Origin of the sequence: Streptomyces sp. NPDC094448, assembly GCF_044763775.1 — a bacterium.
Classification (GTDB): Bacteria; Actinomycetota; Actinomycetes; order Streptomycetales; family Streptomycetaceae; genus Streptomyces.
This window is the reverse complement of the sequence record NZ_JBIWGU010000008.1, coordinates 283,100-396,920: the sequence shown is the minus strand read 5'-3', so window position 1 is coordinate 396,920 and position 113,821 is coordinate 283,100. Positions and strand designations below refer to the sequence as shown.

At 70.6% G+C, this 113,821-nt stretch carries 106 protein-coding genes (2 of these 106 cut by a window edge); 74 read left to right on the top strand and 32 right to left on the bottom strand.

Features of this window, described 5'->3' with window-relative positions; translation table 11 throughout:
- The 4 genes from hemB to ACIQ9E_RS18380 all read left to right on the top strand — a co-directional run.
- Nucleotides 1–173 carry the 3' portion of a porphobilinogen synthase gene (hemB, locus tag ACIQ9E_RS18395; RefSeq protein WP_403708065.1) on the top strand. 817 nt of this gene lie to the left of the window's left edge, so only the last 173 of its 990 coding nucleotides appear in the window; its start codon lies off the left edge, out of view; the stop codon is at nt 171–173.
- Between the two features lie 199 nt (nt 174–372).
- On the top strand, nt 373–1,578 hold the full coding sequence (locus ACIQ9E_RS18390; protein ID WP_403708062.1) for a cytochrome P450: 1,206 nt from the start codon (nt 373–375) through the stop codon (nt 1,576–1,578).
- A 93-nt stretch (nt 1,579–1,671) separates the two neighbouring features.
- Nucleotides 1,672–3,063: a glutamine synthetase family protein gene (locus ACIQ9E_RS18385; protein WP_403708059.1), complete on the top strand. Its 1,392-nt coding sequence runs from the start codon at nt 1,672–1,674 to the stop codon at nt 3,061–3,063.
- Between the two features lie 134 nt (nt 3,064–3,197).
- Entirely contained in the window at nt 3,198–4,073 is an 876-nt protein-coding gene (locus tag ACIQ9E_RS18380; RefSeq protein ID WP_403708056.1) for an NAD(P)H-binding protein, read from the top strand.
- Nucleotides 4,074–4,221: 148 nt separating this feature from the next.
- Here the strand turns inward: ACIQ9E_RS18380 and ACIQ9E_RS18375 are convergent, their stop codons facing one another.
- Complete coding sequence (locus ACIQ9E_RS18375) at nt 4,222–4,794, bottom strand: TetR family transcriptional regulator (RefSeq protein WP_403708053.1); 573 nt, start codon at nt 4,792–4,794, stop codon at nt 4,222–4,224.
- Nucleotides 4,795–4,900: 106 nt separating this feature from the next.
- Between ACIQ9E_RS18375 and ACIQ9E_RS18370 the strand changes: the two genes are divergently transcribed.
- A complete protein-coding gene (locus tag ACIQ9E_RS18370; RefSeq protein ID WP_403708050.1) occupies nt 4,901–5,806 on the top strand; it encodes an SDR family oxidoreductase in 906 nt (301 codons plus the stop codon).
- A 114-nt stretch (nt 5,807–5,920) separates the two neighbouring features.
- On the opposite strand, the gene ACIQ9E_RS18365 is transcribed toward ACIQ9E_RS18370, so the two are convergent.
- The 3 genes from ACIQ9E_RS18365 to ACIQ9E_RS18355 all read right to left on the bottom strand — a co-directional run bounded on the left by ACIQ9E_RS18365 (nt 5,921) and on the right by ACIQ9E_RS18355 (nt 8,051).
- Nucleotides 5,921–6,874, bottom strand: coding sequence for a chitinase (locus tag ACIQ9E_RS18365; protein WP_403708047.1), 954 nt, complete (start codon nt 6,872–6,874; stop codon nt 5,921–5,923).
- Nucleotides 6,875–7,038: 164 nt separating this feature from the next.
- Nucleotides 7,039–7,230: a DUF397 domain-containing protein gene (locus tag ACIQ9E_RS18360; protein ID WP_403708044.1), complete on the bottom strand. Its 192-nt coding sequence runs from the start codon at nt 7,228–7,230 to the stop codon at nt 7,039–7,041.
- Complete coding sequence (locus ACIQ9E_RS18355) at nt 7,227–8,051, bottom strand: Scr1 family TA system antitoxin-like transcriptional regulator (RefSeq protein WP_403708041.1); 825 nt, start codon at nt 8,049–8,051, stop codon at nt 7,227–7,229. Before ACIQ9E_RS18355 ends, ACIQ9E_RS18360 begins: the two co-directional genes overlap by 4 nt.
- A gap of 113 nt (nt 8,052–8,164) precedes the next feature.
- Between ACIQ9E_RS18355 and ACIQ9E_RS18350 the strand changes: the two genes are divergently transcribed.
- A complete protein-coding gene (locus ACIQ9E_RS18350; RefSeq protein ID WP_403708038.1) occupies nt 8,165–8,626 on the top strand; it encodes an ATP-binding protein in 462 nt (153 codons plus the stop codon).
- Here ACIQ9E_RS18350 and ACIQ9E_RS18345 read toward each other — a convergent pair.
- Both ACIQ9E_RS18345 and ACIQ9E_RS18340 read right to left on the bottom strand, forming a co-directional pair.
- Nucleotides 8,589–9,464, bottom strand: a complete 876-nt coding sequence (locus ACIQ9E_RS18345; RefSeq protein ID WP_403708035.1) for an NAD(P)-dependent oxidoreductase — start codon at nt 9,462–9,464, stop codon at nt 8,589–8,591. The genes ACIQ9E_RS18350 and ACIQ9E_RS18345 overlap by 38 nt on opposite strands.
- A 156-nt stretch (nt 9,465–9,620) precedes the next feature.
- The gene (locus ACIQ9E_RS18340; RefSeq protein ID WP_403708032.1) at nt 9,621–10,262 is read right to left on the bottom strand and encodes a hypothetical protein; all 642 of its coding nucleotides are present in this window, start codon (nt 10,260–10,262) and stop codon (nt 9,621–9,623) included.
- An 88-nt stretch (nt 10,263–10,350) separates the two neighbouring features.
- Here ACIQ9E_RS18340 and ACIQ9E_RS18335 point away from each other — a divergent pair, with 88 nt between their 5' ends.
- The 3 genes from ACIQ9E_RS18335 (at nt 10,351) to ACIQ9E_RS18325 (ending at nt 17,810) form a co-directional block, all read left to right on the top strand.
- A complete protein-coding gene (locus ACIQ9E_RS18335) occupies nt 10,351–13,212 on the top strand; it encodes a TIR domain-containing protein (RefSeq protein WP_403708029.1) in 2,862 nt (953 codons plus the stop codon).
- A gap of 76 nt (nt 13,213–13,288) precedes the next feature.
- A complete protein-coding gene (locus ACIQ9E_RS18330; RefSeq protein WP_403708026.1) occupies nt 13,289–13,564 on the top strand; it encodes a DUF1876 domain-containing protein in 276 nt (91 codons plus the stop codon).
- A 73-nt stretch (nt 13,565–13,637) separates the two neighbouring features.
- Entirely contained in the window at nt 13,638–17,810 is a 4,173-nt protein-coding gene (locus tag ACIQ9E_RS18325) for a glycosyl hydrolase family 18 protein (protein WP_403708023.1), read from the top strand.
- Nucleotides 17,811–17,874: 64 nt separating this feature from the next.
- Here the strand turns inward: ACIQ9E_RS18325 and argS are convergent, their stop codons facing one another.
- Nucleotides 17,875–19,650 carry an arginine--tRNA ligase gene (gene argS, locus ACIQ9E_RS18320; RefSeq protein WP_403708020.1) on the bottom strand — a complete coding sequence of 592 codons (1,776 nt, stop codon included), beginning with the start codon at nt 19,648–19,650 and terminating at the stop codon, nt 17,875–17,877.
- 222 nt (nt 19,651–19,872) lie between these two features.
- On the opposite strand from argS, the gene lysS reads away from it, so the two are divergent.
- The 7 genes from lysS (at nt 19,873) to ACIQ9E_RS18285 (ending at nt 26,396) form a co-directional block, all read left to right on the top strand.
- The gene (gene lysS / locus ACIQ9E_RS18315) at nt 19,873–21,615 is read left to right on the top strand and encodes a lysine--tRNA ligase (RefSeq protein ID WP_403708017.1); all 1,743 of its coding nucleotides are present in this window, start codon (nt 19,873–19,875) and stop codon (nt 21,613–21,615) included.
- Between the two features lie 99 nt (nt 21,616–21,714).
- Entirely contained in the window at nt 21,715–22,482 is a 768-nt protein-coding gene (locus ACIQ9E_RS18310; protein ID WP_403708014.1) for a polymorphic toxin-type HINT domain-containing protein, read from the top strand.
- A 235-nt stretch (nt 22,483–22,717) separates the two neighbouring features.
- Nucleotides 22,718–23,554 carry a helix-turn-helix domain-containing protein gene (locus ACIQ9E_RS18305; RefSeq protein WP_403708011.1) on the top strand — a complete coding sequence of 279 codons (837 nt, stop codon included), beginning with the start codon at nt 22,718–22,720 and terminating at the stop codon, nt 23,552–23,554.
- Nucleotides 23,555–23,636: 82 nt separating this feature from the next.
- The gene (locus ACIQ9E_RS18300; RefSeq protein WP_403708009.1) at nt 23,637–24,107 is read left to right on the top strand and encodes a cupin domain-containing protein; all 471 of its coding nucleotides are present in this window, start codon (nt 23,637–23,639) and stop codon (nt 24,105–24,107) included.
- Nucleotides 24,104–24,823 carry an SGNH/GDSL hydrolase family protein gene (locus ACIQ9E_RS18295; protein ID WP_403708006.1) on the top strand — a complete coding sequence of 240 codons (720 nt, stop codon included), beginning with the start codon at nt 24,104–24,106 and terminating at the stop codon, nt 24,821–24,823. Before ACIQ9E_RS18300 ends, ACIQ9E_RS18295 begins: the two co-directional genes overlap by 4 nt.
- 897 nt (nt 24,824–25,720) lie before the next feature.
- Nucleotides 25,721–26,005, top strand: coding sequence for a hypothetical protein (locus ACIQ9E_RS18290; RefSeq protein WP_403708003.1), 285 nt, complete (start codon nt 25,721–25,723; stop codon nt 26,003–26,005).
- 181 nt (nt 26,006–26,186) lie between these two features.
- The gene (locus tag ACIQ9E_RS18285; RefSeq protein ID WP_403708000.1) at nt 26,187–26,396 is read left to right on the top strand and encodes a hypothetical protein; all 210 of its coding nucleotides are present in this window, start codon (nt 26,187–26,189) and stop codon (nt 26,394–26,396) included.
- A gap of 29 nt (nt 26,397–26,425) precedes the next feature.
- Here the strand turns inward: ACIQ9E_RS18285 and ACIQ9E_RS18280 are convergent, their stop codons facing one another.
- From ACIQ9E_RS18280 to ACIQ9E_RS18270, 3 genes are all read right to left on the bottom strand, one after another.
- Entirely contained in the window at nt 26,426–27,862 is a 1,437-nt protein-coding gene (locus tag ACIQ9E_RS18280) for a DUF2637 domain-containing protein (protein ID WP_403707997.1), read from the bottom strand.
- Nucleotides 27,863–28,055: 193 nt separating this feature from the next.
- The gene (locus ACIQ9E_RS18275; RefSeq protein ID WP_403707994.1) at nt 28,056–28,907 is read right to left on the bottom strand and encodes a DUF3558 domain-containing protein; all 852 of its coding nucleotides are present in this window, start codon (nt 28,905–28,907) and stop codon (nt 28,056–28,058) included.
- A gap of 223 nt (nt 28,908–29,130) precedes the next feature.
- Nucleotides 29,131–30,024 carry a DUF3558 domain-containing protein gene (locus tag ACIQ9E_RS18270; RefSeq protein ID WP_403707991.1) on the bottom strand — a complete coding sequence of 298 codons (894 nt, stop codon included), beginning with the start codon at nt 30,022–30,024 and terminating at the stop codon, nt 29,131–29,133.
- A gap of 182 nt (nt 30,025–30,206) precedes the next feature.
- Here ACIQ9E_RS18270 and ACIQ9E_RS18265 point away from each other — a divergent pair, with 182 nt between their 5' ends.
- The 3 genes from ACIQ9E_RS18265 to ACIQ9E_RS18255 all read left to right on the top strand — a co-directional run bounded on the left by ACIQ9E_RS18265 (nt 30,207) and on the right by ACIQ9E_RS18255 (nt 32,177).
- Nucleotides 30,207–31,412, top strand: coding sequence for an RtcB family protein (locus ACIQ9E_RS18265; protein ID WP_403707988.1), 1,206 nt, complete (start codon nt 30,207–30,209; stop codon nt 31,410–31,412).
- 100 nt (nt 31,413–31,512) lie between these two features.
- Entirely contained in the window at nt 31,513–31,794 is a 282-nt protein-coding gene (locus ACIQ9E_RS18260; protein ID WP_403707985.1) for a hypothetical protein, read from the top strand.
- Nucleotides 31,791–32,177, top strand: coding sequence for a hypothetical protein (locus ACIQ9E_RS18255; protein WP_403707982.1), 387 nt, complete (start codon nt 31,791–31,793; stop codon nt 32,175–32,177). The genes ACIQ9E_RS18260 and ACIQ9E_RS18255 overlap by 4 nt, the downstream gene beginning before the upstream one ends.
- A gap of 97 nt (nt 32,178–32,274) precedes the next feature.
- Here ACIQ9E_RS18255 and ACIQ9E_RS18250 read toward each other — a convergent pair whose 3' ends face one another.
- Nucleotides 32,275–33,018: an SDR family NAD(P)-dependent oxidoreductase gene (locus ACIQ9E_RS18250; RefSeq protein ID WP_403708169.1), complete on the bottom strand. Its 744-nt coding sequence runs from the start codon at nt 33,016–33,018 to the stop codon at nt 32,275–32,277.
- Nucleotides 33,019–33,300: 282 nt separating this feature from the next.
- On the bottom strand, nt 33,301–33,639 hold the full coding sequence (locus ACIQ9E_RS18245; RefSeq protein ID WP_006347402.1) for a YnfA family protein: 339 nt from the start codon (nt 33,637–33,639) through the stop codon (nt 33,301–33,303).
- An 89-nt stretch (nt 33,640–33,728) separates the two neighbouring features.
- On the opposite strand from ACIQ9E_RS18245, the gene ACIQ9E_RS18240 reads away from it, so the two are divergent.
- Nucleotides 33,729–34,349, top strand: a complete 621-nt coding sequence (locus tag ACIQ9E_RS18240) for a hypothetical protein (protein WP_403707979.1) — start codon at nt 33,729–33,731, stop codon at nt 34,347–34,349.
- Nucleotides 34,350–34,473: 124 nt separating this feature from the next.
- Nucleotides 34,474–34,806 carry an SCO4225 family membrane protein gene (locus ACIQ9E_RS18235; RefSeq protein WP_403707976.1) on the top strand — a complete coding sequence of 111 codons (333 nt, stop codon included), beginning with the start codon at nt 34,474–34,476 and terminating at the stop codon, nt 34,804–34,806.
- A 182-nt stretch (nt 34,807–34,988) separates the two neighbouring features.
- On the opposite strand, the gene ACIQ9E_RS18230 is transcribed toward ACIQ9E_RS18235, so the two are convergent.
- The 4 genes from ACIQ9E_RS18230 to ACIQ9E_RS18215 all read right to left on the bottom strand — a co-directional run bounded on the left by ACIQ9E_RS18230 (nt 34,989) and on the right by ACIQ9E_RS18215 (nt 37,665).
- Nucleotides 34,989–35,726 carry a Mut7-C RNAse domain-containing protein gene (locus tag ACIQ9E_RS18230; RefSeq protein ID WP_403707972.1) on the bottom strand — a complete coding sequence of 246 codons (738 nt, stop codon included), beginning with the start codon at nt 35,724–35,726 and terminating at the stop codon, nt 34,989–34,991.
- 200 nt (nt 35,727–35,926) lie between these two features.
- Nucleotides 35,927–36,475, bottom strand: a complete 549-nt coding sequence (locus tag ACIQ9E_RS18225; protein WP_403707969.1) for a GNAT family N-acetyltransferase — start codon at nt 36,473–36,475, stop codon at nt 35,927–35,929.
- Nucleotides 36,476–36,523: 48 nt separating this feature from the next.
- On the bottom strand, nt 36,524–36,934 hold the full coding sequence (locus ACIQ9E_RS18220; protein WP_403707966.1) for a hypothetical protein: 411 nt from the start codon (nt 36,932–36,934) through the stop codon (nt 36,524–36,526).
- A gap of 119 nt (nt 36,935–37,053) precedes the next feature.
- Complete coding sequence (locus ACIQ9E_RS18215) at nt 37,054–37,665, bottom strand: hypothetical protein (RefSeq protein ID WP_403707963.1); 612 nt, start codon at nt 37,663–37,665, stop codon at nt 37,054–37,056.
- A gap of 284 nt (nt 37,666–37,949) precedes the next feature.
- Here ACIQ9E_RS18215 and hemL point away from each other — a divergent pair, with 284 nt between their 5' ends.
- The 12 genes from hemL (at nt 37,950) to ACIQ9E_RS18155 (ending at nt 50,587) form a co-directional block, all read left to right on the top strand.
- Complete coding sequence (gene hemL, locus ACIQ9E_RS18210; RefSeq protein WP_403707960.1) at nt 37,950–39,266, top strand: glutamate-1-semialdehyde 2,1-aminomutase; 1,317 nt, start codon at nt 37,950–37,952, stop codon at nt 39,264–39,266.
- Nucleotides 39,263–39,994 (top strand): histidine phosphatase family protein, encoded by a 732-nt coding sequence (locus ACIQ9E_RS18205; RefSeq protein ID WP_403707957.1) that lies wholly within the window; start codon nt 39,263–39,265, stop codon nt 39,992–39,994. Before hemL ends, ACIQ9E_RS18205 begins: the two co-directional genes overlap by 4 nt.
- 319 nt (nt 39,995–40,313) lie before the next feature.
- Nucleotides 40,314–41,612: a hypothetical protein gene (locus tag ACIQ9E_RS18200; protein WP_403707954.1), complete on the top strand. Its 1,299-nt coding sequence runs from the start codon at nt 40,314–40,316 to the stop codon at nt 41,610–41,612.
- Nucleotides 41,613–41,699: 87 nt separating this feature from the next.
- Nucleotides 41,700–42,299, top strand: coding sequence for a TlpA family protein disulfide reductase (locus ACIQ9E_RS18195; protein ID WP_403707951.1), 600 nt, complete (start codon nt 41,700–41,702; stop codon nt 42,297–42,299).
- 4 nt (nt 42,300–42,303) lie between these two features.
- Nucleotides 42,304–43,083: a cytochrome c biogenesis CcdA family protein gene (locus ACIQ9E_RS18190; RefSeq protein ID WP_403707948.1), complete on the top strand. Its 780-nt coding sequence runs from the start codon at nt 42,304–42,306 to the stop codon at nt 43,081–43,083.
- Nucleotides 43,084–43,088: 5 nt separating this feature from the next.
- Nucleotides 43,089–44,957, top strand: coding sequence for a cytochrome c biogenesis protein ResB (locus ACIQ9E_RS18185; RefSeq protein WP_403707945.1), 1,869 nt, complete (start codon nt 43,089–43,091; stop codon nt 44,955–44,957).
- Nucleotides 44,954–46,036: a c-type cytochrome biogenesis protein CcsB gene (gene ccsB / locus ACIQ9E_RS18180; protein ID WP_403707942.1), complete on the top strand. Its 1,083-nt coding sequence runs from the start codon at nt 44,954–44,956 to the stop codon at nt 46,034–46,036. The genes ACIQ9E_RS18185 and ccsB overlap by 4 nt, the downstream gene beginning before the upstream one ends.
- 199 nt (nt 46,037–46,235) lie before the next feature.
- Nucleotides 46,236–46,367, top strand: a complete 132-nt coding sequence (locus ACIQ9E_RS18175; RefSeq protein WP_403707939.1) for a hypothetical protein — start codon at nt 46,236–46,238, stop codon at nt 46,365–46,367.
- Between the two features lie 48 nt (nt 46,368–46,415).
- Nucleotides 46,416–47,600, top strand: coding sequence for a TfuA-like protein (locus ACIQ9E_RS18170; protein WP_403707936.1), 1,185 nt, complete (start codon nt 46,416–46,418; stop codon nt 47,598–47,600).
- Nucleotides 47,597–48,745: a YcaO-like family protein gene (locus ACIQ9E_RS18165; protein WP_403707932.1), complete on the top strand. Its 1,149-nt coding sequence runs from the start codon at nt 47,597–47,599 to the stop codon at nt 48,743–48,745. Before ACIQ9E_RS18170 ends, ACIQ9E_RS18165 begins: the two co-directional genes overlap by 4 nt.
- Complete coding sequence (locus ACIQ9E_RS18160) at nt 48,738–49,547, top strand: class I SAM-dependent methyltransferase (protein ID WP_403707929.1); 810 nt, start codon at nt 48,738–48,740, stop codon at nt 49,545–49,547. Before ACIQ9E_RS18165 ends, ACIQ9E_RS18160 begins: the two co-directional genes overlap by 8 nt.
- A 32-nt stretch (nt 49,548–49,579) precedes the next feature.
- A complete protein-coding gene (locus ACIQ9E_RS18155) occupies nt 49,580–50,587 on the top strand; it encodes an NAD(P)H-dependent glycerol-3-phosphate dehydrogenase (protein ID WP_403707926.1) in 1,008 nt (335 codons plus the stop codon).
- A gap of 5 nt (nt 50,588–50,592) precedes the next feature.
- On the opposite strand, the gene ACIQ9E_RS18150 is transcribed toward ACIQ9E_RS18155, so the two are convergent.
- Complete coding sequence (locus ACIQ9E_RS18150; protein WP_403707923.1) at nt 50,593–50,958, bottom strand: PLD nuclease N-terminal domain-containing protein; 366 nt, start codon at nt 50,956–50,958, stop codon at nt 50,593–50,595.
- Between the two features lie 88 nt (nt 50,959–51,046).
- Between ACIQ9E_RS18150 and ACIQ9E_RS18145 the strand changes: the two genes are divergently transcribed.
- The 13 genes from ACIQ9E_RS18145 (at nt 51,047) to ACIQ9E_RS18085 (ending at nt 66,554) form a co-directional block, all read left to right on the top strand.
- The gene (locus tag ACIQ9E_RS18145) at nt 51,047–52,492 is read left to right on the top strand and encodes a menaquinone biosynthesis decarboxylase (RefSeq protein WP_366257129.1); all 1,446 of its coding nucleotides are present in this window, start codon (nt 51,047–51,049) and stop codon (nt 52,490–52,492) included.
- The gene (gene mqnP, locus ACIQ9E_RS18140) at nt 52,489–53,412 is read left to right on the top strand and encodes a menaquinone biosynthesis prenyltransferase MqnP (protein ID WP_403707920.1); all 924 of its coding nucleotides are present in this window, start codon (nt 52,489–52,491) and stop codon (nt 53,410–53,412) included. The genes ACIQ9E_RS18145 and mqnP overlap by 4 nt, the downstream gene beginning before the upstream one ends.
- 43 nt (nt 53,413–53,455) lie before the next feature.
- Complete coding sequence (locus ACIQ9E_RS18135; protein WP_403707918.1) at nt 53,456–54,016, top strand: Uma2 family endonuclease; 561 nt, start codon at nt 53,456–53,458, stop codon at nt 54,014–54,016.
- 86 nt (nt 54,017–54,102) lie between these two features.
- On the top strand, nt 54,103–54,810 hold the full coding sequence (locus tag ACIQ9E_RS18130) for a UbiX family flavin prenyltransferase (RefSeq protein ID WP_403707916.1): 708 nt from the start codon (nt 54,103–54,105) through the stop codon (nt 54,808–54,810).
- 153 nt (nt 54,811–54,963) lie between these two features.
- Nucleotides 54,964–55,419 (top strand): Lrp/AsnC family transcriptional regulator, encoded by a 456-nt coding sequence (locus ACIQ9E_RS18125; RefSeq protein ID WP_006347371.1) that lies wholly within the window; start codon nt 54,964–54,966, stop codon nt 55,417–55,419.
- A 122-nt stretch (nt 55,420–55,541) separates the two neighbouring features.
- Entirely contained in the window at nt 55,542–56,705 is a 1,164-nt protein-coding gene (gene mqnE / locus ACIQ9E_RS18120) for an aminofutalosine synthase MqnE (protein ID WP_403707914.1), read from the top strand.
- A 14-nt stretch (nt 56,706–56,719) separates the two neighbouring features.
- Complete coding sequence (locus ACIQ9E_RS18115) at nt 56,720–57,244, top strand: GNAT family N-acetyltransferase (RefSeq protein ID WP_403707912.1); 525 nt, start codon at nt 56,720–56,722, stop codon at nt 57,242–57,244.
- A 126-nt stretch (nt 57,245–57,370) separates the two neighbouring features.
- Nucleotides 57,371–57,703: a DUF4229 domain-containing protein gene (locus ACIQ9E_RS18110; protein WP_403707910.1), complete on the top strand. Its 333-nt coding sequence runs from the start codon at nt 57,371–57,373 to the stop codon at nt 57,701–57,703.
- Between the two features lie 220 nt (nt 57,704–57,923).
- A complete protein-coding gene (locus ACIQ9E_RS18105; protein ID WP_403707908.1) occupies nt 57,924–58,031 on the top strand; it encodes a putative leader peptide in 108 nt (35 codons plus the stop codon).
- 100 nt (nt 58,032–58,131) lie between these two features.
- The gene (locus ACIQ9E_RS18100; protein ID WP_006347367.1) at nt 58,132–59,487 is read left to right on the top strand and encodes a dicarboxylate/amino acid:cation symporter; all 1,356 of its coding nucleotides are present in this window, start codon (nt 58,132–58,134) and stop codon (nt 59,485–59,487) included.
- A gap of 266 nt (nt 59,488–59,753) precedes the next feature.
- Complete coding sequence (locus ACIQ9E_RS18095; RefSeq protein ID WP_403707906.1) at nt 59,754–60,368, top strand: TetR/AcrR family transcriptional regulator; 615 nt, start codon at nt 59,754–59,756, stop codon at nt 60,366–60,368.
- A 197-nt stretch (nt 60,369–60,565) separates the two neighbouring features.
- Nucleotides 60,566–65,077 carry a Pls/PosA family non-ribosomal peptide synthetase gene (locus ACIQ9E_RS18090; RefSeq protein WP_403707904.1) on the top strand — a complete coding sequence of 1,504 codons (4,512 nt, stop codon included), beginning with the start codon at nt 60,566–60,568 and terminating at the stop codon, nt 65,075–65,077.
- A 100-nt stretch (nt 65,078–65,177) separates the two neighbouring features.
- On the top strand, nt 65,178–66,554 hold the full coding sequence (locus ACIQ9E_RS18085) for a M1 family metallopeptidase (protein WP_403707902.1): 1,377 nt from the start codon (nt 65,178–65,180) through the stop codon (nt 66,552–66,554).
- A gap of 184 nt (nt 66,555–66,738) precedes the next feature.
- On the opposite strand, the gene ACIQ9E_RS18080 is transcribed toward ACIQ9E_RS18085, so the two are convergent.
- Entirely contained in the window at nt 66,739–66,942 is a 204-nt protein-coding gene (locus ACIQ9E_RS18080; RefSeq protein WP_006347360.1) for a cold-shock protein, read from the bottom strand.
- A 562-nt stretch (nt 66,943–67,504) separates the two neighbouring features.
- Here ACIQ9E_RS18080 and ACIQ9E_RS18075 point away from each other — a divergent pair.
- From ACIQ9E_RS18075 to ACIQ9E_RS18060, 4 genes are all read left to right on the top strand, one after another.
- Complete coding sequence (locus ACIQ9E_RS18075) at nt 67,505–68,335, top strand: menaquinone biosynthetic enzyme MqnA/MqnD family protein (protein ID WP_403708165.1); 831 nt, start codon at nt 67,505–67,507, stop codon at nt 68,333–68,335.
- 269 nt (nt 68,336–68,604) lie between these two features.
- Complete coding sequence (gene mqnC, locus ACIQ9E_RS18070; RefSeq protein WP_403707900.1) at nt 68,605–69,807, top strand: cyclic dehypoxanthinyl futalosine synthase; 1,203 nt, start codon at nt 68,605–68,607, stop codon at nt 69,805–69,807.
- Between the two features lie 13 nt (nt 69,808–69,820).
- The gene (locus ACIQ9E_RS18065) at nt 69,821–70,450 is read left to right on the top strand and encodes a hypothetical protein (protein WP_403707898.1); all 630 of its coding nucleotides are present in this window, start codon (nt 69,821–69,823) and stop codon (nt 70,448–70,450) included.
- Nucleotides 70,451–70,530: 80 nt separating this feature from the next.
- Nucleotides 70,531–71,223: a demethylmenaquinone methyltransferase gene (locus ACIQ9E_RS18060; RefSeq protein WP_403707896.1), complete on the top strand. Its 693-nt coding sequence runs from the start codon at nt 70,531–70,533 to the stop codon at nt 71,221–71,223.
- Nucleotides 71,224–71,513: 290 nt separating this feature from the next.
- Here ACIQ9E_RS18060 and ACIQ9E_RS18055 read toward each other — a convergent pair whose 3' ends face one another.
- The gene (locus ACIQ9E_RS18055) at nt 71,514–72,050 is read right to left on the bottom strand and encodes a GNAT family N-acetyltransferase (protein WP_403707894.1); all 537 of its coding nucleotides are present in this window, start codon (nt 72,048–72,050) and stop codon (nt 71,514–71,516) included.
- 101 nt (nt 72,051–72,151) lie between these two features.
- On the opposite strand from ACIQ9E_RS18055, the gene ACIQ9E_RS18050 reads away from it, so the two are divergent.
- Entirely contained in the window at nt 72,152–73,438 is a 1,287-nt protein-coding gene (locus ACIQ9E_RS18050) for a geranylgeranyl reductase family protein (RefSeq protein WP_403707892.1), read from the top strand.
- A 56-nt stretch (nt 73,439–73,494) separates the two neighbouring features.
- Here ACIQ9E_RS18050 and ACIQ9E_RS18045 read toward each other — a convergent pair whose 3' ends face one another.
- Complete coding sequence (locus ACIQ9E_RS18045) at nt 73,495–73,944, bottom strand: DNA-binding protein (RefSeq protein WP_403707890.1); 450 nt, start codon at nt 73,942–73,944, stop codon at nt 73,495–73,497.
- The gene (locus ACIQ9E_RS18040; RefSeq protein ID WP_403707888.1) at nt 73,938–74,180 is read right to left on the bottom strand and encodes a hypothetical protein; all 243 of its coding nucleotides are present in this window, start codon (nt 74,178–74,180) and stop codon (nt 73,938–73,940) included. Before ACIQ9E_RS18040 ends, ACIQ9E_RS18045 begins: the two co-directional genes overlap by 7 nt.
- A 177-nt stretch (nt 74,181–74,357) precedes the next feature.
- Between ACIQ9E_RS18040 and ACIQ9E_RS18035 the strand changes: the two genes are divergently transcribed.
- Entirely contained in the window at nt 74,358–75,311 is a 954-nt protein-coding gene (locus ACIQ9E_RS18035; RefSeq protein ID WP_403707886.1) for a hypothetical protein, read from the top strand.
- A gap of 41 nt (nt 75,312–75,352) precedes the next feature.
- On the opposite strand, the gene ACIQ9E_RS18030 is transcribed toward ACIQ9E_RS18035, so the two are convergent.
- Complete coding sequence (locus ACIQ9E_RS18030) at nt 75,353–75,865, bottom strand: hypothetical protein (RefSeq protein ID WP_403707884.1); 513 nt, start codon at nt 75,863–75,865, stop codon at nt 75,353–75,355.
- Nucleotides 75,866–76,141: 276 nt separating this feature from the next.
- On the opposite strand from ACIQ9E_RS18030, the gene ACIQ9E_RS18025 reads away from it, so the two are divergent.
- Nucleotides 76,142–76,972 (top strand): SDR family NAD(P)-dependent oxidoreductase, encoded by an 831-nt coding sequence (locus ACIQ9E_RS18025; RefSeq protein ID WP_403707882.1) that lies wholly within the window; start codon nt 76,142–76,144, stop codon nt 76,970–76,972.
- 87 nt (nt 76,973–77,059) lie between these two features.
- On the opposite strand, the gene ACIQ9E_RS18020 is transcribed toward ACIQ9E_RS18025, so the two are convergent.
- A complete protein-coding gene (locus ACIQ9E_RS18020) occupies nt 77,060–77,872 on the bottom strand; it encodes a C40 family peptidase (RefSeq protein ID WP_403707880.1) in 813 nt (270 codons plus the stop codon).
- Nucleotides 77,873–78,782: 910 nt separating this feature from the next.
- Between ACIQ9E_RS18020 and ACIQ9E_RS18015 the strand changes: the two genes are divergently transcribed.
- The 14 genes from ACIQ9E_RS18015 (at nt 78,783) to nuoN (ending at nt 94,972) form a co-directional block, all read left to right on the top strand.
- A complete protein-coding gene (locus ACIQ9E_RS18015) occupies nt 78,783–79,142 on the top strand; it encodes an NADH-quinone oxidoreductase subunit A (protein ID WP_403707878.1) in 360 nt (119 codons plus the stop codon).
- 16 nt (nt 79,143–79,158) lie between these two features.
- The gene (locus tag ACIQ9E_RS18010; RefSeq protein WP_006347345.1) at nt 79,159–79,713 is read left to right on the top strand and encodes an NADH-quinone oxidoreductase subunit B family protein; all 555 of its coding nucleotides are present in this window, start codon (nt 79,159–79,161) and stop codon (nt 79,711–79,713) included.
- Nucleotides 79,714–79,804: 91 nt separating this feature from the next.
- Complete coding sequence (locus tag ACIQ9E_RS18005) at nt 79,805–80,533, top strand: NADH-quinone oxidoreductase subunit C (protein WP_403707875.1); 729 nt, start codon at nt 79,805–79,807, stop codon at nt 80,531–80,533.
- A complete protein-coding gene (locus tag ACIQ9E_RS18000) occupies nt 80,530–81,861 on the top strand; it encodes an NADH-quinone oxidoreductase subunit D (RefSeq protein ID WP_006347343.1) in 1,332 nt (443 codons plus the stop codon). Before ACIQ9E_RS18005 ends, ACIQ9E_RS18000 begins: the two co-directional genes overlap by 4 nt.
- Nucleotides 81,858–82,658, top strand: coding sequence for an NADH-quinone oxidoreductase subunit NuoE (nuoE, locus tag ACIQ9E_RS17995; protein ID WP_403707873.1), 801 nt, complete (start codon nt 81,858–81,860; stop codon nt 82,656–82,658). The genes ACIQ9E_RS18000 and nuoE overlap by 4 nt, the downstream gene beginning before the upstream one ends.
- On the top strand, nt 82,658–84,043 hold the full coding sequence (gene nuoF, locus ACIQ9E_RS17990; protein WP_403707871.1) for an NADH-quinone oxidoreductase subunit NuoF: 1,386 nt from the start codon (nt 82,658–82,660) through the stop codon (nt 84,041–84,043). Before nuoE ends, nuoF begins: the two co-directional genes overlap by 1 nt.
- Entirely contained in the window at nt 84,040–86,544 is a 2,505-nt protein-coding gene (locus tag ACIQ9E_RS17985; RefSeq protein WP_403707869.1) for an NADH-quinone oxidoreductase subunit G, read from the top strand. The genes nuoF and ACIQ9E_RS17985 overlap by 4 nt, the downstream gene beginning before the upstream one ends.
- Entirely contained in the window at nt 86,541–87,941 is a 1,401-nt protein-coding gene (gene nuoH / locus ACIQ9E_RS17980; protein ID WP_403707867.1) for an NADH-quinone oxidoreductase subunit NuoH, read from the top strand. The genes ACIQ9E_RS17985 and nuoH overlap by 4 nt, the downstream gene beginning before the upstream one ends.
- Nucleotides 87,913–88,605 carry an NADH-quinone oxidoreductase subunit NuoI gene (gene nuoI, locus ACIQ9E_RS17975; protein WP_403707865.1) on the top strand — a complete coding sequence of 231 codons (693 nt, stop codon included), beginning with the start codon at nt 87,913–87,915 and terminating at the stop codon, nt 88,603–88,605. The genes nuoH and nuoI overlap by 29 nt, the downstream gene beginning before the upstream one ends.
- Complete coding sequence (locus tag ACIQ9E_RS17970; RefSeq protein ID WP_403707863.1) at nt 88,602–89,549, top strand: NADH-quinone oxidoreductase subunit J; 948 nt, start codon at nt 88,602–88,604, stop codon at nt 89,547–89,549. The genes nuoI and ACIQ9E_RS17970 overlap by 4 nt, the downstream gene beginning before the upstream one ends.
- Nucleotides 89,546–89,845: an NADH-quinone oxidoreductase subunit NuoK gene (nuoK, locus tag ACIQ9E_RS17965; RefSeq protein ID WP_006347335.1), complete on the top strand. Its 300-nt coding sequence runs from the start codon at nt 89,546–89,548 to the stop codon at nt 89,843–89,845. The genes ACIQ9E_RS17970 and nuoK overlap by 4 nt, the downstream gene beginning before the upstream one ends.
- 11 nt (nt 89,846–89,856) lie before the next feature.
- Nucleotides 89,857–91,752 carry an NADH-quinone oxidoreductase subunit L gene (gene nuoL / locus ACIQ9E_RS17960; RefSeq protein ID WP_403707861.1) on the top strand — a complete coding sequence of 632 codons (1,896 nt, stop codon included), beginning with the start codon at nt 89,857–89,859 and terminating at the stop codon, nt 91,750–91,752.
- A 5-nt stretch (nt 91,753–91,757) separates the two neighbouring features.
- Nucleotides 91,758–93,326, top strand: a complete 1,569-nt coding sequence (locus tag ACIQ9E_RS17955; RefSeq protein ID WP_403707859.1) for an NADH-quinone oxidoreductase subunit M — start codon at nt 91,758–91,760, stop codon at nt 93,324–93,326.
- Nucleotides 93,323–94,972, top strand: coding sequence for an NADH-quinone oxidoreductase subunit NuoN (gene nuoN, locus ACIQ9E_RS17950; RefSeq protein ID WP_403707857.1), 1,650 nt, complete (start codon nt 93,323–93,325; stop codon nt 94,970–94,972). Before ACIQ9E_RS17955 ends, nuoN begins: the two co-directional genes overlap by 4 nt.
- 72 nt (nt 94,973–95,044) lie before the next feature.
- On the opposite strand, the gene ACIQ9E_RS17945 is transcribed toward nuoN, so the two are convergent.
- The 3 genes from ACIQ9E_RS17945 to ACIQ9E_RS17935 all read right to left on the bottom strand — a co-directional run bounded on the left by ACIQ9E_RS17945 (nt 95,045) and on the right by ACIQ9E_RS17935 (nt 99,319).
- Nucleotides 95,045–95,653, bottom strand: a complete 609-nt coding sequence (locus ACIQ9E_RS17945; protein ID WP_403707855.1) for a Uma2 family endonuclease — start codon at nt 95,651–95,653, stop codon at nt 95,045–95,047.
- Between the two features lie 109 nt (nt 95,654–95,762).
- Nucleotides 95,763–96,989 carry a fumarylacetoacetase gene (gene fahA, locus ACIQ9E_RS17940; RefSeq protein WP_403707853.1) on the bottom strand — a complete coding sequence of 409 codons (1,227 nt, stop codon included), beginning with the start codon at nt 96,987–96,989 and terminating at the stop codon, nt 95,763–95,765.
- Nucleotides 96,990–97,087: 98 nt separating this feature from the next.
- Nucleotides 97,088–99,319, bottom strand: a complete 2,232-nt coding sequence (locus tag ACIQ9E_RS17935) for a CocE/NonD family hydrolase (protein ID WP_403707851.1) — start codon at nt 99,317–99,319, stop codon at nt 97,088–97,090.
- Between the two features lie 316 nt (nt 99,320–99,635).
- On the opposite strand from ACIQ9E_RS17935, the gene ACIQ9E_RS17930 reads away from it, so the two are divergent.
- The 5 genes from ACIQ9E_RS17930 to ACIQ9E_RS17910 all read left to right on the top strand — a co-directional run bounded on the left by ACIQ9E_RS17930 (nt 99,636) and on the right by ACIQ9E_RS17910 (nt 105,404).
- Nucleotides 99,636–100,646 (top strand): polyprenyl synthetase family protein, encoded by a 1,011-nt coding sequence (locus tag ACIQ9E_RS17930; RefSeq protein WP_403707849.1) that lies wholly within the window; start codon nt 99,636–99,638, stop codon nt 100,644–100,646.
- Nucleotides 100,647–100,898: 252 nt separating this feature from the next.
- Complete coding sequence (locus ACIQ9E_RS17925; RefSeq protein WP_403707847.1) at nt 100,899–101,699, top strand: nucleotidyltransferase; 801 nt, start codon at nt 100,899–100,901, stop codon at nt 101,697–101,699.
- 169 nt (nt 101,700–101,868) lie between these two features.
- The gene (locus ACIQ9E_RS17920; protein WP_403708162.1) at nt 101,869–103,197 is read left to right on the top strand and encodes an outer membrane lipoprotein carrier protein LolA; all 1,329 of its coding nucleotides are present in this window, start codon (nt 101,869–101,871) and stop codon (nt 103,195–103,197) included.
- Between the two features lie 223 nt (nt 103,198–103,420).
- Nucleotides 103,421–104,365 carry an ABC transporter ATP-binding protein gene (locus ACIQ9E_RS17915; protein WP_403707845.1) on the top strand — a complete coding sequence of 315 codons (945 nt, stop codon included), beginning with the start codon at nt 103,421–103,423 and terminating at the stop codon, nt 104,363–104,365.
- Nucleotides 104,352–105,404: an ABC transporter permease gene (locus tag ACIQ9E_RS17910; protein ID WP_403707843.1), complete on the top strand. Its 1,053-nt coding sequence runs from the start codon at nt 104,352–104,354 to the stop codon at nt 105,402–105,404. Before ACIQ9E_RS17915 ends, ACIQ9E_RS17910 begins: the two co-directional genes overlap by 14 nt.
- Before the next feature lie 268 nt (nt 105,405–105,672).
- On the opposite strand, the gene ACIQ9E_RS17905 is transcribed toward ACIQ9E_RS17910, so the two are convergent.
- The 4 genes from ACIQ9E_RS17905 to ACIQ9E_RS17890 form a co-directional block, all read right to left on the bottom strand.
- Nucleotides 105,673–107,043 carry a M28 family metallopeptidase gene (locus ACIQ9E_RS17905; RefSeq protein ID WP_403707841.1) on the bottom strand — a complete coding sequence of 457 codons (1,371 nt, stop codon included), beginning with the start codon at nt 107,041–107,043 and terminating at the stop codon, nt 105,673–105,675.
- Nucleotides 107,044–107,749: 706 nt separating this feature from the next.
- The gene (locus ACIQ9E_RS17900) at nt 107,750–108,013 is read right to left on the bottom strand and encodes a TM2 domain-containing protein (RefSeq protein WP_403707839.1); all 264 of its coding nucleotides are present in this window, start codon (nt 108,011–108,013) and stop codon (nt 107,750–107,752) included.
- A gap of 245 nt (nt 108,014–108,258) precedes the next feature.
- Nucleotides 108,259–108,642, bottom strand: coding sequence for a DUF2752 domain-containing protein (locus tag ACIQ9E_RS17895; protein ID WP_403708159.1), 384 nt, complete (start codon nt 108,640–108,642; stop codon nt 108,259–108,261).
- A gap of 200 nt (nt 108,643–108,842) precedes the next feature.
- Nucleotides 108,843–109,322, bottom strand: a complete 480-nt coding sequence (locus tag ACIQ9E_RS17890) for a winged helix-turn-helix transcriptional regulator (RefSeq protein ID WP_403707837.1) — start codon at nt 109,320–109,322, stop codon at nt 108,843–108,845.
- A gap of 319 nt (nt 109,323–109,641) precedes the next feature.
- Here ACIQ9E_RS17890 and ACIQ9E_RS17885 point away from each other — a divergent pair, with 319 nt between their 5' ends.
- Nucleotides 109,642–111,009, top strand: a complete 1,368-nt coding sequence (locus ACIQ9E_RS17885) for an MFS transporter (protein ID WP_403707835.1) — start codon at nt 109,642–109,644, stop codon at nt 111,007–111,009.
- 161 nt (nt 111,010–111,170) lie between these two features.
- Complete coding sequence (locus tag ACIQ9E_RS17880) at nt 111,171–111,557, top strand: DUF6401 family natural product biosynthesis protein (RefSeq protein WP_403707833.1); 387 nt, start codon at nt 111,171–111,173, stop codon at nt 111,555–111,557.
- 75 nt (nt 111,558–111,632) lie between these two features.
- On the opposite strand, the gene ACIQ9E_RS17875 is transcribed toward ACIQ9E_RS17880, so the two are convergent.
- Nucleotides 111,633–112,475 (bottom strand): hypothetical protein, encoded by an 843-nt coding sequence (locus tag ACIQ9E_RS17875; RefSeq protein WP_403707831.1) that lies wholly within the window; start codon nt 112,473–112,475, stop codon nt 111,633–111,635.
- A gap of 190 nt (nt 112,476–112,665) precedes the next feature.
- On the bottom strand, nt 112,666–113,821 hold the 3' portion of the coding sequence (rarD, locus tag ACIQ9E_RS17870) for an EamA family transporter RarD (protein ID WP_403707829.1). 71 nt of this gene lie beyond the right edge of the window; only the last 1,156 of its 1,227 coding nucleotides appear in the window; its start codon lies off the right edge, out of view — the gene reads right to left on this strand; it ends in the stop codon at nt 112,666–112,668.

Genomic DNA, 113,821 nt, shown 5'->3' with positions numbered 1-113,821 from the left:
TGCCGGTGGCCGCCTACCAGATCAGCGGGGAGTACGCGATGGTCGAGGCGGCCGCCGAGAAGGGGTGGATCGACCGGGACAAGGCGATCCTGGAGACGCTCACGGGTATCCGCAGGGCCGGGGCGGACATGATCCTCACCTACTGGGCGACGGAGGTCGCGCGCGGGCTCTGACGGTCCGCTCCGCGGGAGGGACGGGGGCAGGGGCCCCGGCCTCTCGCCCGGCTCCGCACCGGCGCCCCCGGCCCGGTCCGCCCCTTCGGCCGGGGGAGCGTACACCGTACGGCGGGATTTCCGCACCGGCACTTGACGTGCCCTGCGCGCCGCCCCGAGTCTGTGGCTCCCCGATCCGCTCCCAGAGCCGGAGGTTCCCATGCCGGGTGCCGACCCGACGGACGGTGTGCCCTGGTTCGACGTCAGGGATCCGGACTTCTCCATCACCTCCGCCGCGGTGCACGCGGCCCGCGAGAAGTCCTGGTACGCCCGGACCACCTACGGACTGGCCGTGCTGCGCCACGCCGAGACCGAGGAGCTGCTGAAGCACCCCCTGCTCCGTCAGGGCAGTGTGTCCTGGCCGGCCCGCAACGGGGTGACCGAGGGGCCCCTCGCCGACTGGTGGGCGAGCTGGGTCCTCCATCAGGAGGGGGAAGAGCACCTCAGACTGCGGCGGCTGATGAACCCCGCCTTCACCGCCCGCTCGGCCGCGGCCCTGCTGCCCCGGTTCCGGGCTCTCGCCGGGGAGTTGACGGATGCCTTCGCGGACCGCGGCCGCTGCGAGTTCGTCTCGGAGTTCGCGGAACCCTACGCGGCCCGGGTGATCGCCGTGCTCCTCGGTCTCCCGGAGCCGGAGTGGCCGGTCGTCGCCCGCGAGTCCGCGGTGCTCGGTCTCGCCCTGGGGGTGAACGTCCGCCGGGACCTCGACCGCATCGAGCGCGCGCTCGCCGCGCTGTACGCCTACGCCGACGAGGTGATCGCGGAGCGGCGGAGCGGGGAGGGCGACGATTTCGTCTCCCGGCTGGTCCGGGCGAGCCGGACCGGCGACCGGCTCAGCGGCGCCGAACTCCGCGACGGCCTGGTGCTGCTGATCTTCGGCGGCTTCGACACCACCCGCAACCAGCTCGGGCTGGCCCTGGAGACCTTCGCCCGCCATCCCGGCCAGTGGCAGCTCCTTGCCGAGCGGCCGGAGCTGGGCGGCCGTGCGGTCGAGGAGGTCATGCGCGTCGATCCCACGGTGCGGTGGATCACCCGGGAGGCGCTGGAGGACTTCACCTTCCGGGGTCTGGACATCCCCGCCGGAACCACCGTCCAGATATGGAGCGAATCCGCCGGTACCGACCCCCGTGTCCACGGCGCGTACTCTTTCGACATCACCGCCGAGCGGGAACCGCACTTCGGTTTCGGCGGCGGAGTCCACCACTGCCTCGGCCACTTCGTCGCCCGCGCCGATATGAGCGAGGCGCTGCCGGTGCTCGCCCGGCGGTTGCGGGACCTCCGGATCGGGGAGGGCGCCGTCCGGCTGCCCGACTCCGGCAACACCGGCCCCGTACGCCTCCCGCTCCTCTTCACCCCCGCTCCCTGACCGCCCCCCTGACCGTTCCCTTTCCGTTTCCTTCCGTTCCCTGACCGGGGCGGGGCTCTCCCGTCCCTGCCGTTCTCCTTCTGTGAGGTCCCCTTGACCGTCCGCCCGCCGAGCACCACCGCGCTCGACCGCCACCGCGAACAGAACACCGACCAGGAGGCCGTGGGCGCCTTACGGAAGCGGATCACCGAGGCCGGGGTGGAGTTCATCTACTACCAGTCGGTGACCCTCAGCGGCCGGGTGGTGGGCAAGGTCGTGCCCGCGGTCCAGCTGCTCCGCAATCTGGAGAAGGGCGTCCAGCTCCACCGCTCCGTCGCCGCCGATATCCAGGCGGACCGGAACGGCACCCTCCTCGGCGGCGGACCGCGGGCGGCCGAGTTCACCGCCCTGCCCGATCTCGACACCTTCGCCGTCCTGCCCTGGGACACCAGTGTCGCCCGGTTCTTCTGCCGCACCTACGAGCCGGAGCACCAGCCGGAGTGCGGCGGGGAACCGTTCGCCGCCGATGTCCGCGGTCATCTCATCCGGCAGCACCGGGAGTTCACCGAGCGGACCGGTCTCGTCCTCCGCACCGGCTGCGAGCCCGAGGTCACCTGGACCGGGCCCGGTCTTGAGGTGTTCAGCCGCCCGGACGGCTGCCCGGCCTACCAGGTCGATCTGCTGGAACGCTACCGGCCGATCTACCAGAAGGTCATGACCTACGGCCGGGCGATGGGCCTCGACATGATCGAAGGCGACTACGAGGACCCCGGACAGCTCGAACTGAACTGGATGTACGACCGGGCCGAACTGACCGCCGACCGGCTCGTCACCTTCCGCCAGATCTGCCGCCAGGTCGCCCGCGAACTCGGTGTCACGGTCAGCTTCATGCCCAAACCAGCCACCGGCGTGATGGGCAACGGCTGCCACCACAACCTCAGCCTCTGGCGCGGCGACGACAACGTCCTGGCCGAACCCGGCCGCCGCGAACTGCACCTCTCCGAAACCGGACGGCACGCCCTCGGCGGCATCCTGGCCCATGCCGCGGGCTCGATGGCCGTCATGGGGTCCACCGTCAACTCGTACAAGCGGTACTGGGACGTGGGCCTCTTCGCCCCCGGGCAGATCGACTGGGGGATGGACGACAAGACCTGCACCGTACGCCTGTCCGCCAACGGCCGTCTGGAGCTGAAACTCCCGGACGCCATGGTCAACCCGTACCTCTCCCATGCCGTCCTGCTCGCCGTCGTCGCCGACGGTCTGGAGAACCGGATCGACCCCGGACCGCCCCAGGGGGCCGGTGGCGAGGCCGGAGACCGGTTCCCCGCGCTGCCCGCGACCCTGGGCGAGGCGCTGGCCGCCTTCGCCGGGGACGCCGTGGTCAGGGGCGGGCTCGGTGCGGAGACCGCCGATCTCTACCTGGCGCTGAAAGGCGACGAGTGGGCCCGGTTCTGCGCGGCCGTCACCGACTGGGAGCACATGATGTACGCGGAGGGCACCCCGTGACCGGACCGCGGGCCGCCGGGCCGCCCCTGCCGTGACCGGCACCGCGCGATGACTGCGTACGCTGTACCCTCAACCTTTTGGAATCTGCGTACGGTGTACCTGGTGCGTGCGCGGTCGAGGTGACGGAGGTACGGATGACGATCCTGGTGACCGGTGCGACCGGAAACGTCGGACGTCCGGTGGCCCGCGAACTGGCCGGTCGCGGGGTGGCGGTACGGGCCCTGACCCGCGATCCGGCCAAGGCCTCGGCAGCGCCGGCGGGCTTTCCCGCGGGTGTCGAGTGGGCCGTGGGCGATCTGGCCCGGCCCGGGGGCCTGGCGGAGGCGCTGGCGGGGGTCGACCGGCTGCTGCTCTTCCCGTACCCCGATACCGCGGACGAGGTCGTCGCCCTGGCGAAGGCGGCCGGGGTGCGGCGGATCGTGGTGCTGTCGTCGGCGGCGGTGACCTCCGGCTACGACACCACGTTCCATCTGCCGGTGGAGCGGGCGGTCGAGGCCTCGGGCCTGGAGTGGACGTTCATCAGGCCCGGCGAGTTCGCGGTCAACAAGCTGGAGCTGTGGGGCCCCTCGGTCCGGGCGGAGCGGACCGTCTTCGACACCGACCCCGACTGGGTGGGCTCCCCGGTCCACGAGGCGGATATCGCGGACGCGATCGCCACCGCCCTGCTGGAGGACGGCCACGCGGGCCGCGCGTACACCTTCAACGGCCCGGAGAGCCTGACCGTACGGGAGCAGGTCGCGGTCCTCGCACGCGAGCTGGGCGAGGAGGTCCGGGTCCAGGAGGTCACCCCGCTGGAGCTGCGCGAACGCTATCTGGCGCAGGGCGGCTTCGCGGCGGCCTCGGCGGACTTCATGCTCGGCTTCGAGACGTACGACGGCGAGGTCGTGGCGGAGGCGGAGGAGTTCGACCTCGCCGAGGCGCTGGTGGAGGCCTCGGCGGAGATCGTCACCGGCCGGCCGGCCAGGACCTTCGCGGAGTGGGTACGGGAGCACGCGGAAGCGTTCAGGTAGGGGTGCGGCGTTCGGGTAGGAGTGCAGCGTTCAGATAGGGGTGCGGCGTTCGGGTGTACGTGTGGTGATGCTCCGGCAGGGGCGGGCGCGGGGTCGGGGTGTCCTGTCGCCCCGGGGCCGCCCCCTCCCGGCGGGGCCGGGGTGCCGGTCAGGGGCGGGTGAGGGTGTGGACGGCGGTGGTGAGGGCGGCGCGGTGGTCGGCGAGGCGGTCCGGGGCGAAGGCGTCGCCCGGCGCCACGTCGCGCAGGCCGGGTGAGGCGGTGAACCAGGCGGTGACCTGGCCGAGGACGAGTGCCAGCAAATCGACCGGCGCTATCCGGCCGCTGACCGTGCCGCGGCGCTGGGCGTCTGCGAGGGCTTCGACCTTGGGGCGGTAGGCGTCGGTCTCGGCGGTGATGGTGCCGGGCCGTTCGAGCTGGCGCCAGGATGCCAGGCGGAGTATGCCGGGCCGGGTGGCGAGGTGGTCGAAGAGGGCGCCCGCGTAGCCGGGGAGGTCGTCGGCGGTGAAGGGGACGGCGTCGGCGAGGGAGCCCAGATACCGGGCGAGGACGGCGTCGAAGAGCTGGTCCTTGTTGCCGTAGTAGACGTAGATCAGCCGCTTGTTGGCTTCGGCGTTCCGGGCGATGCGGTCGACGCGGGCGCCGGCGAGTCCGTAGCGGGTGAACTCCTCGAAGGCGGCTGCGAGGAGGCGGGCCTTGGTGGCGGTCGAGTCGGGTGGCATGGCACCACCCTATCGGGCGGGGTAACTATCCAGTTATTGACATAGGGGGCGGCGGGGCGCATGGTGGAGTAGATAACCAGTTAGTTACCAGCGGACGGAGACCCTCGTGAACACCCCCGCCACCCCCTCGAAGACCTGGTTCATCACCGGTGCGTCCTCCGGCTTCGGGCGCCGCACGACCGAGCTGCTGCTGGAGCGCGGGGACCGGGTGGCGGCGACCGCCCGCCGCCCCGAGACCCTCGACGACCTTGCGAAACGCCATGGTGACCGGCTGTGGACCGCTGCCCTGGACGTCACCGACACCGCGGCGGTGCGGCGGACCGTGGACGAGGCGTTCGCCGCGCTCGGCCGGATCGACGTCGTCCTCTCCAACGCCGGGTACGGACTGTTCGGTGCGGCCGAGGAGGTCACCGACGAACAGATCGGCCGCCAGATCGACACCAACCTCGTCGGTTCGATCCAGCTCGCCCGCGCGGTGGTCCCGTATCTGCGCGCCCAGGGCGGTGGCCGGATCATCCAGCTTTCCAGCATGGGCGGCCAGATCGCCTTCCCCGGGCTGGGCCTGTACCACGCCACCAAGTGGGGCATTGAGGGCTTCTACGAGGCCTTCGCCCCCGAGGTCGCTCCCTTCGGCATCCAGACGACCCTGGTCGAACCCGGTTCGGCCGCCACCGAGTTCGGCGGCCGGAGCGCGGCTGCGGCGCTTCCTCTGGAGGTCTACGAAGCCACCCCGGTCGGTGACCTGCGCCGGGCCGCGGCCGCCGGCGGCATCCCGGTTCCCGGCGATCCGGTCAGGATGGCCCGTGCCATCATCGACAGCGCCGATCTGGAGCAGGCCCCGCGCCGTCTGCTGCTGGGCAGCGACGCCTACCAGGCGGTGACCGGGGCGCTCGCGACACGTCTGGCCGATCTCGAAGCACAGAAGGATCTGGCGTACTCGACCGATGCCGATGCCGATGCCGATGCCGATGCCGGTTCCGGGCGTCCTGGCCCGGCCGCTGCTGCTTCCTAGCCGGCCCGTGTGTTGTCGTTCGCTCCGGCGAAAGGCGGGAAGCGCGGAAAGCGGGGGCCGCGGTGTGCGGCCCCCGCTTCCGTAGCGGGTGTGTGCAGCGGGTGTGTCAGCGGATCAGCAGTAGAGGTTGCTGCCGGTCGGCACGCCGAGGAGCTGGGTGAAGCGGGTGTAGTTGTTCACGCGGCTCTGCACCTGCGCCGGGTTGCCGCCGTTGCACTCCAGCGAGCCGTTGATGGACCGGATCGTCTGGCCGAACCCGGCCCCGTTCACCATCGCGGCATGACCGGTCATCGTGCCGGGCCCGGACTGGGTGTTCCAGTACCAGAGGGCGGTCTTCCAGGCGATGGCCGCGTCGGTCTGGACGAGCGACGGGTTCTGGAGGAGGTTGATGCCGAGGGCGTCACCGGCGGCCTTGTAGTTGAAGTTCCAGCTCAGCTGGATGGGCCCGCGGCCGTAGTACGCGGCTTGGCCGGCCGGGCAGCCGTAGGGCTGGTTCCGGTCGCAGTAGTGCGGGTAGTTCGCGGTGTTCTGCTCGACGATGTAGTACAGCCCGCCGGTCTCGTGGCTGATGTTCGCGAGGAAGGCCGCGGCCTCCTGCTTCTTGAGCGTGTCACTGCCGGTGTTGGCGAAGGCCGGGTAGGCGCTGAGCGCAGCCGTCAGCCCGGCGTAGGTGTAGAAGGGGTTCCGGTTCGGGAACATCTGGTTGAACTGGGCCTCGGTCACGACGAAGGGCCCGGGGTTCCCGGGGTTGCCCGGGTTCTCACCGCCGGGGCTACAGGTGTGCGGGTTCCAGAACCAGGTGCTGACGGTGGGGTCGTAGCCGGGGTTCGCGTGTTCCGCGATGTAGTAGTTGCCGTCCCGGTACTTCACGATGGCGCCGACGTTGTAGTACGTGCCCTGCTGCCAGTTGGGGGCGGTGGTGCATGCGTCGGCAGTGGCTGTTGTCCTCGCCTTGGGGGTGGCGGCGGCCGCGCTGTTCGGGACGAGCCCGATGCTGACCAGACCCGCGGTCGCGGTGACGGCGACGACGAGCGCCTTGAGGCGGTCGCGGGTGCGCTGAGTAAGCACGAGTGGTCCTCCTCCGTGCTTCAACGGCCGGGCACGGAACGGAGCGTGGGGGCTCGTGGGGGTTCCGGACCGGCCGTGGTGTGGGGGTTGTTGTGCCCTCACTGAACCGCTCGGGGCGGGCCCGCGTCAAGGTATAGACCAATCGAATGTCCCGCGGTGGAAGGTCAGTTGGCCGCGGTCCGTGCGGTGGCGACGAAGGCTCTCCAGGTGGCGGGTGTGACGGTGAAGGTGGGGCCGTCGGGGACTTTGGAGTCGCGGATGTGGACGGCGGTGGCCTCGGCGGCTACCTCGACGCAAACCTCGCCCGGCTCTTCGGTGCTGTAGCTGGACTTGAACCACTTGAGTGCCGCGCTCATTGTTCTCCTAGTAGACGGTCCAACATCTGTTTGGAATCAACCAAGTTGAGGGCCTGCGTCCGCAGCATCGCATACTTCTGGGACAGGATGCTGATCTCATCCGGGCTGCGGAGGATCTGACTGCGACCGTGCCCGTCGGCGTAGGCGAGATGCTGATGTTCGGGGGTTTCGAGTAAGACGAATGGGCCGCTGTGGCCCGCGTGCCCAGTAGTGCCGAGTGGCATGACCTGAAGGCTGATACCCGGCAGGTCCGCGCAGGCCCGAATGTGACGCAGCGTCTCCTTGTGGACGGTGTCGCCCCCGAGCCTTTCCATGAGCACGACTTCGGTGAAGATGAAACTGATCGTGGTCGGGTTGTCCCGATGCAGGATGTCCTGGCGGCTGATGCGCCGGGCCACCAGCCCTTCGACCTCGTCTGTGGAGTAGGCGGGGACACGACACAGGTAGACCGCACGGGCGTACTCGGGCGTCTGTAGCAGCCCTGGCAGTACTTGGTTCTCGTAGAAGGAGAGGGCTAGCGCTTCCCTCTCCATGTCCAGATACATTTCGGCGTGTGCCGGGATCATGTCGATCTCCGGCAGGTTCTGCACCGCTACGACCAGCGCGCCTTTGGTGCTGAGAAGCTCGTCCAGTCTCTCTGCGTAGTCGAGTTTCAATGCCCGGCGACCCTGTTCGATCGATGCCACTGTCTCCAGGCTGATGCCGAGGTGCTCGGCGAGCTGCTCCTGCGTCAGGTGGGCGGCCTTGCGGAACAACGCCACTTGTTTGCCGACGAGCCTGAGCGCGGAAGCATTCCTGTGCTGCTGTTTCCTGGTGTACATACCTCATCAACTCCCCTGCCCATGAGGGGAGTCACGCCCTGCGTACCCGTACAAATGAAATGTACGGGTGGACCCACTGCATTCCGGGGTTCGCGGACCGCCACGATCCCGCCATGAACGTGCTCTTCCCACCCCCCTCCTTCCCCGTCCTCCGCGAGCGTTTCTATCCCCGCGCCCGCCAGACGGTCCCCGCCGCGCGGGAGTTCGTCCGGGGTGTCGTACGGGACTGGGTGCCGGCCGCCCGGCTCGACGATGTCCTCGTCTGTGTCAGTGAGCTGACCACCAATGCCGTACGGCACGGCGTACCGCCCGGCCGGGGCTACCGGATCCGGATCTGCCGCTTCCCGGACGGACTGCTGCGGATCGAAGTCCACGACAGCGGCGACGGCTTTACGCTCCCTCCCATCGCGGCGCCCGCCGGGGACGGGAACGAGGAGTCCGGGCGGGGGCTGCTGATCGTGGACGCTCTCGCGGACAAGTGGGGCGTGGGTGAGCGGCTGCCGGGGAAGGTCGTGTGGTGCGAGTTCGCCACGGGTGTCAGCGGCGCGGGGCGAGCAGGTCGGGGAGGCGGGTGAGGCCGTCCGCGCCGTAGCCCTCCTCGACCGCGCGGTCGATCAGGCGCTCCAGCGGCTGGAAGAACTCCGTCGGGATGCCCTCGTCGGAGAGGGTGTTCAGCAGATTGGGCAGGGCGGCCTGGTTCACCGCGAGGCTTGAGACGTCGGTGAGGTGCTCGCCGGTGTCCAGGGCCTCCGCCTCGTCGGTGATGAACAGCGCCATGGCGTTGAGCCACTCCCGCAGGGGGTCCGCCAGCTCCTTCGCGGGGATGCCGGCCGCCTTGGCCAGGGCGAAGGCGTGCATGGTGCCGATGCCCATGCCGTACATGCCGATGAGGAGGGCGAAGTCGTACAGGGCGGCCCGCCCGGCGTCCTCACCGACGTAGCGGGTGCCGCCCAGCGCGCCGAAGGTGTCCTCGTACTCCTCGAACGCCTTCGGGTCGCCGCTGTAGAAGACGTACGCGTCCGGTCCGGCGATCATCTGCGGGCTCGCCATGATCCCGCCGTCCAGATAGCGCGCCCCGTGCCCGGCGGCCCAGGCGGCCAGCTCGCGGCCCTGGGCGGGGGTGCCGTTGGTGAGGTTGGCGATCGTACGGCCGCGGAGGCTCCCGGCGACGGGCTCCAGGATGCCGCGTACGTTGTCGTTGGTGGTCAGGCAGAGCACGAGGAGTTCGCTCGCGGCCACCGCCCCGGCGACATCCGCGGCGGGCTCCGCGCCCTGGGCCACCAGCGGACCGCTCTTCGCGGCGGTGCGGTTCCAGACGGTGACCGCATGCCCGCCCTTCAGAAAGGCGGCGGCGAGGGCCGAGCCCATCATTCCGAGGCCCAGGACGGAGACGGCGGGCTTGGCGGCAGACATAAGGGTGCTCCCTGGGAATGCGAGGTGGAGGTGGTTCCTGATCGGAGGACTCCATCCTCGAATTCCGGAAAGGCCTTCACAAGTACCGACTAATGAGTGGGCTACTTACCGGAAGGTGAGTAACGGGCCGCGGGAGCACCGGCCGCGGGGGTTCGTTCAGTCCCGGGCGCCCTCCCCCTGGTCGGGTCCCGCGGTCACCGTCCGGGTGGATCCGTCGGCGTCGGAGGACTGCACCGGGAGCCGTACCGCGATGAGATCACCGACGCCCGCGACCTCGTTCAGCGCATCGGCCAGTGCCAGCATCACCCGGCGTACCCCTTCGATCTCCTTGCGCAGCTCGGCGGCGCGTTCCCAGCGGCGTTCGTGCGAGACCGGGTCGACGTGCTCGGACCGGAGGTTCTCATGAGCCGCGAGGAGAGGGTGCCACTTGCTGAGCAGGGGGCGTACGCAGAGATTGAGCACGGTGACCGCGAGCGCCCCGAACGTCACCTGGCCCGCCGGGACCCGGGGTGCGACCGCGGGACCGTAACGGCGCAGGATGTCCCGTGTCGTACCGAAGACGGTGTACAGGGACGACAGCGCCTCCCGCAGCAGGCCTTCGTCCTCCTTGAGTTCGACGACGGAGATCCGGGTGGCCAGCTCGACGTACAGCTCCCAGGCCGCGTCGCGTTCGGCCTCATCCGGCTCCCAGACCCCGGATATCTCGCCCACCAGTGGGATCGCCAGCTTCACGCTGATCTGACGGGGTACGAAGGCGCTGCTCCGGCCCCCTCCGGTCCGTCTCTGCCTCTGACGCATATCCACAACCTTCCCTGCGGCCGAACATGGCATGTCACTCTATGAGTTGGTGCGAGTCGCACAAGTGCAGTCCATACCGGGGGGATGGATGAAGAGGGACGGCTTCATTTCGTACAGCCACAAACGGGACATCGAGCTGGCGCAGGCGTTGCAGCGGGGGCTGCACCAGCTGGCCCGGCCGTGGACGCGTCGGCCCGTCCTCAGCGTCTTCCGGGACACGACCAGCCTCTCCGCCAACCACGATCTGTGGTCGTCGATCCTCAATGAACTTGAGCAGACGAGGTACTTCATCTATCTGGCCTCGCCTGAGGCCGCCCAGTCGCGCTGGGTCCGCAAGGAGATCCAGTTCTGGCTGGACAACCGTCCGCTCGACCGCTTCCTGATCGCCGTCAGCTCGGGGCAGGTGGCGTGGGACCAGGACGCCGGAGACTTCGACTGGGAGCGGACGGACGCTCTGCCCGATCTGCTGCGGGGAAGATTCACGACCGAACCCCTGTGGGTGGACCTGACCAGGATCCGGGAGGGCAGCAAGTACTCGCTGCGGCAGGCGGAGTTCCGGGATGCTGTCGGGACCCTGGCCGCACCGCTGCACGGAGTCGGGAAGGACGCGCTCGACAGCGAGGACATCCGGCAGCACCGTCTCTCGGCCCGGCTGCGGCGCGGTGCGATCTCGGGTCTGGTGGTGCTGCTGGTCATGGCGCTGGCGGCGGGTGGTCTCGCCTTGCAGCAGCGGAACGAGGCACTGGACCGGGCGCGGACCTCGGCGTCGCAGGCGCTGGCGGCGCGGGCGCTGGAGACGCTGGACGCGGATCCACGGAAGGCGGCGCAGTTCGCGCTGTACGCGGAGAAGGTCAAGCCGACGGCCGACTCGGCGCAGGCGCTGGCGGCGACCGTCGCGGCGAACAGCAGCGTCGTGGGACATCTGAAAGCCGGTTCGGATGCGGTGAGCCTCGAACTCGGCTCCCGGTCCCGGCCGCCGGCCCAGGTCGCGATCAGCCGCGACGGCGAAGTGCTTGCCTACTACGCAGCCTTCGGCTCGAAGCAGTTGCACCTCTACGACCTGAAGGCCGGACGGCCGTTGAGGACCATCCCGGCAGGCATCAATGAAATGGTCGGGGGAGAGCTCGAACTCAGCGCGGATGGGAAGGTGGTAGCCGTCGAGGGGCTCAGGCACCGGGTTGAGGTATGGGATGTGCGCAAGGGGCGCCTGCTGCGTGCAGTGACCATGGGAGATCCCGAGGAACTCAGCAATGCACAGAAGGGGCTGAGGGCCATGGCCCTCTCCTCGGACGGCCTTCGGCTTGCGACCGCGCAGGCAACATCCGGCACGGATCAGCTGCTCGTCAGCATCTTCGACGTCGGTACGGGGCAGATGGTCTCTGAGGGACTCACAGGATCCGACTCGGTACATTTCGGTCTTGGGTATGTGAAAGACAGCCACTGGCTGCTCGCAGTGGATGCAGCGGTGGGTTCGGTCCGGGTCCATGACCCTGTGCGTCGAGTCTGGAGTGCCCCCAAAAAATTGCGCGGGTATCCGGCAAGCCCCGGTGAGGTGGATGTGGACTTGACTTCCGGGGCGGAACAGGCCGCCATTCGGTCGGAGAACGGATGGGTGCGGGTCTGGGACCTCGTCACCGGGAAGCTGCTCGCCTCTTCTGCGGCGGACCTCCCCGACCGGATCGCGCTTCCCCGGCCCGACGTGCGCTTTCTCGTCGGCGCCCAGGGCGGGATGGTGACATTGCACGACCGGAAGCTGGGGCGTGACCGGGTGCTCGGGGCCTTCAGCTTTCCGGTGCAGAACCTAGCGGTCTCCGGAGACGGATTGTGGGTGGCTGCGGGCTCCGACGACGGAGCAATCTCCCTCTTCTCTACGGACTCGCGCCGGGACGGGGTGATGCTTCCCAACAGCGGACGACTGAAGGCAGGAGAGTTGTCCTCGGACGGAAGGGTTGCCTTCCGGGCTCTGCGAGGGAAGCCGGTGGACATCTGGGCGGTCGGAAAGGGCGACACGGGGCTGAAAAAGATGGGCCGGATACCGCAGACGGTGAGCAAGCTGGGGTCGATCGCCGTCGCAGTTACGTCCGATGGCACATACGCGGCGCTGCTCCACGACGGCGAGCTGACGACATGGAATCTCCGGACCGGGAGCCGGACGGGAACACCAGTGTCCTATGGCTCGATGGAGACGGGCTTCGGCGCGCAGCTCTCCTTCCTGGCGGATGACGTGCATCTGGCAGGTGTCTGGGACCAAGGAGTGCTGATCGTCGACTCGCGGACCGGAAAGGTCCGGCAAGTGGTCTCCAGAGACGCGGCTAACACCCAACTCGTCGTCAGTGGGGACGGCAGGCACATGTCGCTGTTGGACATGACCGCAAGCGAGGTCTCGGTATGGCGAATGACGGGTCCTGGGCGCATGGAGAAGGTCCGCACGGTGGGCTACAGCCTCGCCCGGGCCGGCGCTTCTGTGAGCCACGGTGGTGAGAAGGTGGCGGTGATGGCCGGGGACAATGCGATCCGTTTCATCGACGTCGGCTCGGGGCGGGTCACCGAGGGTGCGGTGCTGTCCCAGGTTGGGTACGGGCCTCTGGTCTTCAGCCGCGACACCAGGATCGCGGCTCGGGCGTTCAGCACCCGTGATGGTGCCGGGGTGCGGTTCTGGGATACGGGCAGTGGCGATGTGCTCGGGACCTGGCCGATGAAGCTACGGGCCCCCGGCGCCGGGGTGGCGCCCCGGGCGGACAGGCTCACCGGTGAGGTAGATCTGCAGCTTGCCCCCGCCCCGGAAGGGGGCTTTCTGGCCCTGGGTATCGACGGCTCCCTGGTCCGGCGCAGCCTGGACCCGGACGACTGGCGTCGGAACCTGTGCGCTCTGGCCCCTGATCCGCTGGCGAAAACCGAGTACGAACGGTATCTCGGTGATCTCTCGGTGGGCCGCCCCTGCCCGGCCTGAGGCTCCCCGCACCGGCTGGCGGGGGAACCCCGTCCGGCGCACCCTGGGAGGTGGACAAGGGTGGAGGTGGTCCGTCATGCACGCACAGACGCTCGTCGGGTGGCATGTCGAGATGGAGTTCCGGGAGGACGGTGACCGGACGAAGGCCGCCGCGATGGTCCGGCTGTCCGACGGGACCGAGATCAGAGGGCACGGGAACGCCCAGCGGCACCCCACGGACGCGGAGCAGTTGCGGGTCGGTGAGGAGATCGCCGGGGCGCGGGCGCTGATGGAGATCGCGTCGCAGCTGTTGCAGAAGGCACACCACGAGATCGACGAGGCGTCGGGGCGGACCTCGCATCCGCTGCGTTGATGCGCTGAACCGACCGGCCCGGTGTTGATCGTTTGTTTATCGGACATCGTTGTCGCGCTGTCACTCTCGGCGCATGCGACAACACAGACACAGACGTATACAGGGTGGGCGGCTGAGCGCGGCACTGCTGGCCGGGGCGCTGGGGGCCGTACCCGCGCAGGCCGCGAACGCGCCGGATCCCGGGGCGGTGCGGGCTGCTTCCGTACCGACCGGGCAGGCCGTCCATCTGCAGAACATCAAGAACGGCGCCCAGCTGGGGATCACCGCCACCGGGGGCGGCAATATCGCCGAGGCGCGGGCTCCCCAGGGGGACAACCACCACCAGGCGTGGGTGCTGGAGCGGACGCCGGGTGGGACGTATCTGCTGCGCAACAGCGAGTTGCGGAACTTCTGCCTGGTCCGGGATCCGGAGCCGCTGGCCGGCCTCTGCGACGAGCCCGGCGCCCCGTGGGACGTCCAGCGGATCGGGGACGGCGAGTACTGGATCAAGGAGCCGGGGGCCGACCGGTATCTGACCAGTTCGACGGAGATCAGCAAGAGTGAGAAGCAGGCTGATCTGAGGATGGGGACGGACGGGGACGACCGGGGGACCTGGTTCATGACGCCCGTCGACTGGCCCCGGCAGCCCATGCCGCCGCAGGACCGGCGGACGCTGGAGCATATGACGTATCTGACCGCCCACAACGCGATGATCAACTCGGAGGACGGTTACGACACCATCGCGCCCAATCAGCCGCACTCGATGGCACGTCAGCTCGCCGACGGCGTACGGGCGCTGATGCCCGACGTCAATGCGCAGGTGGTCCACGGGGCCATTCCGCTCTGCCACGGCGGGAGCTGCGGCGGCGGAATGCACCCGGGGAACAATCTGGAGGGGATGCTGCGGACTCTGAAGACGTTCCTCGACGCCAACCCCTCCGAGATCGCCTCCGTCTTCATCGAGGACCAGTCGAGCCTGAGCAACGAGGACTACGAGCGGTACGGGCTGAATCTCGTGCCGGGTGTGAAAGACCTGCTGTTCGTGCCCGACGACTCGGTCGTGCCCGACGGGCTGAAACAGGGCTGGGACGTCCACCGCAACGGCTGGCCGCTGCTCAAGGACATGATCGCCAAGAACAAGCGGCTGCTGGTCTTCTCCGGGCAGACGAAGCGGGAGTCCATCGGCTTCATGGCGGACCAGCGCTGGCGGGTCGAGAACCACTGGTCCATGGGCCCCGGTCTCGGCAACTCCGACTGGGCCTGCTACTCGCGCTGGGGAAACAAGCCGCTCGGCTCCCGGCCCGCCGGGAAGTTCCGGCCGCTGTTCTTCATGAACCACTTCCGCGATGTGCCGATGTCGCCGACGTACACGACGGACAACCGGAAGCTGACGCAGCGGGCCGAGAGCGTGTGCACCACTGCCGCCCGCCGCAAACCGAACTTCGTCGCCGTCGACCAGTACCGGGACGGCGACCTGTTCCCGCAGATCGCGAAGATGAACACGTACTGGTACCAGGAGCAGTCCGCGCCCGGATCCGACGGCGGCCAGCAGCCCGACCCGGGGACGCCCGCCGGTGACCCCTTTGACAACGGTGTCGACCGGCGCGGACCCAAGCCCGCCGCCGGTGTTCCCCATCCGTCCTGCCGCCCCGATGGGATGATCCCGACCGCCGGGACGACCGCCCGCTACTGCGACGTGTACGACAGGGACGGGCGGGAGTGGCTCGGCGGCGCCGGGCACGACCGGCGGATCGTCGGCTACTTCAACGCCACCCGCAACGGCACCGACGGCCGCCCCCGCTATCTGGTGAAGAACATCCCCTGGAGCCGGGTCACCCATATCAACTATGCCTTCGCCCGGATCGAAGGGAACCGGATATCCCTCGGTGACGAAGCCGCGGCGAACCATCCGGCGACCCGGATGACCTGGCCGGGTGTGACCGGCGCGGAGATGGACCCGGGGCTCCCGTACCAGGGCCACTTCAACCAACTGGCCAAATACAAGAAGCGGCATCCGCAGGTCAAGGCGTTGCTCGCGGTCGGCGGCTGGGCCGACACCAAGGGCTTCTACGCGATGGCCACCAACGCCGACGGCTCGGTGAACCAGCCCGGTATCGACGCCTTCGCGGACTCCGCCGTGGACTTCCTCGGCCGCTACGGGGCCGCGTTCGACGGTATCGACATCGACTACGAGTACCCGACGGCCATGCCAGACAGCGGAAACCCCGACGACTGGGGTGTCGCCAACCCCCGCCGCAAGGGACTCCAGGCCGGCTACAACGCGCTGATGAAGACCCTGCGGGAGAAGCTCGACCGGGCCGGTGAACTCCGGGCCCGCTACTACCTGCTGACCTCCGCCGCCTCCGCGTCCGGCCATCTGGTGCGCGGCTACGACGCCGGACAGGCCCTCGGCTATCAGGACTACGTCAATGTCATGACGTACGACCTGCACGGCTCCTGGAACCAGTACGTCGGCCCGCAGGCGCCGCTCTACGACGACGGGCGCGACGGCGAACTCGCCGCCGCCGGGGTCTACGACGCCGCCCGCAACCCCGAATACGGCAGGACCGGCTACTTCAACACCGACTGGGCGTACCACTACTACCGGGGCGCCCTCCAGCCCGGCCGGATCAACCTCGGGATCCCGTACTACACGCGCGGCTGGCGCGATGTGCAGGGCGGCACCGACGGACTCTGGGGCACCGCCCCGCTGCCCGACCAGAGCGGCTGCCGGCCCGGCACCGGCACCCGCGGCCTCTGCGGCAACGGAGCCGTCGGCATCGACAACCTCTGGCACGACACCAGCCGCGGCCGGGAGGTCGCCGCGGGCTCCAACCCGCTCTGGCATATCCGCAACCTTCAGAACGGCCGTACCGGGAACTATCTGCGGGCCTATGGACTCGACCCGGACGCCCCGCCGAACCGTCTCACCGGCAGCTACCAGCGCAAATACAGCAACGCACTGGAGTCGATGTGGCTGTGGAACGCCGAGAAGAAGGTGTTCCTGACCGCCGAGGACGAACAGAGCATCGACGCCAGGATCCGCTATGTGAGGGACAAGGGCATCGGCGGCGTGATGATGTGGGAACTCGCCGGTGACCTGGGCCGCGGCCCGGACGGCAGCTACGGCATGGGCCATGAGCTGACCAGCCGGATCGACGACTCCCTGCGCGGCGCGGGCGGCTATGTCAGGGAGCGGACCGACGGTACCGTCCCGCCCGACCAGGTCGTCGACGTCGGCGTCGAGTTCACGGACTTCCCGACCGCCGAGGCCGACCTCTGGCCCCAGCAGCCCAAACTGCGGATCACCAACCGCAGTACGAGGCCGCTGCCGTCCGGCACCGAAATCGCCTTCGACATTCCCACCAGCGCCCCGGCGCTGCTGAAGGACGACAACTGGCAGGAGCTGAAGGACGTGCTCAAGCCCGGTCACACCGGGCCCAACGCGGGCGGTCTGAAGGGCGCCTTCCACCGGGTGACACTGAAACTCGGCTACTGCGAGGGCGTTCCGGCGGGCGGCTCCCGCGATATCGGCCTCAAGTACTTCCTGCCGGTGACCGGGCCCGCGAACATCACCCTGAAGTTCGGGGACGCGGTGTACGGCTCCACCCAGGACCGCCGCCGCGGCGCCACGACCACCGAGCCCCCGGCCGGCGGTGGCACGGGACCCGCCTGCCAGGCGGAGCCCTGGAGCGCCGACCGTACCTACAACCCGGCCTGGGCGCCGTTCGCGCTCTGGCGCACCGGCGACGGCTACAGAATCCAGGACGTCAACAGCTCACTGGTCCTGGACCACCCGGGAAGCTGGGCCACCACCCATCTCGTCGGCTCCCAGGACGGCAACCGGAACCAGATCTGGAAGATCGCCCCGGACGGCTCCACCGGCCGCTTCCGGATCACCTCCGACAGCGGGGGCCGGGACCAGTGCCTGGGCGCGGACAGCAGGCTCGCCGAGCTGTCGGTGAAGAACTGCGACGGCAGCGCGGCACAGTCGTGGAGCTTCACCGACGACAAGGGCGCCCCGGTCGCGGGCATCCCGGCCGACGGAAAGCCCCACGGACTGCTGGCCGCGCGGGGCCATGCCGCCGAACCGCGCAACAGCGGCAACACGGTCCGTACCAAGGTGGTCGCGGGCGATCCGACGGGTGTGACCCGGACGGTCGTCTCGTACGGCGGCCACTGGTGGAAGGCCAAGTTCTGGACGAAGGGGAATGCGCCGGACGCGGCGGACGCCCGTAATCCGTGGACCAGGCTGGGACCGGCCTAGCCGCCGGGCCATGCGAAGGGGGCGTCACCGCGGTATGCGGTGACGCCCCTCTCGGCCGAAGGTGTCAGAGACGCTCGGGGGTACGGATCCCCAGCAGCGCCATGCCCTGCCGCAGCGTGCGGCCCGTCAGCTCCACCAGGAAGAGCCGGTTCTCGACCAGCTCCGGGGCGTTCTCCGAGCTGAGGACCTGGCACTTGTCGTAGAACGTCGTGAGATGGGACGCGAGCTGGTAGAGGTACGCGGCCAGCTTGTGCGGCTCGTACGAACCGGCGACCTCCGCGATCACCTCGCCGAACTGGTCGACGTGGAGCGCGAGGGCCCGCTCGGCCGGATGCAGCTCCAGCTCCGGGTGCGCGGCGGGCTTCGCGTCGCCCGCCTTGCGGAGGATGGACCGGATCCGGGCGTACGCGTACTGGAGGTAGACCGACGTATCGCCGTTGAGCGACACCATCTGGTCCAGGTCGAACTTGTAGTCCCGGACCGCGGACGTCGACAGGTCGGCGTACTTGATGGCACCGATGCCGACGTACCGGCCGTTCTCGACGATCTCCGCCTCGCCCAGGCCGACCTTCTCCGCCTTCTCCCGCACCACGGCCGTGGCCCGGTCGACGGCCTCGTCGAGCAGGTCCACCAGCTTGACCGTCTTGCCCTCACGGGTCTTGAACGGCTTGCCGTCGGCGCCCAGCACCGTACCGAAGGCGAGCTGGACGGCGCGGACCCCGTCCGGCAGCCAGCCCGCCCGGCGCGCCGTCTCGAAGACCATCTTGAAGTGCATCGACTGGCGGACGTCGACCACATAGATCAGATCCGATGCGCCCAGCTTGCCGACCCGGTCGCGGACGGCCGACAGATCGGTCGCCGCATAGCCGAAGCCGCCGTTGGACTTCTGGACGATCAGCGGGGTCGGCTCGCCGTCCGGGCCCTTGAATTCGTCGAAGAAGACACAGAGCGCACCGTCCGAGCGGACCGCGACCCCGGACTCCTCCAGCAGCCGGCAGGTCTCGGTGAGCATGTCGTTGTAACCGGACTCACCGACGATGTCCTCGTCCGCGATCTCCATGTCCAGCTTCTCGAAGACCGAGTTGAAGTAGATCTTCGACTCGTCGACGAACCGCTGCCACATGGCGAGCGTCGCCGGGTCACCGGACTGGAGGGCGACCACCCGGTCCCGGGAGCGGGCCTTGAACTCCTCGTCGGAGTCGAAGTGCGCCCGGGCCGCCTTGTAGAGCCGGTCGAGGGAGGACATCGCCTCCTCGCCGGAGACCTCCGCGCCCCCCCGGTGGTCCAGCTCGTGCGGGTGCTCCTCCAGATACTGGATGAGCATGCCGAACTGGGTGCCCCAGTCGCCGATGTGGTGGCGGCTGATCACCTTCTCGCCGGTGAACTCCAGGATGTTCACCATCGCGGCGCCGATGACGGCCGACCGGAGGTGGCCGACGTGCATCTCCTTGGCAACGTTCGGCTGGGCCCAGTCGATCACGGTCGTACCCGGGTCGGCCTTGAGGGCGACCCCGAGCCGGTCGTCGGCGGCACGGGCCGCCAGCGTCTCGGTGATCGCCGCGTCCGAGACCGTGATGTTCAGGAAGCCGGGGCCGGAGACCTCCACCTCCCGCAGCACCTCGTCACTCTCCGTACCCAGAGCATCGACGACCTTGACCGCCAGCTCCCGCGGATTGCCCTTGAGCTGCTTGGCGAGCGCCAGGATCCCGTTGGCCTGGAAATCGGCCCGGTCGCTTCGTCGCAGCAGCGGGTCGGCGGAACCGGCCTCCGGCAGGGCTGCCGAGAGGGCGTTCGCCAGACGCTGCTGCACGTTCGACGCGAGGGAAGGGACCGAGGCCATGAGCTTCCGTTTCTGGTGCTGGGGATCTGTGGCGTGCTGTGGTGCGGGGCCGCGTACGGAGACGGACCCCGGCAGCCCAGTGTCCCACGCGGCGGAGATCGTCCTCCCCTCGATAAACGGCGCGACGGGCGGTGGCTTCCGTCTGGGAGAATGGGCGGACCCGGTGCGGAGGCCGAGACGGGCGCCGCCGGGAAAGCCGACGTGGAAGAAGGGCGTAAGGACGTGCCGACCGTGGCTCAGAGCACCACCGAGACCGACTGGGTCTCCCGTTTCGCAGACGAGGTCATCGCGGATTCGGAGCGGCGTGCCCCGGGCAAACGAATCGTCGTCGCGTCCGGGATCTCCCCCTCCGGCCCGGTCCACCTGGGCAATCTGCGCGAGGTCATGACCCCGCACCTGGTCGCCGACGAGATCCGGCGCCGCGGGCACGAGGTCCGCCATCTGATCTCGTGGGACGACTACGACCGCTTCCGCAAGGTCCCGGCCGGCGTCGAGGGCGTCGACGAGTCCTGGGGCGAGCACATCGGCCGCCCGCTGACCTCGGTGCCCGCGCCGAAGGGGTCGCCGTACCCGAACTGGGCCGAGCATTTCAAGGCCGCGCTGATCATCTCGCTGGACGAGCTGGGCGTGGTCTACGAGGGCATCAGCCAGACCGAGAAGTACACCTCGGGCGCCTACCGCGAGCAGGTCCTGCTGGCGATGCGGCACCGGGCCGATATCGACGAGATCCTCGGCCGCTACCGCACCAAGAAGGGCGCGGGCGGTTCCGGGGGCAAGAAGCCGCAGCAGAAGCCGGTCGACGAGGCCGAGCTGGACGCGGCGGAGGGCTCCGGCGCGGCGGGCGAGGACGACGGTACGGGTTCGGCCGGCTACTTCCCGTACAAGCCGTACTGCGGAAGCTGCAACCGCGACCTGACGGTCGTCACCGCCTACGACGACGACACCACCGAGCTGACGTACCACTGCACCTCCTGCGGTTTCACCGAGACCGTCCGGCTGTCCGAGTTCGACCGCGGCAAGCTGGTGTGGAAGGTCGACTGGCCGATGCGCTGGGCGTACGAGGGCGTGGTCTTCGAGCCGTCCGGTGTCGACCACAGCTCCCCGGGGTCGTCGTTCCAGGTGGGCGAGTTCATCTGTCCGCTGTTCGGCTGGGAGCGGCCGATCGGCCCGATGTACGCCTTCGTCGGCATCAGCGGTATGGCGAAGATGTCGTCCTCCAAGGGCGGGGTCCCCACCCCGGCGGACGCCCTGAAGATCATGGAGGCGCCGCTGCTGCGCTGGCTGTACGCGCGCCGCCGCCCCAACCAGTCGTTCAAGATCGCCTTCGACCAGGAGATCCAGCGGCTGTACGACGAATGGGACAAGCTCGCGGCCAAGGTCGCGGACGGTTCGGCGCTGCCCGCGGATGCCGCGGCGTACAGCCGGGCCGTGCGCACCGCGGAGGGCGAGCTGCCGGCGACGCCGCGCCCGATGCCGTACCGCACCCTGGCGTCCGTCGTCGACATCACCGGCGGCCACGGTGAGCAGACCATCCGCATCCTCAGCGAACTGGACCCGGCGAATCCGGTCGGCTCCCTGGACGAGGTCCGGCCGCGGCTCGACCGCGCCGAGAACTGGATCACGACGCAGGTCCCGGCGGACGCCCGTACCGTCGTCCGCGACACTCCGGACGCCGAACTCCTCGCCTCCCTGGACACCGACGCCCGCCGCTCGCTGGAGCTGCTGGTGGAGGGGCTGGAGTCGCACTGGTCCCTGGAGGGCCTGACAACGCTGGTGTACGGCGTGCCGAAGGTGATGGCGGGCCTGGCGCCGGACGCCAAGCCGACGCCGGAGCTGAAGGTCGCGCAGCGGGAGTTCTTCGCGCTGCTGTACCGGCTGCTGGTGACGCGCGAGACGGGTCCGCGACTGCCGACGCTGCTGCTGGCGGTGGGGGCGGAGCGGGTGCGGAAGCTGGTGACGGGGTAGCGGCCGGGTCGCTGGTGTGAACGGGCGGAGGGCCCGGGGGCTGTGCTCCCGGGCCCTCCGTTGTGTGCGGTACGGGACAGCCCTTGGCCGAGTCGTGCGGTGACGACGACGCGTCGACGGGCCTGGTCCACTTGGGTCACGTGCGCGGACCCGTCGGGGCCGAAGTCCGCGGACGTCGGCAGTGGCAGTGGCAGCACCTATGACGGCGACTCCGTCGGAGGGCCCTCCAAGGAGGAGCTGTACTGGGCCAGCGACCAGATGAACCGGTCCTTGGGGGGGAGGGGGGCGGGCTCCGGCAAGGGCTGCACCGGCAACAGCTTCACCCCGGGCCCCCAGGTCCTGATGGCGGACGGCACGACCAAGCCGATCGAAGAGGTCGAGAACGGTGACAAGGCCGTCGCCACCGACCCGGAGACCGGCGAGACGGCGGTCGGGACGGTCACCGCCGAAATCAATGACGAGGGCACCAAGAAGATCGTCGAGGTGGTGATCGACACGGACGGCCTGAAGGGCACGGCCACGGCGACGGTCACAGCAACGGACGGACACCCCTTCTGGGGACCGGAGTTGCGGAAGTGGATCGACGCCACAGATCTGGCGGCGGGCAGTTGGCTCCGCACCGGGGCCGACACGCTGGTCCAGGTCACTGCTGTCGAGCGCCATACGGCTCGGGCGACGGTTCACAGTCTGATGGTCAGCGACCTGCATACGTACTATGTGCTGGCAGTTTCCACTCAGATCCTCGTCCATAAGTCCAGCTGTCCGAGGGGCAAGCCGACGGGTTCGCGGGCTCTCGGGGGTAGAATCGCGGGGAAACCAAGGGGGACGTGGCGCCCGCTGGCGGAGTTGCCGACGGGTTGGGTGTGACCGGGGTACGCGCCCAAGGCGGTAACGAGATGATCTTGAATCCCGAGTACTCGGTCCCCGTAATTCAGAGGAACGCGCGCACCGTTCGGCCCTGTTCTCGTATAGCTGCGACCAACGGACACGGAGCGCTGCGTGACGGGGTGCCGGTAAGAATTGCGTCACCAGCCGCAAAGCGGCGGTGATCAGCCCTCGGATGGTGATCTTCCTGGGCTGGGCGGCTCGTACACTGACGAAAATGGAGGACCACACGGCCACCGGGATCCGTGCACATCCGGCGCCCGTCTTGCGGCAGTACGTCGACTCGTATGTCGGCTTCGACCTCCGCGGGCTCCCGACGGGGGTGCACTGCGGCCCGCCGAGCCGCGCGCTCACTGCGGTGATCAGCCTGTCAGATCCTTTGGAGGTGGCAGCGGGCGTTGACGACGGGGCACCGGTCACCCGATTCGGCAGCGTGGCCGGCGGTCTGATGTGCCGGTCCGTCGCGATTCACCACGACGGACGCCAGCAAGGTGTTCAGGTGTCGCTGACACCGCTCGGGGCCCGGGCCATCTACGGCATGCCTGCCGCCGAGCTCGCCCACCGACTGGTCCCACTTGACGAGCTTCTCGGAGCGCTTGCCGTCGAGCTGGTCGACCGGCTCCGATCGGCGACAACATGGACGGCGCGGTTCACCGCGCTGGACGAATTGCTCCTTCGAGCTGTCGGCCGTGGCGCCTGCGGCGACCATATGGGCTGGGTGCGCCCCGAGGTAGCCGAGGCGTGGCGCCGCCTCGTCGCCGCGCGGGGTTGCGTCCAGATTGGTGCGGTCGCCGCGGAACTCGGCTGGAGCCGTCGGTACCTCACCGAACGGTTTCGCGGTGAGGTGGGCCTGTCGCCGAAGACCCTCGCCCGAGTCTTGCGCTTCGCGCACGCGCACGAACTGGCAGTGGCGCAGGACCCGCTCCCGTGGGGCGACGTGGCAACCGTCTCCGGCTACGCCGACCAGGCCCATCTCGTACGGGACTGGCGCGAGTTCACGGGCCGATCGCCGACGGCCTGGCGTCGCAGCGAAGTCCTTCTCGGAGCCGGGTAGCTGCCAACCGTCTGCCCTTCGCGCCGGCTTCTCTTCCCTTTTCTTCAAGACCGCCCGATCGCTGTCGTGGACGATCGTCGGCATGAGACTCGTCAACCACGAACGCAATGCCATGGACCTGCGGACCACCCCTGTTCACCTCGGACTGGGATCGAGAGCGAAACCCGTCGAGGGCTTCAGCTGGGACCCGGAGGTGCTCCAGGCCTACAGCGCCGCGGTCGCGGCAGACGGCGTCGAGGGCCGGATGGTGATGCTCTTCGAGGGCGACGGGCTCGGCGACCATTGGGAGAGCCACCCTGCAGGCGACGAACTGGTCGTTTGCCTCAGCGGGTCCGTGACAGTCACCCGCGACGTGGACGGGGTGTCCGACCGCGTTCTGCTCGGGCCGGGCGAGGCCACCATCAACCCGGCCGGGGTATGGCACGTGGTCGATATGGAGGGGCCGACGTCCCTCCTGGCCATCACCGCGACCCTCGGCACCGACCACCGTCCTCGGACCGACACCCGCCCGACCGAACGCGTCGGCACGCCCAGCCCGGAGGAAGCGCCGTGACGAAACGCATCGCGTGCCTCGGCGACAGCCTCACCCGCGCGCAGTTCAGCGTCGACTACCTGGATCTCCTCGGACGACGCCACCCTCCCGGTGACGTGCAGCTTGCCCGTTTCGGCGTAAACGGCGACTTCGCCTACAACCTCTTGCAGCGCCTCGATGCTGTCGTTACGAACCCATCCGATGTGATCACCGTGTTGATCGGGACCAACGACGCCCGAGCGAGCCTTGCCGGCTACCCCGTCGAGCAGGCCATGAAGCGAAAACAGCTCCCCGATCGCCCGTCGGCAGGCTGGTTCCAACAGTGCCTGGGAACCGTCGTCGCACGGCTGCGAGCGGAGACCGACGCGACGATCGGTCTGCTGTCGCTACCGGTACTCGGCCAACAACTCGACGGAGCAGCGGCACAGGCATCGCAGGCGTACAGCCAGATGATCGCCGAGATCGCCGCCGCCAACGAGGTGGCCTACCTTCCGCTCCACGAACGCCAGATCGAGGAACTGCGCCAAGCGGACCCGCCGCCGATTTCCTACCGGGAGGTGACGCCCGCAGCGGTCGTCGGCGTCCTCGTCCAGCACGCAGTGCTGCGCCGCAGCCTCGACACGATCTCGCGGCGGCGAGGTCTCGTGCTCACGACCGACCACATCCACCAGAACAGCCGCGGCGCCACCCATATCGCTGAGGTCATCGACGCCGGTCTGCTGACCCGGAGCGCGTAGCTGGTGCCGGCGCCCGGCCAGTCGGAGGCCATCTACCGCGCGGAGGTGGCATCCGGCCCACGCGGTCAACGCCTACGCCATCCGGCTCGTCCGGCTGCGTGACCACCGCGAGGGCACCTGGCGTACGGTCCCGTGGCGGCTGCTGTCGTCGACCGCGACCCCATTCGGCGAACCGGTGGCTCTGCCGATGACGAGGAGCAGCGGCTGCAGAGCTGAATCCGGACCCCATTACGAGCAGGAAGCCGCACCGGGCGCACCGTCAGGACATCTTCGGGCTGGTCTTTGCCGACCATGCCAAGGTCGCCCGCGTCGAGCAGAGGCCCACCCACCGTGGGCCATCACGCCAGGCCGGCAGCCATAGCCGAACGCCCAACCGAAGGCTCGGGACGTACCGCCGAAGCGGGATACGTCCGAACTTTCTCTATGCCTTCAAGGTGATTCGCTGACGCGGGTCGCACGGCACGGACGCCCCACGGCCCGCTCTCCGGCTCTGCCGCCGCGGCCTGGCCGGCAGCCCAGGCCGCACAGGGACAGCCCAGCGGACAATGTGGAAGCGGGGAAAGGCCGGACGCGCCAGCGTGGTGGCTCCAGGCCGACAGAGAGGGGGCGGTGGAGAGTTGGCCCGGGATGAAGGCCTGGAGGTGCGGCCGGTCGGCTCCGTGCGCTTTACCCACCTCCCTGGGGTGGGGCCCGCGTGGGTCGAAGGCCGGGGGCCACTCGTCAAAATTCGGGCAGGTCCAAAGCCTGCCCGATGTGCGGGGCCGACGCACGGTCCCTGGCCCTGCCCGACTCCAAACCAGGCAGGCCACCGGCCAGAGCTCACTCCAGTTGGCAAGTGAATCGGGACCGATTTCAGTGTCGTTGGTTTGTTCAAATGGTGCTGTCTATGGAGAAAGCGTGGCGATCACTGCTCGCATTACCTCAAAAATTTTGCAACAGTACGGGGATGAAGCCGATGCGGTCGCCTCCCTGTTGGAGGAGGTTGAGCTGGAAGTATTTCATCGGCCCGCGGAGGAGAGGTTCACTGCTGCTGTTCTGATCTTGGCGGATGGTAGCGTGGGAAAGCTCCTTGATGCGCTGAGGTTGATGGAGATGGATTGGCGCGATCTGCTTATTGCGGCCGATGTTGCTCAGGCTGATTGGTCATCGGTCCTGAATGATTTTTTCGGCGTGGACTCCTGAAATAATCCCAAGGCGCGGTGGGCGTTTTTGCTGGACGGGTGACCTTTGAACAATGCGAGAAGGGCGGCGGCCCCGGTTACGCAGGCGGCCTCGGGGCCTCTTCCCACTCCACCCTTCGGCCTACCGCCCCCTCCACCCCACGCACGACGCGCCCCGCCCCCGCCCGCGCGAGGCTGGAGCCATGAAGAGCGTCGTGGTGGAGATCGTCGGATGGTTCGTTTTGGTGCAGGGGGTCCTGGGAGCGGGCGGGCTGCTCTTCGGGGACGGGCCCTGGGGGGTTGTCCACCAGTACTGGGATCTGTCCGTCGCCGGGTACCTCGTGCTGCTGGCCGTGGGCATCGCGCTGGTCGCCGTCGTCGAGAAAGGCAAGGCCGGCCGCCGCAAGGGCTGAACTCAGGAGCCCGGGGCCCCGGGTCCGGCTCAGGCGATGTGTTCCGCCTCCAGGTCCGCCTCCATGCGCTGGCGGAACGAGGGCATCGCCTGACGGAGCAGGGCCGTGCTGCGCGGGTGGGTGATGCCGTGGACGTCGGTGAGGTGTATGGCGAGGACCTCGGCCTTCGGATAGTCGCCGTGGTCGTGCGCGTACGCCACGAAGACCGGGTACGCCGCCTCGTAGAAGGCTTCGACGTCGGCGGTGTCCTCCTGGGCGGCCTCCGGCAGCGGGAGTTCCGGCTCGTCGCGCTGCTCCGGGTCGCCCAGGATCCGGGTGCGGCCGCCGGGGCCCGACGGGATCCGGATCGGCTCGGCTTCCGGCTGCTGCTGTACGGGGGCCTGGCCCTGGTAGGCGGGGTCGTAGCCGCCCTCGTAGTGTTCGTTACGCGGGCTCTGCCGGAACCAGGGGCTGTTGGGGCCGTCGCCCTCCTCCGCGTACTCCTGGTACTCCTGATAGCGCAGGTACTCCTCGTACCGCTGGCGCTCGTACTCCTGGTACTCGCGGTACGCCGCCTCCGCCGCGTCGTCGGCCTTGGCCTCGGCCTCGTAACCGGGGCCCTCGGGTTCCTCCACGGGCTCGGCGTGCCCCGCCGGCTCCCCGCCCTCCCGCGCGCCGTCACGCGGCCGGGTGTGCGGCTCCCGGGGAGCGGGGTCGGGAACTGCCTTCTCCAGCACCACCGCCGGGGCGGGCGCCGCCGGCAGCTCCGGCTGCGCGGGCGCGGGCGGCAGCAGCACCGGCTCCACCCCGGCCGCGGCCAGCCCCGCCGCCGCGGTGTCCGCCAGCGGTACGCCGTACTTCGCCAGCCGCAGCGGCATCAGCGACTCCACCGGCGCCTTGCGCCGCCAGGCCCGCCCGTACCGCGCCTGGAGCCGCGCCTGATAGATGAGACGTTCCTGCTCCAGCTTGATGACCTGCTCGTACGATCTCAGCTCCCACAGCTTCATCCGCCGCCACAGCTTGAACGTCGGCACCGGGGAGAGCAGCCAGCGGGTCAGCCGGACGCCCTCCATATGCTTGTCGGCGGTGATGTCGGCGATCCGGCCGATCGCATGCCGGGCCGCTTCGACCGTCACCACGAACAGCACCGGGATCACGGCATGCATGCCGACACCGAGCGGATCCGGCCATGAGGCCGCACCGTTGAAGGCGATCGTCGCGACCGTCAGCAGCCACGCCGTCTGCCGCAGCAGCGGGAACGGGATCCGCATCCACGTCAGCAGCAGGTCGAGGGCGAGCAGGACACAGATGCCCGCGTCGATTCCGATGGGGAAGACAAGGGCGAAATCACCGAAACCCTTGCGCTCGGCGAGGTCGCGCACCGCCGCGTACGAACCGGCGAAACCGATCGCGGCGATGACCACCGCACCGGCCACGACCAGCCCGATGAGTATGCGGTGTGTGCGTGTCAGCTGCATCGCGGCCACCCGCGGTCTCCTTCCCGTGAGCCCAGGACCCTTGGCCGGATCGGGTACTGGACAAGCGTTCCCGTTCGGGCCAGGGCACAGCGTGGCACATGACGGCGGAGCCCGCGTCCCTCGGGGGGAGACGCGGGCTCCGAAGCGCACGGCGGGCGGGGCGATATGGGTGCCGGTGCGCGCTTCCGCATGCCGTGGAACCTCAGTTGCCGCCGGTGGTCGCCTTCTTCGTCGCCCCGTCCGCGGGCTTGGGCGACGACGCGGGCGGCCCGCCCGCCTTGTTCGCCGCGCCGACCGAGGCCACGGCCTCCTTCACGGCCTTGGTGGCGTCCGCCGATATCTCGCTGACCGAAGGTGACTTGGCGCCCGCCATGCCCGCGCCGTTGTAGGTGAGCGTCACGACGACATTGTCGATACGGGACACGATCGTCGTGTACGAGAAGTCGGCGTCGACCTTGCGCAGGGTGTATGTCACGGCTGTGGCCTCGGTGCCGATTCCCGCCGCAGGAGCCGACTTCAGGGCTTTGGCGTCCGCCACGGTCTTCGCCTTGGTGACCTCCTTGGCGTAGTTCTCCTTGGCGCGCTGCTCGCCGGTGGTCTTGAGCGCCTCCTCGGAGTCGTACCGCAGGAAGGAGACGTCCAGCCAGCGGTACTGCGTGCCCTTGAGGCCGTTGTCGTCGCTGCCCTTCCAGTGGCAGTTGGCCCGCGCCAGCGGATCGGCGGAGCGGCCCGCGGTGCCGGCCTTGGGGGAGGCGCCGGGCACCAGCTCCGTCACCGACTTCGAAGGCACGGCGCTGCAGGCGCTGGGCAGCTTCGCGAACTTCGCCGCGGCGACCGTCTCCGGCTTGCCCGGGTCCGCGCCGCTGCCGGAGCCGTCGCCCTCGCCCTCGGGGGCGGTCGACGCCGCGTCGGAGGCCTTGGCCTCGCCGGTCTCCTTCTTGCCGCCGTCGCCACCGCCGTCGCCGGAGTCCGACGAGCAGCCGGCGACGGCGAGCAGCAGCGGGAGGGCCGCGCAGGCGAGTATGCGGGTCAGTCGCGGAGCTGATCGGTGCATGGTTCCTTCAAGTCGTTGGTCGTACGGTCCGGCCCCGGCTCGGCTGCCGCCGGGCCCGGGGGCTTCCGGTTCTTCCTGCGTCGTCGGGCTTCCTGCGTCGTCCTGCGTCGTCCTGTGTCCGGCTGTGTCCGGTCTCCTGCCAGGCCACCGTACGCGGATCGGGGACCGGCGTGGGATGCCTGTGGACAACCGGGGGCCGGGCGCCACCGGGGCGGCGGCTGCGTCAGCTGCCGAACTTCCTGACCAGGCTCCGGGCCACGCTCTGCGCCTTGTCCTGGAGTTCCTTGCCGTCGGGCGGCTCGGCGGCGACGCCGGACTGCTCCACGTAGACGACCGTGACGATGACGTTGGATGTGCGGAACACCACGCTCACGGTCCGGCGCTGGGCGGTGGAACCGGCCCCCGGAGTGCTGGTCACGTCGTCGAGGAACGCGGCGTCGCCGAGATCGTCCAGGATCCGGCGGCCGGGCGGCTCCTCGGCCTCCTGCTCGCCGCCTGTGCCGGTGCTCGCCGACGCGGAGGTGGAGGCGGTGGCGGTGGCGGCGGCGGGCGGGCTCGCGGTCTGCGGTCCCGTACCGCCCGGGGCACCCGTCCCCGTCCCCGTACCCTCCGATGTGCCCGGTTCCGCCAGCGCCACCCCCGCCGCGAGCTGCTTCCCCTCGAACACCTTCTGCGCCCGGTCGTCGTCGCTGACCGCCGACGCATAGGACACGACCCGCTCGAAGTCGAGGCTGAAGGTCCGCGAGGAGTCGGGCGCCTTGGCCTCCCAGGAACAGCCGACCTTGCGGTCGGTGTCATAGGTGCTCATGGGTGTCCCGCGGAGGGCCTTGCCCTGCTGCTCATCCGGCAGCTCGGTCAGCCCCGGCAGCAGGTCCTTGAGCGTGGAGCGTCCGACGGAACCGCACGGTTCGAGGAGGTTGCGGTACTTGCCGGGGGCCGCGGAAACCGCCGTACCGGTGCCGGCCTTGGAGTTCACGGGACCCGTGGTGCCCGTGCCCTCACCGGTGCAGCCGGTGGCGAGTGCCGCGAGCGCCGTGAGTCCGCCGACGGCCGCCGCCGTGCGGCCGGTGATGCCTGAGATGCCGGTGGTGCCGGTGGCATACGCCCTGCGTCGCACGGTCCCGGGCTCCCTTCGTACAGGAAAAAACTGTTGCCGCCGAACAGCGGCCGGTGGACACAATGTCTATCGCACACGCGGTCGTGACGCCGCTCCGCTGGGTTCTGCGCGGGCGCCGGCGCCGATTCCGCGTTTCACTGATCTTGAGGATATTCCGGGGGACGGGGAGAAGGGGGACACCCATGTCGTACACAGAGGTTCCGGGGGAGCAGGTTCCCATCCGGATGTGGGCGGATCCGGCGGGCGTCGAGGACGTCGCCATGGCACAGCTGCGCAATGTCGCCACGCTGCCGTGGATCAAGGGGCTCGCGGTCATGCCGGACGTGCACTACGGCAAGGGCGCCACGGTCGGATCCGTGATCGCGATGAAGGACGCGGTCTGCCCGGCGGCGGTCGGAGTCGACATCGGCTGCGGAATGTCCGCGGTGAAGTCGTCCCTGACGGCCAACGACCTGCCCGGTGATCTCTCCGGGCTGCGGTCGCGCATCGAGCAGGCGATCCCGGTCGGCCGCGGGATGCACGGCGAGCCGGTGGACACGGGACGGGTGTACGGATTCGGGGCCACCGCATCTCCGGAGGGCTGGAGCGGTTTCTGGGACCGCTTCGACACCGTCGCCGACGCGGTGAAGTTCCGCCGCGAGCGGGCGCTCCAGCAGATGGGCACGCTCGGCTCGGGCAACCACTTCGTCGAGGTGTGCCTGGACGAGGACGGCGCGGTCTGGCTGATGCTGCACTCCGGCTCCCGCAATATCGGCAAGGAGCTGGCCGACCACCACATCGGTATCGCCCGCGGGCTCGACCACAACCAGGGCCTGGTCGACGCCGATCTGGCGGTTTTCCTCGCCGAGACCCCGGAGATGGGCGCGTACCGGAACGACCTGTTCTGGGCGCAGGAGTACGCCAAGTACAACCGCGCGATCATGATGGGCCTGCTCCAGGAGGTCGTCCGCGGCCGGTTCCGGAAGGCGAAGGTCACCTTCGGCGAGGTCATCTCCTGCCACCACAACTACGTGGCGGAGGAGCGGTACGACGGTATGGACCTGCTGGTCACCCGGAAGGGCGCGATCCGCGCGGGTTCCGGCGACTACGGGATCATCCCCGGCTCCATGGGCACCGGCTCGTACATCGTGCGCGGTCTGGGCAACGAGAAGTCCTTCAACTCCGCTTCCCACGGCGCCGGCCGCCGGATGAGCCGCAACCAGGCGAAGAAGCGTTTCTCGACCCAGGATCTGGAGGACCAGACCCGGGGCGTGGAGTGCCGCAAGGACAGCGGTGTGGTCGACGAGATCCCCGGCGCGTACAAGCCCATCGAACAGGTCATCCAGGCCCAGACGGACCTGGTGGAGGTCGTGGCGAAGCTGAAGCAGGTCGTCTGTGTGAAGGGCTGAGGGGGAGGGGCGGAGGCCCGGCGGGCGGGGGAGAGCCGCCCCTCGGCAAGGCGCATCGCGGGGCGTGTACGTTCCTGTATACGCCGCGGTGCATCGGGGTATGTCCGACGCCATGATCAGAGTCCCGGCCGAGGTGCGGGACCGTCTCGCCGTGATCGCCGTGGTCGCCGTGGTCGCCGAGTCCCGGGGCCTCTCCATCCGTTCCCTGGTGCAGGAGTTCGCCGAGGAGACGCTGACCGAGGGGGAGCGCCGGGAGCGCGCCGACCGCACCCGCGACTACCTCGCTGAGCACTTCGGTGTCCGCGTGACGGAGGAGGAGAGCGCCGCCATGGGCCGCAGGCTTCGCGACGCCTTCACCGGGTCCCCGGAGGACGCGGCGTGATCCTGCACCACCTCGTGCTCGACACGCCTGCGCTGCTCGCCCTCGCCGGTAACCGCCAGGTGTCCGCGCTGGTGCACCGGGCCGGCCTGGAGCCGGAAATGCGCCTGTGGGCTCCGGTTCTTTCGGTGCTCCAAGCGGATCGGGAACACCGGGGTCTCGCCGAGCGCATCGGCAGGCTGGACGTCATCCACACCGTCGACCTCGATTTCCCGGCCGTTCTCGCGGTCGCGGGCCTGTGCGGTGACGGTGTGCCCCCGGGGGTGGCAGCCGCATGCCATGCGGTCCGGCATCTGCCCGAATGGGGAGCGGCCGCTCTGGTGGCCACGGTCGAGCCCGAGGCGTACGAACGTCTCGGGGTACCGGTCTTCGACCTCGACCGCTGAGGCGTCCCCTCCCCGGTCGCCCCATGCCCCTCGGTCACAGCGCTGGATCTCCGCCCCGGGCACTTCGGCCGTTACGTTTCCGCCCGGCGCGCGCGGGTCACGCCTCCCGGTGGACCTTGGTGTTGGAGGCCTGGGCGCGGGGGCGGACGACCAGCAGGTCGATATTGACGTGGGAGGGGCGGGTGACCGTCCACACCACCGTGGCCGCGACGTCCTCGGCGGTCAGGGGGGATGCCACCCCCTCGTAGACCCGGGCCGCCTTCTCCGTGTCGCCGCGGAAGCGGGTCGTGGCGAACTCGTCCGTCTTCACCATGCCCGGCGCGATCTCGACGACCCGGACCGGGGTGCCGACGATCTCCAGCCGGAGGGTTTCGGCGATGACGTGCTCCGCGTGCTTGGCCGCGACATAGCCGCCGCCGCCCTCGTAGGCGCCGTGGGCCGCGGTGGAGGTGACGACGACGACCGTGCCGTCGCCGCTCGCCGTGAGCGCGGGCAGCAGCGCCTGGGTGACGTTCAGCGTGCCCAGGACGTTGACCTCGTACATCCACCGCCAGTCGGCGGGGTCGCCGCTGGCCACGGGGTCCGCGCCGAGCGCCCCGCCCGCGTTGTTGACCAGCACGTCGCAGCGGTCGAGCCCGGCCGCGAAGGCGTCGACGGCGGCTCGGTCGGTGATGTCGAGCGGGTGGACGGAGGCCAGATGCCCGGCGGCGGTCAGCTCCGCCGCCAGCTCCGTGATCCGGTCCGCGCGGCGGGCCACGAGTACGGTGTGGAAGCCCTCGGCGGCGAGTCCGCGCGCGGTGGCGGCGCCGATGCCGCTGCTGGCCCCGGTGACCACGGCCACGGGCGCGCTCCGCCGTCCGCCGCCGCCCGGCGCTGCGGTCTTGGCGGGAGGCGTCGCGGGGGTCGTCTCTTCGGTGGTCACAGTGGCCTCCTCGGGCGGGCGACGGCCGTACGGGGGTACGGATGCGCGGGGGATGCGGGGATATAAGGGGTGCAGAGGTGCGGGGGTACAGAGGTGCGGGGGTACGGGGGAGAGGCGGGGGTACGGGGCGGGAGCGCCCGACTCGCACGGGCGCCGGGCCGCAGGGGCGCGGAACCGCACGGGCACGGCGCCGCCCGCGGGTCAGCCGTTGCCGCGCGGGGCGTACATGATCACCGCCATACCCGCCAGACAGATCAGAGCACCGGTCACGTCCCAGCGGTCGGGGCGGTAGCCGTCGGCGACCATGCCCCAGGCGATCGAACCGGCGACGAAGACACCGCCGTACGCGGCCAGGATCCGGCCGAACTCGCCGTCCGGCTGGAGCGTGGCGACCAGACCGTACGCGCCGAGCGCGATCACGCCCGCCCCGATCCAGATCCACCCGCGGTGCTCCCTGACGCCTTGCCAGACGAGCCACGCACCACCGATCTCGAACAGGGCGGCCACGGCGAAGAGCAGGACGGAGCGGGCGACAAGCATGCGCACAGCCTGCCACGGGGGGCCGGGACGGGACGCGCCGAGGCCACGGCTAAAGCGGATATTCCAAGCCGAAAGGTATTTTTATCGGCATGGATGTGATGTCGAACGCCCGGCGGGCCGGGTCCCCGCCCCGGACGCCGCTCCGGTTCCGGTTCCCCTTCCAACCGCGGTCAGGATCGCCGTCGCCGTCGCCGCTCCGGCTGCCGCTCGCCGCCGCCACGGCACTTCTGCCGCTGCTCCCACTGCTGTCCGGGGCCGGTACCGCCACCGCCGCGGCCGCCGCCGCCACCGGTCCGGAGCCCGCGGCGACCGCCCCGGCCGTGCCCGTCGCCGATGTGGCCCACCACGGCTATGTCACGCTCACCGACGCCGGACGGCTCGAAGTCACCGTGGAATCCCGCAGCCACGGGCCCGCGAGTCTGACCGACGCCACGCTGAAGCTGTCCTTCTCCACCCGGCTCGCCCGCGGCCAGGCCCTGCCGGGGACCTGCGTCTGGGGTTCGGACCGGGTCGTGCTCTGCTCGACCGGAGCCCTCCGGGTCGGCGGTACGGTCCGCCGCACCGCGCTCGACCTGCGGACCTCCGGCACCCCCGACGAGGTGACGGTCAAGGTCGCCACCCACTGGAACGGTGGCGCGCACGACCGCGAGCCCCGGAACAACCTCCACGAGATCCTCGCCCCGGCCACCGGCGACGCCTACGCGTTCTGACTCGCCGCAGCGCCCGCGGCACCAGTCGGCCCGCGGATACACACACCGAATTGGGTACGCGTACTCACGCCCGGGGTTCGGTTCCTCCCGATGCTGGAACCATCAACGACCTCGGGGGAGACCGATGAACGCCCGCACGCTCTACCGCCTCGCCATTGCCAACATCGCCTCCGCCGCCTATCTCGTGATCGTCGGCGGATCCGTCGTCGTCGCCGCGGCGACCACTTTCCTCGTCCCGGACACCGGGCTGATCTGGGTGTGGCCCGCCCTGCTCACCGCCCCCACCAGCCTGTTCCTGGTGTCGTCGGTCGGCTCCCTCGTACCGGACGGGACCCTGTTCTTCTGGCCCGCCTACCTCGGCCTGGTCGCGGCCGGGGCCCTGGTGCAGTCCACCGCGCTGGGTCTCCTCTGGCACGGACTGCGGCGCGGCGCCCGCAGGCTGACGGCCTCCGCCTGACCCGGCCCGGCACCCCGGCCGGCCCGGATCCGGCCCCGAACCGCAGACACCCACCCCGCCCCGGTGCCGGCCCCGAACCGCAGGCACCCACCCCGCCCCGGTGCCGGCCCCGAACCGCAGGCACCCACCCCGCCCCGGTGCCGGCCCCGAACCGCAGGCACCCACCCCGCCCCGGACCCCGCCTACCGAGCCGCCCGCGGGCCGAACTCCGCCAGCGCCTCGTCGACGATGCCGACCAGCCGGGCGTGGTGGGCGCCCCGCCAGTAGACGCGGGAGCAGTCCGCGCACTGCGCGAAGACGTCGTACGTCCGCCGCGTGCCCTGCTCCAGTTGTTCCCGTACCGTCTCCTTGTCGGCCTCCACCAGGCGGCCGTTGCACGCCGTGCAGCGGGTCCAGGGCGCCAGCTCCGGGGCGAACCGCCCCAGCACATCGCGTACCTGCTCCTCCGGGCGGTCGCTGTAGACGTACGCCCCCGCCCAGATCTCCCGCCGCCGCAGCAGCCCCCGGTCCCGGGAGAGCAGGACCCGCCGCTCCCGTGCCGAGAGCGCCGCCAGCGCGGGATCACCGATGTCCTCGCTCTCGTAGGCCGCGTCCACGCCCAGCAGCCGCAGCCGCCGCGCCAGCGTGCCGAGATGGACGTCGAGCAGGAACCGCAGTGGAGCGCCCGGCACCTGCTGCGGCCGGATGTGGCCGAGAACCTCCACGCGTTCGCCCGCGCTCGGGATATGCGAGAAGGCGACCGTCCGGCCGTCGACCACGAGCCGTCCGGCCTCGGTGAGCGGAACACCCAGCGACTCGATGACGTGCCCGAGGGTGGAGGAGCCGTCGGTCATCAGCTCCGACGGCCCTTCCCGATGGGCCGAGGGGACGAAGAGCCGCAGCTCGGGGGCGACACTGACGTGGATACGCGGTCCGTTCACCCGGTCAGGATGTCACCGGCGGCCGCACCGGGGCATCCGGATTCTCCGACGTCCCGGCCTCCAATGTCGCGGCCTCGAATGTCCCGGCCTCCGACATCGCGGCCTCGGATGTCCTCCCGGACCGGATGTCCTGGTCTCCGACGCCCCGGCCCCTCCGACGCCCCGGCCCGCCGCCTTCCGCCCGCCGTTGACGCTCCGCCTCACACCCCCGCGGGCCCGTCCTCCGGTCTCAGGTCCAGCCGCCATTCGTTGGATCTGATCGGATTGCCCGGCGGATACTCGAACCCGACCTCGCCCCGAAGCTCGAATCCCACCTTCCGGCAGACCGCGTTCGACGCGGCGTTCGTCACCTTCGGATACGCGAGCAGATAGCGGAACCGGCCCTCGGCCCGCGCCGCCCCGGCCACCAGCCGGGTCGCCGCCGACGCCAGCCCGCGGCCCTGGAACGCTGTCAGGACCCCCCACCCCGCCTCGTACGCCGCCTGGCCGTCCGAGGTCGCGGTCTGCTCCCAGAAACCGACCGTCCCCACCCGCTCGCCCGTCGAGGCCAGCACGATCGCGTACATCCGGCCCTTGGCCGAGGGGTTCGCGGCCAGCGCCACATATCTGCGGTGCCGGGCGAGGAGCTTCTCCTCGGTCTCGGGCCCGCCCAGCTCCGTCATCAACTCCGGGGCGTTGGCAGCCCGGAGCAGCGGGAGATCCGACTCCGACCAGGGTTCGATCCGTACTGCCGCTCCTGTGGTCTCCATGACAGCCAGGCTAGAACGAGGGTCTGACAACGCCCCCGACCTGCCCTTTCACCCGCACCGGGGCCCCTCAGCCCCGCGCGCCCTTCGCAGCACCTCGACGACGCTGCCGAAGCTGTCCTGGCCGTGCCCCTTCGCCATGGCCTCCAGCATCAGCGTTTTCAGCAGCTCCGGCAGCCGGTTGTCCACGCCATGCGCCTCCGCCGCGTGCAACTGGTGCTCGACCACCGCGAGCTGGAGGTCGACGGCCGCGCCGTCCCCCGGATACCCGCCCTCGTCGACCTGGGCCGCGTACCGCCGGATGAAGGTGCTCACCGGCCCCGGCCGGCGGATCGCGACCTCGGTGCAGCCCACCGCCCGGGGCCCCTCGGCCCCGGCCACCGCCGTGCCGTGCAGCCCCCGGCCCCCGCGTTCGCCCCGACCGCCACCCGCCCGCGGCGCCGTAACAGGTTTCCGCCCCACGGCCCCGGGCCGCGCGCGGGGCGCCGTGAACCGTCACCGGGCGCTCCGGAAGGCAGCCGGTCATCAGGGGCGCAGGCTCGGTGAACCGGCGCCCGGGGTCAGCCGGGCCGGGCGTGCCGTCAGGGCCAGACGAGACAGTACGGCTGGTGCCCCGCCTCGTGCAGCCGGTGCGAGAAGTCCTGCCACTCGTGGAGCAGTTGGTAGACGTTGAACGCGTCCCGCGGTCCGCCCCGGTCGGGGACCGTGGACCAGATGAACGCCGCCGCGCCCACCGACTCCTCGCCCACGCCGCGCAGCGGGTCGACGACGGTCATGGGCAGCTTGACGACCGCGTAGTCGGGGTGGAGGACCACCAGCTCCAGCGGCGGGACCCGGTGCAGGGGCATGCCTTCTATGCCCGTCAGGACCATCGCGGCTATCGTCTCGGGTTTGATCTTGGAGAAGAGCCCGCCCATGCCCAGCTCGTCGCCGCCCAGCTCCTCGGGGCGCATCGAGATCGGGACTCTGGCGGCCGTCGCGCCGTCGGGTGCGCCGAAGTACTTGTACGTCACTCCCACCCGGGCGCTCCTGCCTGACATGGCGCCCGCGTCGAAGGCGTTCGCACGTGCGTTCGCATCTGCGTGCGCGTCCGGGTGGGGGTCGCCCGCGCCACCGCGCCGGTGTCTTCCCCGTCCGGTGGGCTCAGGGCCCCGGTCGCCGGTCCCCTCGCCCAGTCCGCCACCGCGATACATATCTCCACCCGACCACTCGCCGGCCCCGCCGTGCAACCCGATCATCGTGACAGTTGCCTCCCCCTCGGGCGAACGGTGAAACACCTGTCCGCGAGGAACGGCAGGGGCCTCTGACACCATGGATTCCATGAGTCTTCCCTGTGTGGCCCCAGTTTCGCAGATGCGAGGAGGCTGACGCCGTTTCGTAATACGAGGAGTACGCCCTCCTCCCTCAATCGTGGCCGAGATCAACCGTCCGACGGGCCTTCGGCCGCCCCCACCCTCGAATCGCAGATCAGGACAGAGTGGCCAAAGTGTCGTATCCATACGAAGCCCCAGTCTCCCAGGCGCTGTTCGACCGCGCCTCCGCCGTCACGCCCGGCGGCGTCAACTCTCCCGTGCGCGCCTTCCGTGCCGTGGGCGGTACGCCCCGGTTCATGGTGTCCGGCTCCGGCCCGTATCTGACCGACGCGGACGGCCGCGAGTACGTCGACCTCGTCTGTTCCTGGGGACCGATGATTCTCGGCCACTCCCGGCCCGAGGTGCTCGCCGCCGTCCAGGAGGCGGTCGCCCGGGGTACCTCCTTCGGTACGCCCGGTGAGGGCGAGGTCGCCCTCGCCGAGGAGATCGTGGCCCGGATCGCCCCCGTCGAGCAGGTGCGGCTGGTCTCCTCCGGCACCGAGGCCACGATGTCCGCGATCCGGCTGGCCCGCGGTTTCACCGGCCGCGCCAAGGTGGTCAAGTTCGCCGGCTGCTACCACGGCCATGTGGACGCGCTGCTGGCCGCCGCCGGATCGGGCGTGGCCACCTTCGGCCTGCCCGACACCCCGGGTGTCACCGGTGCCCAGGCGGGCGAGACCGTCGTGCTGCCCTACAACGACCTCGAAGCGGTCCGCGCGGCCTTCGCCGCCCACCCCGGCGAGATCGCCTGTGTGATCACCGAGGCGTCCCCGGGCAATATGGGCGTCGTCCCGCCGCTGCCCGGCTTCAACCAGGGCCTGAAGGACCTCTGCCGGGAGAACGGCGCGCTGTTCATCTCCGACGAGGTGATGACCGGCTTCCGTACCAGCAGGGCCGGCTGGTACGGCGTCGACGGCGTCGAACCGGACCTGATGACCTTCGGCAAGGTCATGGGCGGCGGCTTCCCGGCCGCGGCCTTCGGCGGCCGGGCCGATGTCATGGGCCGGCTCGCCCCCGCCGGACCCGTCTACCAGGCCGGCACCCTCTCCGGGAACCCGGTCGCCACCGCCGCCGGGCTCGCCCAGCTCCGGCTGCTCGACGAGGCGGCGTACGCGACGGTGGACGCGGTCTCCGCCGAGATCCGGACGCTGGTCACCGAAGCGCTGACCAAGGAGGGCGTGGTCCACCGGCTCCAGACCGCGAGCAACATGTTCTCGGTCTTCTTCACCGCCGACGAGGTCAACAACTACGACGACGCGAAGCGGCAGGAATCCTTCCGCTTCAACGCCTTCTTCCACTCCATGCTCGCGAACGGCGTCTATCTGCCGCCGTCCGCCTTCGAGTCGTGGTTCGTCTCCACCGCGCACGACTCCCGGGCCGTCGAGCGGATCGCCGCCGCCCTGCCCGCCGCCGCACGCGCCGCAGCGGAGGCCACGGCATGAGCGCGGAGGTCACGGCCGGGGCGCAGGCGGCCGCGGACGGACAGCGGGACGGCAAGCCCGTCCGTACCGTCGTCCATGTCCTCCGGCACGGCGAGGTGCACAACCCCGACGGTGTGCTCTACGGCCGCCGCCCCGGCTACCACCTCTCCGAACTGGGCCGGCAGATGGCGGACAAGGTCGCCGAGTCCCTCGCCGACCGCGATATCACCCATATCGTCTCCTCCCCGCTGGAGCGCGCCCGGGAGACCGCCGACCCGGTCGCCAAGAGCCACGGCCTGGACATCGCCGTCGACGACCGGCTGATCGAGGCGGGCAACGTCTTCGAGGGCAAGACCTTCGGCGTCGGGGACGGCGCCCTGCGCAAGCCGGGCAACTGGCGGCATCTCACCAACCCCTTCCGCCCGTCCTGGGGCGAGCCGTACATCGAGCAGGTCGTACGGATGATGGGGGCCCTGGACGCCGCCCGTGACGCGGCCCGGGGCCACGAGGCCGTCTGCGTCAGCCACCAGCTTCCGATCTGGATCGTCCGCAGCTTCGTGGAGCGCCGCAGGCTCTGGCACGATCCGCGCCGCCGCCAGTGCACGCTCGCGTCGCTGACCTCGTTCACGTACGAAGGAGACAAGATCGTCTCCGTCGCCTATACGGAACCGGCGCTCGACCTGGTCCCGCCGCATCTGCGGGCCGGGGCGAAGCCCGTCAAGGGCAAGTCGAAGGCCTTCGGGGCCTGACCCGTCCGGCGCGGAGCCCGGCCTGTCCGGGTGTCCGGGTGTCCGGGTGTCCGGGTGTCCGGGTGTCCGGGTGTCCGGGTGTCCGGGTGTCCGGGTGTCCGACGGAAATCCGGGGAAAAGGGTTCCCGAACAACCTCGAATGTTGATCGTCCGTCGACGAATGGGGCCGAAAGTCCCGGGGCCGGATGTGCGGAACGACCCGTACCTCCGGCCCCGCCGCATTTCGGGACCGAATTCAGGAACCGGCCCAACGCCCCCGCCCTCTCCTTATCTGTTCGTGGTGAACACGGGCGGACCGGAACAGGCGGGGACGATCGACATGCGTGACAACAACCGTGCGCCCATGAGCCGCAGGGGACTTCTGGGAGCGGGGCTCACCGTCGCCGCGGCGAGCGGAATCGCGGGCTGCGGAATCCTCTCCGGCGGAACCGGCCCAACCGGCCCAACCGGCGGAACCGGCGGAGAGGAAAGCACCGGCGGCGCCTCGGCCCAGAGCGGCCGCCCGGCACCCGCCGATTCGCCCTTCACCCGCCCCGCGAAGCCGATAGGCGACGGCTCCACCGCCGATACCGGCCCCCAGCCCAACCAGCCCCCGCCCCCGGTCAAGCTGCTGCCGGGACAGGCCCCGCCGCAATTCGTGGTCTTCTCCTGGGACGGCGCGGGCGATGTCGGCGACGGACAGTTCCCCCGCTTTCTCAAGATCGCCGAAGAGTACGACGCGAAGATGACCTTCTTCCTCTCCGGTATATACCTCCTGCCGGAATCGAAGAAAGATCTCTACCGGCCGCCGAACAACCAGGTCGGTGCGTCCGACATCGGCTATCTCGCCGACGCCCATATCAAGGACACCCTGAAGCTGCTGCGACAGGCGTGGCTCGACGGCCATGAGATAGGCACCCACTTCAACGGCCATTTCTGCGGCGACGGCCCGCGCTCCGTGGCCCGCTGGACGTCCGCCGACTGGGAGAACGAGATCTCCCAGGCCATGGACTTCGTCACCACATGGCGCACCCGCACCGGCTGGACCGATATCGCCCCGCTCCCCTTCGACTACCGCAAGGAACTCGTCGGCGGCCGGACTCCCTGTCTGCTGGGGCAGGACAAGCTCCTGCCGACCGCGAAGAAGCTCGGCTGGCGGTACGACGCCAGCTCGCCCGGCGGCCGCCAGGTCTGGCCCGTCCGGCGCAAGGGCCTGTGGGACCTCCCGCTCCAGTCGCTGCCCTTCCCCGGCCGCGGCTTCGAGGTGCTCTCCATGGACTACAACTTCATGGTCAACCAGTCCGGCTTCTCCTCCAACGGCGTCACCGCCAAACGCCCCGGGTGGCGCCAGCAGGCCACCGGCGCGTATCTGAAGGGCTTCGAACGCGCCTACCACGGCAACCGCGCGCCGCTCTTCATCGGCAACCATTTCGAGCAGTGGAACGGCGGTATCTACATGGACGCCGTCGAGAACGCGATCAAGGGCATGGCCGGGCGGAAGGACGTCCGCCTGGTCTCGTTCCGCCAGTTCTGCGACTGGCTGGACGTCCAGGACCCCGCCGTCCTCGCCAGGCTCCGCACCCTCGACGTCGGGCGGAAGCCGGAAGGCGGCTGGAACACTTTCCTTAAGACCGCCTGACAAAGGGCGCTCTGTCCCCAATGGGGTGCTTGCGGGCATGGAGGGGGGCCGGAAAGATCGCCAAATCCCCCATGCGAAACTTTTCACATGAGCCATCGCCGTGCACATCGCGCTGCCCTGACGGCCGCCCTGGCCGCTGCCGGGGCGCTCACCCTGTCCGCCTGCACCTCCGGCGGCACCTCCGGCGGCGGCGGGCAGACCAAGTTCGTCACCAGTACCGGCGGTATCTCCACCGTCGCCAAGGCGGACCGCAAGCCGGTCGCCGAGATCGCCGGCAAGACGCTCGAAGGGGAGCCGCTCGACGTCGCGGACTTCAAGGGCAAGATCGTCGTCCTCAATGTCTGGGGCTCGTGGTGCCCGCCCTGCCGGGCCGAGGCACCCGCCCTGGTCAAGGTCGCCAACGAGACCAAGGCGAACGGCGTCGAGTTCGTCGGGATCAACACCCGCGACCTCAACAAGAGCCCGGCGATCGCGTTCGAGAAGGACTACAAGGTCACCTACCCCAGCCTGTACGACCCCAAGGGCAAGCTGATCGTCGGCGGCTTCCCCGCGGGGACGCTCAATCCGCAGGCCATCCCCTCCACGGTCGTCCTCGACCGGGACGGGAAGATCGCGGCACGCGCCCTCAAGGCGGTCTCCGAGAAGGAACTCCGCTCCATGATCGACCCCCTGATCGCGGAGAAGTGACCCCGTGACGTACGTGGAGCCGGCGGTCGTCCTCGCGTCGACCGACATCAACACCACCGTGCTCGGCGGCACCCTGCTGCTCGCCGTGCCGCTCGCGGTCCTCGGCGGGCTGGTCTCGTTCTTCTCCCCGTGCGTCCTTCCCCTGGTCCCGGGCTACCTCTCGTACGTCACCGGGACCAGCGGCACCGATCTCGCCGACGCCCGCCGCGGCCGGATGCTCCTCGGCGCCTCCCTCTTCGTCCTCGGCTTCTCCGCCGTCTTCGTCTCGGGCGGCGCCCTTTTCGGCTACTTCGGTGCGACGCTCTTCGAGCACCAGGAGACCCTCACCCGGGTCCTCGGTGTGCTGATGGTGCTGATGGGCGCCTTCTACATGGGCGCGATGCCCTGGCTGACCCGTCGCGAGTACCGCTTCCACACCCGCCCGGCCACCGGTCTGGCGGGCGCCCCGATACTGGGCGCGCTGTTCGGCGTCGGCTGGACCCCCTGTATCGGCCCCACACTCTCGGCGGCCATGTCACTCGCCGCCGAGCAGGGCAGCGCGGGCCGCGGCGCCGCCCTCACCTTCGCCTACTGCCTCGGCCTCGGACTGCCCTTCATCCTCACCGCCCTCGCCTTCCGCAAGGCGCTCGGCGCGTTCGCCTGGGTGAAGCAGCACTACGTCTGGGTCATGCGGATCGGCGGCATCATGATGATCGCGACCGGTGTGCTCATGCTGACCGGAGTCTGGGACCTCATGATGCAGCAGGTGCAGGTCTGGACGAGCGACTTCACGGTAGGGATCTGACCTCCATGAGCAACACGGACACCCAGGGCCGCGACCGGGCGGCGCAGCCGCCCGACGAGGACTCCCGGGAGGCGGCGGCCGGAGCCCAGCTCTCCACCGCGCCCCGCGAGGAACTCCTCGCGACCCTCAGCAGCGGCCCGTCCCTCGGTGTCATCGGCTGGGCCCGCTGGTTCTGGCGCCAGCTCACCTCCATGCGGGTCGCGCTGATCCTGCTCTTCCTGCTCTCCCTCGCCGCGATCCCGGGCTCCCTGATCCCGCAGCGGATGGTCGACGACCTCAAGGTGCAGACCTGGAAGGAGAACAACGAGTTCTGGGCCCCGGTCTTCGAGAAGCTCCAGCTCTTCGACGTCTACAGCTCGGTCTGGTTCTCCGCGATCTACATCCTGCTGTTCGTCTCCCTGATCGGCTGCATCGTGCCCCGGTCGTGGCAGTTCGTCGGACAGCTCCGCGGCCGCCCCCCGGCCGCGCCCGGCCGGCTGACCCGGATGCCCGCGTACACGACATGGCGTACGGACGCCGAGCCCGAGCAGGTCCGCGAGGCCGCCCTCGCCCTCCTCAAGAAGCGCCGCTTCCGGGCCCGGATCGCGGGCGACGCGGTCGCCGCCGAGAAGGGCTATCTGCGCGAGGCCGGGAACCTGGTCTTCCACGTCGCCCTGATCGTGATGCTGCTGGCCTTCGCCGCCGGCCAGCTCTTCAAGTCCGAGGGCGGAAAGCTGATCGTCGAGGGCGACGGCTTCGCGAACACGCTCACGCAGTACGACGACTTCCGCTCCGGCGCCCTGTACGACACGGACAACCTCGACCCGTTCTGGTTCGACCTCAAGAGCTTCACCGCCACCTACGAGAAGAGCGGCCCCCAGAAGGGCACCGCCCGCACCTTCGAGGCGGCCATCCGCTGGGGCAAGCCGGGGAGCGCGGAGAAGGACGCGGTCATCGAGGTCAACAAGCCGCTGACCATCGACGGCTCCAAGATCCACCTGCTCTCGCACGGCTACGCGCCCGTGATCACCGTCCGCGACGGCCGGGGCAAGGTCGTCCTCGACAAGGCCGCCGTCCCGCTGCTGCCGGTCGACGGCAACATCACCTCCAGCGGTGCCATCAAGGTGATGGACGGCTACCGCGACAAGAACGGCAAGAAGGACCAGCTCGGCTTCAAGGCGTGGTTCGTGCCGACCTTCGGCAGCAAGGAGGAGCACGGTGGCGGGACCTCGGCCGCCAACCCGATGTTCTCCACCTTCCCCGCCCTCGACTTCCCCGTCCTCGCGGTCAACGCCTACCGCGGCAGCCTGGGCGTGGACTCCGGTCTGCCGCAGAACGTCTACCAGCTCGACACCCGCAAGCTCGTCCAGTTCAAGGACGAGAAGGGCGAGATCCTCAAGGCCCTGCTGATGCCCGGCGAGTCGATGAAACTCCCGGACGGCGCCGGTTCGATCACGTACGAGAGCACCGTCGAGTGGGCCAGCTTCCAGATCTCCGAGCGCCCCGGCAACGGCTGGGCGCTGGCGGGCGGTATCGCCGCGATCGGCGGACTGGCCGCTTCGCTCTTCGTCCAGCGCCGCCGGGTGTGGGTGCGGGCGGTGACCGGCCGGGACGGGGTGACCGTCGTCGAGATGGCGGGCCTCGGCCGCAGCGAGTCGGCGAAGCTCCCGGAGGAGCTGGGCGAACTCGCGGCGCAGCTGCACGACCGGGCCCCGTCGGCGCCGGACCCGGAGCCCGGGGAGAATGACGCGGAGCCTTCGCCCCCCGCGAAGACCACCGGCACCGACACCGGCACCGGCAGCAGCGACGCGGCCGAAAAGCCCGCCCCCACCGACCCCGACGCCGCCGCCGACCCTCACGATCCCGCAGTAACTTCCGAAGGGGCTGAGAAGTGAATCTCGCCGCCGCGACGAACGAGACCTTCGCCGAGTACAGCAATACGCTGATCTACTCCGCGATGGCCGTGTACACCCTCGCCTTCCTCGCGCATATCGCCGAGTGGATCTTCGGCAGCCGCAGCAAGGTCGGCCGTACCGCCGCCGCACTGACCGCGAACCGGCCCGCCGCCGGGGCCGCGGCCCCCGCGGTCCAGGTCCGCGGCAAGGACGGCAGCACCGCCGTCCTCGACAAGCCGAAGGTCGTGACCCGCTCCGCCACGGGCAGCCGGGACGTCCCGGACGGCCCCGGCGCCGCGGGCGGTACGGAGAAGGGCGATCTGTACGGCCGGATCGCGATCTCCCTGACGGTCCTCGCCTGGGCCCTCCAGACCGCGGGCGTCGTCGCCCGCGCGATCTCGGTGCAGCGGGTGCCGTGGGGGAACATGTACGAGTTCTCCATCACCTTCGGCGCGGTCGCCGTCGGCACCTATCTCGCGTTCCTCGCGGCGAAGAAGAACATCCGCTGGATGGGCCTGCTGCTCACCGGCACGATCCTGGCCGACCTCGGTCTGGCGACGACGGTCTTCTATACCGAGAGCGACCAGCTCGTCCCGGCCCTGGACTCGTACTGGCTGGTCATCCACGTCTCCACGGCCATCTTCTGCGGCGCGGTGTTCTACCTCGGCGCGGCGGGCTCGGTGGTCTACCTGTTCCGCGATTCGTACGAGGCGAAGCTGGCCCGCGGCGAGAAGCCGGGCGCCTTCGCCACCTCGGTCCTGGACCGCATGCCGTCAGCCGCGACCCTCGACAAGTTCGCGTACCGGGTCAACGCGGCCGTCTTCCCGCTCTGGACCTTCACCATCATCGCGGGCGCGATCTGGGCGGGCGACGCCTGGGGCCGCTACTGGGGCTGGGACCCCAAGGAGGTCTGGTCCTTCATTACCTGGGTCGCGTACGCCTGCTACCTCCACGCGCGCGCCACGGCCGGCTGGAAGGGCCGCAAGGCCGCGGTGCTGGGCCTGATCGCCTTCGCCTGCTGGCTGTGGAACTACTACGGCGTCAATATGTTCGTGCAGGGCCTGCACTCCTACGCGTAGCCCCCCGCCGCCTCCCGGAAGCCCGTGCCGCGTTCACCGCGGCGCGGGCTTTCGCGTCTCGTACGCACCCGTCCCCCGACCGCCTGGACCGCCTTCCTCAGCTACGCCGCCCGGCACTGACGACGTTGGCCGGTCCGCCCCTGGACAACCCGGGGGTGGACCGGCCAATGGTGGTACACCACTTCGGGGAGGAGAACGGATGGAGCAGGCGAAGTCGCAGCTCGTTGCTCAGGCGGCAGAGTTGCAGGAAATCGACGTCGCGGACCTGGTCGACCCGTCCGCGATCGTGCAGTCCGAGGACGTCGAGCAGGAGGAGTGCTACACGTTCTGAGGCCGCGGCCGGGCGCCCACATGGTTGCCCGGCCCAGAAGGAGTGACTGTGGCCGTCCATGTCTTCACCGGTCCCACCCTGCACCCCGGCGATCCCGCTCTCGCCGACTCCCGGTTCGTCCCACGACCGCCTATCGGGCACGGCGACCTCCTACGCCCCGGGATCACGCCCGATGACACGGTTCTGATCATCGACGGTGTCTTTCACCACGCTCCCGCCGTGCGGCACAAGGAGATCATCTGGACGCTGTCCCGAGGGGTTCGCGTCCTGGGCGCGGCGAGCATCGGGGCTCTGCGCGCCGCCGAACTGGCCAACTGCGGCATGGTCGGCGTGGGGGAGATCTACACCGCCTACGCCACCGGGGAATTGGCCGGAGACGACGAAGTAGCTGTCGCGCAGGCCGCTGCTCCGGATCTGTCCGCGTACAGCTGGCCCCTGGTCAACGTTCGGAAGGTGCTCCGCCTCGCAGTGAGTGAAGGAGTTATCGACCCGGAGGCGTCGGATCTGATCCTGGCGGAGCTGAAGAAGGTCTTCTATGCCCACCGTTCCCTCCGCGTTCTGTTGTCCACCGGCCGGAACTGCGGTGCACCGGCCTTCGGCTGGTGGCTGAAGGACCGGCTCCACGACGACCCCTACTTCGGCGATGTGAAACGTGCCGATGCCGTTCTGGCCCTGGAAACGGCTCTGAATCTCGACCGTGCGCCAAGTGCCGCACCCCCGACCGGTCTGGTCTGGAACACCCGGTGCTTTCGTCGGTGGCACAACGAGTTCACTGCGACACAGATGGACGGCTTCGTCCTGAAGACCCGGCACCGAGTGGCTTACCAGCAGATCTTCGACCCCGACTTCAAGAGCCTGTGGCACCGCTTTCTCCGCCGGGCGGAAGCTCAGCGGCTCGCGCCCGCCTTGGCCTGCGTGGCAGTCCGCCCCGATCTCGACCTGGCGCACCGGGCAACGGTGGACCTGCTCCTGCGCCATGAGACCCGGGCCGACCGGGCTGCCATCATGCGTTGCCTGAGGTCGAACGAGGAGAGGACCCGCACCCATCCCGGGTTCTTCCCCGAAGCGATCAGGGGCGAGATTGCTCGCACCGTTCTGTCCGCCGTCTGGTCGGTTTCTGGGAAGTTACTCGAAGGCGAGTCCTGGGAGCGCGGATTCCAGGGCGAGCGGGAAGCCGTCGATGCCGTCAAGCCGTTTGTTCTGGGAATTCTCAGGAACAGGGAGCAGGTATGAGCCGGGTCCTCTCCCGCGGAACCGTGCGGGCCCGGTCGCCGGAACAGACCTGGCGGGCCCTCGAACCGGAATTACCCCTGCTTGGAATAACCAGGGTTGCCGGACTCACCGGCCTCGACCATCTGGGAATCCCCGTGTGGACGGCCATCCGGCCGAACTCCCACACGCTGGTCACCTCGCAGGGCAAAGGGGCGGACGACACCCTGGCCCGGATCTCCGCCGTCATGGAGGGAGCGGAGCTGTGGCTCGTCGAGCAGCCGCTTCCCGTTGTCGCGCGCGTCTCCCACCACCGTCTCCGTCCGCCGTACCCGATGTCCGCCCTGCCGGTGAAGACTCGCCATGAGGGGCTGACGCGGCTTCCGCTCGACTGGACCGAAGGAAGAGGGCTGATCTCGGGGGCGGAGATTCCGGTGCCGGCCGATCTGGCCCGCCGCCGGGCCGAACACACTCCCGGGGCATTCGACGTCTTCCACGTCACCAGCAACGGTCTGGCCACCGGAAACACACGGGACGAGGCACTTCTCCACGCGCTCTACGAGCTGATCGAACGGGACACCCTGCACCGCGACCACCTCGGTGGCGGCGCGATGCGCGAGTTGGTCGATCCCGCCACGGTCACGGATGCCTACTGCTCCGGCCTCATCGGACGCTTTCTGGACGCCGCCATGTTCCTGGAGATCGCGCTGGTGCGGAATGCGTACGGAATCCCGGTCTGCGCCGCCTACATCTGGGCGGAGGACTATCCCGTGGTTTTCGCCGGGTCGGGCTGCCACCGGGACCCGGGCATCGCGCTCTCCCGGGCCTTGACGGAAGCCGCTCAGTCCCGGCTCACATGCATCGCGGGCACCCGGGACGATCTGGGGTCGCACGAGAACGCCTTCGCCTCGGCACCATCGCGTCCCGATCCGGCGGGACCGTACGACGGTGACTGGACACCGTTGACCGAGGCGTACGACGCGACGTTCGGGGAGTTCGCCACCGAGGTCGCTGCCGTCTCCGAGCGGGTGGCCGCGGTCACGGGCTACGAGCCGATAGCCGTCGACCTGCCATGGCGGCCTTCCTTCGCCGGGGTGAAAGTCGTCGGCCCCGGACTGGAGATGCGGATGACACGCTCCATTCCCCGTCCCGGCGTACGCCATGGCTGACGACCGCGTCCCGGACAGCGGGCCCCGCGGGGTCGCCGACGCATACGACGCGTTCCACCGTGGCCGGGCGTCAACACCACTGGTGGCCCGGCTGTACGCCCTGGCCATGGGCGACGACCACCCCGCGGAAATCCAGGCTTCCAGCTCCTGTGACTGGCCCCTCCTCGGGCTTCTGGTGGCCCGGCTCCGCCTCCGGCCCGGACAGCGGCTCGTCGATCTGGGATGCGGCACCGGAGGCATCGGTCTGTGGCTGGCCCGGGCCCATTCCGTACACCTGACCGGGATCGACATCTCGCCGGTGGCGATCGGACTGGCCGCAGCGCGCCGACCGTACTTCCTGCCCCCTGGCCGTGCCGACTTCCGCGTGGCGACCATGGAGCGGACGGGACTGCCGGACGGCTGCGCGGACGGGATCGTCTGCATCGACACCCTCGGCAAGGCCCAGAGCCCGATGGGGGCGCTGCTGGAGGCCCGGCGGCTGCTGAGGCCCGGTGGCCGGATGGCGTTGACCACTGCGAGACGCCACTCGGCTCCTTCGCCCTGGTCCGAGCGGGCGGCCGCCGTGGGACTGGAACTCGTCGCAGAGGACGCCCGGCCCGACGAACCCGCCATGTGGCGTCGGCTCTACCGGCTCTGGGCGGACCACGAGGAGGAACTCCGGCGGGATGTCGGCGACGCCCAGACGGACAGCATGATCCGCGAAGCCCGCAGATCGCTGCCGACCCTCGATGACCGCCGCGCGTTCCTCATCACCTTGAGGAGGGGGCCGGATCCCTCCGGGGAGCCGTACGCTACGGCCTGACAGCGCGATCCGCCCGCTGGGAAAGGACGTTCGTGGTGCCCACTCGTGTCGCCGTCTTCGGAGCTGGTTCCTGGGGCACGGCCTTTGCCGTGATCCTGGCCGACGCAGGGTGCGACGTCACGCTGTGGGGGCGTCGGCCCGGACTCGTACAGGCGATCAACACGACCCACCGCAATCCCGACTATCTGCCGGACGCCGAGCTTCCGTACAGCGTCAGGGCGACCACCGACGCGGCGGAGGCCGCGGACGGCGCCGGGATCGCGGTCCTCGCCGTTTCGGCCCAGCATCTGCGGAAGAGCCTGACGGCCTGGGCGCCGGTGCTCGCAGCCGACACGGTTCTGGTCTCTCTGATGAAGGGGGTCGAACTGGGCACCGACATGCTGATGAGCGATGTGATCGCAGACGTCACCGGCGCGGGGCCCGAGCGGATCGCGGTGGTTTCCGGGCCCAATCTGGCGGGTGAGATCGTGCGGCGTCAGCCCGCCGCGAGCGTCGTCGCCTGTGCCGATACGGCGGTCGCCGAGCGGCTCCAGCACGCCTGTCACACCCCGTACTTCCGCCCCTACACCAACACCGACGTCGTCGGCTGTGAACTTGGCGGTGCGGTGAAGAACGTGATCGCCCTCGCCGTGGGCATCGCGGACGGCATGGGGCTGGGCGACAACACCAAGGCCGCTCTGATGACGCGGGGGCTCGCCGAGACCGGCCGGTTGGGCGTGGCGATGGGCGCCAATCCCCAGACGCTCGCCGGGCTCGCGGGGATGGGGGATCTCATCGCGACCTGTTCGTCGCCGCTGTCGCGCAATCACACGTTCGGTGCCAACCTCGGGAAGGGGCTGACCGTCGCCGAGGCGGCGGCCGCGATGAAGCAGACTGCCGAGGGTGTGACGTCCTGCCGCTCGGTCCTCGACCTCGCCGAACGCCACGGGGTGGAGATGCCGATCGCCGAGACCGTCGTCCGGGTCATCCACGAAGGGGTCTCGCCGCAGGGGGCCGTCAAGGAGCTGATGTCGCGTTCGGCCAAGCCCGAGCTGCGCTGACGTCCCTACTTCTCGTCGTCCTTGGAGTCCTTGGGGTCCCTGGAGTCCTTCTGGTTCTTGGGCTTGTCCTTCCTGCCCTCGTCGTCCAGGGACTTCAGGAAGTCGGGGTTGTCGTCCGGGGCGACCCAGCCGCCGCCGCGGCGGCCGCCCGGGGAGAATGCGCCACCGCCGCCGTAAGCGGCCGTACGGCGCGGGCGGCCCGCGGCGAACCAGGCGATCGGGCCGAGGAGGACCTCGCCGAAGAGCAGGACGATGATCACCCAGACGATCCAGGGGAGGTTGCGGACCTCGTCCTTCGGGGTGTTCAGCACATCGATGAAGGCGTAGATCCACAGCGCCAGGACCAGAAGGAACGGCAGATACCGGAGCATGAGCGGGCGGTCCTTCGGCGAGAGGCGGCGGGGCGCGGGCGGGCCCCGGTGACGTGGCCAGGGTAGCCGGTACCGGATACTGGGGCCCATGGCATATGAGGATCTTCGTTCCCTGCTCAGGGCCCTGGAGCGCGAGGGAGACCTCAAGCGCATCAAGGTCGAGGTCGACCCGCATCTGGAGGTCGGCGAGATCGTCGACCGGGTCAACAAGGCGGGCGGGCCCGCCCTGCTCTTCGAGAATGTGCGCGGTGCGTCGATGCCGCTGGCGATGAACGTCTTCGGGACGGACCGCCGGCTGCTGAAGGCGCTGGGGCTGAAGTCGTACTCCGAAATCTCCGACAAGATCGGCGGACTGCTGAAGCCGGAGCTTCCGCACGGGTTCATCGGGGTGCGCGAGGCCTTCGGGAAGCTCGGCTCGATGATCCACGTACCGCCGAAGAAGGTGAAGGACGCCCCGGTGCACGAGGTCGTCCTCCAGGGCGACGACGTCGACCTCGACCTGCTGCCCGCGCTGTTCACCTGGCCCGAGGACGGCGGATCCTTCTTCAACCTGGGGCTCACCCACACCAAGGACCCGGAGACCGGGGTACGGAACCTCGGGCTCTACCGGCTCCAGCGGCACGACCGCCGGACCATCGGCATGCACTGGCAGATCCACAAGGACAGCGCCAACCACTACCAGGTCGCGGCCAGGCGCGGGGAGAAGCTGCCGGTCGCCATCGCCTTCGGCTGCCCGCCCGCCGTCACCTACGCCTCCACCGCGCCGCTGCCCGGCGATATCGACGAGTACCTCTTCGCCGGATTCGTCCAGGGCAAGCGCATCGAGATGGTCGACTGCAAGACCGTGCCGCTCCAGGTGCCCGCACAGGCCGAAGTGGTCGTCGAGGGCTGGCTGGAACCGGGGGAGATGCTCCCCGAGGGGCCGTTCGGCGACCACACCGGCTTCTACACCCCGCAGGAGCCCTTCCCCGCACTGAAGATCGACTGCATCACCATGCGGAAGCGTCCGCTGCTCCAGTCGATCGTGGTGGGGCGTCCGCCGACGGAGGACGGACCGCTGGGCAGGGCCACCGAGCGGTTCTTCCTGCCGCTGCTGAAGATCATCGTGCCGGACATCGTCGACTACCACCTGCCCGAGGCCGGCGGCTTCCACAACTGCGCGATCGTGTCGATCGACAAGCGCTACCCCAAGCACGCGCAGAAGGTCATGTCCGCGATCTGGGGCGCGCACATGATGTCCCTGACCAAGCTGATCATCGTGGTCGACAAGGACTGCGACGTCCACGACCTCCACGAAGTGGCCTGGCGGGCCTTCGGGAACACGGACTACGCCCGTGACCTGACCGTGGTGGAGGGCCCGGTCGACCACCTCGACCACGCCTCGTACCAGCAGTTCTGGGGCGGCAAGGCGGGTATCGACGCCACCGCGAAGTGGCCCGAGGAGGGCTACACCCGCGGCTGGCCGAACATGGTCGAGTCCGACCCCGGCACCGCGGCGCTGGTGGACCGGCGCTGGAAGGAGTACGGCCTGTGACGGCGGCGGATCCCGCCGTCGGCGCGCGCGCCGCGGATCCTGCGGCCGGGGGCAAGGTCAAGGCTTTCCTCAGGCTCGTGATGATCGAGCACTCGGTTTTCGCACTGCCCTTCGCCTATATCGCGTCCCTGACCGCCATGTACCAGGTGGACAGGAGCGTCCACTGGGTCGAACTGCTCGTGGTCACCGTGGCGATGGTCGGCATGCGGACCTTCGCCATGGCCTGCAACCGGATCATCGACCGCGAGATCGACGCCCGCAATCCGCGCACCGCGGGCCGGGAACTCGTCACGGGCGCGGTCAGCGTCCGGTCCGCCTGGACGGGCGCGCTGATCGCGCTGGCCGTCTTCCTCGCCGCGGCCGCCGCGCTGAACCCGCTCTGTCTGATGCTGGCCCCGCTCGCCGTCGTACCGATGGTCGTCTATCCGTACGGCAAACGGTTCACCGACTTCCCGCACGCCATTCTCGCCGTGGCCCAGGCCATCGGGCCGATCGGCGCCTGGCTCGCGGTGACCGGCTCCTGGTCCTGGGACGCGGTGATCCTCGGGCTGGCGGTCGGCATCTGGATCGGCGGCTTCGACCTGATCTTCGCCACCCAGGACGTCACCGCGGACCGTGCGGAGGGCGTCCGCTCCGTCCCGGCCCGCTTCGGCGTCCCGGCCGCCCTCCACGGCGCCCGCCTCTGCCATCTGGCGACCATGGCCCTGCTGGTCTGGTACGCCCTGGCGACGGACGCGGGGGCGTTCTTCTGGGTGGGCCTGGCGATCGTGGCGGCGGCCTTCGTCTACGAGCACACGATCGTCCGCCCGCACGATCTGTCCCGGCTGAACCGGGCGTTCTTCACCGTCAATGGGTTCATCGGAATTACGCTTTTCGTGTGTGCCCTGGCAGACCTGGTGGTGCGCGGTCTGACGGTCTAGCTAGCCTCCGGCCTACCATCGAGGCAGGACACGGGAGGTTGTCATGATGACGTCGGAGACCGATCGCCTGCACTCGCAGCTCAGCCGGTTCGAGGACATGTTCCCCGGCTATCGCACCGAGATTGTCGAGGGCAATATCGTGATGAGTCCCGTGCGCGCGTTCCACAACGACACGATTGTGCGTCTGTGGACTCAACTGGAACCTCAGTTGGGCGCGGAGTGGGGCCTGGTCAGTGATGTGGCAATGCCGTTCACCGACGAGGACGAGTTCTGCCCCGACCTCGCTGTGATTCCCGCTCTGGAGAAGAGCCGGAACCTCGCGGTGTACCCCGCCGATGTGGTTGAGCTGGCCATCGAGGTCGTCTCGCCTGGCAGTGTCCGCAACGACTACGAGGTGAAGGACCGGCACTACGCAGCCCGAGGCATTGCTGTCTACCTGATCTTCGATCCCATGAAGGGTGCCGTCGGTATCCGCTGGAACCCGGGTTCCGAGGGATATCAGGGGCGTGACACGGTCCCGTACGGGGGCCAGGTCACGGTGGAGACACCGCTGGGGAAGCTGGTTTTCGATACGTCGGTGCTGCTGTCCGACCCCGGCGAGTAGCCCCGCCCGGCCGAAGCGTACGGGTACGTCCTGACACATCGGCTATGACGGGCGCCGGATAGGCTCCCCGTGTGGAGCCAGCACAAGTGCCAGCACGAGAAGAGCCGGGGGACGGCGGCCGGCGGCCGTGGGTCGTCGGGGTGTCGGGTGCGTCCGGGACGCCGTTCGCCGCCGCCGTGCTGCGGGGGCTGATCGACGCCGGTGAGGCCGTCGATCTGGTGGTGTCGCGCGCGTCGCGGCTCACCCTGCTCGACGAGACCGGGATCGCCTTCCGGGACGCCCACTGGCAGGACGATCTGCGGGAGTGGCTGGCCCGCGGCGCGGACGGGAAGCCGCGGGCCTTTCCCGCGGCCGACCTCGCCGGTGTGCGCTACTGGAGCGCGGGCGATCTCGCGGCCGGGCCGTCCTCGGGGTCGTACCCCGTCAAGGGGATGCTCATCGTGCCCGCGTCCACGGCCGCCGTCGCCGGGGTGGCGCTCGGGCTCTCCAAGGATCTGCTCCAGCGGGTCGCGAGCGTGACGCTCAAGGAACGCAGGCCGCTGGTGGTGGCCGTGCGGGAGACCCCGCTCAACGGGCAGACCCTGCGGCACCTCGTCACCCTCGACGACGCCGGGGCGGTCGTCCTGCCCGCATCGCCCGCCTTCTACGCCGGGGCGGCCCATATCCAGGACCTGGTGGACTTCGTCGCCGGGCGGGCCCTGGACGCGGTGGGCGTGCCGCACACGCTCTACCGGCGCTGGGCGGGCGAACTCGGGTCCGCCGCCCGCGCGGACCGGCCGGGGCCGCCCGCCTGAGCACCCGGGTGCCGGCGCGGATCCGTACGCGGACCCGGGCACCGGGAGCGGCAGACCCGGACATCTTCAGGCATCACAGGGGCAGCCCCCTGCGTGCCTTAGTTTCACTCTGATACTCGCTGGATTGCTGAATATATGGAAGGCACCAGGTTTATGGACGCGGTCGACAGGCAGCTCATCCAGGCCCTACGCGAGAACGGCAGGGCCTCCTACGCCGAGCTGGGACGGCTCGTGGGCCTCTCCGGGCCCAGCGTCACCGACCGGATCAACCGGCTGGAGGCGGCGGGTGTCATCACCGGCTACCGCGCCACGGTGGACGCCGCCTCCCTCGGGCTCGGCGTCACCGCGCTGATCGGCATCTCCCTCTCCGACGCCGCCGACCACGAGGACGTCGCCCGCAGGCTGCGCGACCTCGACGAGATCGAAGACTGCTGGTTCATCGCGGGCGACGACTCCTACATGCTCAAGGTCCGCGCCTCCGACGTCGACGGACTGGAGAAGACCATCCGCCGGCTCAGCGGCACCCGGGGTGTCTCCCGCACCAGGACGACCATCGTCCTCTCCACCAAATGGGAGAACCGGGTCGGGGACCTGCCCGCCCGGGAGTGACCCCGGGGGCGGCCTCGGGACCGGCGCGGCGGGGGCACTCCCGCCGCCCGGGCGCGGGCCAAGTACCGTGGACGGGGCCCGATGGACGAGGCTCGACGGAAGAGAAAGTGGGAGGCGGGCGCATGGACGCTGGGCTCAAGCGCGAGCTGGAGGAGAAGGTCCTCGCCGGTGAGCGGCTGACCCGTGAGGACGGGATCGCGCTCTACGACTCGGACGACCTCGCCTGGCTCGGGGGCCTCGCGCACGAGGTCCGTACCCGTAAGAACGGCGACGTCGTCCACTTCAACGTCAACCGTCACCTCAATATGACGAACGTGTGCACCGCGTCCTGCGCGTACTGCTCGTTCCAGCGGAAGCCGGGCGAGAAGGACGCGTACACGATGCGCATCGAGGAAGCCGTCCGCCTCGCCAAGGCGATGGAGAACGAGAACCTCACCGAACTGCACATCGTCAACGGGCTCCACCCCAACCTCCCCTGGCGCTACTACCCGCGCTCGCTGTCCGCGCTGAAGGAAGCGCTGCCGAACGTCTCCCTGAAGGCGTTCACCGCCACCGAGATCCACCACTTCGAGACCATCTCGGGGCTCTCCGCCTCCGAGATCCTCGACGAGCTGATCGAAGCCGGGCTGGAATCCCTCACCGGCGGTGGCGCGGAGATCTTCGACTGGGAGGTCCGGCAGCACATCGTCGACCACAAAACCCACTGGGAGGACTGGTCGCGCATCCACCGCCTGGCGCACAGCAAGGGTCTGAAGACCCCGTGCACCATGCTGTACGGACATATCGAAGAGCCCCGCCACCGCGTCGACCACGTGCTGCGGCTGCGCGAGCTCCAGGACGAGACCGGCGGCTTCCAGGTCTTCATCCCGCTCCGCTACCAGCACGACTTCGTCGATATGAAGGACGGCAAGGTCCGCAACCGCCTCCAGGCGCGGACCACGATGGCCACCGGCGCCGAGGCGCTGAAGACCTTCGCCGTGTCCCGGCTGCTCTTCGACAATGTGCCGCATGTGAAGGTGTTCTGGGTCATGCACGGGGTGCAGACCGCGCAGCTCGCGCTCCAGCACGGCGCCGACGACATGGACGGCTCGGTCGTCGAGTACAAGATCACCCATGACGCCGACAACTACGGCACCCCGAACAAGCTGACCCGCGACGATCTGCTGGAGCTGATCCGGGACGCCGGCTTCCGGCCGGTCGAGCGGAACACGCGGTACGAGGTCATCCGCGAGTACCCGGGTCCGGACGCGGACCGCCGCGAGTCGCCGCAGCCGATGCGGATCTGAAGGACGGCCCGCCGATGACCCTCACCTACACCCTCGACCCGGTGGCCGACCGGGCGCTCCGCGACGGGGTGCTCGCGCTCTGGGCCGATGTCAGCAACGCGGGCGGCGCGGTCGGCTTCGTACCGCCCGTGACCGAGGACGACATACGGCCCGAGCTGGTACGGCACTTCGCCGGTATGGCGGAGGGGCGGATCCGGCTGCTCGTCGGGCGCGACGACGACGGGCGGATCGCGGCCACCGCCTTCTTCGCCTTCAACGGCCACCGTCTGATGACGCACTGGGCGTGGCTGTACACGGTCATGGTGCACCCCCGTCTCCAGGGGCGGGGCACCGGCCGGGAGCTGATGGCGGCCGTGGCGGAAGCGGCGCGCGGCTTCGACGGCATCGACGCCATCCGGCTCGGCTGCCGGGGCGGCCTCGGACTCGAAGACTTCTACGCCTCCTGCGGCTACAAGGAGGTCGGACGGGTCCCGGGCGCGATCCGGGTCGCGGACGGCGACGACCGCGACGACATCACGATGCTGCTGCCGCTGCGCTGAGCCCCGGGGCCCGGGGGCGCCCGGAGCCCGGCGCGGGCGGCCGCTCGGGCCGCTGTCCTGATCGAATTCGGTGCGTGCTTCACTGGGAGAGCACGTCCACACATGTCGCGTACGTGAACATCGCGTATGCGCGGAAGCAGGGAGAAGGGCACCGTGTCTGCGTCTGCCAAGTCTGCCAAGTCCAGTGCCGCGATCAAGTACACCGGCCTCCGTCTCGCCGTCTTCGCGGGATGTTTCGTGCTCGTGGCGGTCCTGGTCCAGTTCGGGATCCTGCCCAAGGGGCTCGGCGACGCCAACTTCGTCTGGGTGGTGCTGCTGGCGCTGGTGATCTCCGCGCCGCTCAGCTTCGTCCTGCTGCGGAAGCAGCGCGACGCGATGTCCGAGCAGATCGTCGGCGGTGTGGACCGGGCGAAGGAGCGGCTGCACGCGAACCGCACGCGCGAGGACGGTATCGCCTGACGCTCCGCCGCGCGGCGGGCGCCGCCGTATAAAACGCGTGTATCGCGCGCATATCGGATGTGTCACACATCCCGGGTGAGGATCTTGATACCTCGCCCGGGATGTCCGTGTTTTTACGGGTTAATACAGGTGATCGGCCGAGGATTCCGAGGGGATTCTCCACCCACGCCCCCAAGTAGACCTTTGAGGACCTCAAAGGGGCGGTGTTAATGTGTTCCGCATGCAGACATCAGTGCGCCTCCGCCATGCCGCGAGCATCCCGCTCGTGGCGCGCCTGCATGTCGATCTCTGCCGCTGTACGTCCGCGGTCTGTCACCGCTCGCACTGACCCCGGCATCCCCTTTCAGCGGCAGCCCCGACCTGGCCCTTCTCGCGCACGGGCGCCGCCTTCCGCTCACCCCTTCCGCAGCCATCACTGGAGTGTGTCCGTGTCCGCGAACACGACGTCCCCCGCCGACCGGGAGCCCGAGGCCCCCGCCGCCGGCTCCCGACTGCCGAGAATTCCCTTCTGGGCCCAGATCGTCCTCGGTCTGGTGCTCGGTGTGCTGCTCGGCTGGCTCGCCCGCAGCCAGGACATCTCCTGGCTGAAGGACACGCTGGAGCAGATCGGCGGGATATTCGTCCGGCTGCTGAAGCTGGCTGTCGCACCGCTCGTCTTCTTCGCGATCCTGGTGTCGATCACCAACCTCCGCAAGGTGAACAACGCCGCCCGGCTGGCCTCGCGCACGCTCCTCTGGTTCCTGATCACCTCGCTGATCGCGGTCGCCATCGGCATCACGATCGGCCTGGTCACCAACCCGGGCGAGGGCACCGGCCTGACGCCGAAGGACGGCAAGGCCCCGGAGAAGTCCGGTTCGTGGATCGACTTCCTGACCGGAATCATCCCGACGGACATCATCACGCCCTTCGCCGAGCTGAAGGTCCTCCAGATCGTCTTCCTCGCCGCCTTCGCCGGTATCGCCGCGCTGGCGCTGGGCGAGAAGGCCAAGCCGATCCTCACCCTCAGCGAATCCGTCCTGGAACTGCTCCAGAAGGCGCTGTGGTGGGTCATCCGCCTCGCCCCGCTGGGCACCGTCGGTCTGATCGGCTACGCCATCGCGGACTACGGCTGGGATCTGATCAGCAAGTACGCGACCTTCACCGCCGATGTCTACATCGGCTGCATCCTGGTCCTCTTCGGCGTCTACCCGCTGCTGCTCGCGACCGTCGCCAAGGTCAACCCGGTCCAGTTCTTCAAGGGCGCCTGGCCCGCCATCCAGCTCGCGTTCGTCTCCCGCTCCTCGGTCGGCACCATGCCGGTCACCCAGCGGGTCACCGAGCGTCTGGGCGTCCCGAAGGAGTACGCGTCCTTCGCCGTCCCGTTCGGCGCCACCACCAAGATGGACGGCTGCGCCGCGATCTACCCGGCGCTCGCCGCGATCTTCGTCGCACAGATCTTCGACGTGCAGCTCGGGGTCCAGGACTATCTGCTGATCGCCTTTGTCTCCGTGGTCGGCTCCGCGGCGACCGCCGGCCTCACCGGCGCCACCGTGATGACCACGCTGACCCTCTCCACGCTGGGCCTTCCGCTGGAGGGTGTGGGCCTGCTGCTGGCGATCGACCCGATCCTCGACATGATCCGTACGGCCACGAACGTGGCGGGCCAGGCACTGGTCCCGGTGATCGTCGCCGCCCGGGAGAACATCCTCGACCTCGACCGGTACAACTCGGCCAGCGCGTCCCCGATCGACGAGATCGCGCCGTCCGACGCGGAGCGCAAGGTTTCGATTCCGGCCCCCGCCTGACCCCGGCACCGCCCCGCTCCCTGCCCGCCGGGCCCCCGCTCTCCCCCTCACGGAGAGCGGGGGCCCGGTGCGTTTGCGGGGGTGCGAACGGGGCCCTTTGGCTCATTGGTGACCTTGTGGCGGCCCGTAGGCTTACCGCTGAGTAGCGGGGGCTGGTCATTCGGGGCCGCCGGGCGGGGGCGCCGGGCGGAGGGGAGCGGGGCATGGCTGCGGGTGCGAGCGGCGGGGCCCGGGGCGGGGCCCGCGGCGGAACAGGGGCAAGGCGGATGCCGCGGGCCGTACGCGAGCAGCAGATGATGGACGCGGCGGTACGGATCTTCGGACAGCGCGGCTACCGTGCGGCGTCCATGGACGAGATCGCCGAGCTGGCGGGGGTCTCCAAACCGCTCGTCTATCTCTATCTGCACTCCAAGGAAGAGCTGTTCACGGCCTGCATCCGGCGGGAGGCGCAGGCGCTGCTCGCCGCCGTGGCGCGGGCGGTGGAGCCGGGCCTGCCGGCGGACCGGCAGCTGTGGGCGGGGCTCACGGCCTTCTTCGCGTACGCCGCCGAGCACCCCGACGCCTGGTCCGTACTGCACCGGCAGGCCCGGACCCACGGCGAACCCTTCGCACGGGAAGTCGCCGCGATGCGCGACGAGATCGTCGCGTTCGTGGCGGTGCTGCTGGAGGCCGCCGCCCGGGAGGCCGGTTCGCCCGGACCGCCCGGGGAGCGCGATATCGCGGGGCTGGCGCAGGCCCTGGTGGGGGCGGCGGAGTCGCTCGCGGCCTGGGTCAACGAGAGCGGGACGGTCTCGGCGAAGGAGGCGGCGGCCACGCTGATGAACTTCGCGTGGGTCGGCCTCGGCGATCTGATCACAGGCGAACGCTGGTCCCCGGGCTGAGGTGATTGCCCCGGGGCCGCCGCCCCCGGGCATGATTCCCATGCATAACCGGCAAAGGTGATCAAACGCTAATAGGCTCCTCGTCTGTCATGCGGACGGCCCGCGGACGGCACGCCCGCGCCGACGGACGGAGACCGACAGATGGCGACCGATCAGCACCACGACCCCGGCGAAGCCTGCAGCGGCGGGCGCGCCGGATGACCGTCGCTCCGGAGCCGTCCCTCCTCACCGGACCCGCTGCCGGGCCCCGCGCGGTCTACTCCGGCGGCCCCGCGGCACCCGAACGGACCCTCCTCGACATCCTCGCCGCCACGGCCCGCGCCCACCCCGGCGCGCTCGCCCTCGACGACGGCGCGGGCCCCCCGCTCACATACCGCGCCCTGCTGGACGAGGTCGAAGCGGTACGCCGTCACCTCGCCGCCCGCGGAGTGGCCCGGGGTGCCCGGGTCGGCGTCCGCGTCCCGTCCGGCACGGCCGACCTGTACGTCTGCGTCCTGGGGGTCCTGGCGGCGGGCGCGGCCTATGTCCCGGTCGACGCGGACGACCCCGAGGAGCGGGCCCGGACCGTGTTCCGGGAGGCGGCGGTGGCGGGTGTGCTGGGACCCGGCCGGGCGCTCGCGAGCACGGGCGGCCGGGGCCCCGGGCGACCGGATCCGCCGATTCCGCCGCGGCCCGGCGACGACGCCTGGGTGATCTTCACCTCCGGTTCGACGGGCAGGCCCAAGGGAGTCGCGGTCACCCACCGGGCCGCCGCCGCGTTCGTGGACGCGGAGGCGCGGCTCTTTCTGCGCGGGGCGCCGCTCGGGCCCGGCGACCGGGTGCTCGCCGGGCTGTCGGTGGCCTTCGACGCGTCGTGCGAGGAGATGTGGCTGGCGTGGCGGCACGGCGCGTGTCTGGTGCCGGCGCCCCGGGCGCTCGTACGGACCGGCGCCGACCTGGGGCCCTGGCTGGCGGAGCGGGGCATCACCGCTGTTTCGACCGTGCCCACGCTCGCCGAGCTGTGGCCGCAGGCCGCGCTGGACGGGGTACGGCTGCTGGTCCTCGGCGGCGAGGCGTGCCCGGCCGAACTGGCCGGGCGGCTGGCCGTGCCGGGGCGGGAGGTGTGGAACACGTACGGCCCGACGGAGGCGACGGTGGTCTCCTGCGCGGCCCGGCTGACCGACGGCCGCGGGCCGGTGAAGATCGGGCTCCCGCTGGCGGGCTGGGACCTGGCCGTGGTGGACCGGCGGGGTGAACCGGTGGCGCCGGGGGAGAGCGGTGAGCTGGTGATCGGCGGCGCGGGACTGGCGCGCTATCTGGACCCGGCCCGCGACACCGCTGCCTACGCCCCGCTCCCCGCGACCGGCTGGCCCCGGGCCTACCGCTCCGGCGATCTGGTCCGGGCCGACCCCGGAGGACTGGTCTTCCTGGGCCGCGCCGACGACCAGATCAAGATCGGCGGCCGCCGGATCGAACTGGGCGAGATCGACGCCGCGCTGCGGTCCCTCCCGGATGTCACGGCCGCGGCGGCGGCCGTCCGCACGACACCCGCGGGCACCCGGGTCCTGGTGGGCTACGTGGTCCCGTCGGATCCGGTGGTCCCCGTGGTCCCGGCTACCCCGGCTGGCCCGGCTGACCCGGCTGGCCCGGCCGGCCTGGGTGCCCCGGGTGCCCTGGGTGCCCCGGGCACGTCGGGTGCCCCGGCAGCCCCGGCAGCCCCGGCAGTCTCGGCGGCCCCCGCTACCCCGGGCATGTCGGGCGCCTCCGCCGGGGTGCGTGGCCGGAGGGCCTCCGGGGACCTGTACGGCCCGGCCGCGCGGGGCGCGTCCGGCGAGGTCCCGTACGGCCTCGGCAGGCCGAGCGACTGCGCCGGTTCGGCAGAAGCGCCGCCCGCCGACGGCCCCGCCCACGACGCTCGTCCGGTGCCGGATCTGCCCGGACGCTCCGGTGCCACCGGCCGGAAGACGGCTGCTCCGGCACCGCCCGCCCCGGGCGCCCCAGGGCGCACCGGCTCCCCCGGCCCCGGGACGCCCGCCGTGGGGCTCGGCGGTGCACCGGATCCCGGGACGCCCGCCGCGCGGCTCGGCGGCGCACCGGACCCCGTCGCGCCCCCCGCCGAAGCCCCCGGATTCGACGTGGCCGCCGCCGTCGCCCGGCTGCGGCAGGTGCTGCCCGCGGGCCTCGTGCCCGTGCTCGCCGTCCTCGCCGAGCTGCCCACGCGTACATCCGGCAAGGTCGACCGGGACGCCCTGCCCTGGCCACTGCCCCCCGGGGCCGGGCCGGAGCCCCCGGGGCCCGGCCTCACCCCCACCGAGGCGTGGCTCGCCGCGCAGTGGGGCGAACTCCTCGGGGCGGCCCCCCACGACACCGCCGCCGACTTCTTCGCGCACGGCGGCGGCAGCCTCGCCGCCGCGCGGCTCGTCTCCCGGATCAGGGAGCGGTACGGCACCGGCTCCGTCGGCGACATCTACCGCAACCCCGGCCTCGGCGCACTCGCCCGCTTCCTCGACCAGCCCGCCGACGGCAGAAGGCGCGACGAGCGCCCCGGCCCCCGGACCGTGCCACCGGTCCCGCACCGCGCCCGGACGGTGCAGCTCGCCGTCCTGCCGCTGCTGCTCACCCTCGGCGGGCTGCGCTGGGCCGTCGTCGCCGCGGCCGCCGCGAACATCATCGGCGCCGGGCCCGGATTCTCCTGGTGGTGGATCGTCCCCGGCTGGCTGCTGCTCGCCGGGCCGCCCGGCCGGATCGTGATCGCCGCGGGCGGCGCCCGGCTGCTGCTGCGCGGGCTGCGCCCCGGCTCGTACCCCCGCGGCGGATCCGTCCACCTCAGGCTCTGGGCCGCCGAGCGGCTCGCCCAGCTCTGCGGCGCCGGACAGCTCGCGGGCTGCTGGCTGGTCTACTACGCCCGCGCCCTCGGCGTCCGCGTCGGCGACGGCGTCGATCTGCACTCCCTGCCGCCCGTCACCGGACTGCTGCGGCTCGGCCGGGGCGCGGCCGTCGAACCCGAGGCCGATCTCGCCGGACACTGGCTGGACGGCGACCGCCTGCACATCGGGGCGGTACGGATCGGAGCCGGCGCCGTCGTCGGGGCCCGCAGCACCCTCTTCCCCGGCACCCGGATCGGCAAGCGCGCCGAGATCGCGCCCGGATCGGCGGTGACCGGCACCGTACCGGCGGGGGAGCGGTGGTCCGGGGTGCCCGCCATCCGCACCGGACGGGCCCGCACCCGCCGGTCGGCCGGCCCGCGCCCGCCGCGCCGGGCCCGCTGGACCGCCGTCTACGCGCTGACGTCCGTCCTTCTCGGTCTGCTGCCCGCCGCCGCCGCGCTCCCCGCGCTGCTGGTGCTCCGGTACGCCCCCGGGCCCGCTGTCGGCATCGTCCCCGCCACCCTCACCGGCCTGGCCGCGTACGCCCTGCTGATCCTGGCAGGGGTACGGGCGCTGGGCGCCGGGCTCCGCGCGGGCAGCCACCCGGTCCACGGGCCCGCCGCCTGGCGCGCCTGGGCCGTGGAGCGGCTGATGGACACCGCCCGCGCCCAGCTCTTCCCGCTCTACGCCAGCCTCGCCACGCCCGGCTGGCTGCGGGCCCTCGGGATGAAGGTCGGCCGGGGCGTCGAGGCCTCGACCGTGCTGGCGCTGCCCGGGATGACGACGGTCGGCGACGGCGCGTTCCTCGCCGACGACACCATGATCGGCTCCTATGAGCTGGGCGGCGGCCGGCTGCGGATCGCCGCCGCCCGAGTCGGCAAACGGGCCTTCCTCGGCAATTCGGGCATGACGGCGGCGGGCCGCCGGGTGCCCAAGCGCGGTCTGGTCGGTGTGCTGTCGGCCGCGCCGAAACGGGCCGAGGCGGGCAGTTCCTGGCTGGGGATGCCCCCGATGAGGCTGCCGCGGACCCCGGAGGCGGGCGACCGGAGCCGTACCTACGCACCCCCCGCACGGCTGCGCTGGGCGCGGGCCGCCGTCGAACTCTGCCGGATCGTGCCGGTGCTCTGCTCGGCGGCGCTCGCCGTCGCGGGCGTGTTCGCGTTCGCGGCGCTCGCCGGGGCGTACGGGATCTTGGCCGCGGCGGTCCTCACCGGTCCGCTGCTGGCCGTGGGCGGGGTGCTGGCCTGGGTGGTCACGGCCGTTGCGAAATGGCTGCTGGCCGGCCGGTTCCGGGCGGGGGAGCATCCGCTCTGGTCGGGGTTCGTCTGGCGGGGCGAGCTGGCCGACACCTTCGTGGAGGTGCTGGCCGTGCCGTGGCTGATCGGAGCGGCGGGCGGCACCCCGCTGATGAACCTGTGGCTGCGGACCCTCGGCGCCCGGGTGGGCCGCGGCGCCTGGTGCGAGACGTACTGGCTGCCGGAAGCAGACCTGGTCAGCGTCGGCGCGGGCGCGAGCGTCAACCGGGGCTGTGTGCTCCAGACCCATCTCTTCCACGACCGGATCATGCGCCTGGGGCCGGTGGAGCTGGGCCCGGGGGCCACCCTCGGGCCGCATGCCATCGCCCTGCCCGGTTCGGTCGTCGGCGCGGGCGCGGTGGTGGGCCCGGCGTCCCTGGTGCTGCGCGGTGAACGGGTCCCGCCGGGCACCCGCTGGCTGGGCAACCCGATCGCCGCCTGGCCCGACCGCGCCCGGCGGGCCGGGGGAGCGGAGGCCGGGGGCCGGGACCGGGCGGGAAAGCCCGGGGCCCGACCGGATGAGGACGGCCGGAGAGCCGGTTCGGCCCGGGCGGGCGGGGGGCCGTGAGTGACCAGGAGACTCCCGGGCGGCCCCACCCGGCCCGCCGCGCCCCCGTAACAAAGCAGCCGTCCCGGCCGTCCCGTCCGCACCCACCGAAGGCCACGGCGTGAGCGACTCCTATCTCCCCCAGCACGGCGACGACGGCTACCGCGTCACCGCCTACGACCTCGACCTCGAATACATCCCGCACACCGGCCGGCTCGCGGGCCGCGCCGGGGTATCCGCCGTGGCCTGCCGCAATCTGCCCGTCGTCGCCCTCGACCTCGGCCCCTTCAAGATCCACAAGGTGCTCGTCGACGGCCGCCGCCCGGCCCGCTGGACCCACCGGGCCGGAAAGCTGCGGATCACCCCCGACCGGCCGCTCCCGGCGGGCACCGCCTTCACCGCCGAGGTCCGCTACCAGGGCGTACCGCAGCCCGTCCGCACCCGGGAGTGGGGCGAACTGGGCTGGGAGCAGCTCGACGAGGGCGCCCTGGTGGCCTCCCAGCCGCACGGCGCGCCGTCCTGGTTCCCCTGCAACGACCGGCCCGACGACAAGGCCGCGTACCGGATCGCGATGACCGCGCCCACCCCGTACACCGTGGTCGCCAACGGACGGCTGACCTCCCGCACCTCCGGTTCGTCCACGACCCGCTGGGTGTACGAGCAGACCGCGCCGATGGCGACCTATCTGGCCACGGTCCAGATCGGGCCGTACGAACGGGTACCGGTCCCCGGCCCGGACGCCGGCCGGGTGCCGCAGTCCGCCGCCGTACCGCGCCCGCTGCTCGCGCGGTTCGCCCATGACTTCGCCCGCCAGCACCGGATGATCGCCCTGTTCGAGGACCGTTTCGGCCCGTACCCCTTCGACGAGTACACGGTGGTGGTGACCGCCGACGACCTGGACGTCCCGGTCGAGGCGGAGGGGCTCGCCGTCTTCGGCGCCAACCACGTCGACGGCGCGCGCGGCAGCGAACGGCTGATCGCCCACGAACTGGCCCACCAGTGGTTCGGCAACAGTCTGACCGTCGCCGACTGGCGGCATATCTGGCTGAACGAGGGGTTCGCGAAGTACGCGGAGTGGCTCTGGTCCGAGGCGTCCGGCGGACCGTCCGCGGCCGTGATGGCGGCCCGCTCCCGGGCCGTGATCGCCCGGCTGCCGCAGGATCTGCGGCTGGCCGACCCGGGGTTCCGGCGGCTCTTCGACGACCGGGTGTACGAACGGGGCGCACTGACGCTGCACGCGCTGCGGACCGTGGTCGGGGACACGGTGTTCACGGCCCTGCTGCGGGAGTGGACGGCGGTCCACCGGCATGGGCTGGTGACCACGGAGGGCTTCACCGCGCTTGCGGAGCGTCACGCAGGCCCGGGGGTGCTGGACGGCCTGTTCCGGGAGTGGCTGTACGAGAAACGCCTGCCGGAGCTGCCGTCCCCGGGGCCCGGGCCGGGCCCCGTCCCGGACCCCGCGCGGCCGTCCCGGAGCAGAGTTCGGCCGACCGGATGAAAATGACCGAAAATTTAGCGGAACTTTCCATTCCGGGGTCCGGGAATTCTCCGGATATTCCCGGGCGGGGCTCGCCGCGGTGGGCCCCGGCGGGCCCCGCCCGGGAAAGGCAGAAGCCCCGTTCCTTGCGGACGGGGCTTCTTGGGTACTGCTTAAGTCGGACGCGATCGCCGACGCCCTGGCATTAGGCCGGGGTGACGTTCTCCGCCTGCGGGCCCTTCGGGCCCTGAGTGACGTCGAAGTTCACGACCTGGTTCTCCTCCAGGGAGCGGAAACCAGCCGCGTTGATCGCGGAGTAGTGGACGAAGACATCCGGGCCGCCGCCGTCCTGGGCGATGAAGCCGAAGCCCTTTTCAGCGTTGAACCACTTGACGGTTCCGGTAGCCATAAGCCCTCCTTGGGCCAAAGGGTTGCCCTGCTCCAGAACCTGCAAACAAGTCTGAAAACTACAAAAGCCTGCGGGTTACATGCTCCGCAGGCTCTGTACTGCAAGGGAAACCAAACTGCAACTTGCGTTGAGCGTAGCACGCAGGGTCCGGGCAGCGGTAGAGGTGAAGATCACGTCACCCGGACGCTTGAAACCGTCCTCCATTCGCTGACGCGCCCCAGCTCACAGGGGGGAGCCCGGCCGGCCCCGCACGGGGCGAGCGCCGGGGAACACCGGGGGCTGCGGCGGGGCGGGGGTGCCGCGGCCCCGCCCCGGCGGGCAGCGCGGAACGCCGCGCCGTACCCGGCTCGCCTCCGGCCGCCCCGTCCGGCCGGTACCGGGCCCCGGCGGCTAGCCTCACGTTGTGGACATCCCAGAGGACCGCACGGAAGACCGGGGGCGTCATCAGCGCCACGACCGCCGGGACCGCCCGGAAAGCGCTGCGGGCGCCGAAAGCGCCGGTGCGCCCGTCTCCCCGGCGGCCGACCCCCTCGCCGCCGGCCGCGGCCGGGTCCGGCCGCGCGTGGGCCATATCCAGTTCCTCAACTGCCTGCCCCTCTACTGGGGGCTGGCTCGCACCGGAACGCTCATTGATTTCGATCTGACGAAGGACACCCCGGAGAAGCTCTCCGAACGCCTGGTGCGGGGCGAACTCGACATCGCGCCCATCACCCTCGTCGAGTTCCTGCGCCACTCCGACCGGCTCGTGGCATTCCCCGACATCGCGGTGGGCTGCGACGGGCCCGTGATGTCGTGCGTCATCGTTTCCCAGGTCGGCCTGGAAGAACTCGACGGTGCCCGGGTCGCCCTCGGCTCCACCTCCCGGACCTCCGTCCGCCTGGCGCAGCTGCTGCTGGCGGAGAGGTTCGGCGTCGCCCCCGACTACTACACCTGCCCGCCCGACCTCGGGCTGATGATGCAGGAGGCGGACGCGGCCGTCCTGATCGGCGATGCCGCGCTGCGGGCCTCCCTCCACGAAGCCCCGCGGCTCGGCCTCCGGGTCCACGATCTGGGGCTGATGTGGAAGGAGTGGACCGGACTGCCGTTCGTGTTCGCGGTCTGGGCGGCCCGCAAGGACTATCTGGCCCGGGAGCCGGAGGTCGTCCACGAGGTCCACCGGGCGTTCCTCGACTCCCGCGATCTGTCGCTCCAGGAGGTCGTCAAGGTCTCCGAACAGGTGTCCCGCTGGGAGGCGTTCGACGCGGAGCTACTGGAACGGTACTTCCGGACCCTCGATTTCCGTTTCGGTCCCGACCAGTTGGCCGGGGTCCGCGAATTCGCCCGCCGCACCGGCCCGACGACCGGTTTCCCCGCCGATGTGGCGGTCGAACTCCTCGGCGCGCCACGGAGGTAGCCCCCGCCCCCGCCGCCCCGCATTGCCCGCCCGGCCGCCGCCTTCCGCGGCACCGGCGCCTCCGTGACCGCCCCGAGGCCGTCCTCCGCCGCGCGGACCGACCCCGGCGGGCCCACGGAGCGACCCCGGCGGTCCTCCCGGGGCGGTCCGGGAGGCCTCCGCCCCCCTGGCGTAGGCTGGACCGGCCCGTCAGAGCGCCCGTACCCGATCCGGACCCGACCGGTCCGCCGCCGTACGAGCCGAGAAGAACCGCCGAAAGGTGACACCCGGTGACCGAGAAGGCCGACCTTCAGTCCGTGCTGGACCGTGCAGCCGACGGCGGGCGCATCACCCCCGAGGAGGCGCTCGACCTCTACCGGTCCGCGCCGCTGCACGCGCTCGGCCGGGCCGCCGACGCCGTACGCCGCCGCCGCTACGCCGGTACGGAGCACATCGCGACGTACATCATCGAGCGGAACATCAACTACACCAACGTCTGCGTCACGGCCTGCAAGTTCTGCGCCTTCTACGCGGCTCCCAAGGACACCGCCAAGGGCTGGACCCGCGATCTCGACGACATCCTCCGCCGCTGCGCCGAGACCGTCGAACTGGGCGGCACCCAGATCATGTTCCAGGGCGGCCACCACCCCGACTACGGCGTCGAGTACTACGAGCAGCACTTCTCCGCCATCAAACAAACCTTCCCCCAGCTGGTGATCCACTCCCTCGGCGCCTCCGAGGTCGACCATATGGCCCGGATCTCCGGCGTTTCGGTGGAGGACGCGATCCGGCGGATCCACGAGGCGGGGCTCGACTCCTTCGCGGGCGCGGGCGCCGAACTGCTGCCCGCCCGGCCGCGGCAGGCCATCGCACCGCTGAAGGAGTCCGGCGAACGCTGGCTGGAGATCATGGAGACCGCCCACGGTCTGGGCGTCGAATCCACCTCCACCATGCTGATGGGCACCGGCGAGACCAACGCCGAACGCATCGAGCACCTGCGGATGATCCGGGACGTACAGGACCGGACCGGAGGCTTCCGGGCCTTCATCCCGTACACGTACCAGCCCGAGAACAACCGCCTCAAGGGCCGCACCCAGGCGACGCTCTTCGAATATCTGCGGATGATCGCCATCGCCCGGCTCTTCATGGACAATATCGCCCATATCCAGGGTTCCTGGCTGACCACCGGCAAGGAGGTCGGCCAGCTCTCCCTCCACTACGGCGCGGACGACCTCGGGTCGATCATGCTGGAGGAGAACGTCGTCTCCTCGGCCGGTGCCAAGCACCGCTCCAACCGCCAGGAGATCATCGACCTGATCCGCAAGGCGGGCCGGGTCCCGGCCCAGCGGGCCACGACGTACGAGCACCTCCTGGTCCACGACGACCCGGCGAACGACCCGGTCGACGAGCGGGTGGTCTCCCATATCTCCTCCACCGCCATCGAGGGCGGTACGGCCCACCCGGAGCTGAAGCTCCTCCCCGTCACCTCCTGACGGCGGCCGGCCCGTGCTGACGATCCACACCGCGGAGCTGCTGCTGCCCGGTGGCGGGCTGCCCGCTGTACCCGGCGGCGCCGTCGCCGTCCACGGCCGGGAGATCGCGGCCACCGGCAGCTACGAGGAGGTCGCCGCAGCCTGCCCCGGGGCCCGGGTCCGCCGCTGGCCGGGGGTGCTGACACCCGGACTCGTCCACCCGTACGGCGCCGAACTGCTGGACCGGGCCTACCATCCGGACCCTCGCGAAGCGGACGAACTGGGCACCGAACCCCTGCCCGCGGCCGGGACCTCCGCGCTCGGCGCCCTGGCCATGGACGAAGCCCGGTGGGGCGCGAGCGCCCGGCGCGGGGCGCAGCGGCTGCTGGCCCACGGCGTCACCGCGATCGGCGGCACCCCGCGGCGGGCGGCCGTCGCGGATGCGGTGGCCCGTACCGGACTGACGGTCCTGCCCGCGGGCGGGACCGCGGCGCCCGCCGCCACAAAGTGGACCTTCCGGGCACCGGCGGGGGCGTACGCGGGTGTCCTGGACGCCCGGGGCGTTGGGGAGCGGGCGGACCTCGCGGTCTTCGACGGCCCCGGGGACGGTGCCGGATGCCTGGCGACGGTCCTCGCGGGCAGGCTGCTCCACCGGCGGCGCTGAGGCAGGTCCCGGCGCCGCGGACGGAACGGCTCGTACCCCGCCTCCCGGCCCCCCGCGGACCGCGCGGCAGAATGGGAGGCGTGAACCGAGCCTCCTTGGACAAGCAGCCGCACGAAGTCGCCTCCATGTTCGACAAGGTGGCGAAGAACTACGACCTCACCAACGACGTCATCTCGCTGGGCCAGGACCGCTACTGGCGCAAGCAGGTCGCCGCCGCGGTCGCGGCCCGCCCCGGCGAGAAGGTGCTCGACCTGGCGGCCGGTACGGGCACGTCCTCCCTGCCGTTCACCCGCGCCGGAGCGTTCGTCGTCCCCTGCGACTTCTCCCTCGGCATGCTCACCGAGGGCAAGAAGCGCAACCCCTGGCTTCCGCTGACGGCGGGCGACGCCACGAAGCTGCCGTTCCAGGACGGCGTCTTCGACGCGGTGACGATCTCCTTCGGGCTCCGCAACGTCCAGGACACCGATGCCGCGCTGCGCGAGCTGTACCGGGTCACCAAGCCCGGCGGACGGGTCGTGATCTGCGAGTTCTCCCATCCGACCTGGGCGCCGTTCCGGACGGTGTACGAGGAGTACCTGATGCGGGCGCTCCCGCCGCTGGCCCGCCAGGTCTGCTCCAACCCCGAGGCGTACGAATACCTCGCGGAGTCCATCCAGTCCTGGCCGGAGCAGCCCGAACTGGCGGCGCTGCTCCAGAAGGCGGGCTGGACGAAGGTGGCCTGGCGCAATCTGTCGGGCGGCATCGTGGCCCTGCACCGGGGCACCAAGAACTAGGCCCTGTCCGGGCGATCTTGTCGGGCCCGCGACGACAGCTACGGCACTCCCCCTGGGCCTGGCGGCCCGGGTGGTACCCCCACGCTGCGTTGTCGGACCACGCAAGTACGTCCAGTACGAGCCGTGGACCTCCGCCTTGCGATGCACCGCATCTGACGCCGCGGGCTGATCCTCGAAGATCGCCCGGACAGGACCTAGACGCGGCCCGGGGCCCCGGGAGACGGGCGGCGCAGGGGCGGAGGAACTGCACGATCCCGCCCGCGCCGCCCTGCCCCGCCCCGCCGCCGCCGTCACGCCGCCGTATCCGCCCCCAGCGCCCCCAGCTCCAGCCGGAACGTGTGCCCCCAGCGGTCCGTCCCCGGGACGGCGTACCGCTCCGCCTGCCGCATGCCCAGCCGGCGCGTCACCGCTATCGACCGCTCGTTGCGGTGGTCGACCATGGCCACGACATCCGGCACGCCCGCCGCCCGTACCCGCTCCAGCGTGGTCCGGGCCGCCGCCGTCGCACAGCCCCTGCCCCAGGCCCGGCGCGCCAGCCGCCAGCCGATCTCGATCTCCCCGTACGGCCCGAAACCCTGCTCGGACCACGGCTGGGCGCCGGTGAAGCCGATCACCGCACCGTCCTCGTCAAGCACCGTCCACAGACAGAAGCCCCGTTCGGCGTCGTGCCGCCGCTGGCGCGCCGTCAGCTCCTCGTAGTACGACAGCTCGGCCGCCCGCCCGCCGTGGAACGCCATGACCTCGGGGTCGGCGAAGATCCGGTGCCATGCCACCGCGTCCTCGTCGGTGGGGACGCGCAGGCGCACGGCGGGAAGGAGGGTGCTCATGAGGGGGAGCCCTTCGGTCGGCTGATCGGTACGTCCACATAGACTGCCCATGTCCCGTGCCGTTCAGCACGCCCAATTCCGAGACTCGGGAGAGACCAGCCGTGACGCAGCCCCTCACCGAACACTCCGCGGATGTGATCGTCGTCGGGGCAGGCCCGGCCGGCGCGACGACCGCTTACTACCTGGCCAAGGCGGGACTGGACGTCCTCCTGCTGGAGAAGACGGCCTTCCCCCGCGAGAAGGTGTGCGGTGACGGACTGACCCCCCGCGCCACCAAGCAGCTCGTGGCCATGGGCATCGACATCTCCGAAGAGGCCGGCTGGCTGCGGAACAAGGGTCTGCGGATCATCGGCGGCGGGGTCCGGCTCCAGCTCGACTGGCCCGAGCTGGCCTCGTACCCGGACTACGGACTCGTCCGCAAGCGCGACGACTTCGACGAGCAGCTCGCCCGGCAGGCGCAGAAGGCCGGCGCCCGGCTCTACGAGCGGTGCAACGTCGGCGCGCCGATCGTCGACGAGCGGACCCGCCGGATCACCGGTGTCCACGCCAAGCTCGGCGAGGAGAAGACGCCGGTCACCTTCCACGCCCCGCTCGTCGTCGCCGCCGACGGCAACTCCTCCCGGCTGTCGCTGGCGATGGGCCTGCACCGGCGCGAGGACCGCCCGATGGGCGTCGCCGTCCGCACCTACTTCACCTCCCCGCGCCACGACGACGACTATCTGGAGTCGTGGCTGGAGCTGTGGGACCGGCGCGGCCCCGGCGAGGACCGGCTGCTGCCCGGCTACGGGTGGATCTTCGGCATGGGCGACGGCACCTCCAACGTCGGCCTCGGCGTCCTCAACACCTCCGACTCCTTCAAGGAGCTGGACTGGCGCGAGGTCCTCAAGGCCTGGTGCGCCTCGATGCCCGAGGAGTGGGGCTACACCGAGGAGAACATGACGGGCCCGATCCGCGGCGCCGCCCTCCCCATGGCCTTCAACCGCCAGCCGCACTACACCCGCGGACTGCTGCTCGTCGGCGACGCGGGCGGGCTGGTCAACCCGTTCAACGGCGAGGGCATCGCGTACGCCATGGAGTCCGGGCAGCTCGCCGCCGAGGTGATCGTCCAGGCCACCGCACGCGCCACACCCGCCCAGCGCGAACTGGCCCTGCACCGCTACCCGAAGATCCTCAAGGACACCTACGGCGGCTACTACACGCTGGGCCGCGCGTTCGTGAAGCTGATCGGCAACCCCACGATCATGAAGCTGGCGGCCCAGCGCGGCCTCACCCACCCCATGTTGATGCGTTTCACGCTGAAGATGCTGGCCAACCTCACCGACCCGACCGGCGGGGACGCCATGGACCGGATCATCAACGGCCTGTCGAAGGTGGCTCCGAAGGCCTGATCATTCAAGGCCCGGCCGCTCGGCGGGGAGCTGAGCGGCCGGCTCGGCATTCGTCGTCACACGTTGACGATCTTCACCTTCGGCGAGCCGGGAAGCTCCTCGGCGGCCTTGCACAGTGCCGGGATGTGCGAACTGTCGGAAGTGACGAGCAGTACCGGGGGAGTGCAGAGTGCTGCCGTGGCCACCACGAGTGCGTCCACGAGGCATTCGTGCCCGTCGAGGCCCGAGGCGTCCAGCAGCTTTGCTGCGGTGTCCGTCACCGCGTCGTTGACGGGTTTCACGTCGAACCGGGACAGCAGGAACTGGAGTCGCCTGGCGGCTTCTCCCGTTCGGCGCACTTCCAGGGGCGTCAGTGCGGACAGCGCAACGCGTCGGCCGCTCTGCTGGGCGACCTCGATACGCGCACGCATCCCCTCGTCCCCGTCGACGTGCAGCGAAAGCCCTTGGGCGTCCAGGACGAGCGTGCCCTCGCTCTTTGCCTTGATCTTGAGGCGCTTGCTTACCACTCCTGCTCCGCCTGCCGCCGAGCTTCGGCCGAGACGGGGCCGAACGCCTTGCGGTCGGCGCTCACGACCTCGCGAAGCTTCTGTGCGGCGAGCCACTCCTCCAGCGCTTCGGCCACAACGGAAGAGAACCCGCTCTTGCCGGCGCGCTCCTCGACTTCCTTGATCAGTGACTGGGCGAGCGACACGGATCTCTTGCCGGCCCGCTCGGCGGCCTGGGGTGCTACGTGGCTGCTCATACCTAAAACGTAACACCGCTGGTAGGAAAATTCTCGCCCGACGGCTGCGCCCGTGGAATCAGTCCGTGGAATCGAGGTGGCTCCGAAGGCCTGATCCGGGCAGCGGGGCCGGGCTTGACCTTCACACCGTGTGAAGGCGTCGACTGACGGCGTCACTCCACGAAAAGAGGTCCGTCCATGGCGCCGCCGACCCACTCCTACACGGGCTCCGGCCCGTACTGCTACACCCACTCCCTCACCATGGCGGCGGGGGCCGATACCGGCCGGCCCCTGCCCCCGCCGGCCGTCGTGGAGACCCTCACCGGCTCCGCCTTCGGCTTCCAGCTCATCGGCGGGGCGCTGCCGCTGTTCGATCCGTACGCCTGGGACCCCGAACTCGGCCTCGGCCAAGCCGTCGCCCTTCTCGGGCTGGAGTGCGAACGCACCTCCGGGGGCACGCCGGACGAGGCGCTGGAGCGGCTCCGGGCGGCAGCCGCGCGCGGGCCGGTGCTGGTGGGGCCGGTGGATATGGGGCTGCTGCTCTACCGGCCGGGGACACCCGAACCGGGACAGGGCGACCACTATGTGGTGGTACTGGATATCGGCTCCGACGGTACGGTCCTGCTCCACGATCCCGAAGGCTTCCCCTACGCCACCCTCGGCGCCCCCGCCTTCCTGGCGGCCTGGCAGGCGGACGCCGTGCCCTACACCGACGAGCCGTACATCATGCGCTCCTCCTTCGTCCGCGAACGCGACGTCAGCGGCGAGCAGGCGCTTCGGGACTCCCTGCCACTGGCGGCGCGGTGGCTCGGCGGCCGGGACGATCTGCCCGTTGCGCCCGGGACACTCGGCGCGGCGGCGGGGGTCGCGGGCTTCGCGGAGCTGGTGAAGGCCGGACTCGAACCCGGACTCCGCCTACTGCTCCAGCATTTCGCGGTACGGGTCGGAGCGCGCCGGGCCTCCGACGCGGCCGACTGCCTGGCCCACCTCGGGCTCACCGGGGCCGCCGGGACCGCCCGCCAACAGGCGAGGCTGATCGGCGCGCTCCAGGGGCCGGTCGTGACCGGGGACGACGCGGCGCTCTCCGCCGTACTGGAGCGGCTGGCCCCGACGTACGAGGAGTTGCGGGCGGCCCTGGAACACGCGCGGTGAGAGCCGGGGCGCGCGGTTCACGGGGACGCGCGCCCCGCGGATCACCTCTCGATACGGTCGCGGAAGTTGAAGCAGCCTTCCAGCTCCGCCGTCTGGAGCCCGCCCGCGACATCCACGGAGAGCACCGCGAACGCCATCCGGTGGCTGTCCCACTTGTCCGTCACCCGGTCGATGGTCAGCCGTACCGGCACCCGGGTCTGGGCGACCTCCCGCCGCAGCGACAGCTTCATCGAGGTGACCACGATCCGCTTACGGGCCTCCGGCAGAGCCACCTTGGGGAGCGTGGCGAGGGCCGGGACATGGTCGTTGGTGTAGGCGTAGAGCATCGACGCGAGGGTGTGGTACGAGACGATCTGCGCCAGGATCGACCCGTGCAGCACCGGCCGGTACGGCGCCCGGTCGCTGACGTCCGACGCCAGGTCGACATCGAACACCCCGTGGTACGCGTCTCCGTCGTAGCTCATATCGGTGGCGGCCCACGGGGTGTGGCACCAGGCGGCGGCGAGGTCGTCGTTGATCTCCAGAAAACTCGGCAGGGCACGCACGGCGGTCACCTCTCGGAGGGTGTGACTGACGACGGTCGGACCGCTGGTCTACCCAGCCGGAGCGGGGACGGACCGGACGCGCCGGGCGAACCACCCGATCCGGGGAGCGCACGGGGCAAGCAGGGCCATACAGTGCCCCGTTCGACGCCCGGCGCGCCCCACCGGCTCCGGTAGCCGCAGAGCGGGACCGTGGCGGGCGGGCGCACCGGACGGCCGTTACTGACCGAGAGGTAAGCAACCACAGAGAAGTCAGTACTTGTCCGGTGTGCGGCCTAGGCTGGCGTGATGAACCCCGAACCCTCCGCGGCCCCGCCGGGCTCCGCGCTCCCCCCGCCGCCGGACGTGGCGCCCTATCTCACCGGGCTGTTCTCCCTCGAAGGCCGCACCGCGTTCGTCACCGGCGGCAGCTCCGGAATCGGCCGGGCGATCGCGGAGGCACTCGCGCGGGCCGGGGCGGGCGTCGTCCTCGTGGCGCGGCGGGAGGCGGAACTGGCCGCCACCGCCGACGCGCTGACCGCGCTCGGCTGCCGGGCCGCGTGGGTGAGCGCCGACCTCGGTGACCGGGAGGCCCTGCGGAGTGCGGCGGAGGAGGCCGCGGCCGTCTTCGGTGAACCGGACATCCTGGTCAATGCCGCCGGAATCAACCTCCGTCCGCCGATGGGTGAACTCACCGACGAGGAGTGGGACACCACCCTGGCGGTCAATCTGGCCGCGCCCTTTCTCCTCGGCCGCCGCTTCGGCCCCGGGATGGCGGAGCGCGGCCACGGCCGGATCATCCACATCAGCTCCCAGCAGGCGCATCGCGCTTTCGTCCGGAGCGGGGCCTACGGGGTCTCCAAGGGCGGGCTGGAGTCGCTGGCCCGTTCACAGGCGGAGGAGTGGTCCCCGTACGGCGTCACGGTCAACACCCTGGTGCCCGGCTTCGTCCTGACCCCGCTGAACGCCCGGCTCGCCGACGATCCGGAGCAGGTCGCCCGGCTCGCCGCCCGCACGATGACCGGACGGAACGGGTTGGCGGAGGACTTCGCGGGGGCCGCCGTCTTCCTGGCGAGCGGCGCCTCGGCCTATCTCACCGGGCAGTCGGTCTTCGTGGACGGCGGTCTGTCCGTCCACTGAAGGCGCGCGAAGACGCCCGAGGTCCGTGGCTCCGCCCCGAGCGGGGGAGCCACGGACCTCGGTGGGCCACCGGATGGTGTCCGAAGCTCAGAGCACCCGGACCGCGCCGGTCGCCGGGTAGCCCGACAGATCCTGGATGACGACGCCCTTGCGCGGGTTGGCCGCGTCGAGGTACTTGCCGTCACCGATGTAGACACCGGTGTGGTACGCGTTGCCCTTGGCACCCCAGTAGAGGATGTCGCCGACCTTGAGGTTGCCGGTGCCGACCTCGGTACCGGCCCTGGACTGGTCCGCGGCGATACGCGGCAGCTCGATGTTCGCCTGGCGGAACGCGGCCCGCACCAGGCTGGAGCAGTCCCAGGAGTTGGGGCCGGTGGCGCCGAGTACATAGGCGTCGCCGACCTGCGCCCTGAGGAAGCTGATGACGGCGCCGACGGAGCCCGAGGCCTTCGTGGACGAGTTCGAGGCCGAGGGCGCCTTCTCGTTGGACGCGGCGAGGGACGTACGGGCGGCGTCACGCGAGGCCCGCTCCTCCTCGGCGCGCTTCTTGGCCTCGGCCTTCTCGGCCTCCGCCTTCCGCAGGGCCTCGGCCTTGGCCGTCTTCGCCGCCTTGGAGGCCGCGGCGGCGGCCGAGTCCTCGCTGGACTGCAACTGCTGGTCGAGCGCCACCTGCTGGGTGGTCACGGTGGACTGCTCGACGACATGGGAGAGGGACGATGCCACGTCGAAGGCGGGCATTTCCATGGTCTCGGTCACCGGGTCGGCGTGGGCCGTCCCGGCCGCACCGGCCACGGCGATGGTGCTGAGGACGCCACCGGCAACCCCCGCCCGGAGCGCGACGACGGGGGCGCTGCGCTGGCGGGGCTTGCGGTGGCTGGGTATGTGAGCGGTGTGGGGCATGAGTACACCGTTATCAGTCGTACATACTTCCCATCAAGAAACGTGGGTTGCGACACAGTTGTGGACAGAAATCGCCAAGACGCGCCCCGTCGAAGCCCATTGACGGCTTAACGGTCAATACGGACATTCGCTCTCCCGTCCGTGAGCATGCGGTTTCTATGAATAGTCCGAATTGCCTGCCGCCTAGCATCTTGATGCCCGGATGGCCAAGCCCGCTTTTCCGTGGAGAGGTTGCCTGTGGCGCAGGTCACAGACCGATCGGTTCCAGCCGTCGTCGGTCCCTGGGTGGTGGCCGAGGACGGTCGAGGGCGGGCCGGGGGCGGCGGGGCCCCGCCCCGCTCCGCCGGCTTTGCCGACAGAAGTTCGTGAACCCGCGCACGCATTTGCACCGCGGCTACGCGCCGTGACCGTATGGCGCCGCGGCGGGCCGGATGAAGGCCCGCCGGGATGTCGTACCCCCGCCACCACCGCCGGGCCGGGCAACGGATCCCGCGCCGGATCCGAGCCGTCCACTTCTGTCCATGACGGTCCCCTCCCGAGTGAGGCGGTACCGATGTGCAGCCTTTTAGCACCCGAAGCGGTCCATCGCCAATTTGCCCGAATGGCCGTGTGCTTGATAGAGGGTCACCGCTCTCACCAGCGAGAACGACAGTCTATGTGACACGCCGTGATGCCCTGCGCGCTTCCCGTGCGGAGATCGCCCCCAACCCGTGCGCAAGATCGCCATCCGGGTGGTGGAGATCACAAAGGCGATGAGTGACCCCGTGTCGCAGATCACAGACCGACGGGCATAAGATGCGGGGCAGCCGGGCTTGTGAACTGCCTCACATGTACGCGATCTTCGAGGCGGTCAGCAGCCGAACGGCCCGGTGCGGTCCACGGTCAGCGACGACTGGAAGGAGCGAGGAGGGTGAATGCCTATGTGCCCATCCTTGTACTCGGCGCCCTGGGGGCAGGGTTTGCGATCTTCTCCGTGGTCATGGCCACGCTGATCGGCCCCAGGCGCTACAACAGGGCGAAGCTCGAAGCGTATGAGTGCGGTATCGAGCCGACCCCCACACCGGCAGGCGGCGGCCGCTTTCCGATCAAGTACTACCTGACGGCGATGCTCTTCATCATCTTCGACATCGAGATCGTCTTCCTCTATCCCTGGGCCGTCAGCTTCGACGCCCTCGGTCTGTTCGGTCTCGTCGAGATGCTGCTCTTCGTGCTCACCGTCTTCGTCGCCTACGCCTATGTCTGGCGTCGCGGCGGCCTGGAATGGGACTAGGGGCTAAGGGGCACCCATGGGACTCGAAGAGAAGCTGCCGAGCGGTTTTCTGCTGACGACCGTCGAGCAGGCCGCGGGCTGGGTGCGCAAGGCATCCGTCTTCCCGGCCACGTTCGGACTGGCCTGCTGCGCCATCGAGATGATGACGACCGGCGCCGGCCGCTACGACCTTGCGCGCTTCGGCATGGAGGTCTTCCGCGGCTCGCCCCGCCAGGCCGATCTGATGATCGTCGCGGGCCGGGTGAGCCAGAAGATGGCCCCTGTCCTGCGCCAGGTCTACGACCAGATGCCCAACCCCAAGTGGGTTATCTCCATGGGTGTCTGCGCCTCGTCGGGCGGGATGTTCAACAACTACGCCATCGTGCAGGGCGTCGACCACATCGTCCCCGTCGATATCTATCTGCCCGGCTGCCCGCCGCGCCCCGAGATGCTGATCGACGCGATCCTCAAACTCCACCAGAAGATCCAGACCTCCAAGCTCGGGGTCAACGCGGAGGAAGCGGCCCGCGAGGCGGAGGAGGCGGCGCTGAAGGCGGTGCCGACGATCGAAATGAAGGGTCTTCTGAGGTGAGCGACGCACGCACGGCCGCCGGGCCGCAGACGACAGTGAAGGCCGCACCTCTGAGCCGTGCGGGCGGAGAAGCTCACGAAAGGGCTGCACAGTGAGTGACGTACCCAATCCCGAGAAGGAGCTCAGCGAGCAGAACCTTCCGGGACAGCGTGGTGAACACGGCGAGGAGATCCGCGTCCAGCGCGGCATGTTCGGCGCCGACAACGGTGGTGACACCTCCGGGTACGGCGGGCTGATCCGTTCCGTACGGCTGCCGGGCCCGGCCACCCGCCCCTACGGCGGCTACTTCGACGAGGTTGCCGATGAACTCGAAGGCGCCCTCGAAGAGCAGGGCATCGTCCCCGAGAACGCCATCGAGAAGACCGTCGTCGACCGGGACGAGCTGACCTTCCATATCGCCCGGGAGCATCTGCTGGCCGTCGCCCGCACCCTGCGCGACGACCCCGCCCTCCGGTTCGAGCTGTGCACGGGGGTGAGCGGAGTGCACTATCCGGACGACAAGGGCCGGGAGCTGCACGCCGTCTACCATCTGCGGTCGCTCACCCACGGCCGGCTGATCCGGGTCGAGGTGTCCGCACCGGACGCCGACCCGCATGTCCCGTCCCTGGTCGCCGTCTATCCGACGAACGACTGGCACGAGCGGGAGACCTACGACTTCTTCGGGCTGATCTTCGACGGCCATCCCGCCCTCGCCCGGATCATGATGCCGGACGACTGGCAGGGCTTCCCGCAGCGCAAGGACTATCCGCTCGGCGGCATCGCCGTCGAGTACAAGGGCGCCCAGATCCCGGCTCCTGACCAGCGGAGGTCGTACTCGTGAGCACATCCTCAGCCGCCTCGTCCGCCGCGCGCGAGACCACCGAGGGGCCGGTCTACACCGTCACCGGCGGCGACTGGGACGAGGTCGTCGAGACCGCGGCCAAGGCGGACGACGAGCGGATCGTCGTCAATATGGGCCCGCAGCACCCCTCCACCCACGGAGTGCTCCGGCTGATCCTGGAGATCGACGGCGAGACCGTGACCGAGGCCCGCTGCGGTATCGGCTACCTCCACACCGGCATCGAGAAGAACCTCGAATTCCGCACCTGGACGCAGGGCACCACCTTCGTCACGCGCATGGACTATCTGACGCCGTTCTTCAACGAGGCGGCGTACTGCCTGGCCGTGGAGAAGCTGCTCGGTATCGAGGACCAGATCCCCGAGCGCGCCGATGTCATCCGGGTCCTGCTGATGGAGCTGAACCGGATCTCCTCCCATCTGGTGTGCATCGCCACCGGCGGTATGGAGCTGGGCGCCACCACGATCATGATCTACGGGTTCCGGGACCGTGAACTGGTCCTCGACCTCTATGAGCTGATCACCGGCCTGCGGATGAACCACGCCTATATCCGCCCCGGCGGACTCGCCCAGGATCTGCCGCCCGGCGCGGTCGACCAGCTGCGCGAGTTCGTGAAGACCATGAAGAAGAACCTGCCGCAGTACGACGCGCTCGCCACCGGCAACCCCATCTTCAAGGCCCGGATGCAGGACGTCGGCCATCTCGACCTCACCGGCTGTATGGCCCTCGGCGCCACCGGACCGATCCTGCGCGCCGCCGGGCTCGCCCACGATCTGCGCAAGACCGACCCCTACTGCGGTTACGAGACCTACGAGTTCGATGTCCCGACCGCCGACACCTGCGACTCCTACGGCCGGTTCCTGATCCGGCTGGAAGAGATGCGCCAGTCGCTGCGGATCGTCGAGCAGTGCATCGACCGGCTCGCCCCCGGCCCGGTCATGGTCGCGGACAAGAAGATCGCCTGGCCTGCCCAGCTCGCCCTGGGGCCCGACGGTCTCGGTAACTCCCTCGACCACATCAAGAACATCATGGGCACCTCCATGGAGGCCCTGATCCACCACTTCAAGCTGGTCACCGAGGGCTTCCGGGTCCCGCCCGGCCAGGTGTACGCGGCGGTGGAATCCCCCAAGGGGGAACTCGGCGCCCATGTCGTGTCCGACGGCGGCACCCGCCCCTACCGGGTCCACTTCCGCGATCCGTCCTTCACCAACCTTCAGTCCATGGCGGCGATGTGCGAGGGCGGCCAGGTCGCCGACGTCATCGTCGCCGTCGCGTCCATCGACCCCGTGATGGGAGGCGTCGACCGATGACGGCCCAGTCGTCGAACCCGGGGGTGCAGCTCGGGATGCCCAAGCTCCCCGCACCCGACTACCCGGCCGAGGTCCGCACCCGGCTGGAGACGGACGCGCAGGAGATCATCGCCCGCTATCCCGACTCCCGCTCCGCCCTGCTGCCCCTGCTCCACCTCGTGCAGTCCGAAGAGGGGTACGTCAGCCGGACCGGGATGCAGTTCTGCGCCGACATCCTCGACCTCACCACCGCCGAGGTCACCGCGGTCGCCACCTTCTACTCCATGTACCGGCGCCGGCCCTCCGGGGACTACCAGGTCGGTGTCTGCACCAACACGCTCTGCGCGGTCATGGGCGGCGACGCCATCTTCGAGACGCTCAAGGAGCACCTCGGCGTCGGCAACAACGAGACCACCGACGACGGCGCGGTCACGCTGGAGCACATCGAGTGCAACGCGGCCTGCGACTTCGCCCCCGTCGTGATGGTCAACTGGGAGTTCTTCGACAACCAGACCCCCGAGTCCGCCAAACAGCTCGTCGACGACCTGCGCGCCGGACTCACCGTCGAACCCACCCGCGGCGCCCCGCTCTGCTCCTTCAAGGACACCGCGCGGATCCTCGCCGGCTTCCCCGACGAGCGCCCCGGAGCGGTCGAGGCCACCGGCGGCGCCGGACCGGCCTCCCTGATCGGGCTCCGGCTCGCCAAGGGCGAGGGGCTGCCCGCCAAGGTGGTCTCCCCGCGGCCCGGTGGCACCGATCCGTCCGCCTCCGGCCCGGCACAGCCCCCCGCCGGACCGGCCATCGAGGAGGGGGAGTGATGACCTTGTCCACCGAATACGGCGATCAGGCCGGAGCCGGAACCGGCGGGGAGAACAGCCCGGAGAAGCTCCTCGCCCCCGTCCTCTCCGCCTTCTGGGACGACGCCCGCTCCTGGACGCTGGACACCTACCGGCGGCACGAGGGCTACGAGGGACTGCGCAAGGCCCTCGCCATGACACCCGACGAAGTCATCGCCTACGTCAAGGACTCGGGCCTCCGCGGCCGCGGCGGCGCCGGCTTCCCCACCGGAATGAAGTGGCAGTTCATCCCGCAGGGCGACGGCAAACCCCACTATCTTGTTGTCAACGCCGACGAATCGGAGCCCGGGACCTGCAAGGACATCCCGCTCCTCTTCGCCAACCCGCATTCCCTCGTCGAGGGGATGATCATCGCCTGCTACGCGATCCGCTCGAACCACGCCTTCATCTATCTCCGCGGCGAGGTGGTGCCCGTACTCCGCCGGCTCCACGAAGCGGTACGGGAGGCGTACGAAGCTGGCTACCTCGGCAGGAACGTCCTCGGCAGCGGACTCGACCTCGACATCACAGTGCACGCGGGCGCGGGCGCGTACATCTGCGGTGAGGAGACCGCACTGCTGGACTCCCTGGAAGGACGGCGCGGCCAGCCCCGGCTGCGACCCCCCTTCCCCGCGGTCGCCGGACTGTACGCATGTCCCACTGTGGTCAACAACGTCGAATCCATCGCATCGGTTCCCGCGATCCTCAACCGGGGCAAGGACTGGTTCCGTTCGATGGGCAGCGAGAAGTCCGCGGGCTTCACGCTCTACTCCCTCAGCGGCCATGTCGCCAACCCCGGCCAGTACGAGGCCCCCCTCGGGATCACCCTGCGCCAGCTCCTCGACATGAGCGGCGGAATGCGCCCCGGCCACCGGCTGAAGTTCTGGACCCCCGGCGGCTCATCCACCCCGCTGCTGACCGAGGACCACCTCGACGTACCCCTCGACTACGAGGGCGTCGGCGCCGCCGGGTCCATGCTCGGCACCAAGGCCCTCCAGTGCTTCGACGAGACCACCTGCGTCGTCCGGGCCGTCACCCGCTGGACCGAGTTCTACGCCCACGAGTCCTGCGGCAAGTGCACCCCCTGCCGCGAAGGCACCTACTGGCTCGTCCAGCTGCTGCGCGATATCGAGGCCGGCCAGGGCACCGCCGCCGACCTCGACAAGCTCAACGACATCGCCGACAACATCAACGGCAAGTCGTTCTGCGCCCTCGGCGACGGCGCCGCGTCCCCGATCTTCTCGTCGCTCCAGTACTTCCGCGAGGAGTACGAGCGGCACCTCGACGGCCGCGGCTGCCCGTTCGACCCCCGCAGGTCGACCGTCTGGGCCGACCGGAACCCCACCACCACGGAGGTGAACGCATGACGGTGACCACCAGCGCTCCCTCCGGGGGCGACCAGGTCCCGGTGCCGCCCGAGGATCTCGTGACGCTGAGCATCGACGGCACCGAGATCAGCGTCCCCAAGGGGACCCTGGTCATCCGCGCCGCCGAACTCCTCGGCATCGAGATCCCCCGCTTCTGCGACCACCCCCTCCTCGACCCGGCCGGCGCCTGCCGCCAGTGCATCGTCGAGGTCGAGGGCCAGCGCAAGCCGATGGCGTCCTGCACCATCACCTGTACCGACGGCATGGTCGTCCGCTCGCAGCTCACCTCGCCCGTCGCCGAGAAGGCGCAGAAGGGCGTGATGGAGCTGCTGCTGATCAACCATCCGCTGGACTGCCCGGTCTGCGACAAGGGCGGCGAGTGCCCGCTCCAGAACCAGGCCATGTCCCACGGCGACACCGACTCCCGCTTCGACGGAAAGAAGCGGACGTACGAGAAGCCGGTCGCGATCTCCACCCAGGTGCTGCTGGACCGCGAGCGGTGCGTGCTCTGCGCCCGCTGCACCCGCTTCTCCAACCAGATCGCCGGCGACCCGATGATCGAACTCATCGAGCGCGGCGCCCTCCAGCAGGTCGGCACCGGCGAAGGCGACCCCTTCGAGTCGTACTTCTCCGGGAACACCATCCAGATCTGCCCGGTCGGCGCGCTCACCTCCGCCGCGTACCGCTTCCGCTCCCGCCCCTTCGACCTGGTCTCCTCGCCGAGCGTCTGCGAACACTGCGCCGGCGGCTGCGCCACCCGCACCGACCACCGGCGCGGCAAGGTGATGCGCAGGCTGGCCGCCGACGACCCCGAGGTCAACGAGGAGTGGATCTGCGACAAGGGGAGGTTCGGCTTCCGGTACGCCCAGCGGCCGGACCGGCTCACCACCCCGCTGGTCCGCGGCGACGACGGTGAACTCGCGCCCGCGAGCTGGCCGGAGGCGCTGGCCGCGGCCGCCGCGGGACTGACCGCCGCCCGCGGCCGGGCCGGAGTCCTCACCGGCGGCCGGCTGACCGTCGAGGACTCCTACGCCTACGCCAAGTTCGCCCGGGTCGCCCTGGACACCAACGACATCGACTTCCGGGCCCGCGTCCACTCCTCCGAGGAGGCCGACTTCCTGGCCGCCCGGGTGGCCGGCCGCGGCCGTGACCTCGACGGCAGCGGAATCACCTACTCCGTACTGGAGCAGGCACCCGCCGTCCTCCTCGTCGGCTTCGAGTCCGAGGAGGAGGCGCCCGGCGTCTTCCTCCGGCTCCGCAAGGCCCACCGCACCCGCGGACAGCGGACCTACGCCCTGGCCACCCACGCCACCCGAGGGCTGACCAAGGCGGGCGGCACCCTGCTGTCCGCCGCGCCCGGCACCGAGACCGAATGGCTGGACGCGCTCAGCGGCAGCGTCGGACTCGAAGGCGAAGGCGAACGGGCTGCCGCCGACCTCCGCCGCGACGGCGCCGTGATCGTCGTCGGCGAACGGCTCGCGGGCGTCCCCGGCGGGCTGACCGCCGCGGTCCGTACCGCCACCGCCACCGGCGCCCGGCTGGTGTGGATCCCGCGCCGGGCCGGGGAGCGCGGCGCGGTGGAGGCGGGCGCGATCCCGTCCCTGCTGCCCGGCGGCCGCCCGGCCACCGATCCGCGGGCCCGCGAGGAGACCGCCGAGGCCTGGCGGGTACGGGAACTCCCGCACGGCTACGGCCGCGACACCGGCCAGATCATCGAGGCCGCGGCCACCGGCGAACTCGCCGCACTCGTCGTCGCCGGGGTCGAGGCCGCCGACCTGCCCGACCCGGCCCGCGCCCGCGCGGCCCTGGACGCCGTCGGCTTCCTGGTCTCCCTGGAGCAGCGGCCCACCGAGATCACCCGGCGGGCGGACGTCGTCCTCCCCGTCGCCGCCGTCGCCGAGAAGGCGGGCACCTTCCTCAACTGGGAGGGCCGGGCCCGGCTCTTCGAGGCGGCGCTCAAGCCCGAGCAGATGACCCGCAGCCTCGCGCCCGGCGACGCCCGGGTGCTGCACATGCTCGCCGACGCCATGGACATCCACTTCGCCCTGCCCGATCTGAAGGCGGTACGGACCGAGATGGACCGCCTCGGCGCCTGGACCGGCCCCCGGGCGGGCGAGCCCATCGAGGCCTCCCAGCCCCTGCCGCGCGCCGGCGAGGGCGAGGCGGTACTCGCCGGGCACCGGCTCCTGCTCGACCAGGGCCTGCTCCAGCAGGGCGACGACGCGCTCGCGGGCACCCGGCACGCCGCCGTCGCCCGGCTCTCGGCTGCCACCGCCGCCGAGACCGGGGTCAAGGACGGCGACGAGCTGACCGTCACCGGACCCGCCGGCTCCGTCACCCTGCCCCTCGAAGTGACCGAGATGCCCGACCGGGTGGTGTGGCTGCCGCTGAACTCCACCGGCGGCGGCGTCGCCTCCGACACCGGGGTGCAGCCGGGCCGCCTGGTCAGGATCGGCCCCGCCGCCGCGGCGGCGACGGATGCGCCGGAGGTGCGCTCATGACCGGCCCGACGCTGAACGTCATCGCGGCCGAGGACCTGTCGATGTTCGGGCGCGACCCCTGGTGGCTGATCGTCATCAAGGCTGTGTTCTGCTTCGCGTTCCTGATGCTGACCGTGCTGTTCTCCATCGTCTGGGAGCGCAAGGTCGTCGCCTGGATGCAGCTCCGCATCGGCCCCAACCGGCACGGCCCCTGGGGCATGCTCCAGTCCCTCGCCGACGGCATCAAGCTGATGCTGAAGGAAGACGTCATCGTCAAGCGCGCGGACAAGGTCGTCTACGTCCTCGCGCCGATCATCGCCGCCATCCCGGCGTTCATGGCGATCGCCGTCATTCCGTTCGGGCCCTCGGGCAACGAGGTCTCCATCTTCGGGCAGCGCACCACGATGCAGCTGACCGACCTGCCGATCGCGATGCTGTACGTCCTCGCCATCGCCTCGGTCGGGATCTACGGCATCGTCCTCGCGGGCTGGTCCTCCGGCTCCACCTATCCGCTGCTCGGCGGGCTCCGCTCCTGCGCCCAGATGATCTCGTACGAGATCGCGATGGGCGCCGCCTTCGCCTCCGTGTTCCTCTACTCCGGGTCGATGTCGACTTCGGCGATCGTCGAGGCACAGGCGGACCGCTGGTTCATCGTCCTGCTGCCGGTCTCGTTCATCATCTACGTCGTCACCATGGTCGGCGAGACCAACCGGGCGCCGTTCGACATGCCCGAGTCCGAGGGCGACCTGGTCGGCGGGTTCAACACCGAATACAGCTCCATCAAGTTCGCGATGTTCATGCTGGCGGAGTACGTCAACATGGTCACCGTCTCCGCCGTGTCCGTCACCCTGTTCCTCGGCGGCTGGCGCGCCCCCTACCCGATCTCCACCTTCTGGGAGGGCGCGAACCACGGCTGGTGGCCCCTGCTCTGGTTCGTCATCAAGGTGCAGCTGCTGCTCTTCTTCTTCATCTGGCTGCGCGGCACGCTGCCACGGGTCCGCTACGACCAGCTGATGAAGCTGGGCTGGAAGGTCCTGATCCCGGTCTCGGTGGTCTGGCTGATGCTGGTCGCCACCGTGCGGGCGCTGCGGAACGAGGACTACGACTTCCAGCAGATCCTGCTCTACGTGGGCGGCGCGATCATCGCCGTACTGCTGCTCTCCTTTATCGCGGACCTGTTCCGCGGAGGGAAGGAACGGCAGGCCGAGGCCGCGGCGGCGAAGGAGCCGCCGGTGCCCTTCGACCCGATGGCGGGCGGCTATCCCGTACCGCCGCTGCCCGGACAGAGCCTGCCGCCGGTGCCGCGCAGGCGGCCGAGGCGGGAGCGCGAACTCATTGTCAGTGGCGGGGTCAATACTGTGAGTGACGGTCCGGACGGCGGACAGGCGCATGACGGAAAGGAGGCCGACGGTGTCTGAACGAGCGGAGAACTCCCCGGGTTCGGAGCTGCCGGAGGTACCGGAGGGGACAACGGGCGCTCCGGGACCCTCGGACCCGGGCCAGGACCCGGGCGAGAGGTTCCTGAATCCGGTCGCCGGCTTCGGCGTGACCTTCAAGGCCATGTTCAAGAAGCGGCTGACCGAGCAGTATCCGGAGCAGCAGAAGGTCACCGCGCCGCGTTTCCACGGCCGGCACCAGCTGAACCGCCATCCGGACGGTCTGGAGAAGTGCATCGGCTGCGAGCTGTGCGCCTGGGCCTGTCCCGCCGACGCCATCTACGTCGAGGGCGCGGACAACACCGAAGAGGAGCGTTACTCCCCGGGCGAACGCTACGGCCGCGTCTACCAGATCAACTACGCCCGCTGCATCCTCTGCGGGCTCTGCATCGAGGCCTGCCCGACCCGGGCGCTGACGATGACGAACGAGTTCGAACTGGCCGACAGCTCCCGCGAGAACCTCATCTACACCAAGGAGCAGCTCCTCGCCGGTCTGGACGACCGCATGGTGGACACCCCCCACGCCATCTACCCCGGTATGGACGAACAGGACTACTACCGGGGCCTGGTCACCGAGGCCGCCCCCGGGACGGTCCCCCAGGTCGCCGTCTCCAAGGGGGAGAAGGGCGAGGAGGTGGACGCATGACAGGCCTGCGTACGACCGGGCTCGACCCCGCCGGTCTGACCTCCCTGGCCGCCGCGTCGACCACCTCGACCGGCGAAGCCGTCCAGTTCTGGATCCTCGGCACGGTCGCCGTCATCGGCGCCCTGTGCACGATCCTGATGCGGCGGGCCGTGCACAGCGCGCTCTGCCTCGCCGGGACCATGATCATCCTCGCGGTGTTCTACCTCGCCAACGGCGCCTACTTCCTGGGCGTCGTCCAGATCGTGGTCTACACCGGCGCGATCATGATGCTGTTCCTCTTTGTCGTGATGCTCGTCGGCGTCACCGCCGCCGACTCCCTGAAGGAGACCCTGAAGGGGCAGCGCTGGCTCGCCGCGCTCTGCGGACTCGGCTTCGGCGTCCTGCTGATCGCCGGTATCGGCAACGCCTCGCTCCAGACCTTCAACGGCCTCGGCACGGCGAACGCCGCCCACGGCGGCAACGTCGAGGGCCTGGCCGCGCTGCTGTTCACCAAGTACGTCTTCGCGTTCGAGATCACCGGCGCCCTGCTGATCACGGCCGCCGTCGGCGCCATGGTCCTCACCCACCGGGAGCGCACCGAGCGCGCCCTGACCCAGCGGGAGCTGGCCGAGCAGCGGGTCCGCGAGGGCAAACACCTGCCGCCGCTGCCCGCCCCCGGTGTCTACGCCCGGCACAACGCCGTGGACATCGCCGCCCTGCTGCCCGACGGCACCCCTTCCGACCTCTCCGTCAGCCGCACCCTGCGGGAGCGCGGTCAGATCCGCGATGTGTCCGCCGAGGCCATGGCCGACCTCAAGGCGCTGGAGCAGCGTTCCGAGGAGCGGCTCGGCCGGGAGCCCGGCAATGTCGCCGTCGCCGGCCGCGAGTCCGCGGCCGGGCAGGGCACCGCCCGGGACTCCGACGCCGACGGACGCGACCGGGACGAAGAGGAGGCCAGTCGGTGAATCCGGTCAACTACCTCTACCTCGCCGCTCTGCTGTTCACCATCGGCGCGGCCGGGGTCCTGATCAGGCGGAACGCCATCGTGGTGTTCATGTGCATCGAGCTGATGCTCAACGCCTGCAATCTCTCGCTGGTCGCGTTCTCCCGGATGCACGGCAATCTCGACGGCCAGATCATCGCCTTCTTCACGATGGTCGTCGCCGCCGCGGAAGTCGTGGTGGGGCTCGCGATCATCGTGTCGCTGTTCCGTTCCCGCCACTCGGCCTCGGTCGACGACGCCAGCCTGATGAAGCTGTGAGGGGCTGAATCGTGGAGAACCTGATTGCGCTGCTCATCGCGGCGCCCCTGTTCGGAGCGGCGGTGCTGCTCTGCGGCGGCCGCCGGCTCGACCGGGTCGGCCACTGGATCGGTACGGTGCTGTCGGCCGCGTCCTTCGGGGTCGGCGCGGTGCTCTTCGCCGAGATGCTCGGCCGCCCCGCGGACGACCGGCTGCTGCACCAGAAGCTGTTCAGCTGGATCCCGGTCGAGGGCTTCCAGGCGGATATCGCCTTCCAGCTCGACCAGCTGTCGATGACCTTCGTGCTGCTGATCACCGGTGTGGGCACGCTGATCCATATCTACTCCATCGGCTATATGGAGCACGACGAGCGCCGGCGCCGCTTCTTCGGCTATCTGAACCTCTTCCTGGCGGCGATGCTGCTGCTGGTGCTCGCCGACAACTACCTGCTGCTGTACTTCGGCTGGGAGGGCGTCGGCCTCGCCTCGTACCTCCTGATCGGCTTCTGGCAGCACAAGCCCAGCGCGGCGACCGCGGCGAAGAAGGCCTTCCTGGTCAACCGGGTCGGTGACATCGGCCTCTCCATCGCCATCATGCTGATGTTCACCACCTTCGGCACCTTCGCCTTCGCCCCGGTGCTGGCCTCGGCCGACGAGGCGGGCTCCGCGACCCTGACCGGTATCGGGCTGATGCTGCTGCTCGCTGCCTGCGGCAAATCGGCGCAGGTGCCGCTGCAGTCGTGGCTCGGGGACGCGATGGAGGGCCCGACCCCGGTCTCGGCCCTGATCCACGCGGCGACCATGGTGACCGCGGGCGTCTATCTGATCGTCCGCTCCGGTGCGATCTTCAACGCCTCGCCGGACGCCCAGCTCGTCGTCGTCATCGTCGGCGCGGTCACCCTGCTCTTCGGTGCGATCGTCGGTTGTGCCAAGGACGACATCAAGAAGGCCCTCGCCGGGTCCACGATGTCGCAGATCGGCTACATGATCCTGGCGGCCGGGCTGGGCCCGATCGGCTATGTCTTCGCCATCATGCACCTGGTGACGCACGGCTTCTTCAAGGCCGGGCTCTTCCTCGGCGCGGGCTCCGTGATGCACGGCATGAACGACGAGGTCGATATGCGGAGGTACGGCGGCCTGCGGAAGTACATGCCGGTCACCTTCGTCACCTTCGGTCTCGGCTATCTCGCCATCATCGGCTTCCCCGGTCTGTCCGGCTTCTTCTCCAAGGACATGATCATCGAGGCGGCGTTCGCCAAGGGCGGCACCGAGGGCTGGATCCTCGGCGGTGTCACTCTGCTCGGCGCGGCCATCACCGCCTTCTACATGACCCGGGTGATGGTGCTGACCTTCTTCGGCGAGAAGCGCTGGCAGCCCGACGACAAGGGCGAACTGCCCCATCCGCACGAGTCCCCGAAGACCATGACGATCCCCATGATCGTGCTGGCCTTCGGCTCGGTGTTCGCCGGCGGCTTCTTCAGCATCGGCGACCGCTTCGTGCACTGGCTGGCCCCGGTCACCGGCGAGAGCCACGGCAATCCGCCGGTCAGCGCCCTCACCGTCACCGTCTCCACGGTCGTGGTGATGGTCGTCGGCGTCGCCATCGCCTGGGGGATGTACGGACGGCGGCCGGTGCCGGTCACCGCTCCCCGCGGTTCGCTGCTCACCCGGGCCGCCCGCCGCGACCTCCTCCAGGACGACTTCAACCATGTGGTCCTGGTCCGCGGCGGCGAGCACCTCACGCGTTCCCTGGTCTATGTCGACCACACCCTGGTGGACGGTGTCGTCAACGGCACGGCGGCATCCGTCGGCGGGCTCTCCGGCCGGCTGCGCAAGCTCCAGAACGGCTACGTCCGCTCGTACGCCGTCTCGATGTTCGGAGGTACGGCGGTGCTGATCGCCGCGACCCTGCTGATGAGGGCGGTGTAACTGCGATGTCCTTCCCGCTCCTTACGGCGACGGCGGTGGTCCCGGCAGTCGGGGCGATCGTCACCGCCGCCGTGCCCGCGGCGCGCAAGGAGGCAGCCAAGTATCTGGCGCTGCTGTTCTCCCTGGCGACGCTGGCGCTGGCGGCGATCGTCCTGGTCCGGTTCGAACCGGGCGGGGCGCGCTATCAGCTGACCGAGTCCCACAGCTGGATCGCCGACTTCGGCGTCCGGTACGAACTGGGTGTCGACGGCATCGGGGCCGTGCTGATCGCGCTGACCGCGCTGCTGATCCCCTTCATCATCGTGGCCGGCTGGAACGATGCCGACCCGGTGGAGACCGGCAACTCCCGCTGGCGGCCGACGCAGGGCTTCTTCGCCCTGATCCTGATGGTCGAGGCGATGGTGATCCTCTCCTTCGAGGCCACCGACGTCTTCCTCTTCTACATCCTCTTCGAGGCCATGCTCATCCCGATGTACTTCCTCATCGGAGGCTTCGGGGACCGGGCGCACCAGGGCACCGACGAGAACGCGGCCGCCCAGCGGTCGTACGCGGCGGTCAAGTTCCTGCTGTACAACCTGGTCGGCGGGCTGATCATGCTGGCCGCGGTGATCGGGCTCTATGTCGTCGCCGGGAGCTTCTCGCTCTCGGAGATCGCCGAGGCCAGGGCCAGTGGCCAGCTCGATATGGCCACCAACACCGAGCGACTGCTCTTCCTCGGCTTCTTCTTCGCCTTTGCCATCAAGGCGCCGCTCTGGCCGCTGCACACCTGGCTGCCCAACGCGATGGGCGAGTCCACCGCACCCGTCGCCGTGCTGATCACCGCGGTCGTCGACAAGGTCGGCACCTTCGCGATGCTCCGCTTCTGTCTCCAGCTCTTCCCGGAGGCATCGAAGTGGGCCACTCCGGTGATCGTGGTGCTGGCGCTGGTCAGCATCGTGTACGGGGCGCTGCTGGCGGTCGGCCAGCGCGATATCAAGCGGCTGGTGGCCTATGCCTCCATCTCGCACTTCGGCTTCATCATCCTGGGCATCTTCGCGATGACCTCCCAGGGCCAGTCCGGGGCCACGCTCTACATGGTCAACCACGGCATCTCGACGGCCGCTCTGATGCTGGTCGCCGGATTCCTGATCTCCCGGCGGGGTTCGCGGCTCATCGCGGACTACGGCGGAGTGCAGAAGGTGGCGCCGGTGCTTGCGGGCACCTTCCTGATCGGCGGTCTCGCGACCCTGTCCCTGCCGGGACTCGCGCCGTTCGTCTCCGAGTTCCTGGTGCTCGTCGGAACCTTCTCGCGCTATCCGGTCGCCGGGATCGTCGCCACCTCCGGCATCGTGCTGGCCGCGCTCTACGTTCTCGTCCTCTACCAGCGGACGATGACCGGCCCGGTCAAGGAGGAAGTCCGGAACATGCCCGATCTGCGGCCGCGTGAACTGGCGGTGATCACCCCGCTGATCGTGCTGCTGCTCGTCCTCGGTGTCTATCCGAAGCCGCTGACGGAGATCGTCGACCCGGCGGTCGAGCACACCCTGTCCGACGTACAGCAGAAGGACCCCCGGCCGGAGGTGGAGGCCAAGTGAGCCCGACATCTGTCCACACCCTGTGGGCGACGGCGGCCGAGCCGATCGACAAGATCAAAGCGCCCGATATCGAGTACGGCCAGCTCGCGCCGGTCCTGATCGTCGTCGGCGCGGCGATCGTGGGACTCCTCCTGGAGGCGTTCCTGCCGCGCAGGGCGCGCTACTACGCCCAGGTGGGGCTGGCCTCGGTGGCGCTCGTCTCCGCCTTCGCCGCCGTCATCGCCCTCGCCGAGGGCGGCTACGGCACCTCGAAGGTGAACATCGCCGCCATGGGCGCGATCGCGATCGACGGCCCGACGCTCTTCCTCCAGGGCACGATCCTGCTGGTCTCGCTGGTCGCGGTCTTCACCTTCGCGGAGCGCAAACTGGACCCCAGGGCCCACGGCAGCGAAGTGGACTCCTTTGTCGCCCAGGCCGCGTCCGTCCCCGGCAGTGAGAGCGAGAAGGCGGCGGTCCGGGCCGGTTTCACCACCACCGAGGTGTATCCGCTGGCGCTGTTCGCGGTCGCGGGCATGCTGGTCTTCCCGGCCGCCAACGATCTGCTGACGCTCTTCATCGCGCTGGAGGTCTTCTCCCTCCCGCTCTATCTGCTCTGCGCGCTCGCCCGGCGCAAGCGGCTGATGTCGCAGGAAGCCGCCGTCAAGTACTTCCTGCTCGGCGCGTTCTCCTCGGCGTTCCTGCTGTTCGGCATCGCCCTTCTCTACGGGTACGCGGGCTCCGTCTCGTACGCGCGGATCGCCGACGTCGTCGACGGCAGCGTCCGCACGATCGACCCGGCGCTCGCGGACACCATGGGCAACGACGCTCTGCTGCTGATCGGTTCGGCGCTGATCCTGATGGGCCTGCTCTTCAAGGTCGGCGCGGTCCCCTTCCATATGTGGACCCCGGACGTCTACCAGGGCGCCCCCACCCCCGTGACCGGCTTCATGGCCGCGGCGACCAAGGTGGCCGCCTTCGGCGCCCTGCTCCGCCTGATGTACGTGGTGCTGCCGGGCCTGAAGTGGGACTGGCGGCCGCTGCTGTGGGGCGTGGCGATCCTGACCATGCTGGCGGGCGCGATCATCGCCATCACCCAGACGGACATCAAGCGGCTGCTGGCGTACTCCTCCATCGCCCACGCCGGGTTCATCATGGCCGGTGTGATCGCGGTGTCGCCGGACGGAGTCTCGTCGGTCCTCTTCTATCTGGGCGCCTACTCCTTTGTGACGCTCGGCGCGTTCGCGGTCGTCACCCTGGTCCGCGACGCGGGCGGCGAGGCCACGCATCTCTCCCAGTGGGCCGGTCTCGGCCGGCGCTCACCCCTGGTGGCGGCGGTCTTCGCGGTCTTCCTGCTGGCCTTCGCCGGAATCCCGCTCACCTCCGGCTTCTCCGGCAAGTTCGCGGTGTTCAAGGCGGCGGCGGAGAGCGGCGCCGGGGCGCTGGTCGTGGTCGGTGTGATCTCGTCCGCGATCGCCGCGTTCTTCTACATCAGGGTCATCGTGCTGATGTTCTTCAGCGAACCCCAGCCGAACGGCCCCACAGTCGCGGTCCCTTCGAGCCTGACGGTCGGCGCCATCGGCATCGGTGTCGCGGTCACCCTGGTTTTGGGCGTCGCCCCGCAGTACTTCCTGAACCTGGCGAGCCAGGCGGGCGTCTTCGTCCGCTGACGGAGCCGCAGCATACGCCCGGGGCCGGGCTCCTCGCCGAGGAGCCCGGCCCCGGGCGTTGCTCTGTGCGGCTCAGCCGCGGCGGGAGCGGCGGGGGGTGATCTCCGTGAGGTCGAGGTCGACCGGGAAGGGTACGGAGACCTTCAGCCGGTCGTGGAAGATACCGGTGGGCACGTACTGCCCGGTGGCGGGCTCCCTTTCGAAGACGTACACCACCGCGCGGCCCTCATCGTTCTCCACCCGCCAGTAGTGGGGGATTCCGGCGCGGGCGTATTTGAGGGGCTTGGTCTCGCGGTCCCGGCTGATGGACTCGGGGGAGACGACCTCGACGGCGAGGAGGACGGACGAGGCGGGGAGCCGGCTCTGGGCGTGGCCGTCGACGGTCTCGGCTTCCACCACGATCACATCCGGTTCCAGCCGGTTCTGGCCGTCGATGTCGATCGTGAACTGCGGGACGACCTCGTAGTCCTCGGGTGCGAGAGACATCAGCTTCCACTCGATGAAGCTGATGGCCCGTGCGTGGAACAACCTCTGCGTACTCACGAAAACAAGGCTCCCGTCGATCAGCTCCGTGTGCGGAGGCAGGTTCGGAAGCGTGTCCAGGTCGTCAGCGGTCCAGCCGTCGACGGGTGGCACGGGCCAGCCCCGTTCGGGCTGAGGTGCCTCGGGTTCGACGCTCATCAGTGCTCCCATGCGACGGAGTCTCGCCGGTGCGATCAGGTTATCCGGCTGGAAGGGAATGAATCCCCTCCGAACGGGTGAACGAATAAATGGTGTTGACGCCGCCCGGTCAGAGCGACGGTGTGATACGGCCCGTGACCTCGCCCAGGCCGACGCGGGTGCCGTCCGGGCCCGGGGACCAGGCGGTCAGGGTGACCGTGTCGCCGTCCTCCAGGAAGGTGCGGGTGCCGGAGGGGAGGGCGAGGGGGTCGCGGCCGTTCCAGGTCAGTTCCAGGAGGGAGCCGCGCTGGTGGAGTTCCGGGCCGCTGACCGTGCCGGAGGCGAAGAGGTCACCGGTGCGCAGGGAGGCGCCGTTGACCGTCATATGGGCCAGCTGCTGGGCCGCCGTCCAGTACATGCCCGCGAACGGCGGTTCCGCGATCACATGGCCGTTGACCGCCACGGAGATCCGGATGTCGAAGCCGCCCGGCTCCTCCTCGGCGGAGTCGTCGAGATACGGCAGGGGCGGGACGTCCCGGGCGGGCGGGGCGGTGCGGGCCGCGTCCAGGGCCTCCAGCGGGGTGACCCAGGCCGAGACCGAGGTGGCGAACGACTTCCCGAGGAACGGGCCCAGCGGCACGTACTCCCAGGCCTGAATGTCCCGCGCCGACCAGTCGTTGAGCAGGGAGAGGCCGAACACGTGCTCGCGGAAGTCCGCGAGCGGCACCGGGCTGCCCTGCGCGGTCGGGGTGCCGACCAGGAAGGCGACCTCCGCCTCGATGTCGAGCTTCACGGACGGCCCGAAGACGGGCGCCGGATCGGCGGGCGCTTTGCGCTGGCCCCGGGGCCGTACGACCTCCGTCCCCGAGACCACCACCGTGCCCGCCCGGCCGTGGTAACCGATCGGGAGGTGCTTCCAGTTGGGGGTCAGCGGTTCGCCGTCGGGGCGGAACATCCGGCCCACGTTGGTGGCGTGGTGCTCGCTGGCGTAGAAGTCGACGTAGTCCGCGACCTCGTACGGAAGGTGGAGCGTGACACCGTCCAGCGGGTGGAGCAGCGGCTCCACTTCGGCCCGGTGGGCGGGGACCGTCACCCAGGCGGTCAGGGCCCGCCGGACATCGCGCCAGGCGGTACGTCCCGCCGCGAGCAGGGGGTTGAGGGTGGGGCGGTCGAGGAGCGCGGCATAGGGGGAGCCGAGGGCGAGAGCGGCCGCTCCCGCGTCGAGCACGTACCCCCCGATCCGGACGCCGATCCGGCGGCGCTCCGGTTCGGCGGGTGTGGTGAAGACGCCGTAGGGGAGGTTGTGCGGACCGAAGGGATCGCCCTCGGCCAGGTCGAGCGGGCTCTGCTCGGTCACGGTGCCTGCCTCGCTTTCCATGCTGCTCTCGGCGTTCGCGGATTCGCGATTGCGGGTCACACGTTACGTGGGGGACGCACGGGACCGGCAGGGCCTATTCACCCCGTCATTCGGGGGAAACGTTTCACCCAGGTGCGGTGGAAAACGACCTCCCCGCGCGACGGCCCGCCGCCGCGGTGTTCCCGGCAGATCACCTCGTCCTCGGCGACGAAGTCCGCGGCGTCGCAGGAGAGGACCGAACGGGCCTCAACGGTGATGTCCCAGCCCTGTTCCGGCCGGTGGAAGCGGAGCGTCCGGGCCGTCTCGGCGCGGGCGGACAGCGGATCGTCCGACCGGACCGACCGGATCTCCCGGGCGTCCTCGAAGACCTCCAGACCGTCCGGGTACACGCGGCTCGCGCCCTCCGCGCCCCAGGGGCGGGGATCGGATTCGAGCCGTCGTTCATCCGTACCGAAGTCCCTGGTCAGGGTCCGTTCAGGACGGCGTTCGGCAGGGGCGGTGAGCGGGGCGGGCGAGATCACGCCGAGGGGTTCGACGTGTTCCGCCGGGCCCGGGGGCGGGGCCGCCGCTTCCGGGGTGCCCCCGTACAGGGGAAGGTCGAGCCGGGAACCCTCCGGAAGGAGGACGAACCCCGCGTCCGAACCGGGCGCGGGCCAGACCCAGGGCCAGTAGGCGGAGGACACCGCGAGCCGCAGCCGGTGCCCGGACGGCAGCGCGTACCCGGCCGCGGCGAGCGCGAACGACACCTCCTCGGTGCCGCCCGGGGTCCAGGCGCGGGCCCGTTCGGGCCCGTGGCGGGCCGCCAGGTTCAGTACGCCCCGGGTGATCAGCGCGGCCGAACCGTCGGGCGCGAGATCGCACAGCCGTACGGCGACCTGCCCGTTCGGCACGTCCATCCGCAGCCGCAGCGTCACCCGCGGGCGGCCCAGGACGGTGACGCCGTCACCCGGGACGGGGAATTCGAAGCACACGGAGCGCGCGTCCTCCTCGCGCTGATCGGGCGGCAGATCCGCCCTCCGGCCGGTCTCCGAGAGGGGTCGGCCCGCGTCGGCACCGGTGTGCTGGGGGGAGACGACGGGCACGGGTGCGCCCCGGAGGGCGTACGGCACGATCCGGACGGCCGCGGAGAGCGGGCCGGGTACCGCGAACCAGCCGCCGGAGGGCCCGTCTTCCGCCGCACCGGGGCCGATCGGCCGGACGAGAAGCGCGGGCCCGGTGTCGTACCCGCTGCCCGGGCTTGGGCCCGTATCCCGCAGATACCGCTCCCACCAGCGCAGCGTCTCGTGGAGGAAGCCGATCGCCGGGCCCGGACCCGGCTCGTCCGGATAGTGGTGGGCCCAGGGCCCGATCAGACCGCGCACCCGGTCGGCGGGCAGGGTCTCCAGCAGCCGGAGCACGGTGTCGCGGAAGGGGGAGTACCAGCCGCTCACGGCCAGTACCGCGGCCCGTACCGCACCGGGCGCCGGCCCGGCACCGGGACCCGGGCCGGGGCCCGCCGCGGGCGGTGACCAGGTGTTCCAGTGGTCGTCGCGGAGCTGGTGCGCCAGAGCGCCGTACAGCGGCGGCTCCACCGCGGCCGTCCGGGCCGCCCACCGCTCGCGCCAGTGGTCGCCCGCGTACAGCGGATCGGGAGGTGCGCAGAGCGCGGCCAGCAGAGCCGTGGAGCGGGCGGTCAGGGCATCGGCCGCAACCGCGCCGCCGGTCAGGGCGCCGTCCTCGTGGTACGGGTCGAGACTCGCGTCGACCGCGACGACCGCCCGGAGCGGGCCGGGTGCGAGTGCGGCCGTCCGCAGGGCGATCCCGGCACCGGGGCCGAGACCGAACATACCGATCCGGCCGTCGCTCCAGGGCAGGCCGGCCAGCTGCTCGACGATCTCCGCGGCATCCGCGGCATCGGCCGCCGCGGCTCGGGCGAGTGAGTGCCCGGAACCGCCCCAGGGTCCTGTCGGCAGGCCCTCGCCCGAACCGTGGCCGCGGGCGTCGACGCGTACCGAGGCATAGCCGTGGGCCGCGTAGAAGGGGTGGCGTCGGGCGTCACGGGCCGCGGTCGCATCGGTGAGCCGTTCGGGCGCGTATTCGAGGAGGACGGGGGCGGGTCCGCCGCTCAGCGGGCGCCAGACACGGGCGTGGAGGCCGGTGCCGTCGCGGAGGGTGATACGGAGGTCGTCGCGGCGGATGTCGTACGGACCCGGACCGGCGCCGGGCGCGGTACGGCCGGCCGGTTCGGGGGTGTACGGTCCGGGGGCGTACGTGGAGCGGGTGCGTGCGGCGCTGGTACGCGGGGGGTTGTTGTGCGGGGTGTGGTCGTACGGTTCGGAGTACCGGCTCATGGCGGGGCCTCGGGGCGCTGGTACGGCGTGCCCGGCGGCGGTCCGGGGCCGTGGGACGGGCCTCGGGGCGGGGCGGCGCGACCCGTTCCGGCGGCGCCTCCGGGACCGGCCCGGAGCCGTTCACCGGTACGTTCACGGCTGCCGTCGCCGATACCGCCGAAAGGGCTCACCTCTGGTCGTATCTACTGATCACGAACATACCGGCGGCGGCGGGAAGGCGCCCACGGTGATCCAAACACGACCGGATACGCTGACTTGAGTGAATCCGGAGACACATCGACAATCCGTGTGATTATCAGCAGACAGGAGACCCCTCGTGACCGTCGTCGGGCCGTTCGGGCTGAGCGTGCGGGACCAGGCTCTTGAGGCCGATGTCCAGAACGGACTGTCGTCCGTGGAAGCGGGTCTGCTCGAAGCCACCAAGAGTGAGGTGCCCTTCATCACGGAGGCGGCACAGCACCTGGTGCGGGCCGGGGGCAAGCGTTTCCGGCCGCTGCTCGTGATGCTGGCGGCCCAGTTCGGCGACCCGCACGCACCCGGAGTCGTACCCTCCGCCGTGGTCGTCGAGCTGACCCATCTGGCGACGCTCTACCACGACGATGTGATGGACGAGGCGGACGTCCGGCGCGGGGTGCCCAGCGCCAATGCCCGCTGGGGCAACTCCGTCGCCGTACTGACCGGTGACTTCCTCTTCGCGCGGGCCTCCCATATCCTCGCCGATCTCGGCCCCGAGGCCGTCCGGATCCAGGCCGAGGCGTTCGAGCGGCTGGTCACCGGCCAGATCCTGGAGACCGCCGGTCCGCGCGACGGCCGTGATCCGGTGGAGCACTACCTCGACGTCATCGGCGGGAAGACGGGATCCCTGATCGCGGTCTCCGGCCGGTTCGGCGCGATGACGTCCGGCGCGGACGAGGGCGTCACGGACATCCTCACGCAGTACGGGGAGCGGCTCGGCGTCGCCTTCCAGCTCGCCGACGACGTCCTCGACATCGCCAGCGACTCCCACGAGTCCGGCAAGACGCCGGGTACGGATCTGCGCGAGGGCATCCCCACGCTGCCGGTGCTCCATCTGAGGGCCCGGGCGGCGGCCGAGGGACGGCCGGAGGACCTCGAACTGATCGCGCTCCTCGACGGCGATCTGACGGACGACGCCCGGCACGCGGAAGTCCTTGCGGGGCTGCGGGCGCACCCGGCGCTGGAACGCGCCCGGAGGGACACCGTCCGGTACGCCGAAGAGGCGCGCGCCATGCTGGCGCCGCTGCCGGAGTGCTATGCGAAGGCCGCGCTGGAAGAGCTGTGCGACGCGGTGGTGCACCGCGCGGGCTGACGCGCGGGGGCCGCAGGCCGGGCGGGCGCGCCCCGTACGGCAGTGGCCCGTGAGTGCCGGGGCCGGGCGATCCGTATGACAGGGGCGTGAGCCCCGGGGCCGGGCGGCTTGTACGACGGAGCCGTGAGCCCCGGGGCCGGGCGGCCTGTACGACAGGGGCCCGGCACGATCCGCCGGAGGCGGCCCGGGGGCAGGCGCGGCCCGGGAAATGGTGGTCTGCCGTTCCGCCGTCCGGGCGGTCAGACTGAATCCATGACCTCCACGAGGACCTCCCCCACGGCGGACCCGGCCACCGACCGACTGCTCGCCCGCTTCACCGAGGAACTGCGGTCCGTGGTGCAGCCGGTCGCGGTCTGGGCCCACGGTTCGGTCGCGGCCGGCACGGACTACCGCCCCGGCCGCTCCGACCTCGACCTGATCGCGGTCGTCGAACGGCCGTGCACCCGGCGGGAGGAGCGGAAGCTCACCGCGTTCCACCGGGGCCTGGAGACCGCGGGGCCGCTCGCCGAGAGGCTGCACTGCAGCTATGTCCCGGCCGCCGAGCTGGGCGATCCCCGGCGCTCCCATCCGACCTGGGCCCACCGGGAGCTGTTCCGGCGGCCGGTCACCCCGGTGACCCGGAGCGAACTCCACCGCTTCGGGCTGGTACTGGCCGGGCGGCCGGTGGGCGAACTCCTCCCGGAGGTGCCGGAGCGGCAGCTCCGCGAGTACATCGTGCGCGACTTCAAGGACTACTGGCTGCCGCACCTCGACGACGAGAAGCTGTTCCACGCCGATGTCTGGGTCGACTTCGGGATGCTGACCCTCGCGCGGGCCGTCGTGACCCTCAGGGACGGCCGGCTGATCACCAAGGCGGAGGCGCTCGGAGTGCTGGCCCGGCTGGGTGCCCCGGCCGCCGTGGTGGCGGACGTACGGCAGCGGCGGTACGCGGCCGAGCCGGTCCGGGCCTCGGACGAATGGCGGGCCCGGCGGGCCGGGCTGGCACTGGAGTTCCTGCGCCCCCGGGTCCGCCGGATAACCGCCGGGACAACCGCCGGACAAGGCCGGGTCTGAGGGAAACCTCGGGGAAGGACCACTCGACGGGGGAGGCCGGGACGGACACCGTCATCCCTCAGCAGTACTCCCAATTGATCCCGCGGATTGACGCCCCTGCGCCGGTGTTTTGGTCAGATGGAACCACTGCTCGACACGTGAGCACGTGACCACGGAGGTACGCCACACCATGGCCCCGAACGACGACAGCGCACAGAACGGCCCGGAGACCGGGGAGCCCGGCACCCGCCGCCGCCGCGCGGCGCGTTACGCCCTTCCGGTGGCGGTCGCCGGAGTCGCGGCGGCGACCATAGGGCTGGTCCCGGCCCTCGCCGCTTCCGGCGACCCGGACCTGCCGGAGATCAGCGCCCAGGAGCTGATCGAGAAGATCGCGGCCTCCGACACCCAGCAGTTGTCGGGCTCCGTGAAGATCAGCACGAATCTGGGGCTCCCCGGTATTGCCGAGGCCGCGGGCTCCTTCCTCTCGGGCGGCGGAAGAGGCGGAAGCGGCGGCCCGGGCGGGGGTCCCGGTGGCAGGGACGGCGGCGAGGGCTCGTCGGCGGCTCCGGACGCCAAGCTGGCGCAGCTCGCGACCGGTTCGCACCTCCTGCGGGTGGCGATCGACGGCCCCGAGCGCCAGAAGGTGTCGATCGTCGAGAAGACCTCCGAGTACAGCCTGATCCGCAACGGCGACGAGGTCTGGGGCTACGACAGCGCCTCGAACGAGGTCTTCCACCACAAGGGCGCCGGGAGCGGTGCCGGGAAGGCGGAGAGCGGCACGGAGAAGCGTGCTGCCGCGCCGAAGGAGCTGCCGACGCCGAGGGTGCTCGCCGAGGAGGTGCTGAAGGCCGCCGAGGGGACCACGTCCGTCACGGTCGACGGCACGGCCAAGGTGGCCGGGCGCTCGGCGTACCAGCTCGTCGTCGAGCCGAAGCAGAGCGGTTCGACGATCGGCTCGGTCAGGATCGCGGTCGACTCGAAGACGGGGACGCCGCTGAAGTTCAGCGTTGTCCCGGCTGCCGGGGGCAAGGCCGCGCTCGACATCGGCTTCACCAAGGTCGACTTCTCCGCCCCCGCCGCCTCGACCTTCGACTTCGACCCGCCCAAGGGCGCGAAGGTGAAGGACGCGGAGGAGCTGCGGAAGGAGGCCGAGAAGGCGGGCGGGGCCGCGGAGAAGGAGGGCCACGGCTTCGGCGGTCCCGGTGGCTTCGGCGGGCTGGGTGACCTCGGTGGTTCCGGTGGCCCCGGTGACACGCAGGTGATCGGCGAGGGCTGGACCGCCATCGCGAAGATCGGCACCCCGGGCGGTGCGGACAAGAACGCGCCCGGGATCGGCGCGCTGCCGCCGGAGGCCGACAAGTTCCTCGGCTCCCTCGGGGACTCGGTGAGCGGGAAGTTCGGCTCGGGCACGGTCTTCAAGACCCGCCTGGTGAATGCGCTGCTGACGGACGACGGCACTGTGTACGTGGGTGCCGTCACCAAGGACGCGCTGGTGAAGGCCGCGAACGCCGACCGGTAGCGAACGGACGGCTTCAGGAGGGACGGGTGGGTCGTCCGGCCCCGGTGCGGAACCGCGCCGGGGCCGCAGCGCGCTCCGACCCGTACCACCCGGTGTCCGGGCGTACGGTGGGCGGGACGGGCCGCCCCGCCGGACGCGGCGGGACCCGGGGAGCGAACCGGGGCGACGGCGGAGACTACGTGGGACGGTGGCCTGCGGCGGAGGGGACAACGGGGGGAGCGGAATGACAGCGGTCATCGAGACACAGGGGCTCACCAAGCGCTATCGGGGCGGGCAGCTCGCCGTCGACCGGCTGGACCTGGCCGTGCCCGCCGGCAGTGTCTTCGGCTTCCTCGGCCCGAACGGCTCGGGCAAGACCACCACCATCCGGATGCTGATGGGCCTGATCGAACCGACCGCGGGCCGGGCCACGGTGCTCGGCGCGCCGATGCCGGCGGCGGTCCGTACAGTCCTGCCGCAGGTCGGCGCGTTGATCGAGGGCCCCGCGCTCTACGGCTTCCTCAGCGGCCGGGAGAATCTGCTGCGGTTCGACGCCGCGGACCCCACCGCCGACCCCCGCACCCGGCGCGCCCGGGTCGCGGAAGCGCTGGACCGGGTGGGCCTGGCACCGGCCGCAGAGAAGAAGGCCAAGGCGTACTCCCTCGGGATGAAACAGCGCCTCGGGCTGGCCGCGGCCCTGCTGCGGCCCCGGCGGCTGCTCGTCCTCGACGAGCCGACCAACGGACTCGACCCCCAGGGCATGCGGGAGATCCGGGCCCTGGTCCGGGAGCTGGCCGCCGACGGTACGACCGTCTTCCTCTCCTCCCATCTCCTCGACGAGATCGAACAGGTCTGCACCCACGCCGCGGTGATGGCCCGCGGCAGACTGCTGACCCAGGGCTCCGTGGGGGAACTGGCGGCGCGGGCCAGGGGGCGGCTCGCCGTGCTGACGCCCGACACCGAAGAGGCCGCCCGGGTGCTCAAGGAGCGCGGGATCACCGGGGTCGCCGTCGATCCCGGCGGCGGCCGGGTCGGCGGAGATCCGCCGGGCCCCGGCGCCGAACTCGCGGAACTGACCGCGGCGCTGGTCGCGGCAGGGGTGCGGGTGCGCGGGTTCGGGGTGGAGCGGGCGTCGCTGGAGGACGCGTTCGTGGCGCTGACGGGGGAGGGATTCGATGTCGCGGGCTGAGATCGGCGGAGAAGCCGTGGAACCGGTGGAGACCGGGGCGGCGGACGCGGGGAAGGCGGACGCGGGGAAGACAGATGGGGGGAAGGCGGCCGGGGTGGACGGTGCCGCGAGCCCGTCCGGGGTTGGGGCTGCCGGGGTGTCTGGTGCGGTCGATACCGTCGATACCGTCGATACGGTCGGTGCGGTTGTGGGCGTGCTGTGGACGCTCGGTCTGTTCCGCTCGGAGCTGCTGGTCACCCTGCGCCGCTGGCGCACGATCGCCCTGCTCGGTGTGCTCGCTGCCGTACCGGTGCTCATCGGTATCTCTGTACGGATCGAAACCGGCGGCGACGGAGGGGGCGCCGGCGGTGGCGGGGGCGGCGAGGCGGGGCCCGCCTTCGTCTCCCAGATCACCAACAACGGCCTGTTCCTCGTCTTCGCCGCACTGGCCGCGACCCTGCCGATGTTCCTTCCGATGGCGGTCGGGGTCGTCGCGGGCGATGCCGTCGCGGGGGAGTCCGCCGCCGGCACCCTGCGCTATCTGCTGGTCGCCCCCGCCGGGCGGACCCGGCTGCTGCTCGCCAAGTTCGCGACGGCCGTGGTGTTCTGCCTGCTGGCAACCCTGGTGGTGGCGGTCTCCGCGCTGGTGGTCGGGGCGGTGCTGTTCCCGCTCGGGGACGTCACCACGATCTCGGGGACCCGGATCTCGTTCGGGGAGGGGCTGGTGAGGGCCGGAGCGGTGGCCCTGGTCGTGGCGCTGTCGCTGGCAGGGGTCGCCGCGCTCGGCATCTTCGTCTCCACCCTGACCGGCAGCGGGATCGCGGCCATGGCCACGACCGTCGGCCTGGTGATCACCGTACAGATCCTCGCTCTGATCACGCAGTTGGACGCCATCCACCCGTATCTGTTCCCGAACTACTGGCTGTCGTTCTCGGATCTGCTGCGGGATCCGGTCCACTGGTCCGAGATCCAGAAGAACCTCGGGCTCCAGGCGCTGTACGCCGCGGTGTTCGGATCGGCGGCGTGGGCGCGGTTCACCACGAAGGACATCAGCGCCTGACAGCCCAGGGGTGCCGGTCCGGGGCTGTACCTGTACCTGCCCCTGCCCCGGCCCCGGACTCGGACCTGCATCCGGACTCGGACCTGGACCTGGACCCGGACCGGACCGACCCGGACCCTGCCCCTGATCGGGCTGGTGTTTCAGCCCTTGCCGGAAGGCCCGGGGCCGGACATGGCCGCATGCGCGCGCCGAGTCGGCACACGCATGCGACCTGTGGGGGGTGGCGGGTTCCGGAGCGGCGCCTACCGGGCCGCGGCCGGGGCCCTGGTCAGAAAGTCAGCTTCCAACTGTTGATATAGCCGGTGTCCTGCGGGCCGACATCCTGGACGCGCAGCTTCCAGTCACCGTTGGCGGCCTCGGCCGAGGCGTTGACGGTGTACGTCGCGATGACGTTGTCGGCAGAGTCGCCACTGCTGGAGTTCTTCAGCCGGTACGCCGTCCCATCGGGGGCCAGCAGGTCGATCACCAGGTCACCGCGGTAGGTGTGCCGGATGTCCACGCCGACGGAGAGCGCGGGCGGGGCGTTGCCGGTCCGGCCGGAGACGGTGACCGTGGAGGTGACGGCCGCGCCGTTGTCCGGGACGGAGACGTCGGCGGTGTTCTCGTAGACGTCGCCGGGCGGGACGACCACCCCGGTGCCCAGGGTCCAGACCGCATGGGCGACGGCGTCGCTGTTGCGGTCCAGGGCGGTGTCGTTGATGTTCGCCGTGGTGTCGCAGGAGGAGTGGTAGCAGCGGTCGAAGGCCTGGCCCGCGGTGCCGCCCCACTTCTGGACCTGGGCGGCGGTCTTGATCCGGCCCGCTCCGGTGAACAGCCCGCCGACGCGGATGCCGACGTTCTTGAAGGAGGCGTGGTCGGAGCGGCCGTCGCCCTCGGTCTCGATTTCGGTGGCGACGCCGAGCCCGCCGAAGAAGTCCTTGAAAACCTTCTCCAACTCGACGTCGTCGTCGTAGACGAAGTAACCGGGGTTCGGGGACCCGATCATGTCGAAGTTGAGATAGGACGAGATCCTGGAGCGGTCGGCGGCCGGAAGGCTGTTGACGTAGTAGCGGGAGCCGACCAGTCCGACCTCCTCCGCGCCCCACCAGCCGAACCGCAGGTGCTTGGTGGGCTGGAGGCCGGCCCGGGAGACCGCGAGGGCCGTTTCGAGTACGGCGGCGGAGCCGGAGCCGTTGTCGTTGATCCCGGCGCCCGTGGTCACGGAGTCCAGATGCGCCCCCGCCATGAGGACCTGGTTGGTGTCTCCGCCGGGCCAGTCGGCTATCAGGTTGTAGCCGGTGGCGCCGCCCGAGGTGAACTGCTGGATGGTGGTGGTGTACCCGGCCGCGTCCAGCTTGCCCTTCACATAGTCCAGGGAGGCGCGGTAGCCGGGGCGGCCGTGGGCGCGGTTGCCGCCGTTCGCCGCGGCGATCGACTGGAACTGGGTGAGGTGGCCCTTCACATTGGCGAGGGGGATATCGGGCGGGGCGAGGGCGGCCGCCGCCGTGGTCGTTGTCGTTGCCGTGGGGACGGTGGGGGCTGCGGTGGCCGGTGCCGTGGCCGCCGGGGAGGCGGCGGCGAGCAGTCCGGCCAGGGCTATCGCGGCCCCGGCGAGGGTACGTCCGGGTCTGCCGGGCAGGCTGGGTACGGCAATTCTCATGTGGGGGCTCCGGAGCTTCCGTACGGGGACAGGACGGAACGAACGAGCCGCACCGGAGTGGCGGATTCCGGGGCGTTGGAGCGGGTGGTGCGCGGTGCTCAGAGTCCGGGAGAGCCCGACGGACCGTCAAGGGCGGAAACCGGTCAGTCGTGTTCGTATACAGAACATCGATGATCCCAGAGCGGTCGATTTCCTCTAGGGAACTCTCATCTGTGAACGACCTCGTCCGGTCTTGTCTGCTCTCTTCCGCCCTCGGTACGGGGGGCGGGTGGGCGGGGCCGGACCACGGAGGACTCGTTCCCCTCGGGGAGGGGCTGTGGTCGTCCGGATGCTCTTCGCCTCGCCGTAGGGGTCGTCCGGGCCGTACGGGTCGTCCGGATGACGGACGGCGGCGCAATCCCACCGAGGGCTGCCGTACCGCGACGACCGGGAGCGGTTCCGGCCGGCAGGCGGAAGGTGCCGGGGCAGAACGCGATACCACGGGAGGCACCGATGCGCCGGAAGGCACCGATGGGGCGGAAGACTTCGATGCGCCGGGAGGCGCCGATGGGGCGGAAGGCGGTCGAACGGGCAGGGAACGGCGTCGGGGAGAACGCCGGTCCTGGTGCGCCCGCTTCCCGGCCGCACGCACGCACGCAGGCGTTACGGGGCCGGGGCAGCGGCGTCTTGGAGCGGTGGCCGCATCGGCGGCGGCTCCGGAGCCGGATCAGCCGCGGAGGATGCGGCCGTCCTTGTCGGTGCGGTCGTTGCTGGTGAGGAAGAGGATGCCGTCGATCAGCGCCCAGACACCCAGGCCACCGCAGGTCAGGAGCTGGGCGACGCCCATGCCGACGTTGCCGACGTAGAAGCGGCCGACACCGAAGCCGCCGAGCAGGATCTGGAGGACACCCGCGACGATCTTCGACTTGTCGGAGTAGGGGCGGCCGTGCTGGTCGTAGCCGTGCGGGGCGTCCGGGGTGGGGACGGTCATGAGGAATCTCCTGGATGAGCGGAAGAACGAAATCCGGAATGAAGCATTCCGGTCCAGGGGGGCGGAAAGCGCCGCAAAGAACCCATGCGAAATGCCCCCCTTGTCAGGGCAGGTTAAAGGAGACGTAAGTGCGGACGCAGGTCGGGTCGAACAATCGTGCCCGTTCTGTGATCAACCGTGGATGTGCGGAGTGCGTCGTATCGCCTTCGCGACCCTCGCAACCGTGAACGGCGGCGCCCGCCGGATCAGACGGTGTTACGGACCACGGTCCATGCCACGGCGGTCGACAGGACCAGGACCTGCGCCCGGCCGCTCAGCCGGAGCCGCCAGCGGCGTCCGCGCAGCCCCTCGAACGCCCACTTGCCCAACAGTGCGAGCGCGAACGGCGCGACGAGGAGCAGCAGCCGGTTGTCCGCCCAGGCGGCGGTGATATCACCGTGCATCAGGTCGTACACCATGCGCGTGCCGCCGCAGGCGGGGCAGAGCAGCTCGGTCGCCAGCCGGAACGGACAGCGGGGGAGCCACTGTCCGGGCTCGTGAGGGTTGGTTCCGTACAGATAGACGGCGCCCGCGGCCCCGGCGGCGAGCAGCGCCAGCGGGGCCGTCGCCGGATGCCGCAGGGCACGCAGCGCGGCCCTCGGGCCGCGGTTGCCTCCGGCCCTGTCGTTTCCCTGCCTGCGGTCGTTTCCGGTCGTGTCGCTTCCCGGGCTGCGGTTGCTTCCGGTCGTGTTGCTCCTCGCGCCGTGTTTGCCTCCGGCCGTATCGCTCTTCCGGTCGCGGTCGCTTCCCGTACCGCCCGGCGCGTGATCGCCTGCTGAAGACCGCACGGTCAGTCTCTCCGGGTTCCGTGCGGTGCCTGTGGGGCCCGTGCCGTCCGGGGCGGCTCCACCGGCTGCGCCTCACGGGAGTCGTACGCCTCACGGGCCGCCGCGATCTCGTTCTGATGCTCCTCGGTCCAGGTCACCAGCGACCGGATCGTGGTGTGCAGCGTGCACCCGAGTGCCGTGAGGGCGTACTCGACGCGCGGCGGTACGACCGGATGGACCGTACGGCTCACCAGCCCGTCCCGCTCCAACTGGCGCAGGGTCACCGTCAGCATCCGCTGGCTGATCCCGTCGATCTCGCGGCGCAGCTCGCTGAAGCGCACGACCCGGCTGTCGAGCAGCGCGATGACCAGCAGCGACCACTTGTCGGCGACCCGGTCCAGGATCTGCCGGACCTCGCAGTCCCCACGGGTGTCCCACTGGAAGGGATCCGGATCGCCGTCGTCGTCGAACTCGGTCACTCCCAAGTAACCAGGTGACGTCAAAGTGCCTCCTTCCGCAGGCCGCCATGGTGCCGGAAGATCGGTGTGGTTACAAGAGGGAACCGACCCTCGTGTCGGTAACCGTCTTCCTCTGTTCCTGCCTCTCGGTTCCTGTCTCTCCGTTCTCGCCCCGGCGGCACCGCCGTCTCTTCGGCATGCCCCGATGCACCCCAGCCGCCCCTTCCGGAGCCAGCCCATGCCCTCGTCCCCACGCGTCGATCCCGCCGATCCCGTCCCCCTTGCCGCAGCCTCTCCCTCGCCTTCTCCCTCACCCTCGTCCTCTCCCTCCTCTCTCTCCGCCTCGGCGGCCCGGCCCCCGGCCATGTCCGGACGCGCCAGGGCGCTGCTGTTCGTCCTCTGCGGCACGGTCTTCCTGGAGGGCATCGACGTCGCGATGCTCGCCGTCGCCGTCCCCGTGATCCGGGCCGACCTCGGGCTGTCCACCGGCACGGCCGCCTGGGTGGTCAGCGGTTACGTCCTCGGGTACGCGGGCTTCACCCTCCTCGGCGGACGCGCCGCCGACCTGCTGGGCCGGCGCCGGATGTTCCTGCTCTGGCTCGCCGTCTTCATCGCCTTCTCCGGGCTCGGCGGCCTCGGCACCGAAGGCTGGATGCTGATCGTGTCCCGCTTCGTCACCGGCGTCGCTGCCGCGTTCCTCACCCCCGCCTCCCTGTCGGTCATCACCACCTCCTACGAGGAGGGCCCGCAGCGCAACAAGGCGCTGATGATCTACGCGTCGACCTCGGGGGCCGGGTTCGCGCTCGGCCTGGTCATCGGCGGGCTGCTCACCGAAGTGGGCTGGCGCTGGGTCTTCTTCGCGCCCGTCGCCCTCGCCGCACTGATGCTGGCCGCCGCGGTCGGGCTGCTGCCCGCGGACACCGCACCGCCGCGTACGGCCGGATTCGACGTCCCCGGTGCCGTCGCCGCGGCCGCGGCGATGCTGCTGCTCGTCTACGGGGTCGTCCGCCTCGAACACGGCCCGGCGGACTGGGGGCTCACCCTCGCCGCCGTGGGCGCCGGGGCCCTTCTGGTGGCGCTGTTCGTCAGGATCGAACGCCGGGCCGCCGTACCGCTGATCCGGCTCGGCATCCTGCGCAATGTTCCGGTCGTCCGGGCCGACGCAGGAATGCTCCTGTTCTTCGGGGCGTTCTTCGGCTTCCAGTTCATGGCCACCCTCTACTTCCAGGAACTGCGGGGCTGGTCGTCCCTGAAGACCTCACTCGCGCTGCTGGCCATGTGCATCGAGGTGTTCATCGCCCCGACGATCACCCCGCGGCTGGTGAACCGGTACGGCACCGGCCGGGTGATCTTCGGGGGCTTCCTGGCCGCGATCGGCGCCTATGCCCTGTTCCTTCCGGTCACCGAGGACTGGGCGTACGCCGCCATGCTGCCCTCGTTCCTGCTCACCGGGATCTCCTTCAGCCTCGGGTACGGACCGCTCACCATCGCCGCCACCGACGGTGTCGCCGCCGGGGAACAGGGGCTGGCCGGGGGACTGCTCCAGACCGCGATGCAGTTCGGCGGAGCGGTCGGTATCTCCGCGGTCACCGCCGTCTACGGCCTGGCCGGAGGAGACGCCCGGATCGAGGCGTTCCGCGCGGGGCTGGTCGTACCGCTGGTCATGGCGGTACTGGGAGCGCTGCTGGCGGCCACCGGGCTGCGGGGCGGCAAAGCGCGAACAAGGCGGTGACGGCAGGGGAGGGGCCCTGCGGTGGAGGGGCCTGCGACGGCGGGGCCGGGGTGCGGATGCGGCTCCTCCGCTGACCGGGCGCCCGGGGGTCGGCAGCCTGTCGTCCGCGCTGCGATGAATGTCACGTCTGTACGTTCTTGTCCGGCGCTTACGGTGGGACGATGGACCATCCCCCCTCCTCGTCCGGCCCGGGACCGGCCGCCGACTGCCCGCTGGTGGGCGTCGTGGCGTCCTATCTGCCCCGGCTGGCGGAGTTCGCCTTCGATCCGGGGCTCGTCGCCGCCGTCGATCAGCATGCCGCGAGCGTGCGGGACGCGCTGGTGCCCCGGCAGCGGAGCGGCCGGGGCACCAGCTCCGGGAGCCGTACCCGTACCGGATGGGCCGTCTCCGAGGCCGTACGGAGGGAAGACCTCGCCGACTACGTCCTCGGGTTCACGGACTGGCTCGCGGAGACGGAGTGGACCGAGCCGGTCGGACACGACTTTGCGTCGCTGCGGCTCACCGCGGTCTGCTGGCTGGTGCGCGAGCACGATCTGCTGTCCCGGTGAGCCGCGGCGCGTACCGCCCGGCGAACCCCGGGGCGCCGGGCCGGACCGGGCCTTCGTCCGCATCGCCTCCACCGTCTACATCGGGTCGAACGGGCCCTCGTCGTCCCGGCGGCCCGGTCCGCCGGAACCCTGCCGGCCTGTAGTGCCCGGGGTCGTACGCGCCCCCGGCGCGGGCTGCCCGGACGCCGCGTCCGCCCGTCCCTGCTGATAGGCGCTGATGCTGTTGGCCGCCCCGGAGGACTCCGCCTCGGCCCGCGAGAGCCAGTTCTCCCAGCGCGAGCGCATCGGCCCGATGAGCCCGCCGCCGACACCGACGATCAGAATGCCCGCGACCGTACCGAGTACGGCGAGCAGCAGCGGGCCCGTGATCGCGGTGGCGATCCCCGCCTGGCCCAGTGCTGCGATCGCGCCGAGCGCCACGATGAACGCCCAGGCGACGGTGGCGAGGACCTTGCCGTACGAGGTGCCGCTGAGAGCGTCGTTGATGATGTCGCGCACCGCACGGGCGATGGCCATCGCCACTACCACGATCACCAGCGCCACGATGGCCTTCGGCAGCCAGGCGACCACGGCGTTGATCATCACGCTGATGGGGTTGGGGCCGAAGACCCCGAACGCCAGCTGAAGCACGATCAGCAGCAGCCCGTAATAGATGATCTTGGTGAGGATGCCGGTGGCGTCATAGGAGGAGTTGCGCAGGGCATGGGCCGTGCCGCTGCGTTCGGCGAGCTTCTCCGAGCCCACCTTGCGCAGCAGCTTGTCCACCACCCGGGCGATCAGTTTGGCGATGAACCAGCCGATGATCAGTACGGCGAGGAAGCCGATGAGCTTGGGTATGAACCTGGCCACCGCGTTCCAGGCCTCGGAGAAGCCCGCGCCGAAATCGACGGAAAGGGCCAGGGGCTGGTGCTGGGACATGTCCGCACGCTCCGTCCGCTGACGGCCCCGGACGGCCCGGGACGCCTTCCTCCGGTCGTAACACCGGAGGCGCGCGGCGGCCCGGGGCGGACGGGCGGGGGTGCGCCGCTCGGGTGACGGATTGGGCCACTGCGGTGGGACCCGGCCGCACTCCGGTGACGGGTGGGGCGGGGTGCCGGGCCGGGTGGATTCAGGCGGTGGATCCGGTACGCGGCGGTTGCGCCGCCCCTGCCGCCGTGGCGGCCTCCGCGGCCCCGTCCGTGGATCCTGTGGTGGCTGTGGTGGCTGTGGTGGCTGTGATGGCCGTGGCGGTGAGGGCGGTCCCGGCCGGTCCGGCGGCCGTCGCGGGCTCCGTGGGCTGCGGACGAGCCGTATCGGACCCGCCCGGCCGCAACTCTCCACCACGCTGCTGCCCGGCCCGGCCCATCCCGGCCCGCCGTTCCCCGGTCCTCTGCGCCCCCGTCTTCTGCTCCCCGGTCCCCTGCTCTCCCGACCCCCGCTCCGCCGTCCGGAGCTGCTCCGCGCGGGCCCGCGTCCGCCGGGCCGTCCGCAGGGCGTCCCAGGTCAGTACGGTCAGCGCCAGCCACACCAGCGTGAACCCGGCCCAGCGTTCCGCGGGCATCGACTCGCGGAAGTACAGCACTCCCAGCAGGAACTGGATGATCGGGCCCAGATACTGGAGCATCCCCAGCGTCGACAGCGGGACCCGGATCGCCGCGGCGCCGAAGCAGATCAGCGGTACGGCGGTCACCAGGCCGGTCGCGGCGAGCAGCAGCGCGTGCCCGGTGCCCTCGTGCCCGAAGGCCAGCCCGCCCTGCGTCGCCAGCCAGATCAGATAGCCCAGGGCGGGGACGAAGAGGATGGCGGTCTCCGCCGCCAGCGACTCCAGCCCCCCGATGTTGATCTTCTTCTTCGCCAGTCCGTAGACCGCGAAGGAGAAGGCCAGGGCGAGGGAGACCCACGGCGGCTGCCCGTAGCCGATCGCCAGGACCAGAACCGCGGCAACGCCGATGCCGACCGCCGCCCACTGCACCGGACGGAGCCGTTCCTTCAGCAGGAGGACGCCCATCGCGATGGTGACGAGCGGATTGATGAAGTAGCCCAGGGACGCCTCGACCACCCGGTCCGCGTTCACCGCCCAGATGAAGACGCCCCAGTTGACGGAGATGACCACCGCGGCCACGGAGACGAACCCGAGCTTCCGGCCGTCGCGCAGCAGTTCGCGTATCCACTGCCACCGCTTCAGAGCGAGCAGCGCCAGCGCCACGACGACCAGCGACCAGGTCATCCGGTGGGCGAGGATCTCGGTGGCACCCGCAGGTTTCAGCAGCGGCCAGAAGAGCGGG

Excerpts from the sequence above, each read along its gene's own strand:
- ACIQ9E_RS18390 (WP_403708062.1), top strand. The coding sequence starts at position 373 with ATGCCGGGTGCCGACCCGACGGACGGTGTGCCCTGGTTCGACGTCAGG.
- ACIQ9E_RS18380 (WP_403708056.1), top strand. The coding sequence starts at position 3,198 with ATGACGATCCTGGTGACCGGTGCGACCGGAAACGTCGGACGTCCGGTG.
- ACIQ9E_RS18375 (WP_403708053.1), bottom strand. The coding sequence starts at position 4,794 with ATGCCACCCGACTCGACCGCCACCAAGGCCCGCCTCCTCGCAGCCGCC.
- ACIQ9E_RS18360 (WP_403708044.1), bottom strand. The coding sequence starts at position 7,230 with ATGAGCGCGGCACTCAAGTGGTTCAAGTCCAGCTACAGCACCGAAGAG.
- ACIQ9E_RS18355 (WP_403708041.1), bottom strand. The coding sequence starts at position 8,051 with ATGTACACCAGGAAACAGCAGCACAGGAATGCTTCCGCGCTCAGGCTC.
- ACIQ9E_RS18350 (WP_403708038.1), top strand. The coding sequence starts at position 8,165 with ATGAACGTGCTCTTCCCACCCCCCTCCTTCCCCGTCCTCCGCGAGCGT.
- ACIQ9E_RS18345 (WP_403708035.1), bottom strand. The coding sequence starts at position 9,464 with ATGTCTGCCGCCAAGCCCGCCGTCTCCGTCCTGGGCCTCGGAATGATG.
- ACIQ9E_RS18340 (WP_403708032.1), bottom strand. The coding sequence starts at position 10,262 with ATGCGTCAGAGGCAGAGACGGACCGGAGGGGGCCGGAGCAGCGCCTTC.
- ACIQ9E_RS18335 (WP_403708029.1), top strand. The coding sequence starts at position 10,351 with ATGAAGAGGGACGGCTTCATTTCGTACAGCCACAAACGGGACATCGAG.
- ACIQ9E_RS18330 (WP_403708026.1), top strand. The coding sequence starts at position 13,289 with ATGCACGCACAGACGCTCGTCGGGTGGCATGTCGAGATGGAGTTCCGG.
- ACIQ9E_RS18325 (WP_403708023.1), top strand. The coding sequence starts at position 13,638 with ATGCGACAACACAGACACAGACGTATACAGGGTGGGCGGCTGAGCGCG.
- argS (WP_403708020.1), bottom strand. The coding sequence starts at position 19,650 with ATGGCCTCGGTCCCTTCCCTCGCGTCGAACGTGCAGCAGCGTCTGGCG.
- ACIQ9E_RS18305 (WP_403708011.1), top strand. The coding sequence starts at position 22,718 with ATGGAGGACCACACGGCCACCGGGATCCGTGCACATCCGGCGCCCGTC.
- ACIQ9E_RS18300 (WP_403708009.1), top strand. The coding sequence starts at position 23,637 with ATGAGACTCGTCAACCACGAACGCAATGCCATGGACCTGCGGACCACC.
- ACIQ9E_RS18285 (WP_403708000.1), top strand. The coding sequence starts at position 26,187 with ATGAAGAGCGTCGTGGTGGAGATCGTCGGATGGTTCGTTTTGGTGCAG.
- ACIQ9E_RS18275 (WP_403707994.1), bottom strand. The coding sequence starts at position 28,907 with ATGCACCGATCAGCTCCGCGACTGACCCGCATACTCGCCTGCGCGGCC.
- ACIQ9E_RS18265 (WP_403707988.1), top strand. The coding sequence starts at position 30,207 with ATGTCGTACACAGAGGTTCCGGGGGAGCAGGTTCCCATCCGGATGTGG.
- ACIQ9E_RS18260 (WP_403707985.1), top strand. The coding sequence starts at position 31,513 with ATGTCCGACGCCATGATCAGAGTCCCGGCCGAGGTGCGGGACCGTCTC.
- ACIQ9E_RS18245 (WP_006347402.1), bottom strand. The coding sequence starts at position 33,639 with ATGCTTGTCGCCCGCTCCGTCCTGCTCTTCGCCGTGGCCGCCCTGTTC.
- ACIQ9E_RS18240 (WP_403707979.1), top strand. The coding sequence starts at position 33,729 with ATGGATGTGATGTCGAACGCCCGGCGGGCCGGGTCCCCGCCCCGGACG.
- ACIQ9E_RS18235 (WP_403707976.1), top strand. The coding sequence starts at position 34,474 with ATGAACGCCCGCACGCTCTACCGCCTCGCCATTGCCAACATCGCCTCC.
- ACIQ9E_RS18225 (WP_403707969.1), bottom strand. The coding sequence starts at position 36,475 with ATGGAGACCACAGGAGCGGCAGTACGGATCGAACCCTGGTCGGAGTCG.
- ACIQ9E_RS18215 (WP_403707963.1), bottom strand. The coding sequence starts at position 37,665 with ATGTATCGCGGTGGCGGACTGGGCGAGGGGACCGGCGACCGGGGCCCT.
- ACIQ9E_RS18205 (WP_403707957.1), top strand. The coding sequence starts at position 39,263 with ATGAGCGCGGAGGTCACGGCCGGGGCGCAGGCGGCCGCGGACGGACAG.
- ACIQ9E_RS18200 (WP_403707954.1), top strand. The coding sequence starts at position 40,314 with ATGCGTGACAACAACCGTGCGCCCATGAGCCGCAGGGGACTTCTGGGA.
- ACIQ9E_RS18195 (WP_403707951.1), top strand. The coding sequence starts at position 41,700 with ATGAGCCATCGCCGTGCACATCGCGCTGCCCTGACGGCCGCCCTGGCC.
- ACIQ9E_RS18185 (WP_403707945.1), top strand. The coding sequence starts at position 43,089 with ATGAGCAACACGGACACCCAGGGCCGCGACCGGGCGGCGCAGCCGCCC.
- ACIQ9E_RS18175 (WP_403707939.1), top strand. The coding sequence starts at position 46,236 with ATGGAGCAGGCGAAGTCGCAGCTCGTTGCTCAGGCGGCAGAGTTGCAG.
- ACIQ9E_RS18165 (WP_403707932.1), top strand. The coding sequence starts at position 47,597 with ATGAGCCGGGTCCTCTCCCGCGGAACCGTGCGGGCCCGGTCGCCGGAA.
- ACIQ9E_RS18160 (WP_403707929.1), top strand. The coding sequence starts at position 48,738 with ATGGCTGACGACCGCGTCCCGGACAGCGGGCCCCGCGGGGTCGCCGAC.
- ACIQ9E_RS18150 (WP_403707923.1), bottom strand. The coding sequence starts at position 50,958 with ATGCTCCGGTATCTGCCGTTCCTTCTGGTCCTGGCGCTGTGGATCTAC.
- ACIQ9E_RS18145 (WP_366257129.1), top strand. The coding sequence starts at position 51,047 with ATGGCATATGAGGATCTTCGTTCCCTGCTCAGGGCCCTGGAGCGCGAG.
- ACIQ9E_RS18135 (WP_403707918.1), top strand. The coding sequence starts at position 53,456 with ATGATGACGTCGGAGACCGATCGCCTGCACTCGCAGCTCAGCCGGTTC.
- ACIQ9E_RS18125 (WP_006347371.1), top strand. The coding sequence starts at position 54,964 with ATGGACGCGGTCGACAGGCAGCTCATCCAGGCCCTACGCGAGAACGGC.
- mqnE (WP_403707914.1), top strand. The coding sequence starts at position 55,542 with ATGGACGCTGGGCTCAAGCGCGAGCTGGAGGAGAAGGTCCTCGCCGGT.
- ACIQ9E_RS18115 (WP_403707912.1), top strand. The coding sequence starts at position 56,720 with ATGACCCTCACCTACACCCTCGACCCGGTGGCCGACCGGGCGCTCCGC.
- ACIQ9E_RS18110 (WP_403707910.1), top strand. The coding sequence starts at position 57,371 with ATGCGCGGAAGCAGGGAGAAGGGCACCGTGTCTGCGTCTGCCAAGTCT.
- ACIQ9E_RS18105 (WP_403707908.1), top strand. The coding sequence starts at position 57,924 with ATGCAGACATCAGTGCGCCTCCGCCATGCCGCGAGCATCCCGCTCGTG.
- ACIQ9E_RS18095 (WP_403707906.1), top strand. The coding sequence starts at position 59,754 with ATGCCGCGGGCCGTACGCGAGCAGCAGATGATGGACGCGGCGGTACGG.
- ACIQ9E_RS18090 (WP_403707904.1), top strand. The coding sequence starts at position 60,566 with ATGACCGTCGCTCCGGAGCCGTCCCTCCTCACCGGACCCGCTGCCGGG.
- ACIQ9E_RS18080 (WP_006347360.1), bottom strand. The coding sequence starts at position 66,942 with ATGGCTACCGGAACCGTCAAGTGGTTCAACGCTGAAAAGGGCTTCGGC.
- ACIQ9E_RS18055 (WP_403707894.1), bottom strand. The coding sequence starts at position 72,050 with ATGAGCACCCTCCTTCCCGCCGTGCGCCTGCGCGTCCCCACCGACGAG.
- ACIQ9E_RS18040 (WP_403707888.1), bottom strand. The coding sequence starts at position 74,180 with ATGAGCAGCCACGTAGCACCCCAGGCCGCCGAGCGGGCCGGCAAGAGA.
- ACIQ9E_RS18035 (WP_403707886.1), top strand. The coding sequence starts at position 74,358 with ATGGCGCCGCCGACCCACTCCTACACGGGCTCCGGCCCGTACTGCTAC.
- ACIQ9E_RS18025 (WP_403707882.1), top strand. The coding sequence starts at position 76,142 with ATGAACCCCGAACCCTCCGCGGCCCCGCCGGGCTCCGCGCTCCCCCCG.
- ACIQ9E_RS18020 (WP_403707880.1), bottom strand. The coding sequence starts at position 77,872 with ATGCCCCACACCGCTCACATACCCAGCCACCGCAAGCCCCGCCAGCGC.
- ACIQ9E_RS18010 (WP_006347345.1), top strand. The coding sequence starts at position 79,159 with ATGGGACTCGAAGAGAAGCTGCCGAGCGGTTTTCTGCTGACGACCGTC.
- nuoE (WP_403707873.1), top strand. The coding sequence starts at position 81,858 with ATGACGGCCCAGTCGTCGAACCCGGGGGTGCAGCTCGGGATGCCCAAG.
- nuoF (WP_403707871.1), top strand. The coding sequence starts at position 82,658 with ATGACCTTGTCCACCGAATACGGCGATCAGGCCGGAGCCGGAACCGGC.
- ACIQ9E_RS17985 (WP_403707869.1), top strand. The coding sequence starts at position 84,040 with ATGACGGTGACCACCAGCGCTCCCTCCGGGGGCGACCAGGTCCCGGTG.
- nuoH (WP_403707867.1), top strand. The coding sequence starts at position 86,541 with ATGACCGGCCCGACGCTGAACGTCATCGCGGCCGAGGACCTGTCGATG.
- nuoI (WP_403707865.1), top strand. The coding sequence starts at position 87,913 with ATGACGGAAAGGAGGCCGACGGTGTCTGAACGAGCGGAGAACTCCCCG.
- ACIQ9E_RS17970 (WP_403707863.1), top strand. The coding sequence starts at position 88,602 with ATGACAGGCCTGCGTACGACCGGGCTCGACCCCGCCGGTCTGACCTCC.
- ACIQ9E_RS17955 (WP_403707859.1), top strand. The coding sequence starts at position 91,758 with ATGTCCTTCCCGCTCCTTACGGCGACGGCGGTGGTCCCGGCAGTCGGG.
- ACIQ9E_RS17945 (WP_403707855.1), bottom strand. The coding sequence starts at position 95,653 with ATGAGCGTCGAACCCGAGGCACCTCAGCCCGAACGGGGCTGGCCCGTG.
- ACIQ9E_RS17935 (WP_403707851.1), bottom strand. The coding sequence starts at position 99,319 with ATGAGCCGGTACTCCGAACCGTACGACCACACCCCGCACAACAACCCC.
- ACIQ9E_RS17925 (WP_403707847.1), top strand. The coding sequence starts at position 100,899 with ATGACCTCCACGAGGACCTCCCCCACGGCGGACCCGGCCACCGACCGA.
- ACIQ9E_RS17920 (WP_403708162.1), top strand. The coding sequence starts at position 101,869 with ATGGCCCCGAACGACGACAGCGCACAGAACGGCCCGGAGACCGGGGAG.
- ACIQ9E_RS17915 (WP_403707845.1), top strand. The coding sequence starts at position 103,421 with ATGACAGCGGTCATCGAGACACAGGGGCTCACCAAGCGCTATCGGGGC.
- ACIQ9E_RS17910 (WP_403707843.1), top strand. The coding sequence starts at position 104,352 with ATGTCGCGGGCTGAGATCGGCGGAGAAGCCGTGGAACCGGTGGAGACC.
- ACIQ9E_RS17905 (WP_403707841.1), bottom strand. The coding sequence starts at position 107,043 with ATGAGAATTGCCGTACCCAGCCTGCCCGGCAGACCCGGACGTACCCTC.
- ACIQ9E_RS17900 (WP_403707839.1), bottom strand. The coding sequence starts at position 108,013 with ATGACCGTCCCCACCCCGGACGCCCCGCACGGCTACGACCAGCACGGC.
- ACIQ9E_RS17885 (WP_403707835.1), top strand. The coding sequence starts at position 109,642 with ATGTCCGGACGCGCCAGGGCGCTGCTGTTCGTCCTCTGCGGCACGGTC.
- ACIQ9E_RS17880 (WP_403707833.1), top strand. The coding sequence starts at position 111,171 with ATGGACCATCCCCCCTCCTCGTCCGGCCCGGGACCGGCCGCCGACTGC.
- ACIQ9E_RS17875 (WP_403707831.1), bottom strand. The coding sequence starts at position 112,475 with ATGTCCCAGCACCAGCCCCTGGCCCTTTCCGTCGATTTCGGCGCGGGC.